92 protein-coding genes are annotated in these 103,381 nt (G+C 66.2%); 61 read left to right on the top strand and 31 right to left on the bottom strand.

Features of this window, described 5'->3' with window-relative positions; all coding sequences use genetic code 11:
* Window positions 1–849: ParB/RepB/Spo0J family partition protein (locus tag FQK05_RS22780; RefSeq protein ID WP_158971298.1), on the top strand; the 849-nt coding region annotated here is incomplete at its 5' end.
* Between the two features lie 224 nt (window positions 850–1,073).
* Entirely contained in the window at window positions 1,074–2,132 is a 1,059-nt protein-coding gene (locus tag FQK05_RS22785; RefSeq protein WP_233270647.1) for a helix-turn-helix domain-containing protein, read from the top strand.
* Between the two features lie 379 nt (window positions 2,133–2,511).
* Here the strand turns inward: FQK05_RS22785 and FQK05_RS22790 are convergent, their stop codons facing one another.
* The 4 genes from FQK05_RS22790 to FQK05_RS22805 form a co-directional block, all read right to left on the bottom strand.
* Complete coding sequence (locus FQK05_RS22790) at window positions 2,512–3,063, bottom strand: phosphatase domain-containing putative toxin (RefSeq protein ID WP_158971302.1); 552 nt, start codon at window positions 3,061–3,063, stop codon at window positions 2,512–2,514.
* A gap of 109 nt (window positions 3,064–3,172) precedes the next feature.
* Window positions 3,173–4,243 (bottom strand): ornithine cyclodeaminase, encoded by a 1,071-nt coding sequence (locus tag FQK05_RS22795; RefSeq protein WP_199252750.1) that lies wholly within the window; start codon window positions 4,241–4,243, stop codon window positions 3,173–3,175.
* Window positions 4,244–4,250: 7 nt separating this feature from the next.
* Window positions 4,251–5,177: an arginase gene (gene rocF / locus FQK05_RS22800; protein ID WP_158971306.1), complete on the bottom strand. Its 927-nt coding sequence runs from the start codon at window positions 5,175–5,177 to the stop codon at window positions 4,251–4,253.
* A 252-nt stretch (window positions 5,178–5,429) separates the two neighbouring features.
* Window positions 5,430–6,734, bottom strand: coding sequence for an aspartate aminotransferase family protein (locus FQK05_RS22805; RefSeq protein ID WP_158971308.1), 1,305 nt, complete (start codon window positions 6,732–6,734; stop codon window positions 5,430–5,432).
* Between the two features lie 344 nt (window positions 6,735–7,078).
* Here FQK05_RS22805 and dctP point away from each other — a divergent pair, with 344 nt between their 5' ends.
* The 6 genes from dctP (at window position 7,079) to FQK05_RS22835 (ending at window position 14,941) form a co-directional block, all read left to right on the top strand.
* Window positions 7,079–8,098 (top strand): TRAP transporter substrate-binding protein DctP, encoded by a 1,020-nt coding sequence (dctP, locus tag FQK05_RS22810; protein WP_158971310.1) that lies wholly within the window; start codon window positions 7,079–7,081, stop codon window positions 8,096–8,098.
* 66 nt (window positions 8,099–8,164) lie between these two features.
* Window positions 8,165–8,680, top strand: a complete 516-nt coding sequence (locus tag FQK05_RS22815) for a TRAP transporter small permease subunit (protein ID WP_158971312.1) — start codon at window positions 8,165–8,167, stop codon at window positions 8,678–8,680.
* On the top strand, window positions 8,677–9,993 hold the full coding sequence (locus tag FQK05_RS22820) for a TRAP transporter large permease (protein WP_158971314.1): 1,317 nt from the start codon (window positions 8,677–8,679) through the stop codon (window positions 9,991–9,993). Before FQK05_RS22815 ends, FQK05_RS22820 begins: the two co-directional genes overlap by 4 nt.
* 27 nt (window positions 9,994–10,020) lie before the next feature.
* The gene (locus FQK05_RS22825; RefSeq protein WP_158971316.1) at window positions 10,021–12,027 is read left to right on the top strand and encodes a hydantoinase/oxoprolinase family protein; all 2,007 of its coding nucleotides are present in this window, start codon (window positions 10,021–10,023) and stop codon (window positions 12,025–12,027) included.
* Entirely contained in the window at window positions 12,024–13,646 is a 1,623-nt protein-coding gene (locus FQK05_RS22830) for a hydantoinase B/oxoprolinase family protein (RefSeq protein ID WP_158971318.1), read from the top strand. The genes FQK05_RS22825 and FQK05_RS22830 overlap by 4 nt, the downstream gene beginning before the upstream one ends.
* Window positions 13,643–14,941, top strand: coding sequence for an aminotransferase class III-fold pyridoxal phosphate-dependent enzyme (locus FQK05_RS22835; protein ID WP_158971320.1), 1,299 nt, complete (start codon window positions 13,643–13,645; stop codon window positions 14,939–14,941). Before FQK05_RS22830 ends, FQK05_RS22835 begins: the two co-directional genes overlap by 4 nt.
* 11 nt (window positions 14,942–14,952) lie before the next feature.
* Here FQK05_RS22835 and FQK05_RS22840 read toward each other — a convergent pair whose 3' ends face one another.
* The gene (locus tag FQK05_RS22840; protein WP_158971322.1) at window positions 14,953–15,711 is read right to left on the bottom strand and encodes an IclR family transcriptional regulator; all 759 of its coding nucleotides are present in this window, start codon (window positions 15,709–15,711) and stop codon (window positions 14,953–14,955) included.
* A 146-nt stretch (window positions 15,712–15,857) separates the two neighbouring features.
* Between FQK05_RS22840 and FQK05_RS22845 the strand changes: the two genes are divergently transcribed.
* Window positions 15,858–17,483 (top strand): hydantoinase B/oxoprolinase family protein, encoded by a 1,626-nt coding sequence (locus tag FQK05_RS22845; protein ID WP_158971324.1) that lies wholly within the window; start codon window positions 15,858–15,860, stop codon window positions 17,481–17,483.
* 1 nt (window position 17,484) lies between these two features.
* Complete coding sequence (locus FQK05_RS22850) at window positions 17,485–19,575, top strand: hydantoinase/oxoprolinase family protein (protein ID WP_233270641.1); 2,091 nt, start codon at window positions 17,485–17,487, stop codon at window positions 19,573–19,575.
* Between the two features lie 317 nt (window positions 19,576–19,892).
* Here FQK05_RS22850 and FQK05_RS22855 read toward each other — a convergent pair whose 3' ends face one another.
* Genes FQK05_RS22855 through FQK05_RS22865 form a run of 3 tightly spaced genes read right to left on the bottom strand, consistent with a single transcriptional unit; the run spans window position 19,893 to window position 22,812 of the window.
* Window positions 19,893–20,531, bottom strand: a complete 639-nt coding sequence (locus tag FQK05_RS22855; protein WP_158971326.1) for a hypothetical protein — start codon at window positions 20,529–20,531, stop codon at window positions 19,893–19,895.
* A complete protein-coding gene (locus FQK05_RS22860) occupies window positions 20,528–21,373 on the bottom strand; it encodes an alpha/beta fold hydrolase (RefSeq protein WP_158971328.1) in 846 nt (281 codons plus the stop codon). Before FQK05_RS22860 ends, FQK05_RS22855 begins: the two co-directional genes overlap by 4 nt.
* Window positions 21,370–22,812 carry an FAD-dependent oxidoreductase gene (locus tag FQK05_RS22865; protein ID WP_158971330.1) on the bottom strand — a complete coding sequence of 481 codons (1,443 nt, stop codon included), beginning with the start codon at window positions 22,810–22,812 and terminating at the stop codon, window positions 21,370–21,372. Before FQK05_RS22865 ends, FQK05_RS22860 begins: the two co-directional genes overlap by 4 nt.
* Window positions 22,813–23,043: 231 nt before the next feature.
* On the opposite strand from FQK05_RS22865, the gene FQK05_RS22870 reads away from it, so the two are divergent.
* The 13 genes from FQK05_RS22870 to FQK05_RS22930 all read left to right on the top strand — a co-directional run bounded on the left by FQK05_RS22870 (window position 23,044) and on the right by FQK05_RS22930 (window position 34,435).
* Entirely contained in the window at window positions 23,044–23,562 is a 519-nt protein-coding gene (locus tag FQK05_RS22870; RefSeq protein ID WP_158971332.1) for a TRAP transporter small permease, read from the top strand.
* Complete coding sequence (locus tag FQK05_RS22875; RefSeq protein ID WP_158971334.1) at window positions 23,562–24,854, top strand: TRAP transporter large permease; 1,293 nt, start codon at window positions 23,562–23,564, stop codon at window positions 24,852–24,854. Before FQK05_RS22870 ends, FQK05_RS22875 begins: the two co-directional genes overlap by 1 nt.
* 59 nt (window positions 24,855–24,913) lie before the next feature.
* Window positions 24,914–25,903, top strand: coding sequence for a TRAP transporter substrate-binding protein (locus FQK05_RS22880; RefSeq protein WP_158971336.1), 990 nt, complete (start codon window positions 24,914–24,916; stop codon window positions 25,901–25,903).
* Window positions 25,904–26,008: 105 nt separating this feature from the next.
* Entirely contained in the window at window positions 26,009–26,344 is a 336-nt protein-coding gene (locus FQK05_RS22885; RefSeq protein WP_158971338.1) for a hypothetical protein, read from the top strand.
* A 53-nt stretch (window positions 26,345–26,397) separates the two neighbouring features.
* Window positions 26,398–27,471 (top strand): class I SAM-dependent methyltransferase, encoded by a 1,074-nt coding sequence (locus tag FQK05_RS22890; RefSeq protein ID WP_158971340.1) that lies wholly within the window; start codon window positions 26,398–26,400, stop codon window positions 27,469–27,471.
* Complete coding sequence (locus tag FQK05_RS22895; RefSeq protein ID WP_158971342.1) at window positions 27,471–28,211, top strand: SDR family NAD(P)-dependent oxidoreductase; 741 nt, start codon at window positions 27,471–27,473, stop codon at window positions 28,209–28,211. The genes FQK05_RS22890 and FQK05_RS22895 overlap by 1 nt, the downstream gene beginning before the upstream one ends.
* Before the next feature lie 7 nt (window positions 28,212–28,218).
* Window positions 28,219–28,749 (top strand): hypothetical protein, encoded by a 531-nt coding sequence (locus FQK05_RS22900; RefSeq protein ID WP_158971344.1) that lies wholly within the window; start codon window positions 28,219–28,221, stop codon window positions 28,747–28,749.
* Complete coding sequence (locus tag FQK05_RS22905) at window positions 28,746–29,099, top strand: hypothetical protein (RefSeq protein ID WP_158971346.1); 354 nt, start codon at window positions 28,746–28,748, stop codon at window positions 29,097–29,099. Before FQK05_RS22900 ends, FQK05_RS22905 begins: the two co-directional genes overlap by 4 nt.
* Entirely contained in the window at window positions 29,096–31,039 is a 1,944-nt protein-coding gene (locus tag FQK05_RS22910; protein ID WP_158971348.1) for an oxidoreductase, read from the top strand. Before FQK05_RS22905 ends, FQK05_RS22910 begins: the two co-directional genes overlap by 4 nt.
* 10 nt (window positions 31,040–31,049) lie before the next feature.
* The gene (locus FQK05_RS22915) at window positions 31,050–32,678 is read left to right on the top strand and encodes a GMC family oxidoreductase (RefSeq protein ID WP_158971350.1); all 1,629 of its coding nucleotides are present in this window, start codon (window positions 31,050–31,052) and stop codon (window positions 32,676–32,678) included.
* A complete protein-coding gene (locus FQK05_RS22920) occupies window positions 32,675–33,364 on the top strand; it encodes a carboxymuconolactone decarboxylase family protein (RefSeq protein ID WP_158971351.1) in 690 nt (229 codons plus the stop codon). The genes FQK05_RS22915 and FQK05_RS22920 overlap by 4 nt, the downstream gene beginning before the upstream one ends.
* Entirely contained in the window at window positions 33,357–34,082 is a 726-nt protein-coding gene (locus FQK05_RS22925) for a hypothetical protein (protein WP_158971353.1), read from the top strand. The genes FQK05_RS22920 and FQK05_RS22925 overlap by 8 nt, the downstream gene beginning before the upstream one ends.
* Window positions 34,079–34,435: a nuclear transport factor 2 family protein gene (locus FQK05_RS22930; RefSeq protein WP_158971355.1), complete on the top strand. Its 357-nt coding sequence runs from the start codon at window positions 34,079–34,081 to the stop codon at window positions 34,433–34,435. The genes FQK05_RS22925 and FQK05_RS22930 overlap by 4 nt, the downstream gene beginning before the upstream one ends.
* Before the next feature lie 115 nt (window positions 34,436–34,550).
* Here the strand turns inward: FQK05_RS22930 and leuD are convergent, their stop codons facing one another.
* Genes leuD through FQK05_RS22945 form a run of 3 tightly spaced genes read right to left on the bottom strand, consistent with a single transcriptional unit; the run spans window position 34,551 to window position 37,391 of the window.
* Window positions 34,551–35,150 carry a 3-isopropylmalate dehydratase small subunit gene (gene leuD, locus FQK05_RS22935; protein ID WP_158971357.1) on the bottom strand — a complete coding sequence of 200 codons (600 nt, stop codon included), beginning with the start codon at window positions 35,148–35,150 and terminating at the stop codon, window positions 34,551–34,553.
* The gene (gene leuC, locus FQK05_RS22940) at window positions 35,150–36,559 is read right to left on the bottom strand and encodes a 3-isopropylmalate dehydratase large subunit (RefSeq protein WP_199252748.1); all 1,410 of its coding nucleotides are present in this window, start codon (window positions 36,557–36,559) and stop codon (window positions 35,150–35,152) included. The genes leuD and leuC overlap by 1 nt, the downstream gene beginning before the upstream one ends.
* Before the next feature lie 25 nt (window positions 36,560–36,584).
* Window positions 36,585–37,391: a GntR family transcriptional regulator gene (locus tag FQK05_RS22945; RefSeq protein ID WP_158971361.1), complete on the bottom strand. Its 807-nt coding sequence runs from the start codon at window positions 37,389–37,391 to the stop codon at window positions 36,585–36,587.
* Window positions 37,392–37,560: 169 nt separating this feature from the next.
* On the opposite strand from FQK05_RS22945, the gene FQK05_RS22950 reads away from it, so the two are divergent.
* The 5 genes from FQK05_RS22950 (at window position 37,561) to FQK05_RS22970 (ending at window position 43,317) form a co-directional block, all read left to right on the top strand.
* On the top strand, window positions 37,561–39,318 hold the full coding sequence (locus FQK05_RS22950) for a hydantoinase B/oxoprolinase family protein (protein WP_158971363.1): 1,758 nt from the start codon (window positions 37,561–37,563) through the stop codon (window positions 39,316–39,318).
* Window positions 39,315–41,384, top strand: coding sequence for a hydantoinase/oxoprolinase family protein (locus FQK05_RS22955; protein WP_158971365.1), 2,070 nt, complete (start codon window positions 39,315–39,317; stop codon window positions 41,382–41,384). Before FQK05_RS22950 ends, FQK05_RS22955 begins: the two co-directional genes overlap by 4 nt.
* A complete protein-coding gene (locus FQK05_RS22960) occupies window positions 41,381–41,998 on the top strand; it encodes a cysteine hydrolase family protein (RefSeq protein ID WP_199252749.1) in 618 nt (205 codons plus the stop codon). The genes FQK05_RS22955 and FQK05_RS22960 overlap by 4 nt, the downstream gene beginning before the upstream one ends.
* Window positions 41,995–42,864 carry an isocitrate lyase/PEP mutase family protein gene (locus tag FQK05_RS22965; RefSeq protein WP_158971367.1) on the top strand — a complete coding sequence of 290 codons (870 nt, stop codon included), beginning with the start codon at window positions 41,995–41,997 and terminating at the stop codon, window positions 42,862–42,864. The genes FQK05_RS22960 and FQK05_RS22965 overlap by 4 nt, the downstream gene beginning before the upstream one ends.
* A 237-nt stretch (window positions 42,865–43,101) precedes the next feature.
* The gene (locus FQK05_RS22970; protein ID WP_158971369.1) at window positions 43,102–43,317 is read left to right on the top strand and encodes a hypothetical protein; all 216 of its coding nucleotides are present in this window, start codon (window positions 43,102–43,104) and stop codon (window positions 43,315–43,317) included.
* Window positions 43,318–43,377: 60 nt separating this feature from the next.
* On the opposite strand, the gene FQK05_RS22975 is transcribed toward FQK05_RS22970, so the two are convergent.
* From FQK05_RS22975 to FQK05_RS22985, 3 genes are all read right to left on the bottom strand, one after another.
* Window positions 43,378–44,589, bottom strand: a complete 1,212-nt coding sequence (locus tag FQK05_RS22975; RefSeq protein WP_158971371.1) for a GTP-binding protein — start codon at window positions 44,587–44,589, stop codon at window positions 43,378–43,380.
* The gene (locus FQK05_RS22980) at window positions 44,586–45,680 is read right to left on the bottom strand and encodes a CobW family GTP-binding protein (RefSeq protein WP_158971373.1); all 1,095 of its coding nucleotides are present in this window, start codon (window positions 45,678–45,680) and stop codon (window positions 44,586–44,588) included. Before FQK05_RS22980 ends, FQK05_RS22975 begins: the two co-directional genes overlap by 4 nt.
* Before the next feature lie 93 nt (window positions 45,681–45,773).
* The gene (locus FQK05_RS22985; protein ID WP_158971375.1) at window positions 45,774–46,775 is read right to left on the bottom strand and encodes a LysR family transcriptional regulator; all 1,002 of its coding nucleotides are present in this window, start codon (window positions 46,773–46,775) and stop codon (window positions 45,774–45,776) included.
* A gap of 211 nt (window positions 46,776–46,986) precedes the next feature.
* Between FQK05_RS22985 and chvE the strand changes: the two genes are divergently transcribed.
* From chvE to FQK05_RS23055, 14 genes are all read left to right on the top strand, one after another.
* Window positions 46,987–48,054, top strand: a complete 1,068-nt coding sequence (chvE, locus tag FQK05_RS22990) for a multiple monosaccharide ABC transporter substrate-binding protein (RefSeq protein WP_158971377.1) — start codon at window positions 46,987–46,989, stop codon at window positions 48,052–48,054.
* A gap of 103 nt (window positions 48,055–48,157) precedes the next feature.
* Complete coding sequence (mmsA, locus tag FQK05_RS22995) at window positions 48,158–49,711, top strand: multiple monosaccharide ABC transporter ATP-binding protein (protein ID WP_158971379.1); 1,554 nt, start codon at window positions 48,158–48,160, stop codon at window positions 49,709–49,711.
* Entirely contained in the window at window positions 49,708–50,916 is a 1,209-nt protein-coding gene (gene mmsB, locus FQK05_RS23000; RefSeq protein ID WP_158971381.1) for a multiple monosaccharide ABC transporter permease, read from the top strand. Before mmsA ends, mmsB begins: the two co-directional genes overlap by 4 nt.
* Before the next feature lie 5 nt (window positions 50,917–50,921).
* On the top strand, window positions 50,922–51,911 hold the full coding sequence (gene araD1 / locus FQK05_RS23005; protein ID WP_158971383.1) for an AraD1 family protein: 990 nt from the start codon (window positions 50,922–50,924) through the stop codon (window positions 51,909–51,911).
* A gap of 9 nt (window positions 51,912–51,920) precedes the next feature.
* Complete coding sequence (gene araD, locus FQK05_RS23010) at window positions 51,921–53,663, top strand: L-arabinonate dehydratase (protein ID WP_158971385.1); 1,743 nt, start codon at window positions 51,921–51,923, stop codon at window positions 53,661–53,663.
* Complete coding sequence (locus FQK05_RS23015) at window positions 53,650–54,600, top strand: Gfo/Idh/MocA family protein (RefSeq protein ID WP_233270643.1); 951 nt, start codon at window positions 53,650–53,652, stop codon at window positions 54,598–54,600. Before araD ends, FQK05_RS23015 begins: the two co-directional genes overlap by 14 nt.
* An 88-nt stretch (window positions 54,601–54,688) precedes the next feature.
* A complete protein-coding gene (ytfQ, locus tag FQK05_RS23020; RefSeq protein ID WP_158971388.1) occupies window positions 54,689–55,642 on the top strand; it encodes a galactofuranose ABC transporter, galactofuranose-binding protein YtfQ in 954 nt (317 codons plus the stop codon).
* Between the two features lie 82 nt (window positions 55,643–55,724).
* Window positions 55,725–57,209 (top strand): sugar ABC transporter ATP-binding protein, encoded by a 1,485-nt coding sequence (locus tag FQK05_RS23025; RefSeq protein ID WP_233270644.1) that lies wholly within the window; start codon window positions 55,725–55,727, stop codon window positions 57,207–57,209.
* On the top strand, window positions 57,209–58,231 hold the full coding sequence (locus FQK05_RS23030; protein WP_158971390.1) for an ABC transporter permease: 1,023 nt from the start codon (window positions 57,209–57,211) through the stop codon (window positions 58,229–58,231). Before FQK05_RS23025 ends, FQK05_RS23030 begins: the two co-directional genes overlap by 1 nt.
* Complete coding sequence (yjfF, locus tag FQK05_RS23035; protein WP_158971392.1) at window positions 58,228–59,205, top strand: galactofuranose ABC transporter, permease protein YjfF; 978 nt, start codon at window positions 58,228–58,230, stop codon at window positions 59,203–59,205. The genes FQK05_RS23030 and yjfF overlap by 4 nt, the downstream gene beginning before the upstream one ends.
* The gene (locus FQK05_RS23040) at window positions 59,202–60,116 is read left to right on the top strand and encodes a 2-dehydro-3-deoxygalactonokinase (protein WP_158971394.1); all 915 of its coding nucleotides are present in this window, start codon (window positions 59,202–59,204) and stop codon (window positions 60,114–60,116) included. The genes yjfF and FQK05_RS23040 overlap by 4 nt, the downstream gene beginning before the upstream one ends.
* Window positions 60,113–60,718: a 2-dehydro-3-deoxy-6-phosphogalactonate aldolase gene (locus FQK05_RS23045; protein ID WP_158971396.1), complete on the top strand. Its 606-nt coding sequence runs from the start codon at window positions 60,113–60,115 to the stop codon at window positions 60,716–60,718. The genes FQK05_RS23040 and FQK05_RS23045 overlap by 4 nt, the downstream gene beginning before the upstream one ends.
* The gene (locus FQK05_RS23050; RefSeq protein WP_158971398.1) at window positions 60,715–61,563 is read left to right on the top strand and encodes an SMP-30/gluconolactonase/LRE family protein; all 849 of its coding nucleotides are present in this window, start codon (window positions 60,715–60,717) and stop codon (window positions 61,561–61,563) included. Before FQK05_RS23045 ends, FQK05_RS23050 begins: the two co-directional genes overlap by 4 nt.
* Window positions 61,560–62,552, top strand: a complete 993-nt coding sequence (locus FQK05_RS23055) for an aldose epimerase family protein (RefSeq protein ID WP_158971400.1) — start codon at window positions 61,560–61,562, stop codon at window positions 62,550–62,552. Before FQK05_RS23050 ends, FQK05_RS23055 begins: the two co-directional genes overlap by 4 nt.
* A 172-nt stretch (window positions 62,553–62,724) precedes the next feature.
* On the opposite strand, the gene FQK05_RS23060 is transcribed toward FQK05_RS23055, so the two are convergent.
* Complete coding sequence (locus tag FQK05_RS23060; protein WP_233270645.1) at window positions 62,725–63,384, bottom strand: TetR/AcrR family transcriptional regulator; 660 nt, start codon at window positions 63,382–63,384, stop codon at window positions 62,725–62,727.
* A 154-nt stretch (window positions 63,385–63,538) separates the two neighbouring features.
* Between FQK05_RS23060 and FQK05_RS23065 the strand changes: the two genes are divergently transcribed.
* Both FQK05_RS23065 and FQK05_RS23070 read left to right on the top strand, forming a co-directional pair.
* Entirely contained in the window at window positions 63,539–64,735 is a 1,197-nt protein-coding gene (locus FQK05_RS23065) for an efflux RND transporter periplasmic adaptor subunit (protein ID WP_158971402.1), read from the top strand.
* Window positions 64,736–64,744: 9 nt separating this feature from the next.
* Window positions 64,745–67,843, top strand: coding sequence for an efflux RND transporter permease subunit (locus tag FQK05_RS23070; protein ID WP_158971404.1), 3,099 nt, complete (start codon window positions 64,745–64,747; stop codon window positions 67,841–67,843).
* Window positions 67,844–67,984: 141 nt separating this feature from the next.
* On the opposite strand, the gene FQK05_RS23075 is transcribed toward FQK05_RS23070, so the two are convergent.
* The gene (locus tag FQK05_RS23075) at window positions 67,985–68,743 is read right to left on the bottom strand and encodes an amino acid ABC transporter permease (RefSeq protein ID WP_158971406.1); all 759 of its coding nucleotides are present in this window, start codon (window positions 68,741–68,743) and stop codon (window positions 67,985–67,987) included.
* 7 nt (window positions 68,744–68,750) lie between these two features.
* Complete coding sequence (locus tag FQK05_RS23080) at window positions 68,751–69,491, bottom strand: amino acid ABC transporter ATP-binding protein (RefSeq protein ID WP_158971408.1); 741 nt, start codon at window positions 69,489–69,491, stop codon at window positions 68,751–68,753.
* Window positions 69,492–69,645: 154 nt separating this feature from the next.
* Here FQK05_RS23080 and FQK05_RS23085 point away from each other — a divergent pair, with 154 nt between their 5' ends.
* From FQK05_RS23085 to FQK05_RS23095, 3 genes are read left to right on the top strand one after another with little or no spacing between them, the layout of a single operon-like run.
* Entirely contained in the window at window positions 69,646–70,416 is a 771-nt protein-coding gene (locus FQK05_RS23085) for a transporter substrate-binding domain-containing protein (protein WP_158971410.1), read from the top strand.
* Complete coding sequence (locus tag FQK05_RS23090; RefSeq protein ID WP_158971412.1) at window positions 70,404–71,519, top strand: pyridoxal phosphate-dependent aminotransferase; 1,116 nt, start codon at window positions 70,404–70,406, stop codon at window positions 71,517–71,519. The genes FQK05_RS23085 and FQK05_RS23090 overlap by 13 nt, the downstream gene beginning before the upstream one ends.
* A complete protein-coding gene (locus FQK05_RS23095) occupies window positions 71,516–72,889 on the top strand; it encodes an FAD-binding oxidoreductase (RefSeq protein WP_158971414.1) in 1,374 nt (457 codons plus the stop codon). Before FQK05_RS23090 ends, FQK05_RS23095 begins: the two co-directional genes overlap by 4 nt.
* On the opposite strand, the gene FQK05_RS23100 is transcribed toward FQK05_RS23095, so the two are convergent.
* The 6 genes from FQK05_RS23100 to FQK05_RS23125 all read right to left on the bottom strand — a co-directional run bounded on the left by FQK05_RS23100 (window position 72,886) and on the right by FQK05_RS23125 (window position 77,519).
* Window positions 72,886–73,944, bottom strand: coding sequence for a hypothetical protein (locus FQK05_RS23100; protein WP_158971416.1), 1,059 nt, complete (start codon window positions 73,942–73,944; stop codon window positions 72,886–72,888). The genes FQK05_RS23095 and FQK05_RS23100 overlap by 4 nt on opposite strands.
* A gap of 2 nt (window positions 73,945–73,946) precedes the next feature.
* On the bottom strand, window positions 73,947–74,915 hold the full coding sequence (locus tag FQK05_RS23105) for an isopenicillin N synthase family dioxygenase (RefSeq protein WP_158971418.1): 969 nt from the start codon (window positions 74,913–74,915) through the stop codon (window positions 73,947–73,949).
* Between the two features lie 34 nt (window positions 74,916–74,949).
* Window positions 74,950–75,534 carry a carboxymuconolactone decarboxylase family protein gene (locus tag FQK05_RS23110; RefSeq protein ID WP_158971420.1) on the bottom strand — a complete coding sequence of 195 codons (585 nt, stop codon included), beginning with the start codon at window positions 75,532–75,534 and terminating at the stop codon, window positions 74,950–74,952.
* 12 nt (window positions 75,535–75,546) lie between these two features.
* Window positions 75,547–75,876, bottom strand: a complete 330-nt coding sequence (locus FQK05_RS23115) for a non-heme iron oxygenase ferredoxin subunit (RefSeq protein WP_158971422.1) — start codon at window positions 75,874–75,876, stop codon at window positions 75,547–75,549.
* On the bottom strand, window positions 75,873–76,853 hold the full coding sequence (locus tag FQK05_RS23120; RefSeq protein WP_158971424.1) for a fatty acid desaturase family protein: 981 nt from the start codon (window positions 76,851–76,853) through the stop codon (window positions 75,873–75,875). Before FQK05_RS23120 ends, FQK05_RS23115 begins: the two co-directional genes overlap by 4 nt.
* A gap of 69 nt (window positions 76,854–76,922) precedes the next feature.
* On the bottom strand, window positions 76,923–77,519 hold the full coding sequence (locus tag FQK05_RS23125) for a helix-turn-helix domain-containing protein (RefSeq protein ID WP_158971426.1): 597 nt from the start codon (window positions 77,517–77,519) through the stop codon (window positions 76,923–76,925).
* 300 nt (window positions 77,520–77,819) lie between these two features.
* Here FQK05_RS23125 and FQK05_RS23130 point away from each other — a divergent pair, with 300 nt between their 5' ends.
* The 8 genes from FQK05_RS23130 to FQK05_RS23165 all read left to right on the top strand — a co-directional run bounded on the left by FQK05_RS23130 (window position 77,820) and on the right by FQK05_RS23165 (window position 87,177).
* Window positions 77,820–79,778, top strand: coding sequence for a TonB-dependent receptor domain-containing protein (locus FQK05_RS23130; RefSeq protein WP_233270646.1), 1,959 nt, complete (start codon window positions 77,820–77,822; stop codon window positions 79,776–79,778).
* 107 nt (window positions 79,779–79,885) lie between these two features.
* Window positions 79,886–80,776, top strand: a complete 891-nt coding sequence (locus tag FQK05_RS23135; protein ID WP_158971428.1) for a siderophore ABC transporter substrate-binding protein — start codon at window positions 79,886–79,888, stop codon at window positions 80,774–80,776.
* 4 nt (window positions 80,777–80,780) lie between these two features.
* Window positions 80,781–81,719, top strand: a complete 939-nt coding sequence (locus FQK05_RS23140) for an ABC transporter permease (protein ID WP_158971430.1) — start codon at window positions 80,781–80,783, stop codon at window positions 81,717–81,719.
* Window positions 81,706–82,653: an iron chelate uptake ABC transporter family permease subunit gene (locus FQK05_RS23145; RefSeq protein WP_158971432.1), complete on the top strand. Its 948-nt coding sequence runs from the start codon at window positions 81,706–81,708 to the stop codon at window positions 82,651–82,653. Before FQK05_RS23140 ends, FQK05_RS23145 begins: the two co-directional genes overlap by 14 nt.
* Entirely contained in the window at window positions 82,650–83,402 is a 753-nt protein-coding gene (locus FQK05_RS23150) for an iron ABC transporter ATP-binding protein (RefSeq protein ID WP_158971434.1), read from the top strand. Before FQK05_RS23145 ends, FQK05_RS23150 begins: the two co-directional genes overlap by 4 nt.
* 450 nt (window positions 83,403–83,852) lie before the next feature.
* Window positions 83,853–85,808, top strand: a complete 1,956-nt coding sequence (locus FQK05_RS23155; RefSeq protein ID WP_158971436.1) for a mechanosensitive ion channel family protein — start codon at window positions 83,853–83,855, stop codon at window positions 85,806–85,808.
* Window positions 85,809–85,833: 25 nt separating this feature from the next.
* Window positions 85,834–86,007 carry a hypothetical protein gene (locus tag FQK05_RS23160; RefSeq protein ID WP_158971438.1) on the top strand — a complete coding sequence of 58 codons (174 nt, stop codon included), beginning with the start codon at window positions 85,834–85,836 and terminating at the stop codon, window positions 86,005–86,007.
* Window positions 86,008–86,010: 3 nt separating this feature from the next.
* The gene (locus FQK05_RS23165; RefSeq protein ID WP_158971440.1) at window positions 86,011–87,177 is read left to right on the top strand and encodes an acyl-CoA dehydrogenase family protein; all 1,167 of its coding nucleotides are present in this window, start codon (window positions 86,011–86,013) and stop codon (window positions 87,175–87,177) included.
* 303 nt (window positions 87,178–87,480) lie between these two features.
* On the opposite strand, the gene FQK05_RS23170 is transcribed toward FQK05_RS23165, so the two are convergent.
* Both FQK05_RS23170 and FQK05_RS23175 read right to left on the bottom strand, forming a co-directional pair.
* A complete protein-coding gene (locus tag FQK05_RS23170; protein ID WP_267902382.1) occupies window positions 87,481–90,291 on the bottom strand; it encodes a M10 family metallopeptidase in 2,811 nt (936 codons plus the stop codon).
* Between the two features lie 59 nt (window positions 90,292–90,350).
* Entirely contained in the window at window positions 90,351–90,773 is a 423-nt protein-coding gene (locus FQK05_RS23175) for a hypothetical protein (protein ID WP_158971443.1), read from the bottom strand.
* Window positions 90,774–91,070: 297 nt separating this feature from the next.
* On the opposite strand from FQK05_RS23175, the gene FQK05_RS23180 reads away from it, so the two are divergent.
* The 3 genes from FQK05_RS23180 to FQK05_RS23190 are packed head-to-tail and all read left to right on the top strand — an operon-like array spanning window position 91,071 to window position 94,244.
* Complete coding sequence (locus FQK05_RS23180) at window positions 91,071–92,234, top strand: CaiB/BaiF CoA transferase family protein (protein ID WP_158971445.1); 1,164 nt, start codon at window positions 91,071–91,073, stop codon at window positions 92,232–92,234.
* A complete protein-coding gene (locus FQK05_RS23185; RefSeq protein ID WP_325063958.1) occupies window positions 92,231–93,400 on the top strand; it encodes an acyl-CoA dehydrogenase family protein in 1,170 nt (389 codons plus the stop codon). Before FQK05_RS23180 ends, FQK05_RS23185 begins: the two co-directional genes overlap by 4 nt.
* A gap of 22 nt (window positions 93,401–93,422) precedes the next feature.
* Window positions 93,423–94,244, top strand: coding sequence for an FAS1-like dehydratase domain-containing protein (locus FQK05_RS23190; protein WP_158971447.1), 822 nt, complete (start codon window positions 93,423–93,425; stop codon window positions 94,242–94,244).
* Here the strand turns inward: FQK05_RS23190 and FQK05_RS23195 are convergent.
* The 6 genes from FQK05_RS23195 to FQK05_RS23220 form a co-directional block, all read right to left on the bottom strand.
* Window positions 94,228–95,190, bottom strand: a complete 963-nt coding sequence (locus FQK05_RS23195) for a LysR family transcriptional regulator (RefSeq protein WP_158971449.1) — start codon at window positions 95,188–95,190, stop codon at window positions 94,228–94,230. The two genes, FQK05_RS23190 and FQK05_RS23195, sit on opposite strands and share 17 nt — an antisense overlap.
* 65 nt (window positions 95,191–95,255) lie before the next feature.
* Window positions 95,256–96,383 (bottom strand): zinc-dependent alcohol dehydrogenase family protein, encoded by a 1,128-nt coding sequence (locus FQK05_RS23200; RefSeq protein ID WP_158971451.1) that lies wholly within the window; start codon window positions 96,381–96,383, stop codon window positions 95,256–95,258.
* Between the two features lie 163 nt (window positions 96,384–96,546).
* Complete coding sequence (locus tag FQK05_RS23205; protein WP_158971453.1) at window positions 96,547–96,975, bottom strand: c-type cytochrome; 429 nt, start codon at window positions 96,973–96,975, stop codon at window positions 96,547–96,549.
* A 65-nt stretch (window positions 96,976–97,040) separates the two neighbouring features.
* Window positions 97,041–97,361 (bottom strand): hypothetical protein, encoded by a 321-nt coding sequence (locus tag FQK05_RS23210; RefSeq protein WP_158971455.1) that lies wholly within the window; start codon window positions 97,359–97,361, stop codon window positions 97,041–97,043.
* Window positions 97,362–97,381: 20 nt separating this feature from the next.
* The gene (locus FQK05_RS23215; RefSeq protein WP_158971457.1) at window positions 97,382–97,795 is read right to left on the bottom strand and encodes a Cu(I)-responsive transcriptional regulator; all 414 of its coding nucleotides are present in this window, start codon (window positions 97,793–97,795) and stop codon (window positions 97,382–97,384) included.
* A 55-nt stretch (window positions 97,796–97,850) separates the two neighbouring features.
* On the bottom strand, window positions 97,851–100,298 hold the full coding sequence (locus FQK05_RS23220; RefSeq protein ID WP_158971459.1) for a heavy metal translocating P-type ATPase: 2,448 nt from the start codon (window positions 100,296–100,298) through the stop codon (window positions 97,851–97,853).
* Window positions 100,299–100,472: 174 nt separating this feature from the next.
* On the opposite strand from FQK05_RS23220, the gene FQK05_RS23225 reads away from it, so the two are divergent.
* From FQK05_RS23225 to FQK05_RS23235, 3 genes are all read left to right on the top strand, one after another.
* Window positions 100,473–101,636 (top strand): ATP-binding protein, encoded by a 1,164-nt coding sequence (locus FQK05_RS23225; protein WP_158971461.1) that lies wholly within the window; start codon window positions 100,473–100,475, stop codon window positions 101,634–101,636.
* 303 nt (window positions 101,637–101,939) lie between these two features.
* The gene (locus FQK05_RS23230) at window positions 101,940–103,160 is read left to right on the top strand and encodes an AAA family ATPase (protein WP_158971463.1); all 1,221 of its coding nucleotides are present in this window, start codon (window positions 101,940–101,942) and stop codon (window positions 103,158–103,160) included.
* Window positions 103,160–103,381 (top strand): hypothetical protein (locus FQK05_RS23235; RefSeq protein ID WP_158971465.1); only part of this gene is annotated, 222 nt, incomplete at its 3' end. The genes FQK05_RS23230 and FQK05_RS23235, both read left to right, overlap by 1 nt.

Consider the following 103,381-nt stretch of genomic DNA (forward strand, 5'->3'; position numbering starts at 1 on the left):
AAGGGCGCCGCGAGCCTCGACAAGGCACAGCAGTCGGCGGCAGCGGAAACCCGGATGTTCCGGATGGTGCCGGTCGGCCTGATCGACCCCTCGCCGATCCGCGACCGCATCGACGTGACCGAGAACCTGGAGGCGCTGAAGCGCAGCCTGGCAGAGGAAGGTCAGCAGATCCCGATCCTGGTCCGGCCCAAGGACGACGGCGAAAGGTTCGAGATCGTCACCGGCCGGCGCCGCCTGCAGGCGACCAAGGAAATCGGCCGCGACCATATCCAGGCCTTCGTCCGCCGCATGAGCGACGAAGAGGCGTTCATCGCACAGGGCGTCGAAAACAACGCGCGGCTGGAAACATCATTCATCGAACGGGCGCGGACCATCATTTCCGCGCTGGAAACGGGCTTTACCCAGGTACAGGTCGAAAAGTTCCTGGGCGTCGACCAGACGATGATCAGCCGGATGAAGTCGATCTATACCGGCCTTGGCGAAGACCTCGTGCTGGCCATCGGCCCCGCGCGCGGTGTCGGGCGGCGGAAATGGGAGCGACTGCAGAAGCTTGCCACCGACAGCGGCGCCAAGCTGGCGGCCCTGGCGGCGGAGGTCCCTGCCCTGCCCGAAAGCACCGAACGGTTCGAGGCGATGCTGGACCTGATGGAACGCCGGGCCGCGCGGACTACCGCGTCCAGGGCGGCCCCTGCCCCCAAGGCAAAGGATCTGGGCCGGGGCCTGAAGGCAGCGCGCAAGGCGAACACGCTGACATTGAAGGCCGGCCCGGACACGCCGGACGGCCTTCTGGACTTCCTTCAGGACCGGCTGCCGGACCTGCTGGAAGAATTCGACAAGACCAAGACCTGACCGCGGGCAAATCGCGGCAACCACCGGTCCACGAGGCGGGCCGGACAGACAGAAACCCATAGGAAAGGGAGCAGACGAGAGGCAAAAAAAGACCCCCCAAAGCCGAAGCTCTGAAGGGCCTTCAAGATGTTTAGCACCTTCCTGATACCCTGAGCGCCGACCTGGTTCAACACTGTTCTGCAGTGAACGGTCTTCTGTTGCCGTCTGAAACGCACATGAAGCACATGCCTGCGGCGTCATTCACGCCGGAGATCGGGGACCCCTTGTCCGGACGTCCCCGGCCCGGCCATTTCGTGCTGGACCGCTGGGAGGTCCTGCAACTGGTCAAGGACACGTCCCGCCAGACCGGCCTGGGCGAACGCGAGATCGCGGTGCTGGCCGCCCATCTGAGTGTCCTGCCCAAGGGACCGGTACGGGCCGACGGCCTGCTGGTGTCCTATGCCCAGGTCGCGGGCATGCTGGGTCGGGCGAATTGCATGGACGAACGGCGCTTTCGACGCGGCGAGGCGCGGCTGGAAGAACTGGGCTTCGTAACACGGCACCTCAGCGGCAATGGCCGCCGCTACCCCGTCCGCAACGCCCGGGGCGAGGTGGTAGAAGCCTATGGCATCGACCTGCGCCCCCTGTTCCTGCGCCATGACGAACTGGTCGCCCTGCGGGACGAAGCGCGCGACCGCACCTGCCGGCTGGAGGCGCAACGGTCCCGGCTGAGCGCGCGTCTGTCCGCGGTCAAGCGCGCGGCTGGACCAGAGCTGACAGGCGATCTGGCCACGCTTGCAGTACGGCTCCGCAACCTTCTGCGCCGCGCCTCGGCCGGCATGGCAGAGCTTCTGGAGGCCGAGGAACAGCTTCTTGCCGCGACCTCTGCCGGTCAGGAACATGCAACGCCCGCTGCAAGTGAGCCGGGAACAGTTCCCGCGCTGCCGGACATTTCGTCCGCCGATGCCGGTCAAATCGACCGGCACTCTGACTCCAAAAGAAAAGAAATATACAAGGCCTCTTCCGATGCTGGCGCCCTGTCACCGGCGGTGTGGTCCGACTATGCCGAAATCGCCGCCTTTTTTCCCGATACACCAAGAACTGAAGTGGAGGTTCAGAGGATCATTTTGGATTTTTCGGGATTTGTGGGGATCCGGGAGGGGACCGTCAGGCAGGTATTGGCAGCCCTTGGACCGCGGCGTCTGTTGTCCGCATTGAACACGATCGCGGCCAAGATCTGCCAGATCAGAAATCCGAACGGATACTTGTTAGCCTATGCCCAGAACAGGTCAGGGGCGTTATGACCGCGGACATAGACCTTGTGGCGGACCAATTATGACCGCGGTCATAATTGTCGGACCTGACAGGCGGCGACACGATCTGGGCCGAAACTGCAATTGTTCGGCAGCCGATAACAGAGGCAGGGCCTCAACGGCGAAGTTTTCCCTGTCATTGCGACCTTGCAATGCTGTATCGTCACCGTCGTCGGGAAACCGGGCGAACGACCAAGGCCGAATTCGGTCAAAGACGGAACAAAGCGCCAGGTTTTGTTCGTCCTCGGGTTTCATGGTGTTGAGGATGCGTGGAACACCCTGCGATGCCCCAAATCCTCTTGTGCTATCAGGGACACGCCTCAGCCCGTAAGACCAGCCACGTTAAGGCATCCACGACGGCCGTGCGAGTTCAGCGGCGCCCGGCCCTGCCGGACATCAGGTAGAGCTCCTGCTCCGAGGTTTCGATGGCCGCTCGGCTGTGCGAGGCGCGCACGAATTCAATGGCCTCGGCGGGGTTCATGCCGAAGTCGATGATCAGCCGGGCCGCGACGGTGCCGGTCCGGCCCAAGCCGGCCATGCAATGGATGGCCACGGCATGACCGCGGGCCATCACGCCGCGCGCGGTGGCGAAGATCTGGTCCAAGAGGTCTTCGGTATCGGCGGGCGGAGGGCTCATGTCCGGGATCGGCACGCGCCTCCAGTCGATGCCGGCCGCCGCATAGGTCGCGGCAAAGTCGTCGCTGGCCAAAGGCAGTTCGGTATCGGTCAGACAGCAGATCAGCATCCCCACATCGCGGTCGACCAGCGCCTGCACGTCCCTGGTCAGGAAATCCCGGCTCGCGATCTTCTTCTGGCCCGCGTACCGGATCCCCGGACAGGACAGCAGGACAAGGTTCAGGCCCCTATCCGGCATCCGGACACGGCTTATCAGGGGGGCAGTCAGTTCCGAAACATCGCTCATGCACCGATCCTCTGGGCGCTGTTGCCCATATATACGTAATATACGTATTCTTGCCGCTGCCCCAATGACAGCCGAACCTGTTTTCGGCACCAGGACCGGGGCAGGGGGGTTAACGGCCGTTCGCCGGGGCCGCGCGTTGCAGCATCCCGAACAGGTCGCGGGGATCGTCCGGATCGGCCAGAAGATCCAGATCGACGAAAAGTCCGGTCTCGCGCACCTTGTCGAAAACGAAGCGCAAGGCGGAAAAGTCCTCGATCGCGAAGCCCACGCTGTCGAACAGGGTGATGCGGTCGGGGCCGGTGCGACCGGGGACCGTGCCGGCGAAGACCTGCCACAGTTCGGTCACCGGGTGGTCGGGGTCCAGCTGCTGGATCTCGCCTTCGACCCGCGTCTGGGGCGGGAACTCGACGAAGATGTCGGACCGCCTCAGGATGTCGGGGTGCAGTTCCGTCTTGCCCGGGCAATCGCCGCCGATGGCGTTGATGTGGATGCCGGTCCCGACCATGTTGTCGTTCAGGATCGTCGCGTACTGCTTGTCGGCGGTGCAGGTGGTGATGATCTGCGCGCCTTCGATCGCCTCTTCCGCCGATCCGCAGGACAGCACGGTCAGGCCTGATCCTGCAAGGTTCCGCGCGGCCTTCGCCGTCGCCCTCGGGTCCACGTCGTAAAGGCGCACCGTGTCGATGCCACAGATCGCCTTGAACGCCAGGCTTTGGAATTCGGATTGCGCGCCATTGCCGATCATCGCCATGGTCGTGGCCGACTTCGGTGCCAGGTGTTTGGCGGCAAGCGCCGACATCGCGGCGGTGCGAAGCGCGGTCAGCAAGGTCATCTCGGACAGGAAGACCGGATAGCCCGAGGCGACATCGGCCAGCAGCCCAAAGGCCGTGACGGTCTGAAGCCCCGCCCTGGCATTGCCGGGATGGCCATTCACGTATTTGAACCCGTACAGGCTGCCGTCCGAGGTCGGCATCAGCTCGATCACGCCGCCCGCAGAATGCGACGCGACCCGCGGGGTCTTGTCGAAGCTGGGCCAGCGCAAGAAGTCGGCCTCGATGGCGTCGGCAAGGCCCGTCAGCATGGGTTCAAGGCCGATCCGATGGACCAGCGCCATCATGTTCTCGACCGAGACGAAGGGGACAAGGGCCTTTTCGCCGGGGGCCTGTTCATCGGGGGACATGGTAATCTCAGACATAGGCGCGCGTCGCACGGTCGAAGACCTTGCGTCCAAGGGAGGAGGCGGCAAGGTCCACCATGACCTGTGCCGTCCGTCCGCGTTCATCGAGGAAGGGGTTCAGCTCGACCAGGTCGAGCGAGGTCATGAGGCCGCTGTCGTCCAGCATTTCCATGACCAGATGCGCCTCGCGCACCGTGGCGCCGCCGGGAACGGTGGTGCCCACGGCCGGCGCGACCGACGGGTCGAGGAAATCGACATCCAGCGACACGTGCAGCGCTCCGCCGGCCGCCGCCACCTTGTCCAGGAAGCGGGCGAGGGGGCGGCCGATGCCGTGTTCGTCGATCTCTCGCATGTCGTGGCAAAGGATGCGTGTTTCGGCCAGCGCGCTGCGTTCCTGGGGGTCGACCGACCGCAGGCCGATGATGCAGATGTTCTCCTCGGGCACCGCGGCCGTCAGGGGCGGGAAGGCATCGAACCCGTCGCGGCCGGTGACATAGGCCAGCGGCGTGCCGTGCAGGTTGCCAGAGGTCGAAGTGCGGGGCGTATGGAAATCGGAATGCGCATCCAGCCACAGCACGAATTGCGGACGGCCCGTGGCCCGGGCATGGCGGGCCACGCCGCTGACCGTCCCCAGCGACAGGCTGTGATCCCCGCCCATGAAGATCGGCAGGCCTTCTGCCATCGCGTCTTCTGCCGCGCGGGTCAGCGTCAGGGTCCAGCCGATGGTTTCGGCCGGTGCATGGACGTGATCGGCAAAGCCCGTCGCCTCGGCCGGTTCGGGGGCAAGGTTGCCGCGGTCGATGACCGTATGGCCCAGGTCCCGCAGCGCCTCGGCCAGGTCGGCGGTCCGATAGGCGTCGGGTCCCATGATGCAGCCCCGGCGCCGCTTGCCGCTGTCGACCGGCGCACCGATCAGGATACATGTCTTGCCTTGCATCGAATGGCCTTTCCGGCTCGGGCCGTCACCTGAACGGCCCGGCATCTGTCGCGGTGTCAGTCGAAATGGGCCCGGGCAGGAAAGTTCCGGGTCCGCGGGAATTTCGGTACAGCAAAGAACGCCTGGGGCGGCGCCCCCTGTACCTTATCGCCCACGTCCACGAATACTACGCAGTCGTCGCCGCGCTTGGCAAAGCCCATTACGCGGGTCATGCAGGCCATGGCGACGCCGTTCCGGTCCTGCCCGGAGATCTTATCCCAGCCGGGGCAGGGCGCGGTCGAATGCGGTCAGGATCTCGTCGATATCGGCATCGGTCATGGGGGTCGAAAACGCCATCAGCCCGTTGGCCGCCATCAGCACGCCTTCGTCGAATACGGCGCGGGCCAGGGCGCCGACATGTTTCACCGCATCCGGGTTGGCAAACAGCGACCGGAAATCCGACAGCGGCGCGTCGGTCATGTGGATCCGGCGGAGAGAGCCCAGCCCCGTCACCTGCGCCTTGATCCCGTGGCGCTGGAAACAGGCCGTGGCGCCTGCGGCAAAACGGTCGCCCAGGGACTCCAGATGCTCGAACGACGCGGGCGTCAATTCTTCCAGGGCGGCGATGCCGGCCATCATGGTCACGGGGTTGGCGCTGAAGGTGCCGCCATGCTGGACCGCGGCCTTGCCACCCGAAGGATCGTAGACGGACATATAGTCCGCCTTGCCGGCGATGGCGCCCACCGCGAAGCCGCCGCCGATGACCTTGCCAAGGGCGGTCAGGTCGGGATCGACACCGAAACGGCCCTGCGCCCCGTGATAGCCCAGGCGGAACGTGATGACCTCGTCCAGGATAAGAAGCGCGCCCATCTCTTTCGTCACGCGGCGCAGCATCGCCAGGAACGCGTCGCTGGCGGGCACCAGCCCGGCCCGGTTCGGCATCACGTCGACCAGCACGGCGGCCAGATCGTTGCCCTTGGCGCGCAGGATGCGTTCGGCGCGTTCGATATCGTTGAAGGGAATGATTGCGACATCGTCCAGCACGCCCTGCGGCGTGCCGCGGGCGGTGGCGACCGGCGTCGGTGCATCCGGATCGCCCCAGCTGTCGGGGCTGGCATCCTGGCTGGTTTCGGCCGGGTCATAGGTGCCGTGATAGGCGCCCTCGACCTTGGCGATCATCCGACGGCCCGTATACGCCCGCGCGACCTTGATCGCGTTCATCACCGCCTCGGTGCCGGAATTGCAGTAGCGGACCTGTTCCACCGCCGGCAGGCGTTCCACCAGCATTTCGGACAACGTGACTTCGCCCGGGGTGGGCATGCCAAAGCAGGTGCCCAGCTCGATCTGGCGTATCGCGGCCTCGCGGATGCGCGGATTGCCATAGCCGTGGATCAGAGAGGTGAAGTTGCCGGTCGCGTCGATCCGCACCGTGCCGTCGACATCGGTGATCCGGCATCCGTCGCCCTTGGCGGCATAGACTTGGTAAGGCTGACGATAAACCGTGTGACGGGTGTTCCCCGCCGGCATGACCTTCTTGGCGCGCTCATAGAGAGCCTGGGAATTCGGGGCGTCAGTCATGGATCATCGTCCTTTCGGGAAACGGTACTGGGCGGGCAAAGCGGCAGAATCATCGGAGGTTCCGATGAAAGTCGTTTTATTACAGTTATTTAGTATGTGAAGGCCTGCCTTGCGCAGGGACCGGGTAGGGAGAGTGCAATCCAATCGAATGCTCATTTTATCATCAATCCCCTCGTCTTCAGGCCGGCGATCGGAAGATTCGTTCCGTGATATTTGACAGATTGCACCGAAGTCGTAATCTCGAAAATAGGAATTGTATTCCGATAAACGGAATTTTCCGCATCGACAGACCACCGGGGCCGTCCCTGTCGGCGGGGCCCAGACATGAAGAAACGGAGACCAGAATGACCCTGATGCGCAACCTGTCCGGCTTCTCTGCCGCGGTGCTGGCCCTGGCCGGATCGGCGACCATCGCCATGGCGGCCGACTATAACTGGAAGATGCAGTCGAACCTGAATCCGGGCGAGCCGGGCTATATCGCGGCCGAGGATTTCGCCGCCAATGTCGAGAAGATGAGCGGCGGCCGGATCGAGATCGAGATGTTCCCGGGCGGCGCGCTGTTCCCGCTGGCCGACGGTCTGGAATCGGTCAGCTTGGGCATCGCCGACATGGCCGTGCTGACGGGCGGCTATTTCGCCGGCAAGATGGGCCCGATCGCGAACCTGGAAACCGGCGTGCCCGGATCGCTGCGCACGCCGCTGGAACGGTACACGTTCTTCTACGAAGAAGGCTTCATCGACCTGGTGCGCGAGGCGTTCGAAACGCAAGGCGTCTTCTATGTCGCGCCGCAGCTGTCGTCGTCCTGGGACATCATGTCGAAGGAACCGATCACCTCAGCCGCGGATTTCGAGGGCCTGAAGATCCGGACCTTCGGCCTGGAAGCGGAATGGTTTTCCTCGCTGGGTGCTTCGCCCGTCTTCATGGGCGGCAGCGAGATCTATACCGCGTTGGCCACCGGCGCCCTGGACGCGGCGCGCTGGTCCAGCCCGGCCGGCAACTACAAGAGTTCCTATCACGAGGTCGCCAAGTACTACCTTGCCAACTCGCCGATGCCGGTGCCGAACAACTTCTTCGCCATGAACCTGGACGTCTGGAACGGACTGCCGGACGACCTGAAGGCGATCATCGAGGACGCGGCCAAGCTGTCGTCGTTCAAGTACCTGTCGCTGACCGCGCTGAACGATGCCGCCGCCCTGGCCGCGATGAAGGAAGCGGGGGTCGAGGTGACCACCATTCCCGACGCTGAGTGGACCGAGATGGAAGCCAAGGCCAAGGACCTGTGGATGGCCTATGCCGAACAGGACGAACTGACCGCACAGGCCGTCCAGATGCTGCAGGACTACATGGCCAAGCTGGGCCGCTGACGCCTGCGCCCAAGACTGCGGGGTCGCCCAAGCCGGGCGACCCCCTTTCCTGACCACGAGAGACCGATGACCGCGATAATCCGAATAATCGACACCATCATGACCGTGCTGGGCCGGCTGGCCATGCTGTTCGTGCCGGTGATCCTTGTCCTGATCCTGGCCGAGATCGGCCATCGGGCGATTGTCGGCCGGTCGCTGACTTTCGTGGAGGATCTGGCCTCGTGGCTGCTGGTCGCGATGGTCTTTCTGGGGGGGCCGCCGACGCTTCTGTGGGGCAAGTTCGTCCGCGTCGATGCCGCCCATGAACATTACAGTCCGCTGGCCAAGGCGCTGCTGGACACCTTTGTGACCACCGCGCTGATGGTCTGCTTCCTGTACGCGATGATCTGGCTGGGCACCAATTTCGCCATGAAATCCTTCAACACCGGCGAAATCTCGGCCACGGGTTCGTGGAACGGGCCGGTCTGGGTTGCCAAGGCGCTGGTGCCGCTGGGGTCGGCCCTTCTGGGGCTTGCCTGGATTTCCCACGTGCTGAAGCTGTGGCAGGATGTCCGCACCGCAAAGTCGGAAACTGCCCGATGACCGATCAGGCGCTTCTGACGATCCTTCTGTTCGGGTCGATGATCGTGGTCCTGGGCCTTGGTGTGCCGATTGCCATCGCCCTGGGCGGCCTGACCGTCGTCTTCATCCATTTCTTCTGGTCGGACGCCGCGATCAACCTTCTGCCCGTCCGGTCCTTCGCCGTCGCATCCAGCTTCGAATACCTGGCGGTACCGCTTTTTGTCCTCATGGCCTCGGTCCTGCAAAGATCGAAGATCGCGGAAGACATGTACGACACGATGCAGGTGCTGTTCGGGCGCCTGCGCGGCGGGCTGGCCGTCGGCACCATCGTCATCTGCACGATCTTCGCCGCCATGGCCGGGATCAGCGGGGCGGCGACCATCGCCATGGGTGTGATCGCCATTCCGGCCATGCTGGAACGCGGCTATTCCAAGGGGCTGGCCGTCGGGTCGGTCGCGGCCGGCGGGTCGCTGGGCATCTTGATCCCGCCGTCGATCACCATGATCGTCTACGGGCTCGTCACCGGCACCTCCATCGGCCAGCTTTACGCGGGCGGCGTGGGGCCGGGGCTGCTGATCGCGGGGATGTTCTGCATCTACATCCTTTATTGCGGCTGGCGTTGGCCCGAAACCGTGGGCGGCATGCCCGAGGACACGGGCGCGCCGCGGCCCAGCAAGCTGAAGGCGCTGCGCGGCATCATCCTGCCCTTCGTGCTGATCGTGCTGGTGCTGGGATCGATCCTTGGCGGTTTCGCCAGCATCTCGGAATCCGCGGCCGTGGGGGCCGCCGGCGCCATGATCCTGGCCGCCCTTCGGGGCCAGATGAACGGCAAGGTCATGGGTGAGGCGCTGGAAGAAACCCTGACGCTGTCCTGCATGATCTTCTGGATCATCATCGGCGCGTCGGCGCTTGCCAACTTCTATACCGCCATGGGCGCTGCCCGCGTGATCGAACAGGCCGTGCTGGGGCTGGACGCCAATCCCTGGGTCGTCCTGATCTGCATGCAGCTGACGCTTCTTCTGATGGGCATGGTGCTGGACAGCACCGGCATCATCCTGATCACCGCGCCGATCTTCCTGCCGATTGCCAAGGCGCTGGGGTTCGACCCGGTGTGGTTCGGCGTCCTCTACATCATCAACATGGAGATGGGCTTTCTCAGCCCGCCCTTCGGATACAACCTGTTCTATATCCGCGCCGTGGCGCCGAAGTCGGTCAGGATGGTCGACATCTACCGCTCGGTCGTGCCGTTCCTGGGGCTGATGTTGATCGCCATCGCGCTTTGCATGATCTTCCCCGGCATCGTGAATTGGCTGCCCGATCAGCTGTTCCGCTAGCGGATCCAATCTCAGAAGGACCAAGACATGAGCGACTGGCAGCTCGGCATCGACATTGGGGGCACGTTCACCGATGTCGTCGCCTCCAATCCCGCGACCGGAGAGATCAGGTCGGGCAAGGTGCCCTCTCACTACGACGACCCGATCACCGCGCTGGTGGGGGCCATCGGCGCCGTGGGGCTTAAGTGGGAGGAGGTCGACGACCTGACCCACGGCACGACCATGGTGACCAATGCCATCGTGGAAAACCGCATCGACCGGGTGGCGCTGATTTCCACGCTGGGTTTCGGCGACACGATCGCCATCGGGCGGGTGCGCCGCAAGCACATCTATCACATGGACCGCCTGCCGAAGCAGCCGCCCCTTGTCCCCGCCGAGCGCCGGTTCGAGGTGGCAGAGCGCGTGGACCATACCGGCGCCGTTGTCACGCCGCTGACAGAGGCGGAGATCGCCCGGGTCGTGGTGGACGTGAAGGCCAGCGGGGTGCGTGCCGTCGCGGTCTGCCTGCTGCACGGTTACCGCAATCCGGTGCATGAATTGCAGCTGGGCGAGGCGCTGCGCGAGGTGGTCGATCATGTCTGCCTCAGCCACGAGATCAGCCCGGAAATCCGCGAATACGAACGGTCGAACACGACGATCCTGTCGGCGGCGGTGATCGGACGGGTCGATGGCTATCTGCGCCGGATCGATGAACAGAAGCCCGACGCTAGTAACCTGACCTTCTTCCATTCCTCTGGAGGCATGGCCGCCACGCCGATCATCGCGCAGCAGCCGCTGCTTCTGGCGATGTCCGGCCCCGCTGCCGGCGTCAGCGCTACGGTCGCCACGATGAAGACCCTTGGCATCGAACGCGCGCTGACCTTCGACATGGGCGGCACGACGACGGATTGCTGTCTTGTTCTGGACGGGCGGGCAGAGATTTCATCCGACCGCGAACTGGGCGAACGGCGGATCCGGATGCCCATGGTGTCCGTTCATTCCATCGGGGCAGGGGGCGGGTCCATCGCGCGGATCGACCAGGGCGTGATGCAGGTCGGCCCCCGCAGTGCCGGCGCCCAGCCGGGCCCGGCCTGCTATGGCCGCGGCGGGACGGAGCCCACGATCAGCGATGCGAATATCCTGTTGGGCTATCTGGCGCCCGGCAAGGTGCTGGGCAATGCCATCACGCTGGACCGTGGCCTTGCGGAAGCGGCCGTGAAACCCATCGCGCAAGAGGTCGGCGTGAGTGTCGAGGACGCCGCGTCGGGCATCCTGCAGGTCGCCCATTCCAACATGGCGCGGGCGCTGAACAAGGTGACGGTGGAACGCGGCATCGACGGGCGGGACTGCACGCTGATCGCCTATGGCGGCGGCGGGCCGATGCATGCGGCCTTCGTCGCGCGCCACTACGGTATCCGCAATGTCGTCTGCCCGGCCTATTCCTCCAGCTATTCCGCGCTGGGATGCGTGGCGTCGCAGATGAGCCTCAGCCAGCAGCGGACCGTCAACATGTCGAGCGATCAGTGGGATGCCGACACCATCGCCCGCATCCGGGCGGAACTGGAACAAGCCGTGACCGAACCGATGCAGGCCGCGGGCAAGGCGGCCGAGGACTGCAGGATCGGCGAAGTCGCCCTTCTTCGTTATCGCGGGCAAAGCCACGAGGTGCCGGTGGCCGATCCGCTTCTGGACGACCCCAAGGCCCTTGGCCGGCAGTTCATGGCGATGCACGAGACCCTGTTCGGTTTCGCCACCGACGAGGAATGGGAGCTTTCGGCCATCCGCACGACGGCCGAAGATTCCCGCCAGAAGATCATCGCGGCCCCGGGTCAGGAGGAAGCCGCCGCCGGCGCCCCCGCTACGCGGTCCTGCCATTTCCCGGGCACCGGTTCAGTCGACACCCCGGTCCTGGAACGCGCTGCCCTGTGCGCGGGCGAGGTGCAGGAAGGTCCTGCCATCGTCGAGGACGAATGGTCCACTATCGTCATCCCGCCCGGCGACCGTTTCCATGCCGACAGCCACGGTCATGTCCATATCGAGGTGCGTGAAGAATGAGTTCCGAGTCCAAGATCGCCCCGCATGTCGATCCCTTCATGGTCGAGGTCATCCGCAACGGCCTGTCCTCCATCGCGGAAGAGATGTCGCTGACCGTAATGCGGTCCGCCCGGTCGCCGGTGCTGCGGGAAGCGGGAGACCTGTCGTCGAACCTGGCCGATGCGAACGGTGCCCAGATCGCGCAAGGCCAGGACATCCCGATGCACATGGGCGTGATGAGCTTCACCGTCCCCGAATTCCTGAAGCTGGTCCCGAAAGATCGGCTGAGGCCCGGCGATGTCTGGATGCTGAACCTGCCGTCCATCGGCGGAAACCACTTGCCCGACGTGAAATGCATCCGCCCCGTCTTTGCCGGCGGTCGGATCCGGGCCTTTGCCATCAGTCTGGCCCATTGGGGCGATATCGGCGGCGGCGCGCCCGGCAGCTATTTCGCGTCCGCCACCGATTGCTGGCAGGAAGGCCTGCGGATCCCGCCGATCCGGGTCGTGGCCGACGACATCGTGGACGAGGAAAAGCTGGGACTGGTCCTGGCCAATGTCCGCACGCCCGAGGATTGCCGGGGCGACGTGCTGGCCCAGATCTCGGCCACCCGCACCGCCGAACGGAAATTGCAGGAGATGTTCCGCAAATGGGGGCCTGACTTCGTCGAGGCCGCCTTTGCCGCGTTGCACGACGGCGCCGAACGGCAGATGCGCGCCGCGATCCGGAACCTGCCCAACGGTGTCTACGAAGGCGAAGACGCGATGGATGGTCCGGACGAAAACACGCCCGGCGCCATGATCCGCGTGACGGTCGAGGTGACGGACGACAGCATCACTTTCGACTACTCGGGCTCGGACGATCACGTGCCGGAGCCGATCAACACCACCCGCTACATCACCGCGGCGTCGGCCTACTACGTGGCCAAGGCAGTCTGCGGGCCGGACATCCAGCCGTCAGGCGGGTGCTATCGGCCGGTGAAGGTGATCACCCGGCCGGGCTCGATCTGCGACGCGCGGGACGACAAGCCGGTGGTCGGCGGCAACCACGAAACCTGCCAGCGGATCGCCGACGCGGCGCTGAAGGCGCTGGAACATTGCGTGCCGGAACGGCTGACCGCCGGCGGGCCCACCACCGCAGGTCTGGCGATCTTTGGCGCGCAGCGGCCGGACGGGAAATGGGTGTCGCTTTACGAAACCCATGGCGGCGGCGAAGGCGGCCGGGCCGACCGGCCGGGCGCCGACGTGATCCGGGTGCACATGGCGAATGTCATGAACACCTCGGCCGAGGTGATCGAGACGGAATATCCCGTCGACGTGGTGTTCCAGCGGCTGCGCCCGGGCTCGGGCGGTGCCGGGAAGAACCCCGGCGGGTTGGGGCAGGAACGCGCCTATCGCATGCGGGTCGACGACGTGTCGCTGACCACGATGTTCGACCGCCGCGACGTCCCGCCCTATGGCCTGCAGGGTGGCGAGCCCGGCGCGCCCTTCGCGATGATCCTGCAACGCGCGGGCGAGGACACGGAAATCGCGCTGCCCGGCCGCGCCAACCTGCGCATTCATTCCGGCGACATGGTGACCGTCCGCGCCTCGGGCGGCGGCGGCTATGGCAAACCCGAAACGGGAGGAGACGACAAATGAGCAGACTGCTTCAGACAAGCCTGATTGCAGGCGGCAAGCCCGCCCCCCGGGTCACCGGCGGCGAGGGCGCCAGGATCCATCTGGAAGACGGGCGCTGGATGCTGGACGGGTCCAACACCGGCGGGCCGCTGGGCCACCGGCACCCGAAGATGATCGAGGCATTGCGCCATGCGGCCGAGCTGCCCGTCATCAACGAGGGCTGGCCCTGGATCGAACGCGAACAGGCCGGGGATGAACTGTTCGAGACCTGTTTCCAGGGCGAGGACTGGGCCGGCGCCGTGCGGTTCTGCCTTAGCGCCAGCGAAGCCAACGACATGGCGCTGAGCTTTGCGCAGGCCTTCACCGGACGGCAGGCCATCGGCACGCGGGAGCGCGCCTATCACGGGTTTGCCGGGCTTTCCCGCAGCGTGACGGTGCAACCGCAATGGCATGGCGGGCTGGCGGTGCTGGACCAGCCGTCGAAACCTGCGCCGGAACCCTTCCCCGTCCGCCAGCTGCCTGCGCCGCTGGGGGCCAAGTTCGGCGATCCCGGCACGAACCAGACGGCCGCCGAACGGCTGGCCGGTGCCGCCGACCTGCTGTCCGACGTGGCGGCCACGGTGATCGACTACACGCAAGGTGGATATTACCACGACCCCGAATACCAGGACATCGCCGCGCGGGCGATCCGGCAGGCCGGGTCGCTGTGGATCGCGGATGAAACCGTGACGGGTGCGGGGCGCTTCGGCCAGATGTTCACTTTCCAGGCCGGAAGCGAACGCCCCGATATCGTCGTGATGGGCAAGGGGCTGGCGGGCGGCGGGTCGCCCGTCGGCGCGGTGATCTTCTCGCAGAAACTGGTGGATGGGCTCAAGGGCATGTCCTGGCGGAACTACTCGACCTTCCGCGGCCACCCGGTGACCATGGCCTGCGTCCGCGCCTATCTGAAGGCGTTGAAGGAAGAGGACCTGCTGGCCCATGTCCGCGCGATGGAAAAGGTGGTGAAGGCACGGATGGCCGACATCTTCGCCCGCCACCCCAGCGTCCTGCGGATCGACGGCAACGGGCTTCACTGGACGGTGGAGCTTCACGGGCCCGACTGGCGGACCTTCTATGCCAACACCTCGGACGTGCCGCTGGCGACCAAGGTCGTCGCCCGCGCGGCGGAACAGGGCGTGATGCTGGCCACCAGCGGCGAGGAGACCCAGATCTTCATGGCCCCGCCGCTGATCGTGACGGAAGCGGAAATCCACCAGATCCTGGATGCACTGGAAGCCGGGCTGGAGGTCGCCGACGCCCTTTACGAGGCCGCCTGATGGACCAGCGGTCAGGCGGCGTTGCCAAGGCGGCGGGAAATCTCGGCGGCGCTGTCGATCAGCATCTCGCGCACTTCGGCGCGCCCCGGGCTGGAAAACCGCGATTTCAGCCCGCAGGTGCCAAGCGCCAGCGAAACGGATCCGTCGGCGGCAAAGATGGGCGTGGCATAGCTGAGAACGCCGGTATCCATCTCGTTGTCACAGGTGGCGAAACGCTCGCCCCGGACCAGCGACAGTTCGGCCAGGATATCCTCGCGGCTGACCTTGGTGTCGGCAGTGAACCGGCGCCTGGGGGTCTTCAGGAAATCCTCGACCGCGGCTTCGGTCTGGTAGGCCAGGATCGCCTTGCCGGTGGCACCCGCGTGCAGCGCCATGATGCGCCCGGGATGGACGATCGCCTCGCCCGAGGCCGGTTCGCGGACCAGGATCGTCTCGGCCTCGTGCGTGGTCAAGCGGACGATGAAGATGGTCTGTTCCAGCTTCCGGGACAGCTTGTCGACGATGTTGCCGACCCGGTCTTCCAGCGTGGTGCCCGACAAGGTCGCGGTGCCGAAGCGCCGCGCGCGGGGGCCCAGCACGTAGTGCCGGTCGCTGACGCCGCGGGTGACCAGACCGGCCTCCAGCAGGGCATTGATCACCCGGTGGGTCGTGGCCCCCGGCAGGTCCAGCCGCGCCGCGATATCGACCAGTGTCATGCCCGCCGGCACCTCGGCCAACAGCTCCAGCGTGGAGAAGTAGCGTTCCAGCGGCTTGCTGGTCTGACCTGCCATGACGGGTTCTCCTCCGCCGACCCGGCCATGCCCAGTGTCGGAAGTTTCGGTTTCCGGAACCTATTCCGGAAACCGGAAACAAAGGTCAAGGCCTTGCGGCGGTCTGCGGCAGGCCAGGGGGCCCTTGTTCCCGGAAAGGACATCCGATGATCGACCCGATCACTCGCGCCGTCATCCAGCACCGCATGAGCGCCATCGTCGAAGAGATGGGCGAGGCGATGTTGCGCACGGCCTATAGCCAGATCCTGAATTCCAGCCGCGACTTTTCCATGGGGATCGTCGACCGGCAGTGCCGGCTGATCGCGCAGGCCGACCATATCCCCGTCCATGTCGGTGCGTTGCCGGCCGCCGTCCGCGCGCTGGAAGCGCGGTTCGGCGACGACGTGGCCGAAGGCGATGTCTTCGTGCTGAACGATCCCTACAACGGCGGCAGCCACCTGCCGGACGTCACGATCTTTGTCCCGGTCTTTGCCGAAGGTGAACGGCGGTTGTGGACGGTCGTGCGGGCCCATGTCGGCGATATCGGCGGTGCGACCCATGGCGGCTACAACCCCGACGCGCGCGAGATCTATCACGAGGGCCTGCGCCTGCCGCCGCTGAAGCTGGCCGATGCCGGGGTCATGCGGGAAGATGTCGTCGAGATGATTGCCCTGAACGTCCGCCTGCCGCGGGAATTCCGCGGCGATCTGGACGCGATCATCGGCGCCGGGCGGCTGGGGCGCCGTAGCCTGGACCGGCTCTACAGTGAATTCAGCGCCGATCTGGTGGGCGAGGCGATCGAGGAAATCCTGGACGGGGCCGAGGCGCGGACGCGCGCGATCATCGAAAGTTGGCCGGACGGGGTCTATGAAGGGACCGCCTATCTGGACGATGACGGACGGGGCCGGCAGGACGTGGCGATCCGCGCCAGCGTGACCGTGACGGGCGGCCGGATCGAGGTGGACCTGTCGCGGTCCGACGCGCAGTCCGAAAGCTTCGTCAACTCGTCCCAGGCCAACACACAGGCGGCGGTGTCGATGGCGCTGGCCTACCTGATCGACGCGGACATCCCCAAGAACGACGGCGTCTTCCGCCTGATCGACATCACGACGAAGAAGGGCACCATCGTCGACCCGCACGAAGGCGCGCCGGTGACCCTGTCCACGACCCACCCGTCGAACGAGATCGTCGAGGCCATCGTCCGCGCGCTGCAGACCGCCTGCCCGGAACGCTGCATGGGCGGTTGGTCGCGACGGTTCCGGATTTCCTTCACCGGGCAGAACCCGCGGAACGGGCGGCCCTTCATCTGGCACATGTTCCACGCGCGGCCCGGTGGCGGCGCCTCGCCAGCGGGCGACGGCTGGTCCGGTGCCGGCGAATGGCACACCGTCGGCGGCATCAAGTTCGGGTCGGTCGAAGTCTCCGAGGCGCGGTTCCCGCTGTTCTTCGAACGCCACGAATTCCGCCCCGGTTCCGGTGGTGACGGCACCCATCGCGGGGGTCTGGGCGGCGAACTGGACTTGCGGATCGAGGTTCCGGCCTATGCCCATACGGCAGGCGAAGGCGCGCGCCACGGATCTGCCGGGATCGCGGGTGGACAGGACGGCAAGCCCCACGATTACCGGATGGTGACGGGCGAGGGCGAGACGGTGCTGGCGACCAAACAGTTCGGCATCTCCGTCCCCGAAGGCAGCCTGTTCAAGGTCCGGTCCGCCGGCGGTGGCGGCTGGGGCGATCCGGCCGGCCGCGCGCCCGAAGACCGCAAGCGCGATGAAGATCGCGAGATGATCTGAGATGACGACCATGACCGACCTGACCCAAAGCACCGGCCCGCTCAGCATCGGCATCGATGTCGGCGGCACCTTCACCGATTTCGTCGCCATCGACGCCGCCGGCCGCACGGTGATCGCGAAAAGCCCCTCGACCCCCGAAGACCAGTCCATCGGCGTGCTGGCAGGGCTGGAAAAGCTGGCCGGGCGGATGGACACCGACCTGGCCAGCCTGATGGCCCGGACCGAACGGATCGTCCACGGCACCACGGTCGCGACCAATGCTCTGCTGGAGCGTAAGGGCGCGCTGACCGGGATGCTGACCACCGAAGGGCACCGCGACATCATCGAGATGCGGGAAGGGCTGAAGCCCGACCGGTACAACCTGCTGATGCCGCCGCCAGAGCCATTGGTTCCCCGTGACCTGCGCCGCCCGGTGCCCGAACGGATGCGGCAGGACGGGACTGTGGCCGAACCGTTGGACGAACCCGCGCTGAGGGCGGAGATCGAGGCGCTGAAGGCCCGCGGCGTGACGTCCGTCGCGATCTGCTTCCTGCACAGCTATCGCAACCCGGCCCATGAACGCCGCGCGGCGGAACTGGTGGCCGAGATCATGCCGGAGGCGTACATCTCCGTCTCGTCGACCGTGCTGCCGCAGATCAAGGAATACGAACGCTTCTCCACCACCTTGGTGAACGCCTATATCGGCCCGGTGGTGCGGCGCTACATGGACCGGCTGACGGGGCGGCTGACCGGGGCAGGCTATGACGGGCCGCTTTACATCATCTTGTCCCATGGCGGCATTACCGAGGTGGCGGATGCCATCGCCCTGGCCGCGGGCACCTGCCTGTCGGGCCCCGCAGGCGGCATCGCGGGTGCCCGCGCCTGCGCCGGGCTGATCGGGGCGGATAATGTCATTCCCTTCGACATGGGGGGCACGTCCACCGAAATCTCGCTGATCACGGACGGAGAGGTCGCGCTGACATCCGAACGCGGGTTGGCGGGCGAACGGATCGCGCTGCGCTGCTACGACATCCTGTCCATCGGGGCGGGGGGCGGGTCCATCGCCATGAACCGGCCCGGGACCGGTTTCACCGTCGGACCCCAATCGGCGGGCGCGGTGCCGGGGCCCGCCTGCTATGGGCGCGGCGGGACCGAGGCGACCGTGACGGACGCGAACCTCGTCCTGGGCTACCTGGACCCTGCAGCCTTTGCCGGCAAGGGCACGTTGGACCTGACGGCGGCCGAAGCCGCGGTGGCCAGGCTGGGCGCCGATCTGGGGCTGGGCGTGAACGAGACGGCGGCGGGCATCCACCGGCTGATCAACGTCAAGATGGCGGACGGCATCCGGCTGATGACTCTGCGCCGCGGCGTCGATCCGCGGAATTTCACGCTGCTCAGCTTCGGTGGGGCGGCGGGTCTGCATGCGGTCGAGGTCGCGCGCGAAATGGGCGTGTCGCGGGTTGTCGTGCCCACGATTGCCTCGGTCCTGTCGGCCTGGGGGATGCTGGCTTCCGACCTGCGCTACGAGGTTTCGCGCTCCCGCCCCATGGACGGGCAGGGGATGACCGACGATACCCTGCGCGCGATCTTCGAGACGCTGGAGGCAGAGGCGCGGGCGCGGATGCCCGGGGTCGATCCCCGGACGCTGACCGTCGAGCGGTCGGCGGAAATGCGGTACGGCGAACAGATCTTCGAAGTGAACGTGCCGCTGGACGATATCGATTTCGATGCGCCCGGCCTTGTCGACGCGGTGGCGCAGGCGTTCCACAGGCGGCACGAGGATCTTTACACTTTCGCCTCGCCCGATCAGGAGGTCGACCTGGTGAACGCCCGCGTGGCGCTTGTTGGCCGCGTGTCCCGCGGGGCGGTGGCCGAAGCGCTGGAGGCTGCCGGCCCCCGGCCCGAACCCATGGGCAAACGCCGGGTCTTTACCGGCGGTGCCCCGGAAGACGTGCCGCTTTACGCGATGGAGACGCTGGGGCCGGGTCACCGGATCGCAGGCCCGGCATTGGTCGAGGCCGAGACGACCACGGTCATCCTTCACCGGGGCGACCATGCGGCGGTGACGCCGCAGGGCTGGCTGGACATCGCCGTGGCGGCCAAGGACGGCTGACGCCGCCCGGTTCCGTGCGCGCCCCCGGCATCGGGCGCCCTGTCCGGTCCTGCCATCCACCGCGGCAAGGCCGAAGGCGACCTGGGTCCGGGCCAGGGGTGGGGCGCATTCGGCCGGATTCGCCCATTTCCGGATGGTGACAGAGCGGCCGGATTGTGCGCTATCCCGCCAAGCCCGGCAGGATAACGGCTTGGCACTGTCGAACGCCCGGGACCGTCGCGGCTTTGCAGGCAGCGGGTCCCGTGGCCCACGGTAGACGGATGTGCCCGGGCACAATGGTTTGCGGGCCACAGGCACGCCGTGCCCCCGGAGGCACCCTAGACGGTACGGTCGGGGGCCGCGATCAGCGAGGCGCGGCAGGCAAAGCCGGCGTCGGGGGCAATATCGGTCCGATTGCCATAGCGGGCGCTGACCCAGTCGAAGCCCAGCGGATTGCCGTCCGCCACCGGGGTCAGCCAGGGCTTGTCCGACGCGCCGCCGAAATGCTTGTGAAGGATCCCTTCCACCTGCCAGCGCACGTCGCCCGGGGCGCCCGGCACCGCGCCGGTCCCCGCGGAAAGGGTCAGGGTCGTGTCCAGTTTCGGCGTGGCATCGCCCACCCTGCGCATCAGGTAGGCATGGCGCAGGACCGGCGGTGCCTCGGCCCCGCCGGTGCCGCCATAGCCCCAGAGTTTCAGCCAGCCCTTGCGGAACTCGTCCAGTTCCGGGCTGAACCAGACGCGTTCAAGATCGTCCTCGGATTTCACGCCCTGGAAGTCGAAATAGTCCCAGGGCTGCACGTCGCCCGCCAGTGTTTCGCCCACGCGCCAGTTGGCATAGTGGCCGGTGCCGGGAATGGCGTTGAAGAACGGCATGTCGACGTCGCGCAGCCATTGGGAATAGCCCCGCGGTTCGGCATCTTGGGGCACCGTGTAGGCGATGAAGATCACCAGCGGGCAGGATTCCAGCGCGCTCATGATGCGGCCAGGAAGCTGTCGATGACCCCGGCCGCGTGGGCATGGTGGTCGGGATCGTTCCACGCCTTCAACCGGGTCTTCTGTGCGCCGGGGATCAGATCGGCCACCTCGTCGAAATATTCGAAGAGCATGTCAGACCCCGAGCAGACCACCATGGCCGGCTGGGCGATCAGCGGCAGGCGGTCCCGTTTCGGGTGGCGGAAGGCCGCGCGATAGGACAGGTGATAGGTGCGCAGCGCCTTCAGCACCTCGACCGTGAAATCGTGCATGTAGTTGTCGTTGGGCAGCCCGTCGGGCAGGATGCCGTCGGCGGAATAGCGGTTGTAGTAGGGCCAGAAGATGTGCTGGTCGCGGCAGAAGTGCCAGACCTTCATCAGGTGCGTGGCCTCGGCATCCGGCGCTATTTCGCGGGCATAGCGGTCCAGCACTTCCGATTGCAGACTGCCGGAATATAGCCCCATGCCGTCGATCACGATCTTGCGGACCCGGGTCGGGTGGGCAATCGCGATCTCCATCGCGATCGAAGCACCGGTATGGCTGCCGTAAAGGTCGAACTGGCCCGGGGCCATGCCGTCCACGGCGGCGAAGGCCGCCTGTGCCAGGTCGGCGATGTCCGGCTGTGGCAGGGCCAGCGCCTCGCTGTCGCCATTGCCCGCGGTATCGGGCGCGATGACCGCACGGCCAAGGGCCGCCAGTTCGTGCATCAGCCCTTCCAGCTGCTTGGAAGATCCCGGCGACTGGTGGATTGCCACCAGCGGCACATCGGCGGACGGGCCCGCCCGGCGATAGTGGATCTGGCGGTCGCCGATATCGGCAAAGCCTCGGGTGATGCGGGTGGTCATGCTGCACTCTCCGTCTTGCGGGCGCCAGGGGACTGGCCCAATGTCCGGCCCAGCCAGCGGCCAAGGGTCAGGGCAGGCGTGACGCTCATCCCCGAGATGAAGCCGCGGCCCGACAGGGTGGACCCGCCGATGGCCTCGCCCACGGCATGAAGGCCGGTGATGGGCGTGCCGTCGGTGCGGCGGACCGTCAGCGTTTGGTCCACGTCCAGCCCGGCGGGCGTCTTCAGGACCATGCCGCGCATGCGGATGGCGCGGAAGCCGGGGCCGGCGATGGCCTGGGGCAGGTGGGTGCGGCCCATCGGGTCGGCCGAGGCACCGGTGCAGGCGTCGTTATAGGCTGCCAGACTTTCGGCCAGCGCGTCGGACTTCATTTCGGTTCGGTCGGCCAGCGTGGCCAGGTCCGGTGCGGTCACGAAATCGGGGCGGGCGTTCCAGGCGGCCGCCAGTTCCGCGGCCGTCCAGCCGGGCAGAAGGGCAGGGGCCTTGTCCTGGATCGCATCGTCGAAGACGCACCAGAAGGACATGTCGGGTTCCGCCGCCAGCGCATGTTCGCGGTTGTCGACGCTTGGGTCATCCTCGCGCACGAAACGGCGGCCTTCGGTGGTCAGGTGAAGCTCCCACGGCTGGCGGACCTGTGGCGTCAGACTGGGCATGTGGCGCCAGATCACCCGGTTGCCGTCGCCCTTTTCCGGAATGCCGGCATAGGTCGGCAGGAACAGGTCCTGACCGCGCAGGGCGGCGCCAGCCTGCTCTGCGATCTCGATGCCCGAACCGTCCGATCCGGGCATTGCCGCGGTGTAAAGCGCCTGCCCGCCGGTCAGCCGCGCGAACAGCTGCGCATTGCTGCCATAGCCGCCGGTCGCAAGAACCACGATATCGGTCGCGATTTCCCGGGTGCAGCCGGGGCCTTCGACGGTCACGCCGGCGACCCTGCCGCCGTCGGTCTTCAGGCCGGTGGCCTTCGTCGACAGCATCAGCGTGGCGTTGGGCTTGGCCATCGCCGCATCGAAAAGCGGCGTCAGGACCTTCAGGACGGAAATGCCGCCTTCGACCCCCCAATAGGTGCGTGCTTCGCGATAGGCTTCGTGCAGGTGCAGGATGGTCGGGCAGACCGGATCCATGTCGAAGCCGTTTTCCATCAGCCAGTCGATGGTCGCGCCCTGGCGGGGCAGGGTCAGTTCCAGGATATCGCGTCGGCCGGTGCCGCGGTTGATGCGTTCGATATCCGCCATGTGCGCCTTGGCGCTGTCGGAAATCCCGCGTTCCGCCTGCAATGCGGAACCCGCACCGCTGAGCTGGCCAAGGCTGACGTGAAGCGTGCCGCCGACCTGATCCTGCGCCTCGACCACAAGCACGCGCGCACCGGTCGCGACGGCTTCGATGGCGCAGGGCATGCCAGCGGTGCCGGCGCCCACGACCACGATGTCGTATCGTTCCATTGGCTGTTTCCCACTTGACCGACCGGACCGCCAGCGCCCTGGATCAGGCAGCGATCTGCCGGGGTCTGTTTAAAAAACCGTAGACAAGCTGTTTCATTTATAAGACATTAAGTCAACGAAAAGAGATACAAATTAAATGACTGATTCGACGTGGTCCGTCGTATCCGGTCGCAGGGTGATCAGGATACGGCAGAGGGGCGAAGCGCCGGACAACAGGGGTGTGTGCCGACCATGACGTTATCGGCTGCATTTGCGGTATTCTGCAGGATCGGGGCCTTCATCTGCGGGCTTCTGCTGCTGCTCTTCACCGGTCTCGTCCTCTACTCGGTGATCATGCGCTACGCGTTCAGTGCACCGCCCATGTGGGGCGAGGAAATGCCGAAGATGCTGTTCGTCTGGATGATCTTCCTGGGCGCGGGCTTTGCCTACCTGTCCGGTCACAACATCCGTATGACCGCCCTGGCCGAGCTGATGCCGGACGGCGTCCGCCGTGCGATCGAGATCGTGATGCACCTGGCGGTCGTAGGCATGCTGATCGGGATCCTCTGGTATTCGGTGCCGATCATCAAGCTGACCTCGCGGTCCGTCTCCTATGCCACGGGCCTGTCCGAAGGCTGGAAGTTCTGGGCCCTGCCCATCGGTGCCTGCCTGCTGCTTGTGAACGAGGCGTTCCGCCTGTGGAATTTGCTGACCGGCGGGGTCGACGATCCCGTTCCCGTCATCGCCGAGCTGCGCGAGGCCGAAGACTGATGCTGCTGACCCTGTGCATCCTGCTGCTGTTCGTTCTTGTTCTTCTGGGGATGGACATCGCCTTTGCGGTGGGCGCCGCGGCGCTGACCTATATCGTGGCCAGCCAATTCGACGCGCGGCCGGTGAACCCGGTCCTGTTTACCAAGACCATCACCTCCGGCGTGGACAGCTATTCCATGCTGGCGATCCCGATGTACGTGCTGGCGGGTGAATTGATGACCAAGGCCGGCGTGACCCGCCGTCTGATCGATTTCGCTGCCGCGATGGTTGCGCACCGCCCGGGCGGCCTGGCCAATGTGGGCATCACCGCGAACCTGTTCATGGCCGGTATCTCCGGCTCTGCCGTGGCCGATGCGGCCGCGACCGGGTCGATCCTGGTGCCCGAGATGAAGAAGCGCGGCTATGCCCCCCGCTATGCCGCCGGCGTGATTTCCGCCGCGGCGGCGATGGGTCCGATCATCCCGCCGTCGATCCTGTTCATCCTGCTGGCCGCCATCGCCAACCTGTCGGTGGGCGAGCTGTTCCTTGCAGGCATCCTGCCCGGTCTCATGATGTATGTCGGTCTGATCGCGATGAGCGCCTTCCTGGCCCGTCGCTATGACATCCCGCGCGAGACGAAACCCTCCTGGGACGAGCGCAAGAAGAAGATCCGGGCCGGCATCCTGCCCCTGGGCGCGCCGCTGATCATCATCGTGACCAAGGTCTTCGGCATCGCCACCCCGACCGAGGCCGCGGCCATCGTTGTGGCCTATACCCTGCTGATCGGCTTCGGTGTCTACCGCGACATGACGCTGAAGGCGCTGATGGAAGGCCTGATCGCGGCCGCGCTGACGACCGCCGTCATCATGATGACCGTGGCCTTCAGCCAGATCTTCGGGCAGATCGCGGTGCTTGCCGGGCTGGGTCGGCTGGTCCACGACACGCTGCTGGCGATCTCGAACAATCCGTATGTCCTGTTCCTGATCATCAACATCCTGCTGCTGATCCTGGGGACCTTCCTGGACGCCATGCCGCTGATGCTGATCCTGTCGCCGATCTTCTTCCCGCTGATGACGGGGCTGGGCGTCGATCCGATCCACTTCGGGCTGGTCATGGTGTTCAACCTGGTGCTGGGCATGATCACGCCCCCGATCGGGCTGAACCTCTTCGTCATGGCCCGAATTTCCGGGCTTGGCATGATGGAGGTCTTCCGGGGCGGGCTGCCGTTCTACGCGGTGCTGTGGGTCGCGCTGATCCTTCTGACATACGTGCCCTGGATCACCCTGATCCTTCCCTCGTTGCTGATGCGATGAGCGAACAACAAAAACCGGTCCAACCGGTCCACCAACCATCCCAACAGGAGTAAGATCACATGACCTTCGATATCTCCCGCCGTGGACTTCTGGGTGGCGCCGCCGCCCTGGCCGCCACGGTCGCCCTGCCGCACCGCGCGCGTGCCGCGACCATCTTCCGCTATGGCAATGCCGGTGGTCCGCAGACCGTGTCGAACACCTTCAACCTGGCCTTCTCGAATGCCATGAAGGACAAGACCGGCGGCGAAATCTCGTTCGAGATCTTCGCGGGCACGCTTGGCGGCGAAAAGGACCTGATCGAGTCGATGGCGCTTGGCAGCCTCGACATCTACAACGGCGCCTATACGGGGATCGAGGAATTCGACATCCTCTATTCGCCCTATTTCTTCAAAAACGCGGTCCAGGCCAAGAAGGTCATGGAATCCGAGATCGGTGCCAAGTGCTCGGCCGCGCTGACCGAACGCTATGACGCCAAGCTTCTGGGTGTGGGCCGCCTGGGGTCCTACAACCTGATGCTGAAGGACCCGATCACGTCGCTGGACGACCTGAAGGGCCGCAAGATCCGGGCGCCCCAGATCAAGGGCTGCATCGAAGCGTTGAGCCATTTCGGCGCGATCCCGACCCCGATCCCCTTCAACGAAGTCTACCTGTCGCTGCAGTCGGGCATCGTCGACGGCGTCCTGACCGCGCTGAATCCGGCCGTTCAGTTCAAGTTCTACGAGGTCTGCAAATACGTCGTGGTTCCGGATTTCGGCCTGGCGCTGGACAAGGAAGTGATCTCGAACGCGGCCTGGAATTCGATGACGCCGGAACAGCAGGAGATCATGCAGTCGACCTTCGATGCGCTGGAAACCACCGATTACTACGAGGTCGGGGTGAAGGCGAAGAAGACCGACTTCAAGGCATGGTCCGACGCCAATGGCCCCGAAGCCCTGATCGACCTCGACGCGTCTGGCCTGATCGCGGCGATGGAGCCGGTGAACAAGAAACTGGCGGACGAGGCCTTCGGCCCCGGCGCATGGGATATGATCAACGCGATCGAAGGCTGATCGCGGCCCGACCCACGACAGGCCGGGGCCCGATCCGGGGCCCCGGCCGCCCCAACGCGCCCCGGACAGACCTTGCGCGCGCGTATCCGACAAGGAGATATACCCATGGGCATGATGGAACATCCGACCGGCTTGCCGATGAAGGCAGAACAGACCTTCTTCAAGGACCCGGCCATCGATCGTCTGCTGGCCATGATCATGACCATGGCGGCAGAACTGAACGTCACACGCGACCGTCTGGCGACGCTGGAAATGTTGCTGGAAGCGGACGAGCCGGTGACGGCCAAGGCGCTGGACCAGTTCCAGCCCACGGCCGAGCAGAAGGAAAAGCTGGATGCCGCGCGGCAGAGCTTCGTGAACGAGCTGATGTTCTGCACCATGGGCATCGAGGCGTCGCTTGGCGCGCCGGAAGACGGCGTGGACCAGTTCAACCAGGAATGACGACGCGGGGACGGGCCGGAAGGCGCGCCCCGGCCACATGACGGAGACGAACCATGTTCGACGATATCCCCCAGAACCGGCCGTTCGACGCGTACCAGTCCTTTGTGCTGGACTGCAAACTGTACTGGACGCGGACCATTTTCCCGGAACTGCGCAAGCGCTATGCCGTGGCCGCGGGTGAGGACGCGCCGAAGACCGGGGCCGAGGTGGCCCAACTGATGAAGGACGACACCACCGCGCAGTTCTTCGGCTGGTACGAACGCCACCTGCAGCGGATGAAATACTCCGGCCAGCACGGCCTGGCCGTCCACTATTCCCAGTACAGGGAAGAGATCGCCAGGGCGCTGAACGCCGATGTGCCGCCGCGCCTGCTGGACATCGACCCGAATTTCGAACAACCGGTCTATTACACCAATATCGACATCCACCAGCACCCGGGCGGCGTCTGGTCGGACGAGATCGCCGGTTATGTCTATGAACGCGGGGCGCAGTCGACGGCGCCGATGCTGAAGAAGCACGCCACGCTGTGGGACCGGGTGAAGAAACAGGCGATGGACCGGGCGCAGACCGAGGTCAAGCGCGTGGTCGACATGGGCTGCGGGTTCGGCGCCTCGACCTATCCGTTCTACGCCGATCACCCGGATATCGACGTGATCGGGCTGGAACTGTCGGCGCCGTGTCTGCGGCTGGCGGCCCAACGCGCGGCCGAGGCGCAGGCGCAGAACGTGCTGTTCAAGCAGGCCGACGCGATGGACACCGGGCTAGAAGAAGGGTCCGCCGATATCGTGACCTCGACCATGGTCCTGCACGAGATGCCGCCCAGCCACATCAAGGGCGTGTTCAAGGAAAGCCACCGCCTGCTGGCACCGGGCGGGCTGTCGATCCACCTGGATTTCCTCGTGCGGGACGACGCGTTCAAGGAATACATCCACTATGGCCACTCGGCCCGGAACAACGAACCGTTCATGGTGCCCCTGAACCAGATGGACGTGATCCAGGCCCACAAGGACGCCGGCTTCGACGAGGTCGAGATCGTCCCGTTCGAGGAAATGGACGGCGCGCTGGATCCGTCGATGACCGCGTGGCGCTTCCCCTGGACGCTGATCATCGCCCGCAAGGCGGCGTGATGACCGCCCAAGCAATGGCCCTTGTCGATCTGACCGGTCTGCGCCTCCTGATCATGGGGGGCGCGGCCGGGATCGGGGCGTCCTGCACGGAACTGGCGATGGCGGCGGGGGCAGTTGTCGCCGTTTCGCATCTGCCCGGGGAGGAAACCCCGGCCCCCCATGCCTTCACCTGCGACGTGACCGATCCGGCTCAGGTCACCGCAACTGTCGATGCTGCCGCCGAAGCCCTGGGCGCACTGGACGGCGTGATCCTGACCGCGGGGATCTTCGATTTCCGCGGGGTCGAGGAAACGTCGGATGCCGACTGGCAGCGGATCGTCGCGCTGAACCTCAACGGGCCTTTCCATGTCGGCCGGGCCGTTGCGCCGCATTTCCGCAAGGCGGAAGGCGGATCGCTGGTCTTCTTTTCCAGCCAGGTCGGCATCGTGGGCCATCCCCGCGCCACCGGCTATGCCGCGACCAAGGCCGGCGTGAACGGGCTGACACGGACGCTGGCCATCGAATTCGCGCCCTTCCATGCCCGCTGCAACGCGGTCGCCCCCGGCCCGATCGAGACGCCGATGACCGCCATCGCCCGCGCCGATCCGGAACGGTCGCGCAAGCTGGTCGAAGCCGTCCCGTTGAAACGCTTCGGCCAACCGGGCGAGATCGCCCGCGCGGCGCTGTTCCTGGCCGCGCCCGCCTCTGCCTACATCACCGGACACACGCTCGTCGCCGACGGCGGCGTCACAGCCATCTGAGACAGCCATGACCCGAAAGATCGATCCCTACTACGTCCAGGAGGACGACAACCTGGCCGAAATGGCCGAGGTGCTGAAGCCCGCGCTGGAATTCGAGGACGGCGACATCGAACGCCTGTCGCCCGAGGCCAAGAACCTGTTTTCCGGCCGGCGGCATCTGGGGATCGACTGGCTGGACCGCTACGAGATCGTGATGGAAGTGACGGCGGCCCCCGGTGGCTGCCATTGCGGGATGCAGGTGGGCCAGAAGATGGTCTTCGACATGCGCCACAAGGTGAAACCGGACCTGTCGGATGCGCCGCTGTGCGTGCATCTGATGGCGCCGGTTCTGTCGATCTTTTACATGACCTTCGACCGCGCGGCCGAAGGTCTGAACCCGCTGACCTGCGTCTGGCAATATGTCGAATGCCCGATGACGGGCGCCGACCACGGTGCCGGGAAGGCGCTGGCCAGGGTCCATATCCGGGACGCGATCACGCATGAACCCGTGACCGACCGCCATCCCGCCGGATCCGATGCACGGGGGGACATGGCATGAGCCTTCCGAACGAGATGGCGCCCGAAGACGTCCGCCTGGTCGCGACGGTGACCCGGGCCTTTCACTGCGCCAACAAGATCAACGAGGCCGAGACCTTCGTCTTCGATCATGTGGGCCGCCTGCTGGCCGACCAGTCCTCGGCCAACCTGTGCATCGGCATGATCTGCAAGCTGCAGCCGGCGCTGATGCTGGCGCAGGACCGGATGGCCGAAGGGCTGCACCCGGTCGGCCGCTACGCGCATTTCGACTGCTACGACACCGGCATCGACCATGGCGGCACCGGCAAGGTCTATGTCGAGATGACGCTGGTCGACGCCCGCACCGGACAGAAGGTCCCCAAGCCGGAATGAATCGCTACGACAAGGTGATGTCGCCCTTCACCCTGGCCGGGGTCGAGGTGCGCAATCGCATTTTCCTGCCGGCCCACACCACCAATTTCGGCGTGGATTTCCTGCCGACGCAGCGCCATGTCGCCTATCTGCGCGAACGCGCGCGGTCGGTGGGGATGGTGATCGTCGAACCTCTGCGGGTACATCGCACGTCCCTGGGCCGGTCTGGGGGGCTGTCGGGGTCGGATCGCCGCGCGCTGGACGGCCTGCGCCGCATCGTCGACGCGATCCGCGAGGAAGGCGCCCGCGCCTTTGTCCAGATCACCCATGCGGGGCGCCACGGGCCGAACGAAACCGACGGCACTCCCGGCTGGGGCCCGTCTGCGATCCCCTGGGTCGCCGGGGCCGAGATCCCGCACGCCATGACACGGGCGGAGATGATCGAGGTCCGCGACGCCTATGTCGAGACCGCCGCACTGGCGGCCGAGGCGGGTTTCGAGGGGATGGAGGTCCATATCGGCCATGGCCACCTGTTGCACCAGTTCCTGTCGCCGTCGTCGAACTGCCGCACGGATGCCTGGGGCGGATCGCTGGAAAACCGTATGCGGTTTCCGCTGGAATGCCTGGCGGCCGTGACATCGGCAATGGATGGCGTGATGCCGGTGGGCATTCGCACCAGCGTCGACGACGTTCAGGACGGGGCGCTGGGGCCGGATGAACAGCGCGAGATCACCGCGCAGGCGGTGAAGGTGCCGGGCGTGGCCTTCGTCAATGCCTCGGTCGCGGCCTATCAATGGCCGTCCATCGGCCACCATGTGGCCGACATGGCCCACGAACCGCACCCGTTCCGCGACCTGACCGAGGCACTGCGCCCGGTGATCGGGGACCTGCCGCTGCTGACCGCTAACCGCTATCGCACGCTGGCCGAAGTGCAGGAGACGCTGAAGCGCGGGTCCATCGACATGGTCGGCATGAACCGGGCGCACATGGCCGATCCTGACCTGATCGCGAAATCGCTGGACGGGCGGGAAGAACAGGTCCGGCCCTGCGTCGCGCACAACTACTGCATCGGGCAGGTCGGCGCACACCGGCCGATTTCCTGCATGATGAACCCCCGCGTCGGGCGCGAGGACCATTGGGACGAGGTTCCGGCACCGGCCGGGTCGCCGAAATCCGTTCTGGTCGTCGGCGGCGGGCCTGCGGGGATGGAGGCGGCGCGCGTCGCGGCCCTTGCCGGGCATCGGGTCACCCTTTGGGAACGCGACGCGATCCTGGGCGGCGTCCTGAACATCGCGGGCACGGGCACCGGGCGCGGCGATCTTCTGTCCATGCGCGACTGGCTGGTCGACGGGGTCAAACGCGCCGGCGTGACGGTCGATACGGAACGAGAGGCCTCTGCCTCTGCGGTTGCCGAAGCTGATCCGGACGTGGTCGTTCTGGCCTCTGGCGCCGACCGCGCCGCGGCGCCCCTGCAGGGGCTCCTTGTCCTGACGGTCGAGGCGCTACTGGCCGATGCCAGCGACTGGTCGGGCAAGCGTGTCGCGATCCGCGACGATGCCGGGTCCTGGGCCACGCTGTCGGCGGCCGAAACGCTGCTGGCCGCGGGGGCGCGGGTGGAAATCTTCCAGGCCTCGACCGCGCCCCTGTGGGCGGTGACGCTCTATGCAAGGATGACGGCGCTGGAGCGGCTGGCCAATGCCGGGGCGGTCTTCCGTTACGGCCACACGATCACCGGTGGGGTGGGCGGCAAGATCGACTGCCGGATCGCGCCGCTGCAGAAGGCCAAGTCCTTCGGCCCCTTCGACGCGGTGGTCCACGCCACGCCGGGCGCGGCTGCGACCGAGCTGCAGACCGACCTGGAACAGGCCGGGCTGGCCCCCCGCACCATCGGCGACGCCACGGCGCCGCGCACACTTTACGAGGCGATGCAGGACGCGCATCGCGTCGCACGCTCACTCTGAAGGAAACGCAATGCCCACCACGAACGCGGATGTCATCGTCATCGGATCGGGATCGGCCGGGGCCACCGCCGCAGGCCGGATCGCGATGGAAAGCGGCGCCCGCGTGCTGGTGATCGAGGCGGGCGGCCGCGACTGGAACCCCCTGATCCGCGTTCCCCTGATGACCGGCATCCTGCTCAGGGGCCGGCACGCCAACTGGTTCTATCATTCCGAGGCAGAGCCACAGCTGGAGAACCGCAAGCTGTTCTGGCCGCGCGGCAAGGTGCTGGGCGGATCGTCGGCGATCAACGGCATGGTCTGGACCCGCGGATTGCCGTCCGACTATGACGGCTGGGCGCAGATGGGCCTGCCGGACTGGTCCTGGGACAAGGTCCTGAAAAGCTACAAGGACATCGAAGGCCACTGGGGCGGCGAGACCGACCTGCATGGCGGCCACGGGCACCAGACGCTGTCGAAGTACACGGAATTCAACCCGTTGTCGGGCGTGTTCCTGGAGGCGGGCCAGCAGGCAGGCCATCCGCTGACCGACGATTTCAACGGCGCGGCGCCCGAAGGGGTGGGGCGCTACGACTACGCCATCGCCGGCGGACGGCGCAAAAGCGCGGCCGAGGCGTTCCTGAAACCGGCGCTGGCGTCGGGCAACCTGCAGATCATGACCGGGGCCCATGTCCTGCGGATCGTGATGGACAAGGGCCGCGCCGTGGGTGTCGAGGTGGCCATCGGCAAGCGGCGGGAAATCGTCTATGCCGGGACCGAAATCATCCTGTCCGCGGGCACCGTGAATTCGCCCCAGATCCTGATGCTGTCGGGGATCGGTGCGGCAGACCAGCTGGCACAGCACGGGATCGACGTGGCCGTCGACCTGCCGGGCGTGGGGCAGAACCTGCGCGACCACCTGCTGGTCCGGGTCGAATACGACTGCACCCAGCCGATCACGCTGCACAACCTGCTGCGCGCCGACCGCGCGGGACTGGCCCTGTTGGAAGCCATGTGGCGCGGGACGGGCCCTGCGTCCCGTTTCCCGCTGGAGGCCGGGGCCTTCCTGAAATCCGACGATGCGCTGGACGAACCTGACCTGCAGGCGCATTTCCTGCCGGGACGTTCCACCGCCGCCGTGCGCCTGCCGTTTTCCCGCGCGCCCGACCGGGGACATGGCTTTTTCGCCAATATCTACCAGATGCGCCCCGACAGCACGGGCGAAGTCTCGCTGCGGTCCGCCGATCCTTTCGATGCGCCGAAGATCCGGGCCAACTACCTGTCGGCCCCCCGCGACATTGCCGTCCTGCGGGGCGGGGTCCGGCGCCTGCGCGAGATCTTTGCCCAGCCGGCCTTCGATGCCTTCCGCGGCGCGGAGAACGCGCCCGGGGCCGAACTGCAATCGGATGCTGACCTTGACGCCTGGATCCGCAAGGTGGCGGACACGGTGTTCCACCCGGTGGGCACGTGCAAGATGGGCAATGACACGATGGCCGTGGTCGACGGGCAGCTGCGCCTTTACGGGGTGGATGGCCTCCGGGTTGCCGATGCATCGGTCATGCCCACGATGCCGTCCTGCAATACCGGTGCGCCGTCGCAGATGATCGGGTCGAAGGCGGCGGATTTCGTCATGGAACAATGGAACGGAAAGGACGCGGCATGAGCCTTGAGGACGATCTGGCCGATCTGAAGGCCAAGCGCGGTTACCTGCTGCCGCATCACGGGCTTCTGGCGATGACGGCGCCGAACCTGCTGAAGGGCTATGACGCGGCCTATACCGCGCTGGCGCTCGAGGATCGTGTGCTGTCGCATCACGACCGCGAATTCGTCTGGCTGGCGATCCTGATCGCCACGGACGAGGAAATCGCGACCCACCATATCGAGAAGTTCCACAAGGCCGGCGGCACCGCCGACGAAGTGTCCGCTGTGCTGCGGGTCACCGCCACGGTCTGCGGCTTCCGCGCCTATCGGTTCACCCAGACCCACTGGTCGGATCACCTGCCCGAGGTCGACATCCCCGCCGACTGGACACGCGCCGTCGTCATGGCGGGGCAGGGGGCCGATCCGGTGCTGGTTCACATGGCCGCCTGCGCCGTCCAGATCTGCCGGGCCGACTGGGAAGGGCTGCGCTGGCAACTGCGCGACGCCTATGCCGCCGGCGTGGACGAGATGTGGCTGTCCGAGGCGCTGTCGCTGACGATGTTCCCGGCCTCGGTCCCCTATTTCGTGACTGCGGCCAAGATCTGGCGCGAGATGATCCGGTCGGGCGAATTGCAGGCCGGCGAACGCTTCCGCACCTGGGCCACCTTCCCCGGTCAGGGCGGGCACGGGGGCGGCCCCGATGACTGAGGATCTGCGCACCCGGCTGGAAGGCCTGCGGTCGGCCCGCGGTTTCCTGTTGCCCCATCACGGTGCGATGGCGGCGGGCGATCCGGCTTTGCACAACGCCTATCTGGCCATGTACCGCGCGCTGACGGTGGATCAGCGGGTTCTGTCTCCCTTCACGCGAGAGGTCGTCTGGCTGGCCCTTCTGGTCGTCGCGGAAGAGGCGATCGGCACCCATCATATCGAGTTGTTCCTGTCCACTGGCGGGACCGGGGATCAGGCAGAGGCCGTAATCTCCATGGCGGGTTTCGCCGCCGGCTTCGACGGTCTGACCATGGCCGAAGGCGCCTGGGGTCGGCAGTTGCCGGACCTTCGCGCGGGAGAGGCCTATGCCCGGGGCCTGGGCCTGCTGAACGCGGGCTGGGTGCCCGCCGACGCGGCGGAACTTGCGATGCTCTGCGCCCAGGCGGGCCGAGGGGCGCAAGGGGCCGTGCGGCATCATCTGAAGGCCGCCTATGCGATGGGCCTGCCCGAGCCCCAGATGCTGGAGGCGCTGAGCTACGCCATCTGGCCCGTCGGCGTGAACCGTTTCGTCGAGGCCTGCGAGACCTGGCACCACCTGCTGCAATCGGGCGAGGTCACCCCGTCGGAACCGTTCCGCATCTGGGCGGAAATGGGTGGCATGGGGGCCTATGACCCCGGCACGGGCGGCAAGGTCGGCGATTTCGGAGGAAACACATGACGGCGGACGGCGTGGCACTGGCCTTTCTCGGCCATCTTGGAAACCGCGATGTAGAGGCCGCCAGGGCCCTGCTGGCACCGGATGTCCGGATGATCTTCCCCGGTGGGGTGGAGTTCACCCGGCTGGAGGAGCTCTTCGAATGGTCCGCGCCGCGGTATCGGCGGGTGGCCAAGAGGATCGACCGGGCGGACGTTTCGGGCAACACGGTCTATGTCACCGGCACGTTGGAAGGAGACTGGCCGGACGGCACGCCGTTTGCGGGCATCCGCTTCGTCGACCGGTTCGAGGTCGTGGAGGGCCGGATCGTCCTTCAGGAGGTTTGGAACGACATGGCTGAGACGCGGCGCGCCTGACGGCGGTTCGTCGGGATGGTGCGTGGGGACCACGCACCCTACAGGGTGTTGGCGTTCCCGTAGGGTGCGTGCTCTGCACGCACCGTGACTCGGTCGCGGCGGGGTGAACCCCGCCCTACGCGGGCCACATCCAGGGGGCCACGGTCCGGCGCGTTGCCTCGAAGGCCGCGATCTCTGGACCATGGGCCAGTGTCAGGTCGACATCGTCCCAGCCGTTGATCAGCTTCTGCCGCCAGACGGGGTCCAGCTCGAACGCATGGGTCCCGCCGGGTCCGCTGATGGTCAGGGCGTCCAGGTCGACATGCAGCTCGGCCGGGCAGGCGGACAGCAGCGTCTCGACCTCTTCCGGCCCCAACCGCGCGGGCAACAGACCGTTGTTCACGGCATTGGACGAGAAGATGTCGCCGAAGCTGGGCGAGATCACCACGCGGAAGCCCGCGTCGACCAGCGCATAGACTGCAGCCTCGCGCGAGGACCCGGCACCGAAGTTCCGGCGGGTGACCAGGATGCTGGCGCCCTGCGCCTCCGCCCGGTTCAGGGGGAAGTTCGGGTCGGGCCGTCCGTCCGCATCGTGGCCGAGGTCGTAGAGCAGGAACGGCCCGTATCCTTCCGACCGGGGCGTCGACATGAAGCGGGCCGGGATCAGCTGATCGGTGTCGATGTTTTCGACCGGCAGTGCTGCGGCACGGCCCTGTTCGACGGTCCAGCCGCCCATCACGCACGTCCTTTCAGCAGGGGCCGCACATCGGTGATCGTCCCCGTCACGGCGGCGGCGGCGGCCATGGCGGGGCTCATCAGGTGCGTGCGCGCGCCCTTGCCCTGCCGGCCGCGGAAATTGCGGTTGGTGGTGGACGCACAGCGTTTGCCCGGCGCCACGAGGTCGCCGTTCATGCCCACGCACATCGAACAGCCCGAACCGACCCAGTCCAGCCCCGCCTCGATGAAGATGCGGTCGAGCCCTTCCTGTTCCGCCTGTGCCTTCACCTGGGCCGAGCCGGGAGAGATCATGCCCGGCACGATGGCCAGACGGCCCTTCAGCACCGCGGCGGCGTTCCTCAGGTCCTCGATCCGACCATTGGTGCAGGAGCCGATGAAGATCTGGTCCACCGGCGTTCCGTCCAGCGGACGCCCGGCACCCAGGCCCATGTAATCCAGCGATGCCGCGATCCGTTTCGCCTGCGCCTCCGATCCGGCGCGGGACGGGTCGGGCAGGGTGGCGGTGATCGGCAGCGCCTCTTCCGGGCTGGTGCCCCAGGTCACGATGGGCGCGATTTCGGCCGCGTCCAGCACGGCCTCGGTATCGTATTCGGCGCCGTCGTCGGGGGCCAGCGACAGGAAAGCCTCTGCCGCGCGGTCCCAGTCGGCACCTTCGGGCGCGAAATCGCGGCCCTTGATCCAGTCGAGCGTCTTCTGATCGGGGGCGACCATGCCGCTGCGGGCGCCGCCTTCGATCGACAGGTTGCAGAGCGTCAGGCGGCCTTCGACCGACAGGGCTTCGATGGCCGACCCGGCATATTCGATGGCATGCCCCCGGCCGCCATCGGCGCCCAGCCTGGCGATCCAGTTCAGGGCGATGTCCTTGGCACTGACGCCGTCCATCAGCGTGCCTTCGACGGCCAGCCGCATCCGTTTCGGTTTCTTCTGCCAGATGGTCTGGGTGGCCAGCACATGGGCGACTTCGGTCGCGCCGATCCCGAAGGCATAGGCGCCAAGCGCGCCATGGGTGGCGGTGTGGCTGTCGCCGCAGACGATCAGCAGGCCGGGCAGCGTCAGGCCCAGTTCGGGGCCCACCACATGGACGATCCCCTGCCGCGGGTCGTCGGTGCCGAACAGGCGGATGTCGTGGCGCGCAGTGTTTTCGGACAGGGTCCGGATCATCCGGGCGATATCGTCGGTCGCGGGCGCGCCGCTTGTTGGGACATAGTGGTCGGCCACGCCGAAGGTCAGTTCCGGGTGGCGGACCGCCATCCCCTTTTCGGCAATCCTGGCGAAGGCGTGGTGCGATCCTTCATGGACGAAGTGTCGGTCGACCCACAGAAGCGAGGCGCCGTCGGCGCGCTGCAGGATCTGGTGGCTGTCCCAGAGCTTGTCCAGGGTCGTGCGGGGGGACATCTTGGCGGTCATCTTCCGGTCGGTCTGGTCGTAAGCGTCATTTCGCGGTCCGTTGCGCCGCCTCTCCGAAGACCGGTTCCCAGTGGCGGTCATCAGAGCCGCCGACCCGGTTCAGGGTCATTTCCAGCTGGAAACGGTCCGGCCGATAGAGGGCGGACAGGTATTCGATCCCGGCGCCGTCGGAATCGTAGACCACGCGGGTCAGGGCGATCAGCGCGGCGCCGACGGTGGTTTCCAGCGCCTCGGCCGTGTCGGGGGTGGCCAGCACGGCCGACACGGTCTGGTGCGCATTTCCGATCCGGACGCCGCGGCGTTCCAGCAGGCGGAACAGCGGCGTGCTGGCCAGGTCGGCTTCGGAATAGCTTTGGGCGATGTTTTCGGGGACGAAGGTCGTCAGGTGGGAAAACGCCTTGTCATCGGCCAGGCGCAAGCGGACGGCACGCTGGACACGTTCGCCGGCAGCGATGTTCAGCGCCTCGGCCACCATGGCGGGGGGATTGACATAGGCAAAGGACAGGAGCCGCGCGGTGGTGGCATCCGCCATCCGCTGCAACTGGGGCATGAGTGTCGCGAAATCCGCGCGCAGCTGCACCGGCTGGGTGCTGGGGCGGCGCACCACGGTGCCGCTGCCGGCGCGACGTTCGACCAGCCCGTCGCCCACCAGTGCATCCAGCGCCCGCCGGATCGTCACCCGCGACACGCCATGGGTTTCGGCCAGGCGCAGCTCTCCCGGCAGGGCCGATCCGGGTGCGTGGGTGCCGCCCATGATCTCGTCCCGCAGCAGCAGGTAGATCCGCCGTGCCTTCCCGCCTTCGGGTGCGGCCGAGCCGTTCTGTACGTTCATTGCCGGTCGCTCCTCATCTTTGTTCTGGCCGGTGACTTGCCGGTGCATCATGCAACTCTTCTGTTCTTTTGTCGCCGGAAAACATCCCATGTTGAAGGCCAGAAATTTGTATTTTAAAAGATACAGGATAGCTGTAGGATGATCAATGACCAAATCGGGAGTCGCGCCAATGGCAGATAGCGGAACGGCCGTAATTTCAAGCGGGCGGGCTGAGTCGCCCGCAGACGCGGACCGGGGAATCGACCCGATCACCCTGGCCATTCTTGCAGGCCGTATGGAACAGATCGCCGACGAGATGGACGCCACCCTGTTCCGTTCCGCATTCAACCCGATCATTGCCGAAGCCCATGACGCCAGCCACGGCATCTATCATCCCGAAACCGGCGACACGATGGTGCAGGGCAAGAACGGCCTGCCGATCTTCGTGGGGGTCATGGCCTTTGCGGTGAAGGCGGTGATCGACAAGGCCGCCGAACAGGGTGGGCCCAGGGACGGCGACGTCTGGATCTTCAACGATGCGCATATCGGCGGAACCCACCTGTCGGACATGCGCCTGGTGCGGCCGTACTTCCGCAATGGTCAGCTGTTTTGCTGGCTGGCGTCGGTCGGGCACTGGCACGACGTGGGCGGTGCGGTTCCGGGCAACTACAACCCTGCGGCGACCGAGGTCTTCCAGGAAGCTATCGTCCTGCCGCCGGTGAAGCTGGTCGCGGCCGGCGAGCTGCGGACCGACATCCTGGACATCATCCTGCGCAACACCCGCCTGCCGCAATCGGCCGAAGGCGACGTGAACGGGCAGCTGGGCGCGCTGGACCTGGGCATCAAGCGGATGGATGCGCTGCTGGACGAATACGGCGCGACCACGGTGAACGATGCGTTGGCGGCCCTGGCCGTGCGCGCGGAAACGCTGCTGCGGAAAGAGGTCGAAGGCCTGCCGGACGGGACCTGGGAAGCGGTCGATTACCTGGACAATGACGGCATCGTCGACAAGCCGCTGCCGATCAAGGTGAAGTTGACAGTGGCCGGCGACCGTCTGAGCCTGGATTTCACCGGATCCGCCCCGCAGGTGGCCGGGCCCATCAACATCGCGCTGCCGACCACGATTGCCTGCGTCTATGTCGCGATCAAGCACATCTTCCCGGATTTGCCGGCGAATGCGGGCGTCATGCGCCCCATCGACATCACGGTCCCGGAACACAGCCTGCTGTCGGCGGAATTCCCGGCGCCGACGGGCGGCTATACCGAAACGATCCTGCGGATGATCGACGTCATCTTCTCGGCGGCCAGCCAGGCGGCGCCGGACCGGGTGGTTGCGAACGCCTATGGTACGATCAACGCCCTTTCCATTGCAGGCAAGAAGTCGAACGGCCAGCGCTGGGTGATGTTCAGCTTCTATGGCGGGGGTCACGGCGGCACGCCGGAAGGCAACGGGTTGAACCACGGTTCTGCCCCCATTTCCATGGCGACCATTCCGCCGGTGGAGATTCTGGAAGCCGCTTATCCGGTGGCCTTCCGCCAGTGGGCGCTGCGCGAAGGGTCGGCCGGGCCCGGCAAGCACCGGGGCGGCCTGGGCGCCGTCTATGAAATCGAGGTGCTGGAAGAAAACGGGGCCGAGGCGTTCTTTTTCGGGGAACGCGGCAAGTTCGCGCCCAAGGGCGTGGCCGGGGGTGGCGACGCGGCCGTGAACCGCTTCGACTATGAACAGGACGATGGCTGGCACCAGCCGCCGATGACCTCGAAGATGCGGGGGATCGTGCTGAAACAGGGGCAGAAGGTGCGCCTGCAAAGCCCGGGCGGTGGTGGCTATGGCCCCGCATCCGACCGGCCCGCGGCCGAGGTCGCCCGCGACGTGGCGCTTGGCTACCTGACCGAAGCCCAGGCCGATGCGGCCTATGGAACCGCCTGGAAAGAAAAGGGGCAAGCATGAGCCAGGGCAGCATTATCGGCGTCGACGTCGGGGGCACGTTCACGGACGTCTTCTCGCTGGACCCGGCCACGGGTGAAACCGGCGTGGCCAAGGTGCCGACCACCCGCCCGGACCAGTCGGGCGGATTCCTGGACGGGATCCGGTCGGTGCAGCCGGACATGTCGAAGATCGGCTCTCTGGTCCACGGAACGACCGCCGGCACGAACGCCCTGCTGGAGCGCAAGGGCGCCAGGATCGGCGTGATCACGACAGAAGGCTTTCGCGACGTGCTGGAAATGCGCCGCCGCGATCGGCCGCGGACCTGGGGGCTGAAAGGCGACTTCACCCCCGTCGTGCCGCGCGACCTGCGCCTGGAAGTGGCCGAACGGGTGCTGGCTGACGGCACTGTGGAACAGCCGGTCGACATCGAAGCGGTGAAGGCCGCCGCCGGAACGCTTTTGGCGCAGGGCTGCCAGGCTGTCGTCGTTCTTTTCGTCAACGCCTATGCCAACACCGCGAACGAGGATGCGGCCGTCGCCGCCCTGCGCGAGGTCTGGCCGAACCCGCATGTCGCGTCGTCGTCCGAGATCCTGCCGGAAATCCGCGAATTCGAACGTTTCTCGACCACCGCCCTGAACGGCTATCTGCAGCCCGAGGTGGCGGGCTATCTGGCCCGCCTGGAAAACGCGCTGACCGGCGGCGGCTTCGGCGGCGAATTCATGATCGTGCAGTCGAACGGCGGGGTGATGTCGGTCGACACCGCCTGCCGGCGCCCGGTGCGCACGGCACTGTCGGGGCCTTCGGCCGGCGTGATCGCGGCCGGCTACATCGCCCAGACTGCAGGCTATGACAACCTGATCACCGGCGACATGGGCGGCACAAGCTTCGACGTGTCGATGATCGTCGACGGGGAATCCGTCGTCTCGCCCCAGACCTCCATCGACTTCGGCATGGTCGTGCGCACGCCGATGATCGAGATCGCGACCATAGGTGCCGGGGGCGGTTCCATCGCATCGGTCGATGGCGGCGGACTTCTGACCATCGGGCCGGAAAGCGCGGGGTCCAACCCCGGGCCGGTGGCTTATGGGCGGGGCAACACGCGCCCCACGGTGACGGATGCGAATATCGTCCTGGGCCGGATCGACGCGACCCGGCCGCTGGGCAAGGGTCTGGGCACGCTGGACCTGGAGGCTGCGAAGGCCGCCATCGACGAACATGTGGCCAAGCCCCTGGGCCTGGATGTCATGGAAGCGGCCGAGGCCATCGTCCGTGTCGCCAACTCCCGCATGGCCGGTGCCATCCGGCTGATCAGCATCGAACGTGGCCATGACCCGGCGAAATTCGCCTATATGCCCTTCGGCGGGGGCGGTGCGCTGCATACGGGCGCCATGATCGACGAGGTCGGCATCGGGCGCGCCCTGATCCCGCGGTTCCCGGGCGTGACGTCGGCCATGGGCTGTGTGATCGCGGACATGCGGCAGGATTTCGTGCAGACCGTGAACACCACGGTCGATGCGCTGGACCCGGACGCGCTGACCGCGCACATGCAGGCGCATCACGACAACGGACAGGCCGTGCTGGACAGCGCGGGCACCGAATTCGCCGCACGCGATGTGCGCTTTTCGCTGGACATGGCCTATTTGGGCCAGACCCACACGGTGGCAGTTTCGATCCCGGTCGACGTCGCTGGCGGCAAGGTCCGAACCCCGACCCTCGCCACGATCCGCACGGCGTTCGAGAACGCCTATCGCGACCTTTACGGCCGGCTGCTGAAGTCGGGGATCCGGGTGCTGAACCTGCGGTCCACCGTGATCGGCAAGCGGCACAAGTTCGACCTGGCCCGGCTTGCGCCGGCGGCGGATGCCACGGTCGAGGCTGCGGATCGCGGCACGCGGCCGGTCTTCGTGAAGGGTCAATGGGAAACGGCGCGGGTCATGGCGCGGCTGGACCTGCCGGTCGGCGCCGTGGTCGAGGGCCCGGCGATCCTGGAACAGCCCGACGCCACGATCTTCGTCGAACCCTGGCTGACCGCCAAGGTGGACAGCTTCGGAAACGTGCTGATCGAAAGAAAGGAAGGCCAGACATGAGCGGCGGCCCCATCGATCCGGCCAGGACGGCCCTTGTCACGATCGACCTGACCAACGACTTCCTGCACCCCGACGGGGCCTATGGCCGCGCCGGACAGGGGACGCCCGAACTGGCGGCCCTGCCGGGCCGGGTGGCGCCGGTCATGTCGGCGCTGCGGAACAAGGGCGGGATCTTCATGTCCGTCCAGTTCACCATCGCCCACGTCCGGGGGCGGCCGTTCCTGATCGCGCCGCACCTGCTGGAGTTGCGGCCCTTCCTGAAGGAAGGCGATTTTGCCCCGGGGTCCTGGGGCAACAAGGCGGTCGATCTGCTGTCGCCCCCGGATGTCGAGGTGGAAAAGGTCGCCTATTCCGGCTTCTACCAGACCCGGATGGACCACGTGCTGCAGGGGCTGGACATCGACACGCTGGTGGTGGCGGGCATCGTCACCAATGGCGGCGTGGCGTCGACCGTCCGGGACGCGCATATGCGCGGCTACCGGACCATCCTGCTGACCGACGGCTGCGGCGCCTTCAAGCAGGAGGTTCACGACGCCACCCTGATTTCGCTGGGATCGGTGGTGGAACAGGAAACCTGTGCAGACTTCCTTGCCCGACCGGAGGTATCGTCATGAGCACCGCTTCCCTGCGAGACCTTCTGGCCGCGCCCGAAATCCTGCTGGCTCCCGGCGTCTATGATGCGCTGACGGCTTCCATCGCCGAAAAGGCGGGGTTCAGGGCCGTGTACCTGTCGGGTGCCGCGGTGGCCTATACCCGCCTGGGCATGCCCGATATCGGCCTCAGCACGATGACGGAAATGGCCGAGACGATGGCCCTGATCCGCGACCGGATCGACCTGCCGGTGGTGATCGACGCCGATACCGGGTTCGGTAATGCGCTGAACGCCCAGCGGACCATGCGCATCTATGAACGGGCCGGGGCCTCGGCCCTTCAGGTCGAGGATCAGACCTTCCCGAAACGATGCGGCCACCTGTCGGACAAGTCGCTGATTTCCACCGCGGAAATGTGCGGCAAGATCAAGGCGATGGCGGATGCCCGCGCGTCGGAGGAAACGCTGATCATCGGGCGGACCGATGCCATTGCGGTCGAAGGCTTCGATGCGGCGCTGGAACGCGGTCAGGCCTATATCGAGGCCGGTGCGGATGCGCTCTTCATCGAGGCACCGCGCAGCTTGGACGAGTTGCGCAAGGTGGGCGAGGTGCTGGGCAGCCAGGTGCCGCTGATGGCCAACATGGTCGAAGGCGGGGCGACGCCCATCACAAAGCCGCAGGAACTGCAGGAGCTTGGCTTTTCGTTGGTGATCTTTCCCGGCGGTATCGTGCGGGCGCTGGCCCGAACGGCCGAAGATTACTATGCCAGCCTGATGAACACCGGCTCGAACGCGGCCTTCCGCGACCATATGTTCGACTTCAACGGTCTGAACGACCGGCTGGGCACGGCGGACATGATCGCGTCGGGGGAACGTTACGGCGGCAAATAGGCCGGCTTTGCGCCCGGGGCCGTCCAGTCCCGGCGCGGGGCCATTCGGGGTCCTATCCGGCCCCATGTGTCGCGCGCCCAGGTCCGGCGGACAGCCCCGGGTGTTTCGCTGAGTGCCACGATCCTGCCGACGGCAAGGGTCGGTCTGGAAACAACAGCCTCTGCCAACCGGGTGATCCTGTCGTCCTATTCCGTGGTGTTGCTAAGCATCGGCAGAACGGGCGGACACGGGACCGCAATGGGGGCACCTATCAGCGCACGTTCGCTGAAGAACGGGACCGAAGCCTTCACCTTCCGCGCCGCCACCGCATTGCCGGGCACGCGGGTCGACCTGTTGGCCGGTATCCAGTTCATGAAGAACGGCAGGTTCGAGGTGCGCGGCGAACACAACGTCCAGTTGGGTAAGGATTTCGAAAGCCAGGCCGCGACGCTGCGCCTGTCCTGGCAGTTCTGACCGCCCGCCCTATGAAATGACCGGCCCCTTGACGGGGCCGGTATCGAAAACGTCCGCGGCTCAGGCGGCCTCGGCCCGGTTGGCCCAGCGGGGGAAGGGATCCGGCAGGTCGGGCAGTGCATCCGGCCCCGGCGCCAGTTCCGCGTCCAGCAGCGCCGCGTCCAGCCTTGCTTTCAACGCGGGCCAGTCGATGCCGGCACCGATGAAGACGATTTCCTGCCGGCGGTCGCCCCATGGCTCCTGCCAGTGCTGCGCCATGTAGGTGCGGGCACTTTCATGGGTTGGCCGGCGGTCCTCAGGCACGGCTGCCCACCAGGTGCCCAGCGGCGTCACCGACGACAGTGCGCCCGCCAGCGAGTATTCCGCCACCCAGTCGGGCCGCGTCGCGATCCAGAAATGCCCCTTGGCCCGGATCACGCCCGGCAGGGGGCCGTTCAGCAGCTCCAGGATCCGTTCGGGCACGAAGGGCCGGCGGGCGCGGTAGACGTGGCTGGTGACGCCGTATTCCTCGGATTCGGGTACGTGATCGGCGAAGCCGTACAGCTCCTTCACCCACATCGGGTGTTCGTGCGCCCGGTCGAAATCGAAAAGGCCGGTATCCAGGATCGAGTCGGCGGGCACGTCGGAGCGGTTGGTCTCGATGATCTTCGCGTCGGCGTTCAGGCTGCGGATGATCTTGCGCGCCGCGTCCACCGCCTGCGGCCCGGCATCGTCGACCTTGTTCAGGATCACCACGTCGGCGAATTCGATCTGGTCGGTCAGCAGGTGGACCAGCGTGCGCTCGTCGGCCTCGCCCAGGGTCTCGCCCCGGTCGCTCAGGAAATCGTGGCTGGAAAAGTCGGCCAGCAGGTTCACCGCGTCGACGACTGTGACCATCGTGTCCAGCCGCGCGATGTCGGACAGGCTGTCGCCGGCTTCGTCCCGGAACTCGAAGGTCGCGGCGACGGGCAGCGGTTCGGAGATACCGGTGGATTCGATCAGCAGGTAATCGAACCGCCCTTCCTCGGCCAGGCGGCGCACCTCGGCCAGAAGGTCGTCGCGCAGGGTGCAGCAGATGCAGCCGTTCGACATCTCGACCAGCGTCTCGTCCGTGCGGGACAGTTCGGTGTCGGCGCGGACCAGGTCGGCGTCGATGTTCACCTCGGACATGTCGTTGACGATGACGGCGACGCGGCGGCCGTCGCGGTTGTTCAGCACGCGGTTCAGCAGCGTGGTCTTGCCCGCGCCCAGGAAGCCGGACAGCACGGTGACGGGAAGGCGGGTATCGGTCATTCGTATGTAACCTCTGTTACGTGGCGGTTGGGTTGGCCCCGGGCCATGCGCCCGCGCAGCATGTCGAGGCTGCGCTGAAGCTCGGGCCGGGACATGTCGCGGGCGATGACGACGATGCGGGACTGCCGGCTGTCGCCGGTCCAGTCGCGCAGTTGCACGGGTGCGTCGAAGACCTGCTGCACCCCGTGAAAGACAAAGGGCGTGTCGATGCCTTCAAGGAAGACGATGCCCTTGACCCGCAGGATATCGGGACCGCGCAGGCCGATCAGCGTGTCCAGCCACAGGTCGAAGACGACCTCCGGGATCGGGTCGTCCAGGACGATCGAGGCGGATCCGATCCGCGTATCGTGCACCGGCAGGGGCGCAGGTACCGGCCGACCCAAGCCGGAGAGATTGGCAAGCGGATCGGGCAGGGCGTCGGGCATCGTGGCCCATGCCAGCACCTGCGGCGCCTGCACCCCATGGCGTGCGCCGCTGATGCCCCACAATCGGGCCCCGGTGCCTTCGCCCCGGACGGCGTGCAGGATCTGCGCCGCGGGATTTATCGACGTCAGCCGGTCCCCGAAGGCGCGGACCTTGCCGGGGGCGGTCAGGTCGGTCTTGGACAGGACGATCATGTCGGCCATGGCGACCTGGCTGACCGCTTCGAACTGGGCGTCCAGCGTGGCGGGGCCGTTGGCGGCATCGACCACGGTGACGACGCCGTCCAGCTTCGTGTGAAAGCCCAGGTAGGGATCGACCACCAGTGTCTGCAGGATCGGGCCGGGATCGGCCATGCCCGTCGTTTCGATGACCACGCGGTCGAAGTGCAATGCCCCGTCCGCGCGCCGGTGCAAAAGCCCGGCCATGGTCCGTGACAGGTCCCCCCGGATCGAACAGCACAGGCAGCCGGACTGCATCAGCACGATTTCGTCGCTGGAGGTTTCGATCAGGTCGTGGTCCAGCCCGGCCTCGCCGAATTCGTTGACGATCACGGCGATCCGCCCGGCCGAGGCATCGCCCAGCATGGCGTTCAGAAGAGTCGTCTTGCCCGCACCCAGAAAGCCCGTCAGCAGGGTCACGGGAACGGGGTCTGCCTGGCCAGCGGTCATGGGGATCACTCGAATGCAATGTTATACTATAACACTCATTTCCCGCAGACAGCAGCCAGAGTCAAGCGGGTCTCGGATGGACCGGGAAGAGCCCTAGGCGGCCCCGCTCTCGGTGCCTGCGTTCCGGGCGGCGATGCGGCGTTCCACCAGGTCCAGCACCCGGGCGGTTTGGGGTGGCGGCGTCTCTCCCGCGCGGCGGACGAGTGAGAAGGGTGTGACCGCAATGTCCCCCGGCACGTCCAGCAGGCGGATATTGCCGCCCAGCCCGCTGCGCGCGGCATAGAATTCGCCCACCGATCTTGCGACCGGGGCCACCGCGTTGGTGTCACTGATGATGGCCATCGTCAGCAGCAGGGACGAGGTGCCCAGGATCCGTTTCGGCAGAGGATAACCGTTTTCCAGCAGGTAGGTTTCCACGGTTCGCCGCTGCAGCCCGCCCGGCGGCTGCATCACCCAGTCATAGATCAGGCAATCGTCCAGCGTGACGCTGTCGCGCCGCGCCAGCGGATGTTCCAGCCGGACCACCAGGCCGACGGGTTCCGGCCCGATCCGCTGCATCTGGAAGGCGCGGGCGTCGACCTCGTCCGGCAGGCGGCCGACATAGAAATCCAGCGCCTCGGACATCAGCCCCTCGGCCAGCTTGTCGGATGTGTCGACCTGTACCGTGATCTCGATTTCCGGATAGGTCACCCGCAGGTCGCGGATCACCGGCAGCACGATTTCCAGCGCCGGGCCCGTCACCGCGCCGATGCGGACCAGCCCGCGGATGCCGCGCGTCATTTCCGCCAGGGCGTGGCTGGTGTCGTCCAGGTGGCGCAGGATCGACCGCGCCCGCGCCGCCAGCAACGCCCCGGGTTCGGTCAGCAGGATCCCCTTGGCGTGCCGGTTGTAAAGCGGGCTGCCCACCATGCGCTCCAGCTCCGACAGAAGGCGCGAGGCCGCGGGCTGGGTGATCGCCAGCTGCGCGGCGGCGGCCGATACCTGACCGGTTTCCGCCAGCGCCACCAGCAACCGTAACTGCGAGAATCGCAGGCCCTGCCGCACCAGAAGGTCGCGGGTGGGATGGGAACTACCTGAAGTTGTCGGTTCTTGCATTCGGAACAGCCTGAGATGCCATCAATATATCTTATACGGTATATTGAAAGGCGATATTTTAATTTGATTGCGATGAATGGGCAAGGCATCCCTTTCCCAGCTGCAGCGCACGGGGAGTGCCGCAAAGGCAGGGCGGCCGCAGCATGGAAGTGGATCGGCACCCGACCGGCTGTCCCGAAAAGGACAGGATCGCGGTGCAAGGGAGGACGACATGAAGACATTCACGCGCATTCTGGCGACGACGGCGCTTGTCGCCCTGACGGCCGGTGCGGCCGCGGCCGGGGACAAGGGCTATGTCGGGATCGCCATGCCCACCAAAAGCTCGGCCCGGTGGATCGCCGACGGCGAGAACATGGTGCAGCAGTTCCAGGCCGCCGGTTACGATACCGATCTGCAATATGCCGAAGACGACATCCCGAACCAGCTGGCCCAGATCGAGAACATGATCACCAAGGGCGTCAACGTGCTGGTGATCGCGGCTATCGACGGGACGACGCTGACCTCGGCCCTGGCCAATGCGCAGGCGGCGGATATCGACGTGGTGGCCTATGACCGGCTGATCCGCGACAGCGGCGATGTCGATTATTATGCGACCTTCGACAATTTCAAGGTGGGCGTGCAGCAGGCGTCGACGCTGGTCGACGGGCTGAAGGAACGCTTCCCGGACGCCAAGCCCTGGAACGTGGAACTCTTCGGCGGCTCGCCCGACGACAACAACGCCTATTTCTTCTACAACGGCGCGATGTCGGTCCTGCAGCCGCTGATCGATAGCGGCGATATCGCCGTGCCGTCGGGTCAGATGGGCATGGACACGGTCGGCACGCTGCGCTGGGACGGTTCGGTCGCGCAGGCGCGGATGGATAACCTTCTGTCGGCCAACTACACCGGCGATCAGCGGGTTCACGGGGTCCTGTCGCCCTATGACGGGCTGTCGATCGGCATCATCTCCTCCCTGAACGGCGTGGGCTATGGCTCCGGCGATCTGGCGATGCCGATCATCTCGGGTCAGGACGCCGAAGTGCCCTCGGTCAAGGCGATCCTTCGGGGCGAGCAGTATTCGACGATCTTCAAGGACACCCGCGAACTGGCGCGGGTGACGGTCGAGATGGTGAACGCCATGCTCGACGGGTCTGAACCCCCGATCAACGACACCACGACCTATGACAACGGGGTCAAGGTGGTGCCGTCCTACCTGCTGGAGCCGGTGCCGGTCACCGGGGCCAACTGGGAACAGGTGCTGATCGACAGCGGCTACTACTCGAAAGACCAGATCCAGTGATCCTCCCGGACCGGCGGGCGACTTTCCCTGCCGCCCGTCCGGTTCCCGCCCCCGTCCGGTACAGGCCGGACGGGGCCCGGTCCCCGATGTCGAAAGGCAAGCCATGACCCAGATCCTGGAAATGCGCGGGATCACCAAGACCTTCCCGGGGGTGAAGGCGCTGGACAACGTGAACCTGTCCGTCGCGGAGGGAGAGATCCACGCGCTGGTGGGCGAAAACGGCGCCGGCAAGTCGACCCTGATGAAGGTGCTGTCGGGCGTCTATCCGCACGGCAGCTATGACGGCGACATCGTTTTCGACGGTCAGGTGAAGGCCTTTCGCGGGATCAGCGACAGCGAGGCCGATGGCATCATCATCATCCACCAGGAACTGGCACTTGTGCCGCTTCTGTCGGTTGGAGAGAACATCTTTCTGGGCAACGAATGCGCCCGGGGCGGGATCATCGACTGGCACGAAACCAACCGGCGCGCCCGCGCCCTGCTGGCCCGCGTGGGATTGTCCGAGGCGCCGGAAACCGTCGTCGACAATCTTGGCCTGGGCAAGCAGCAGCTGGTCGAGATCGCGAAGGCCCTGTCAAAGAACGTCCGCCTTCTGATCCTGGACGAACCGACATCGTCCCTGAACGAGGACGACAGCCAGAAGCTTCTGGACCTGCTGTTGGAATTCAAGGCAAAGGGCATCACCTCGATCCTGATTTCCCACAAGCTGAACGAAATTTCGCGCGTGGCCGACACGATCACCGTCCTGCGCGACGGGTCCACCGTGGCGCGGCTGGACTGCCGGGACGGTATCAGCGAGGACGACATCATCCGCGACATGGTCGGCCGTTCGCTTCAGGACCGCTATCCGGCGCGCGCGCCCCAGATCGGCGGGACGGTGATGGAGGTGCGGAACTGGATAGTCCACCATCCGCTTCATGCCGAACGCAAGGTGGTGGACGATGTCAGCTTCCACGTCCGCCAGGGCGAGGTGCTGGGCATTGCCGGCCTGATGGGCGCGGGCCGCACCGAACTGGCGATGAGCCTCTTCGGCCGCAGCTACGGGCAGGGGATCAGCGGCGAGGCGCTGATCGGCGGCCAGCGGGCCGACCTGACCAGCGTGCGGTCGGCGATCAACGCGGGGCTGGCCTATGCCACCGAGGACCGCAAGACCTTTGGCCTGGTCCTGCAGGACACGATCCGCCGCAACGTCCCCTTGGCCAGGCTGGACGCCATCGCGTCCCGTGGCGTGGTCGAACCCGCGCGCGAGGCGACGGTGGCCGAAACCTATCGCAAGCGCCTGAACATCAAGTCCTCGTCGATCGAGCAGGAGACGGTGAACCTGTCGGGCGGGAACCAGCAGAAGGTGGTCCTGTCGAAATGGCTGTTCGCCGACCCGGACATCCTGATCCTGGACGAACCGACCCGCGGTATCGACGTGGGCGCGAAATTCGAGATCTACACCGTCATCCGTGACCTGGCCGCCGCCGGCAAGGCGATCATCGTGATCTCGTCCGAGATGCCGGAACTGCTGGGGATCACCGACCGGCTCTACGTCATGAACGAAGGCCGCTTCGTGGGCGAGATGGCGACCGCCGAGGCCAGCCAGGAAAAGATCATGGCGCGTATCATCAAGACCGACGTTCGGACCGGGAACGAGACTGGGGACAAGACATGAGCGACATCGCGACCGAACCGGCGCGCAGCGACACCCGGGTGACGGGCAAGTCCGGCTGGTCCTTCCTGAGGGGCCACCTGCGGGAATACGGCATCCTGTTCGCCCTGATCGCGATCATGGCCTTCTTCCAGATCGCGACCGGGGGGATCCTGCTGAAGCCCGTCAACCTGACGAACCTGATCCTGCAGAATTCCTATATCGTGATCATGGCCATCGGGATGCTGATGGTGATCGTTGCGGGCCATATCGACCTGTCGGTGGGCTCTGTCCTGGGCTTCGTCGGCGCGCTGGCCGCCGTGCTGATCGTGCAGTTGAACGTGCCCTATCCCGTCGCGGCCGTGATCTGCCTGGCCGTGGGCGCCGTGATCGGCATGGCGCAGGGCTTCTGGGTCGCCTATTTTCGCATCCCGTCCTTCATCGTGACGCTGGCGGGGATGCTGGTTTTCAAGGGGCTGACGCTGTGGCTGCTGGAAGGCCAGTCGGTCGGACCCTTCCCGGCCCAGTTCCGCCTGATCGCATCCGGCTTCGTGCCGGATCTGCTGGGGGGCGAGAACCTGAACCTCTTTTCCCTGCTGATCGGGGTGGTGGTGGCCGCGGGCCTGTTCCTGCTGCAACTGCGCACCCGCCGGATGCAGCAGAAGGCCGGCGTCGCGGACGAACCGCTGTCCTTCTTCGCGATCAAGAACGCGCTGATCTTTGCCGCGCTGGTCTACATGAGCTGGCTGATGGCCGATTTCCGCGGGCTGCCCAACGTCTTTATCGTCATGGCCCTGCTGATCGCGATCTATTCCTTCGTGACGTCCAAGACGACCTTCGGGCGCCGTCTGTATGCGATCGGCGGGAATGAAAAGGCCGCGACGCTGTCAGGCATCAATTCGAAGAAGCTGGTGTTCCTGACTTTCGCCAACATGGGAATGCTGGCCGCGCTGGCGGGCCTTGTCTTCGCCGCGCGGCTGAACACCGCCACGCCCAAGGCCGGGATTTCGTTCGAACTGGACGTGATCGCGGCGGTCTTCATCGGCGGTGCGTCGATGTCGGGCGGCGTGGGCACCGTGGTGGGGGCCGTCGTCGGCGCCTTCATCATGGGCGTGATGAACAACGGCATGTCGATCCTGGGGATCGGCATCGACTGGCAACAGGTCATCAAGGGGCTGGTGCTGCTGGCCGCCGTGATCTTCGACGTCATGAACAAGCAGAAGGGTTAAGACTCATGCTTCTGTCGCAATATCGCCGGCCCGACGGGCGTATTCAGGTGGTCGCCCGCGACGGCACCGAGGCCTTCGAGGTCAAGACCGAGGCCAGCCTCTATGACCTGGCCTGGGACTGCGCGAAGACCGGAACGGGCCTGCGCGACCGGATCGCCGCCCTTGGCCTGAATGGCGCCGTGGACATGGAACGCCTTTATGCCGAAGGCAGCCTGCTGCCGCCGGTGGTCCATCCCGACCCGGCGCACCTGCACCTGACGGGCACGGGGCTGACGCATCTGGGCTCGGCCTCCACCCGTGCCTCGATGCATGCGGGTGCCAAGGTCGAGGACGAGACGGATTCCATGAAGATGTTCCGCATGGGGGTCGAGGCGGGCAAGCCCGCGAACGGCGCGTCCGGCGTCCAGCCGGAATGGTTCTACAAGGGCAACGGCCTGGCGCTGGTGGCGCCGGGCGGGGCGCTGACCTCGCCCGAATTCGCAGAGGACGGCGGGGAAGAGCCCGAGATCGCCGGGATCTACATCATCGGCCCGGATGGCGCGGCCTTCCGGCTGGGCTTTGCCATCGCCAACGAGTTTTCCGACCACGTGATGGAAAAGCGGAACTACCTCTACCTTGCCCATTCCAAGCTGCGGCCTGCCTCGGTGGGGCCGGAAATGCTGGTGGGCGACCTGCCCGCCGACATCCGCGGCGTCTCGCGCGTGTGGCGGGGCAATGAACTGATGTTCGAAAAGGACTTCCTGTCTGGCGAGGCGAACATGAGCCATTCCATCGCCAACCTGGAACATCACCATTTCAAGTACGACCTGTTCCGCCAGCCGGGCGACGTTCATGTCCACATGTTTGGGACCGCGACGCTGTCCTATGCGGACGGGCTGGTCTGCGGCGATGGCGACATGTTCGAGATCGAGGCCGAACCCTTCGGCCTGCCGCTTCGGAACCGCCTGACCGTCACGCCGCCGGCCGCCGACATGGCGCGGGTCCGGGTGCTTTAGGAGGGCAGGATGACATTTAACAAGGCCGAATGGCCCCGCAGGCTGCGCAGCCAGGAATGGTATGGCGGCACCTCGCGCGACAATATCTATCATCGCGGCTGGCTGAAGAACCAGGGCCACCCGCACGACCTGTTCGACGGGCGCCCGGTGATTGGGATCCTGAACACATGGTCCGACCTGACCCCCTGCAACGGCCACCTGCGGGACCTGGCGGAGAAGGTGAAGGCCGGCGTCTGGCAGGCCGGAGGCTTCCCGCTGGAGGTGCCGGTGTTCTCGGCCTCGGAGAACACGTTCCGGCCCACGGCGATGATGTACCGCAACCTTGCCGCCATGGCGGTCGAGGAGGTGATGCGCGCCCAGCCCATCGACGGGGCCGTCCTGCTGGTGGGGTGCGACAAGACCACGCCCAGCCTGCTGATGGGGGCCGCCTCGACCGATCTGCCGTCCATCGTCGTGTCCGGCGGGCCGATGCTGAATGGCTGGTTCCGCGGCGAACGGGTGGGCTCGGGCACGGCACTCTGGCAGATGTCCGAGGATATCAAGGCCGGGAAGATGACCCAAGGCGACTTCCTGGAGGCCGAACAGGCAATGAGCCGGTCGTCGGGGACCTGCAACACGATGGGCACGGCGTCGACGATGGCGTCCATGGCCGAGGCGCTGGGGATGGCGCTGTCCGGCAATGCGGCGATCCCGGCGGTGGATGCGCGCCGCCGGGTGATGGCACAGCTGACCGGCCGGCGGATCGTCGAGATGGTGAAGGACGACCTGAAACCATCGGACGTCATGACCAGGGCCGCGTTCGAAAACGCGATCCGATGCAACGGCGCCATCGGTGGGTCGACCAACGCGGTGATCCATCTGCTGGCACTGGCCGGCCGGGTCGGCGTCGACCTGAGCCTGGACGACTGGGACAGGCTGGGCCGCGACGTGCCGACCGTGGTGAACCTGATGCCGTCGGGCAAGTACCTGATGGAGGAGTTCTTCTATGCCGGCGGCCTGCCCGTGATCCTGAAACGGCTGGGCGAGGCGGGGATGCTCAACAAGGACGCGCTGACCGTCAGCGGCGGGCCGATCTGGGACGAGGTGAAGGACGCCAGGAACTGGAACGAGGACGTGATCCTGCCCGAAGGCAAGGCCCTGACCCAATCGGGCGGCATCGCCGTGGTGAAGGGCAATCTTGCACCCGACGGAGCGGTCCTGAAGCCTTCGGCGGCCAGCCCGCATCTGCTGAAGCACCGCGGCCGGGCCGTCGTGTTCGAAGACATCGACGACTACAAGGCCCGGATCGACGACGACGCGCTGGATATCGACGAGTCCTGCGTGATGGTGCTGAAGAACTGCGGACCCAAGGGATATCCGGGGATGTCCGAGGTCGGTAATATGGGCCTTCCGCCCAAGGTGCTGAAGAAGGGCATCACCGACATGGTCCGCATCTCGGATGCGCGGATGTCGGGGACGGCCTATGGCACGGTGGTCCTGCATACCTCTCCCGAAGCCGCGGCCGGCGGTCCGCTGGCGGTGGTGCGGACGGGCGACATGATCGAACTGGACGTGCCGGCACGCCGCCTGCATCTGGATATCCCGGACGAGGAACTTCAGGCGCGGCTTGCGGCCTGGGCCTCGCCCGTCGTGCGGCCGAACGGGGGTTATGCGCAGCTATACGTCGACCATGTCGAAGGCGCCCATGAAGGGGCGGATTTCGACTTTCTGAAAGGTTGCAGGGGAAACGAGGTGCCGCGTGACAGTCACTGACTCGGGTATTGATCTGGCCATCGTCGGCGTGGGCAAGATCGCCCGCGACCAGCACATCCCGGCGATCCGGGCCGGAGGCCAGTTCCGCCTTGCCGCTACCGTCAGCCGCTCCGGCGGGGTGGACGGGGTGGAAAACCACGCGACGCTGGACGCCCTGCTGACCGCCCGCCCCGACATCACGGCGATTTCCTTCTGCAACCCGCCGCAGGTCCGCTATGACGGTGCCCGCGCCGCGCTGGAGGCCGGGCGGCACGTGATGCTGGAAAAACCCCCGGGCGCCAGCCTGGCCGAAGTGCAGGACCTGGCCGCGCTGGCCGAGGCGAAGGGCCTGACGCTTTACGCGACCTGGCATTCGCGGCACGCGGCCTCGGTCGCCAATGCGAAGGCCTGGCTGGCGGACCGGATAGTGCGCGAGGTCCGGATCGACTGGAAAGAGGACGTCCGCGTCTGGCATCCCGGCCAGACTTGGATCTGGCAGGCGGGCGGCCTGGGGGTCTTCGATCCGGCGATCAACGCCTTTTCGATCCTGACGGAAATCCTGCCGGTCCCGGTGCATGTGACCATGGCGGAACTGTTCTTTCCGTCGAACTGCGAAACCCCCATCGCGGCGGAAGTGCAGTTCAAGGGCCCCGGCATGACCGCCACGGCCGATCTGGATTTCCTCTACGAGGGGGATCCGATGTGGACCATGGCAGTGACGACCGATGCCGGCACCCTGATCCTGTCGCAGGGCGGCGCCGTGATGGAGATCGATGCCACCGCAGGGGCGGAATGGGACGTGCAGCCGGGCATCCACGGCGAATACCCGGCGCTTTACGGCGCCTTTGCCGGGCTGCTGGCGGACGGCGCGCGCGAGGTGGACACCCGTCCGCTGACCCTTGTCGCCGATGCCTTCATGCTGGGACGCCGCGTGACGGTGGCCCCGTTTCACGAGTGAGCCGGGAGGAGAGAGACCGGCTGTTCCAAGACCGGGGCACGGGATCGGCCCGTCCCCGGACAGAAACCAAGAGGGGGAGAACCCGACCATGACCATCAGGACACTACTTTCAGCCGCGGCAGCGCTGGCGCTGACGGCCGGCATGGCGCAGGCGCAGGTGGTGGGCTTCAGCCAGATCGGATCGGAATCCGGCTGGCGCGCTGCCGAAACCACGCTGACCAAGCAGCAGGCTGCCGAACGGGGCATCGACCTGCGCTTTTCCGATGCGCAGCAGCGGCAGGAAAACCAGATCGCCGCGATCCGGTCCTTCATCGCGCAAGGAGTCGACGCGATCCTTCTGGCGCCCGTCGTCGCCACCGGCTGGGACAGCGTGCTGGAAGAGGCGAAAGAGGCCGATATCCCGGTCGTCCTGCTGGACCGGCAGGTCGACAGTTCGGACGATCTTTACCTGACCGCGGTGGGATCCGATCTTGTCCATGAAGGACAGGTGGCCGGCGAATGGCTGGTCAGTGCCGCGAACGGCGAGGACTGCCGCGTGGTCGAGCTTCAGGGTACGACGGGATCGTCGCCCGCCATCGACCGCAAGACCGGGTTCGAACAGGGCATTGCGGGCCACGACAACATCCAGCTGGTCCGCAGCCAGACCGGGGACTTCACAAGGGCGCAGGGCAAGGAGGTGATGGAAAGCTTCCTGCAGGCCGAAAACGGTGGCAAGGATATTTGTGCGTTATACGCACACAATGACGACATGGCGGTGGGCGCGATCCAGGCGATCAAGGAAGCCGGCCTGCAGCCGGGCGAAGACATCCTTGTCGTGTCCATCGACGCCGTGCCGGACATCTTCCAGGCCATGGCCGCGGGCGAGGCCAATGCGACGGTAGAGCTGACGCCCAACATGGCCGGCCCCGCCTTCGACGCGCTGGCGGCCTACTGGAAGGACGGGTCCGTCCCGGCGAAGTTCATCCAGACCGAGTCCAAGCTTTACACGCCGTCGGACGATCCGCAGGCTGAGTACGAGCGGCGCAAGGATCTGGGCTACTGAACCCGGACGCAACGCCATTGCAGGCCGGCCTTCCGGCCTGCAACGCACCAGGGGGGAACGGCATTTGCTGACGATCAGGTCCTTGACCAAGAGGTTTCCGGGCACGCTGGCGCTGGACGACGTGCGCTTTGACCTGCGGGCCGGAGAGGTCCACGCGCTTCTGGGCGAAAACGGCGCGGGCAAGTCGACGCTGATCAAGTGCCTGACCGGCGCCTATCGCCCCGATGGCGGGGAAATCCGGCTGGACGGCGCGAAGATCGCGCCCCGCTCGACCTCGGAAGCGCAGGAGCTGGGGATCGGCACGGTCTATCAGGAGGTCAACCTGCTGCCGAACCTGACCGTCGCCCAGAACCTGTGTTTCGGCCGGGAACCAAGACGGGCGGGCATGATCCGGACCCGCGCGATGACCCGGGCCGCGCAGGACATGCTGGACCCTTACGGACTGGACATCGATGTCACCCGGGACCTGGGACACTATTCCGTCGCCATCCGGCAGATCGTGGCCATCGCCCGCGCGGTGGCCCTGTCGGGCAAGGTGCTGATCCTGGACGAACCCACCGCCAGTCTGGACGCGCGCGAGGTAAAGATGCTGTTCGACGTGGTTCGCGGCCTGAAGGCGCGCGGGCTGGGGATCGTCTTCGTGTCGCATTTCCTGGACCAGGTCTTCGACCTGTCCGACCGGGTGACGGTGCTGCGGAACGGCCGCCACATCGTGACCGAGGACATCGCCGCGCTGGACCGCCTGTCGCTGATCGAACACATGCTGGGCCACGCGCTGGAGACAGAGGTCGCCGATCACGCCACCTCGCACGATGCCGTGATCGCCCGGCCCGAAATGCTGACCTTCCGCGGCATGGGGCGGGCTGGGGTCGTGGGCCCCTTCGATCTGGACGTGGGGCAGGGCGAGGTCGTGGGGCTGGCGGGCCTTCTGGGGTCGGGCCGGACCGAAAGTGCGGAATACCTCTTCGGCCTCCGTTCCGGCGGGACGGCGGAAGACATCAAGGGCCCGATCCCGATCGACACGCCGCGCAAGGCCATCGCCGCGGGCTTCGGCTTTGCGCCCGAGGATCGCAAGACCGACGGTATCGTCGCCGAACTGAGCGTCCGGGAAAACATCGCCCTGGCGCTGCAGGCCAGGCGCGGCTGGGCGCGGCCGATGCCGCGCGCGGAACAGCAGCGGCTGGCCCGGATGTATATCGAGCGGCTGGATATCCGCACCTCCGACGCGGAAAAGGCGGTGGGGGACCTGTCGGGCGGCAACCAGCAGAAGGTCGTTCTGGCCCGCTGGCTGGCGATGAACCCGCGGTTCCTGATCCTGGACGAACCCACGCGGGGCATCGATGTGGGCGCCCATGCCGAAATCCTGCGGCTGATCCACGAACTGGTGGGGGAAGGCATGTCGCTGCTGGTGATCTCGTCCGAACTGGATGAACTGATCGCGGTCGCAGACCGGGTGATCGTGGTCCGCGACCGGGCCCATGTGGCGGAACTGACCGGGGCCGAGATCCGGGCCGACACCATCGTCCGCGCCATCGCCCGCCATGACGAAATCGGGGAGGTCGCCTGATGCAGCGCACGCTGACCCAGCTGGCCCCGCAACTGGTGACGCTGGCGGCCGTGGTGCTGCTGGTCTGGGTGGTGTTCCCCGGGTTTCTCGACATCCGTCTGGTCGACGGGCGGCTGGTGGGGCCGGTGATCGACATCCTGAAGCGCGGCGCGCCGGTGGCGCTGCTGGCGACGGGGATGACGCTGGTCATCGCGACCAGGGGTATCGACCTGTCGGTCGGCACCGTGATGGCGATCTGCGGCGCTGTCGCCGCCTGGGCCATCGACGGCGGTTTCGGGCTGGGCGGTGCGCTGGCGCTGGCCATTGTGGCCGGGCTGGTCGCCGGGCTGTGGAACGGAACCCTGGTGGCCATCGTGGGGATCCAGCCCATCGTGGCCACGCTGATCCTGATGACCGCCGGCCGGGGCATCGCCCAGCTGATCACCGAAGGCCGGATCCTGACCTTCACGCATGACGGTTTTGCCTGGCTGGGGTCGGGCACGCTGCTGGCCGTGCCCGTGCCGGCGGTGATCTGGGTCCTGACCGGCATCGCGGCGGCGCTTCTGATGCGGCGCACCGCCCTTGGCCTGCTGGTCGAGGCCGTCGGGATCAACCGCCGTGCCGCGGCCCTGGCCGGCGTCAATGCCACGGTTCTGCTGATCGCGGTCTACATGGCCTCGGGCCTTTGCGCCGCGCTGGCGGGGATCATCACCGCGGCAGACATCCGCGGGGCGGATGCGAACAATGCCGGCCTCTGGCTGGAGCTGGACGCGATTCTGGCGGTGGTGATCGGGGGCAACTCTCTTCTGGGTGGCCGGTTTTCCGTCGCGGCGTCGCTGATCGGGGCGATGATCATCCAGACCATCGACACCGGCATCCTGCTGGCGGGCTTTCCTTCGGAATACAATCTGGTGATCAAGGCGGCGCTGGTGCTGGTAATCCTGGTGCTGCAATCGCCGCGCTTTGCCGCCGAATGGCGGACCTGGCGCGCCGCGCGGGCCGAGCCGCGCCCCGCCGGACAGGTGCAGGAGGACGCACCATGACCAATCCCCGGCTGCTGCCGCTTTACGCCACCATCGCGATCTTCCTGGTGGCCTGCGTGATCTGCTATGCGCAGTTTCCCTACATGGCCTCGACCCGGGTTCTGGGGAACCTGCTGACCGACAATGCCTATCTGGGGATCGTGGCCGTGGGCATGACGGTCGTGATCCTGTCGGGGGGGATCGATCTGTCCGTGGGGTCGGTCATCGCCTTTTCCGGCGTCTTCATCGCTGTGCTGCTGCGGGACACGGGGCTTCATCCGCTGGTGGTCTTCGCCCTGCTTCTGGTGGTCACGACCGCCTTTGGTGCGGCGATGGGCGGGCTGATCCACGTGCTGGAAATGCCGGCCTTCATCGTCACTCTGGCGGGCATGTTCCTGGCCCGGGGGGCTGCCTACATGCTGACCATCGACAGCGTGCCGATCGACGATCCGTTCTTCACCATGCTGCAGAAGGCCTATTACCTGATGCCAGGCAAGGGGCGGCTGACGCTGATCGGGGTGGTGATGCTGCTTTCGGTCGTCGCGGGCATGGTGATCGCCCACCGCACGCGGTTCGGGTCCAGCGTCTTTGCCCTGGGGGGCGGCGTCCAGACCGCGCGGCTGATGGGCGTGAAGGTCGGGCGGACGACGGTCGGGATCTATGCCTTTTCCGGCTTCATGGCCGGGCTTTCGGGCATCGTCTTCGCGATCTACACCGGGTCGGGCTATCCGCTGGCGACCGTGGGGACCGAACTGACGGCGATTGCCGCCGTCGTCATCGGCGGGGCCATCCTGACGGGCGGCGCGGGTTATGTCTTCGGCACGCTGATCGGCGTGCTGACCATGGGGCTGATCCAGACCTACATCGTCTTCGACGGCACGCTGTCCAGCTGGTGGACCAAGATTGTGATCGGGGGCCTGCTTCTGATGTTCATCGTGCTGCAGAAGGGCCTGCTGCGCCTGTCGACGGCGCGTCTGGCCGGGGGCGCCGCGTGACCGCCTGGATCGCCTGCGACTGGGGAACCTCGAACCTGCGGCTTTGGGCGCTGGATGCGGATGGCCGCGTCCTGGCCGAACGGACATCGGACAAGGGCATGGGCCGGCTGGCCCCCGACGGGTACGAACCCGCGCTGCTGGACCTGGCGACCCAGTTCCTGCCTGCCGATGTCTGTCCCTTCACCGTGCCCGTGCCGGTGATCGTCTGCGGCATGGCCGGTGCACGGCAAGGCTGGCGCGAGGCGCCCTATCTGCCCGTGCCCTGTGTCCCGTCCGGTGCCGGTGCCGTGCGGGTGGCGACGCGGGACCCGCGGCTGGAGGTTCACATCCTGCCGGGCCTGTCGCAGACCGATCCCGCCGATGTCATGCGGGGGGAAGAAACGCAGATCGCAGGTCTCTTGCACGGGGATCCGGGCTTTGACGGTGTCCTGTGCCTGCCGGGGACGCATTCGAAATGGGTGCGTGCGGCCGGCGGCCGCGTCCTGCATTTCGGAACCGTCATGACGGGAGAGCTGTTCGCCCTGCTGTCCGAACATTCCGTCCTGCGCCACACGGTCGGGGGCGGAGAAGACCCGGCCGCCTTCGATGCCGCCGTCACCGCTGCACTGGCGGACCCGGCCGGCTGGATGACCCGGCTGTTTCCCTTGCGGGCCGAGGCGCTGCTGGGCGATCTGTCCCCGGCCACGGCGGGGGCGCGGCTGTCGGGCGGGCTGATCGGGGCCGAACTGGCCGCGATGCGCGCCACCTGGCAGGGGCAGCAGGTGGCGCTGATCGGGGCGGACCGGCTGTCGGATCTCTATGCCCGCGCGCTGACGGGGCAGGGCGTGCCGGTCACCCGGCATGACGCAAGGGCCCTGACGCTGGCCGGTCTGAAGGCGGCCCATGCCGCGCTTGGAAAGGTGGCCGCATGACCCGACCCCTGATCGCCATCCTGCGCGGGGTCACCCCGGCAGAGGTCGAACCGATTGCCCGGGCCCTGATCGATGCCGGGATCACCCTCATCGAGGTGCCGCTGAACTCTCCCGACCCGTTCGAGAGCATTCGCCGCCTGGTCGACCGCTTCGGCGATACGGCGATGATCGGCGCGGGCACGGTGCTGGAACCGGAACAGGTCGACCGTCTGGCCGGGATCGGGGCGAAGTTTGTGGTCTCGCCCGACTGCAACCCGCAGGTCATCCGGGCCACGAAGGCGGCCGGGATGACATCCTGCCCCGGGGTGATGACGCCCAGCGACTGTTTCGCGGCCCTTCGGGCGGGGGCGGATGTGCTGAAGCTGTTCCCGGGTTCGCTGATCGGGCCCGGCGGGCTGAAGGCGATCCGGGCGGTACTGCCCCCGGACACGCAGGTCTATGCCGTGGGCGGGGCGGGGCCTGCAAATTTCGCCGACTGGCGCGCGGCGGGTGCGGACGGGTTCGGCATTGGCACGGCACTTTATCACCCCGGCGACACAGCGGCAGAGGTCGCACCCCGCGCCGCCGACCTGGTCGCCCGCTTCGACGAGGTTTTCGGATGACGACACAGATCTTCGACCCCCGCACCTGCGAACTGGGCGAAGGACCGCTCTGGCACCCGGAACGGCAGCAGTTCTTCTGGTTCGACATCATCGGCATGCGGCTTCTGTCCCGGGACGGGGACACGCCGCTGGAATGGTCGCTTGGCGAACATGCCTCGGCCGCCGGGTGGATCGACCGGGGGACTATGCTGATCGCGACGGAAACCGGGCTGCGCCGGTTCGATATCGACAGCGGCGATCATGAACCGGTGATCGCGCTGGAAGCCGGAAACCCGGCCAACCGCTCGAACGACGGGCGGACCGACCCGATGGGCGGGTTCTGGATCGGCACCATGGGCAAGGCCGCAGAACCGCGGGCCGGGGCGATCTACCGGTTCTACGGCGGGGCTGTCGAAAAGATTGTCCCCGATGTCTCGATCCCCAATGCGATCTGCTTCGCACCGGACGGGCGGACGGCCTATCACGCCGACACCCGCCGGCAACGGATCTGGGCACAGCCGCTGGATGCCGCGGGCTGGCCCGACGGGCCGGCCGAGGTCTTCGTCGACCTGCGGCCCGAGGGGCTGAACCCCGACGGCGCGGTGATCGATGCGGATGGCGCCTTGTGGAACGCGCAATGGGGCGCGGGACGCGTCGCGCGATACCTGCCCGACGGCACCTTCGACCGGGCCATCGCGGTGGCCGGGCACCATGCCTCGTGCCCCTGTTTCGGCGGGGCCGACCTGGACCGGATGATCGTCACCACCGCGTGCGAGGGGATCGAGGCGCCCGACGATGCGCAGGGCCTGGTCTATGCGGTCGACCCTGGGGTCCGGGGCCTGCGCGAATACAGGGTGAAGGCGTGACGCGAAGCGAACCCTTCGGCACGCTGCCGGACGGGCAGCCGGTCGAACGCGTTCGGATCGCGGGCGGCGGGCTTACGGCCCATGTCCTGACCTTCGGCGCCACAGTGCAGGACCTGCGGCTGGACGGCATCGACCGCCCGCTGGTGCTGGGGGCCGACGAAATCGCGCCCTACCTTGGCCCGATGCGCTACTTCGGGGCCATCGTCGGCCGCTTTGCCAACCGGATCGGGAATGCGCGGTTCATCCTGGACGGACGGACTTATGAAACCGACCCGAACTTCCGCGACCGGCATACGCTGCATGGCGGCAGCGCGGGCGCAGGCGACCGGATCTGGCAGATCGCGGATCTGGAGCGGGACGCCGTCCGCCTGCGGCTGCGGATGGCAGACGGAGAGATGGGGTTTCCCGGCAATCTGGACGTCCATGTCCGGTACAGGCTGGCGGGCGACGGCGCCTTGCAGGTCACGATCATGGCGGAAACCGATGCGCCGACACCCTGCAGCCTGGCCCATCACGGCTATTTCAACCTGGACGGAGGGCCTGATATCCTGGGCCACAGGTTGCAGGCCGCGGCCGAGCACTATCTTCCCGTCGATACGGACCTGATCCCGACCGGAGAGATCGCGCCCGTCGGCAGGACCGCCTTCGACTTTCGCCATCCCCGCCCCGTCGCGCCGGGTGGATACGATCACAATCTGTGCCTGGGCCGGGCCCGCGGACCGCTGCGCGAGGTGGCGCGACTGACGGGCGCAACGGGCGCGACCATGACGGTGGCCACGACCGAACCGGGGCTTCAGGTCTATGACGGCGCCCATATCGACACGGCACAGGGGCTGGAGGGGCGGGCCTATGGCGCCCATGCCGGGCTGGCGCTGGAAACCCAAGGATGGCCGGATGCGCCGAACCGGCCCGAGTTCCCGGACACGGTCCTGCGGCCGGGCGACGTTTACAGGTCCGAGACGGTCTATCGCTTCAGCCCGGCGCCTTGAAGGCGATCCCCGTTGCCGGAAGCAGGGGCCGCGCTGCGATCTTTTCAGGGGGTTTTCTGTGGTTTTCCCTGGGGTGGCGTGCAGAGAACCATGCGGGGCCGGTGGCCGTGCCCCCCCAGGCCGATGGCGGCCATCAGGGGAGCCGGTGCCGCCCTGACCTGGCCTTTGCCGCTTAGGTGACCCCGCGCAGGAAGACGCCCAGCCCGTATTCGAAGCGGCGCTTCCACGCCTCGCGCGTGGGGCGATAATGCGGGTCGGCCAGTGCTTCCAGGATCGGCAGGTGCAGCATGTCCATCAGCAGTGCCGCCGCCGCCGCCGTGTCGGCGACCTTCAACTCGCCCGTGGCGCAGGCGCGGTCCAGTTCTTCCTTGATCCGGTTCTGCTTGTTGCGCGGCCCCTCCTCAAGGCAGCGACGGCACAGGCGGGGGTGCTGGTCGACCTCGATCACTGCCAGACGGAACATCGCGATGGGCAGGTCCCAGGCATCGTCGGGATCGTCGAAACGGAACATCAGCCGCAGCCGCGCCTCGAACCCTGCGCCGTCGGCGGGTTGATCCATGACCGCATCGTAATCCGCAAGCCGGTGTTCCAGATAGGCCTCGAACAGGGTGTCGCGGTCCCGGAACAGGCCATAAAGCGTCTGTTTCGCCATCCCCGCCCGCCGCGCGATGGCGGACATTGTCATGCCCTTCAGACCGACCTCGCGGAACAGCGCATCCAGCGCGTCGAAGATAATCTGGCGGCGCTGTCGTGCATCCATGACGATGGGCCGTCCCTTGCGTGGCAGCTCCTGTTCGCCATCGCACAGCTTCTGTTCAGCTGATTCAACCAAGAAAAACCCTCCCCTGCGTCCTTATGATCCGGATTCCTGTCGAAATGCGCTTGCGGACCGACCATATCCGTATTTATGGAACTCATGAGTCTTGTAAGTTTTCGCAGCGCCCGCGCCAAGCCCTTTCATGGTCCGCGCGCAGAAGGAGCAACAGATGGCCAACGTCTATCCGTTCCGTGCAGCAGCAGCACTGTTTGTCGCCCTGTCTGCAGGGCTTTACGCCGGTGACGCCGCAGCGCAGCAGGCCGGTTCGCCGCCGCCCCCGGCCGTGACCGTGCAGACGCTGCAGCCGCAAAGCCTGACCGTCACCTCGACCCTGCCCGGACGCGTCCGCGCCTCGGCTTCGGCCGAAGTCCGGCCGCAGGTGAACGGCATCGTCATGGAACGGCTGTTCCGCGAAGGCACGATGGTGAACGAAGGTGATGTCCTCTACCGGATCGATCCCACGACCTACCAGGCCGCCGTGGCCCAGGCCGAAGCTTCGCTGACCTCGGCCAAGGCCCAGCACGATGCCGCGATCCGCGACCTGAAGCGGATTGCCGAACTGAACGAACGCGGCGTGTCCAGCCAGCAGGCCGCGGATGACGCGACCTCTGCCCGGGATATCGCGGCGGCACAGGTCGCCATGGCCGAAGCCGCGCTGAAAACCGCGCAGGTGGAACTGGACCGCACCGACATCCGCGCCCGCCTGTCCGGACGGATCGGCCTGTCAGACATCACCCGCGGCACGCTGGTCACCGCCAGCCAGGCCACGCCGATGACCACGATCCGCAAGCTGGACACCGTCCATGTCGACGTGACCCAGTCCGCGGCCGAGATGCTGGCCTGGCGCCGCGGCACCGCCGTGGACGAGGACATGTCGGAAGACGTCCTGCTGACGCTGGCCGACGGGTCGATCTATCCGCAGAAGGGCAAGCTGACCGCGGCCGAACCCCATGTCGACGAACAGACCGGCGTGGTCGTCCTGCGGCTGACCTTCGAGAACCCGGACATGCTGTTGCTGCCGGGCATGTATGTCCAGGTCGAGATGCCGACCGCCCAGGTCGACAACGCCTTCCTGGTTCCGCAGGAAGGCGTCAGCCGCGACCGCCGCGGCAACCCGATCGCGCTGGTCGTGGACGCCGACAACACGGTCCAGCAACGCGAACTGACGATCCTGCAGGACCAGGGCGCGAACTGGATCGTGACCGAAGGCATCTCGCCCGGTGACCGGGTGATCGTGTCCGGCCTGCAGCGTGTCGCTCCCGGCGCCACCGTAACTCCGCAGGAACGCGCCGCCCCGCAGGCGGCCGCTGCAGACGCCACCCCTGCCGCTGAACCTGCCGCCGCTGGCGGCACCGCTTCGGAGTAAGGCCCACCGATGGCACGTTTCTTCATCGAAAGGCCCATCTTCGCCTGGGTCATTTCCATCATCATCATGGGGGTCGGCATCCTGTCGATCCTGACCCTGCCGGTCGCGCAATATCCGCAGATCGCGCCGCCGTCGATCACGGTGCGGGCGATCTATCCGGGCGCCTCGGCGCAGACGGTGGCCAATACCGTCACCCAGGTGATCGAGCAGCAGATGACCGGGCTCGACGGCATGCGCTACATGTCCTCGAACTCGTCCTCGGCCGGCACGACGCAGGTGACCCTGACCTTCGAGACCGGGACCGACCCGGACATCGCGCAGGTGCAGGTCCAGAACAAGCTGTCCCAGGCCACGCCGCTGCTGCCGGAATCCGTGCAGCGGCAGGGCGTCACGGTCGAAAAGTCGTCGGCCGGGTTCCTGATGGTGATCGGCCTGATCTCGCCCGACGGGTCGCTGGATGAAACCGACCTGGCCGACTATCTTCAGACCAACATCGTCGACGAGATGTCGCGGATCGAGGGCGTGGGTTCGGTCCAGGTCTTCGGGTCGCAATACGCGATGCGGATCTGGCTGGATCCGTCCAAGCTGACCGCTTTCGGCCTGTCGCCGTCGGACGTGGTGTCCGCGGTCAGCCAGGAAAACGCCCAGATCTCGGCCGGGGCCTTCGGCAATCGACCGACGGCGAAGGGGCAGATGCTGAACGCCACGATCACGGCGCAGTCGCTGCTGCAGACGCCCGAGGACTTTCGCCAGATCGTCCTGACCGCCAAGTCGGACGGCGGCCTGGTGCTGCTGGGGGACGTCGCCGAGGTTGAAATCGGCGCCGAAAGCTATGACTTCTCGGCCACCTACGACGGGCAGCCGGCCACCGGCATGGCGATCAGCCTGGCTCCGGGGGCCAATGCCCTCGACACGTCGGAACTGGTCTCGCACCGGATGGAGGAATTCGCGCGCTTCTTCCCGGAAGGGATGGAATACGTCATCCCCTACGACACCACGCCCTTTGTCGAGATCTCGATCGAGTCGGTGATGCACACCCTGATCGAGGCCATCGTGCTGGTGTTCCTGGTGATGCTGCTGTTCCTGCAGAACCTGCGGGCGACGCTGATCCCGACGCTGGCGGTTCCGGTCGTGCTTCTGGGCACCTTCGGGGTGATGGCAGCGCTTGGCTTCACCATCAACACACTGACCATGCTTGCCATGGTGCTGGCCATCGGCCTTCTGGTCGACGACGCCATCGTGGTCGTGGAAAACGTCGAACGCGTGATGGAAGAAGAGGGGCTAAGCCCGCTGGAAGCCACCCGCAAGTCGATGGGTCAGATCACCGGCGCCCTGATCGGGATCGCCATGGTGCTGTCGGCCGTGTTCGTGCCGATGGCCTTCTTCGGCGGCTCGACCGGCGTCATCTACCAGCAGTTCGCGATCACCATCGTGTCGGCCATGGCGCTGTCCGTGGTGGTGGCCCTGACGCTGACGCCCGCGCTTTGCGCCACGATCCTGAAACAAAGCCACGGGCCCAAGCGCGGTCTGTTCGGCCTGTTCAACCGGGGCTTCAACGCCACCACGCGCGGCTATGGCGGCATGGTGTCCTTCATCGTCCGCCGGCCGCTTCTGGGCTTCGTGCTCTACCTCGCGCTGGTCGCGGGCATGGTGACGATGTTCATGCGCACGCCCACCGGCTTCCTGCCGGACGAGGATCAGGGCATCATGTTCGTCATGATCCAGGGCCCCACCGGCGCCACGCTGGAGCGGACGGAAAACGTCATTCGCCAGGTCGAAAGCTATTTCCTCGAACAGGAATCCGAGGCGGTGGAATCCGTTTTCGGCGTGGCCGGTTTCGGCTTTGCCGGACAGGGCCAGAACATGGGTCTGGCCTTCGTGAGGCTGAAGGACTGGTCCGAACGCGAAAACCCGGCATTGTCGGTGCAGGCACTGGCAGGGCGGGCCTTCGGGGCGATGATGCAGATCAAGGACGCCATGGTCTTCCCGATCGTGCCGCCGGCCGTGACGGAACTGGGCAACGTGTCGGGCTTCGACATGTTCCTGCAGGCCCGCGGTGGCCAGAGCCACGAGGAACTGACCAATGCCCGCAACCAGCTTCTGGGGATGGCGGCGCAAAGCCCGCTGCTGACCGGTGTCCGTCCCAACGGGCTGGAAGATGCGGCGCAGTTCAACCTGGATATCGACTGGCGCAAGGCCGGGGCGATGGGGGTGACGGCGGCAAATGTGTCCACGCTTCTGAACATCGCCTGGGCCGGGTCCTACGTGAACGACTTCATCGACCGCGGCCGGATCAAGCGGGTCTATGTGCAGGGCCAGGCTGACAGCCGGTCGACCCCGTCGGACATCGCCCAGTGGCGCGTGCCCAACGCGTCGGGCGGGCTGGTGCCCTTTGCCAACTTTGCCGTCGGCAACTGGCAGCAGGGCGCGCAGGGTGTCTATCGCTATAACGGCGTGCCGGCGATGCAGATCCAGGGCAGCCCCGCGCCCGGCGTGACCACGGGCGAAGCCATGGCAGAGATGGAGCGGCTGGCCGCCCAGCTGCCGCCCGGCTATGACCTGTCGTGGACCGGCCTGTCGCTGGAAGAACGCCAGTCCGGCAGCCAGGCGCCCCTGCTTTACGCCCTGTCGCTGGCCGCGGTGTTCCTGTCGCTTGCCGCGCTTTACGAAAGCTGGTCCATCCCCTTCGCGGTGATGCTGGCCATGCCCATCGGCGTCCTTGGCGCGCTTGGCGGCGCCTGGGCCGGCGGGTTCGAAAACGGGGTGTTCTTTCAGGTGGGCCTGCTGACGGTGATCGGCCTGACAGGGAAGAACGCGATCCTGATCGTCGAGTTCGCCCGCGAAAGGATCGATGCGGGCGAGGAACTGCTCAAGGCCACGGTAGAGGCCGCGAAGCAGCGTTTCCGGCCGATCATCATGACCTCCATGGCGTTTTCGCTGGGGGTCGTGCCGCTGGTGCTTTCGACCGGGGCCGGTTCCGGCGGGCGGAACGCCATCGGTTCGGGCGTGCTGGGCGGGACGCTGTCGTCGACGATCCTGGGCGTGCTGTTCGTGCCGCTGTTCTTCGTGGTCGTGGTGCGGCTGTTCACCCGCAGGCGCAAGGCCTGACGGTCCAAGGTCAGGCGGCCGGGCCGATCATCGGTCCGGCCGCCCTTCCGTCCGGCAACGTGCCGGCAACACTCTTCACATAAATCGGACTACCGGACGGCGCGATGTGCCCATCCGTGATCCCACGCGGGCAGGTCCCGCCTAGCGTTCGTTCACCTTCATCCGCCGTTCCAGCCAGCGCACGCCCTGGCTGATCACCAGCACCAGCACCAGGTATTCCAGGATCAGGAAGCTATAGAGCTCCAGCGGCCGGTATTCGGTCACGACCAGTTCGTTCGCGCGGCGCGTCAGTTCCTGCATCCCGATGACCGACGCAAAGGCCGACATCTTCACGATATAGATGAACTGGTTGGCCAGCGGCGGCAGGATCCGCCGGATCGCCTGCGGCAGGATCACGTAGCGCATGGTCTGGTGGCGGTTCAGGCCGATGGTCTGCGCGGCCTCGCGCTGACCCTTGGCGATGGATTCGATGCCCGCACGATAGATTTCGGCGGTAAAGGCGCTGTCGGCCAGTGCAAGGGTGATGATCGCACCCCAGAACGGGTCGATCGACACCTTGATGCCCACGGATTTCAGTACGACCGGCAGGCCGTAGAACACCCAGAACAGCATCGGCAGCAACGGGATCGACCGGATGAATTCGACATAGATACGGTTCACCCAGCGCCAGCCGCGGCTGGGCGACAGGCCCGGCAGGGCGACCATCAGCCCCAGCGCCATCGACAGCACCGCGGCGATGACCGACAGCAGGATTGTGTTGGTGAACCCGCTCAGCAGAAAGCGGATGTTGATCCACCCCCGCTCGGTCCCGGGGTCGATGACGTACCAGCCCCAGTTGGCGGATGACGAACATCCCGACAGCAGCAAAAGCAGGCCCGCGGCGGTGATCAGACGGTACATGGCGGCCTCAGTGCTGAAGGATGCGGTCAAGGAAGTCACGGCAGCGGTCCGAGGCCGGCGCGCTGAAGAACGGGCCCGGGGGGCTGTCTTCGACGATGCGGCCCCGGTCCATGAAGATCATCCGGTCGGCGACCTTGCGGGCGAACCCCATCTCGTGCGTGACGACGATCATTGTCATGCCGCCCCCGGCCAGTTCGACCATCACGTCCAGCACCTCGGAAATCATCTCCGGGTCAAGCGCCGAGGTCGGTTCGTCGAACAGCATGATCCGCGGCTCCATGCACAGCGACCGGGCGATGGCCACGCGCTGCTGCTGGCCGCCCGACAACTGGCCCGGATACTTGTCCGCCTGTTCGGGGATGTGCACACGGTCCAGATAGCGGCGGGCGATCGCCTCGGCCTCGGCCCGTTTCTTGCCGCGCACCTTCACCGGGCCCAGCATCAGGTTTTCAAGGACGGTCAGGTGCGGGAACAGGTTGAACTGCTGGAACACCATGCCGATTTCGGCCAGCGCCCCGCGGACATCGCGGCCGTCGCCGACCAGTTCCACCCCGTCGATGCGGATGGTGCCGGACTGGTGGCGTTCCAGCCGGTTGATGCAGCGCACCATGGTCGACTTGCCTGACCCGGACGGCCCGCAGACCACGATCTTTTCACCCGGCGCGACGGTCAGGTCGATGTCGGTCAGGACCTGGAAGTCGTCGAACCACTTATTCACGCCGACTAATTCTATCGCGGCTTGCTGCATTGGACGGCACCCTGTTCGCGCTTTTACTGTCAGTAGAAATTTTTCCTTTGAATTTATCGGGGGGGACCGTTTTATCAATCCACTGCGCCCCGGAATCCGCGCGGGACGTCAAACAAGTGCGGATCGGGCCAACCAACAGTGAGGAAAACAAGCCATGCGCAAATTTTATGCGGTCCTGATATCGGCCGTCGCCGCACTGGGGCTGGCCGCACCGGTCAGCGCCCAGTCCGCCCTGAACACGATCCTGGATTCCGGTGTGCTGAAGGTCGGCACCACCGGCGACTGGAACCCCATGAGCGTGCGGGACCCCGCCACCAATTCCTACAAGGGGTTCGACATCGACGTGATGACCGAACTGGGCAAGGATCTGGGGGTCGAGGTGCAGTACGTGCCCACCGACTGGAAGACCCTGGTGAACGGCGTGGTGGCTGGCAACTACAACATCACCGGTTCCGCCTCGATCCTGCCGGCGCGGATGAAGGTCGCGGCCTTTTCCGACATCTATCTTGAAGCAGTGATGTATCCCTTCACGACCAAGGACAAGGTCGACCAGTTTGACGGCTGGGACTCGATCAACAAGCCCGAGGTGAAGGTCGCCACAACCCTTGGCACCTCGTTCGAGCCGCTGGTGAAGCAGTGGTTCCCGGACGCCCAGATCACCGTGATCGAAGCACCTGCGCGCGGCTATCAGGAGGTCCTGTCGGGCCGGGCCGATGTCTTCGTGACTTCGAACATCGAAGGGTCGACCCTGATGGAGAAGTTCCCGGTCGTGCGCGTGCCCGGCACCGATCCGCGTCAGCCGTCGGCCATCGCCATGCTGATGGCGCAGGACGACCAGATCTGGATCAACTACGTCAACACCTGGATTGCGCTGAAAAAGCGCCGCGGCTTCTTCGAGGACCTGAAGGCGAAATGGAAGCTGTGAAGCCTGCCGAAGACATGCGGCCGGACCGGGTGCGCCCGGTTCCGGTCGCCGGCATCATGGACGTGCCCCCCTATATTCAGGGCGCGTCCGGGGCTGAAGGGGTCGCGGACCCGATCAAGCTGTCGTCGAACGAAAACCCCTATGGCCCGGGCGACCGGGTGAAGGACGCGATCCGGGGCGCGGTGGACGACATCCATCTTTACCCCGAAAGCAATGCCTCGGCCCTGGCCGAGGCGCTGGCTGACTTCTGGCATCTGCCGGTGGACCGTATCGTGACCTCCACGGGATCGGATTCGATCCTGCCCTACCTGATGCGGGCCTATCTGGATCGCGGGGATGAGGGGCTGTTCTTCACCGACGCCTTCCCCAAGTTCCGGACCTATGCCATCGGGCAGGGATCGGTGCCGGTGGAGGTGCCGCGGGACAAGGACGCCGACTATGTCGTCGAACCGGCGGCTGTGGCGGCGGCGATCACCCACCGCACGCGGATGGTCTATATCGACAACCCGGGCAACCCGACCGGCGTGGTGATCCCGCCCGACACGATCCGGGCCATCCACACCCTTCTGCCGCCCGACGTGATGCTGGTCCTGGACGAGGCCTATGCCGAGTTCAGCGATATCGGCGACAGCGGCCTGCAACTGGCCGCGACGGCGGACAACGTCGTGGTGCAGCGGACGTTTTCCAAGGCCTTCGGGCTGGCGGGCCTGCGGATCGGCTGGTGCGTGGCCGCACCCCATATTGCAGAGGCCGTGCTGAAGATCCGCCCGACCTTCCCGCTGTCCCTGCCCGGCATCGCCGGCGCCCTGATGGCGCTGGAGGACGGCGAGCGGATGTGGGCCAACATCGCGAAGATCCGCGCCACGCGGGCGACTGCGGTCGCGGCCCTGCGGGCGGCAGGCTGGCGCATTCCGGAACCCGGGGGCAATTTCATGCTGCTTCGCACGGAGGGTGCGCCCATGAGCTATGACGACGCCATGGCCGCCCTGCTGGCGAAGGGGGTGCTGGTCCGTCCGATGCGGCTTCACGGGGCCGAACCCGCGATCCGGATCACCATCGGGACGGATGCACAGATGGCCCCCGTGATCGACGCCCTGACGTGAGCCGCGAGGCCCTGTTCGACTGGTGCCGGACCCGCTTTGGCGACCGGTTCGGCACCGGCCTTTCGGTGCGGGAGCATCATGGCCGCGACGAATCCGGTCATTTTCCCCCTGCCCTGCCCGATGCCGTGATCTCGCCCGAAACTGCCGCCGAGATTGCCGAGCTTCTACCGCGCTGTGCCGCCGCCGGCTGCCCCGTCATCCCCTTCGGCGCGGGCACATCCGTCGAAGGCCAGGTCCTGGCGGTGGCGGGCGGAATATCGCTCGATCTGTCGCGGATGGACCGCATCCTGGACGTGGCCCCGGACGACATGATCGCCGAGGTGCAGGCCGGCGTGACGCGCGAGGCGCTGAACGCCCACCTTCGGGATACCGGCCTGTTCTTCCCGGTCGATCCCGGGGCGAATGCGACGCTGGGGGGCATGGCCTCGACCCGGGCCTCCGGCACCACGACGATCCGCTACGGCACGATGCGCGATGCGGTGATGTCGGTGCAGGCGGTCCTGCCCGACGGTTCGGTCGTGAACACCGGCACCCGCGCACGGAAAAGCGCCGCGGGCTATGACCTGACCCACCTGCTGGTCGGATCCGAAGGCACGCTGGGCGTGATCACCGCGCTGACCCTGCGCCTGCAGCCCCGGCCCGAGGTCAGCCGGTCCTACCAGGTCAGCTTTGCCGATATCGGCAGCGCCGTGCAGACGGTGATCGAGGCCCTGCAATGCGGCGCCCAGCCCACCCGGATCGAACTGATGGACGCCGCCCAGATGCAGGCCTGCCTGGCACAGTCCGACGTGGGCCTGCCCGCCGTTCCGTCCCTGCTGATCGAGGTCACGGGGACCCCGGGCCAGGTGACCGACCAGATTGCCCTGCTGTCACAGGCCGCAAATGATAACGGCGCGGTGGCCGAAACGCGGTGCGACACGCCCGAACAGGCGGCCGCGATCTGGCGGATGCGGCACGGGGCGGCCCTGGCCTCCCGCGCGTCGCAGCCGGGGTGCGAGACGCTTTCAACGGACCTTTGCGTCCCGATTTCCAAACTGGCGCGGGCCATCGACGAAAGCCGCGCCTGGATCGATGCGGCGGGGCTTCAGGCGCATATCTGCGGTCATGTCGGCGATGGCAATTTCCACGCGATGTTCCTGTGCGATCCCGACCTGCCAGAACAGATGGAGAAGGCGATGGAGATTCACGCCCGCATGGTGGCACTGGCCTTGCAGCTTGGCGGGACCTGCAGCGGCGAACACGGTATCGGTCTGGGCAAGAAGCGCTATCTGGGCGACGAACACGCCGACACCCTGCCCGCCATGCGCGCGGTGAAGGCCGCACTGGACCCTTCGGGCATCATGAACCCGGGCAAGATCTTCGACATCTAGAACAGCGCCGCCAGTTCCGGTTCGCGGGCCAGACATTCTGCCAGCGGAGCAAAGGCCTGGGGCCGCATCCGGCCGTCCAGCCACAGGGGTTCACCATCCACGTGGACGCTGGCGTCGATCAGGTTCCACGCGATCTCTCCCGGTGCCGAGGTGCCGCAGGTGTGGAAATGGAGCAGACGCGGGCTGCAGAAGACGTTGTTCGACCAGTAGTCGGGATCCTGCCCCGCCGGATCGAAGAACGGGGCGCCCGGATGGATGCCAGCGTGCCAGCTGTGGACCGCGAAAGGTTCCAGCCCGAAGAGGTTCGCCACATGTGCGTAATGCGCACATATCCGGGCAACCTGATCCGCCGTTCCGTCAAACCCGGTGATCCGGCCGCCATCGAGCTGCGCCATGACGGTGCCGTCCAGGGCCAGGCTGGCCGGGTCGTAGTGCCGGTTGCCCGTCGGCGTCAGCGATCCGGTCAGAGCGACCTGCCCGCGAAACCCGTCCGCCGGGACCGGTGCAGGGACGCCCAGCGGGAAGCGGCGGGTGGTGACATCCGTGGCCTCCTCCAGCTCCGTCCCCCGGGGCGGGTGGCCGGTGATGTCGGTGCCGTTTGGGCAGGTGATCCGGATTTCCGCAGCTCCGAACAAGACCCTGTTCACCGCCGCCTTGAAGCCCTGCATCGCCGTGTGGGGGACCTGCCCGAAGGCCGATCCAAGATCGGCCGCGTTCCTTGCATAGACCATGACCCGCCGTCCGCCGACATGACCGTCGAACCGGCCCTGATCGCCGACACGCGCGAAGAAGACGATGTTGGAATCCGAGGCCAGAAGCGCCTCGACCTCTGCCGGCTGGTCCGCCTCGGGCGGGCCGGCCACGCATTGGCGGACCGACATGCCCATGTCGGCCGCCGCCTGCGCCACCGCATCCGCGACGGCATCGTCGTACCAGCCGTGTTCGGCCGCCTCGACGCAGACCACCAGCGGATCGCCGGCACCGAGGCCCGCGCAGTCGACCAGCAGGTTCCTTGCGGCGGCGGTCAGGTCGGCCGGGCGGGATCCGTCCTGCATCCTTACGCCTTTCCGCGATAGGCGAAGGCCTTGCCAAAGCGCCATGACAGGTAGTCGCCGCAGGTGATCGGGTCGTTCGCCGGCACGTGGTCGGGGCCGAAGACACCCCGCGCGTCGATCAGGGTTTCCGGGTTCGGGTCGAAGGCCAGCACCAGCGACATCCGTTCCCGACCCGACGCGTTCACCACCCGGTGCGGCGTCGATTTATAGGCGCCGTCGGTCCAGCGCGACAGCAAGTCCGCCACGTTGACCAGCAGCGTGCCCGGAATGGGCGGTGCCTCGATCCATTCGCCTTTCGCGTCCTCGACCTGCAGGCCCCCGACATTATCCTGGCAAAGGACCGTCAGCACGCCGAAATCGGTATGCGGACCGACGCCGAACTGATCCTCCCCCGCTGCCGCATCCTGCGGCGGGTAATAGACGAAGGAGGCGCGGGACAAGGGCTTGTCCGCCGTCTTCAGAAAGAAGTCGGAATCCAGATCCAGCCCCAGCGCAAAGCCCCGCATCAGGTGATGGGCGACCTCGTGCGCCTGCACGAAATAGGTCATCGCGGCCGTCTCCAGCCCCGGCTGGAAAGCGGGCCAGCGGTTGTCGCCGCGCAGGGGATGGTCGTCGGGGGTCTGCCCTTCGGCATCCTGGAACCCCCAGATGAAGCTTTCCTTCAGGTCGGGCTTGGCATCGTCCTGCATCTTCGCCCCGCCCTGCCCCAGCCAGCCGCGGTGGCTGCTGGACACGCGGATCGTTTCCTTCAGCGCGGGTTCGGCATGGAAGAAGTCATAGGCCGCGGCCCGCGCGGCATCGATCACCGCGTCGGGAATGCCGTGGCCCTGCACATAGATGAACCCGAGCCCGGTCGAGGCCGCATGCAGCGCCCGCGCCACGGCCAGAGGGTCGGTTCCGTCGCGCAGGGGGGTAATGTCGATCACCGGGATCTCGTCCGCGCTGGTCTTTCGGGCGGTGGCATAGCTCATCTGTCTGGTCCCCCTGTGACGCGTGTCGCCGCGGTCAATCCTCGGTCTCGGCGTAATAGCCCACGATGTCGCCGGCGGTGCTGACGCCAAGCCCGTTCAACAGGCGGTTGACGTAGTTGAAATAGCCGATGATCTGGTTCGCCTCCAGGATCTGGCCGTCGTCCAGTCCGGCATTCTTCAGGGCCAGCACGTCCGCCCGTTCCATCTTGCCCGGGCCCACGGTCAGCTTTTCGGCATAGCGCATCAGTTCCAGCTCGGCCCCGTCGAACACCGTTTCGGGCGTGCGGGCGTCCAGCGCCGCGCGGATCTTTTCCGCCCTCTCCGGATCGCCGATCAGGTGCGCCGCGTTCTTCCAGTGATTGGCCAGCGAATAGGGGCAATCGTTCAGGATCGAGACGTAGGAGCTGATCGTTTCCTGCAGCCACATCGGCAGGGTGTTGGCCTCGTCATGCAGCGCCGCACGATAGAGGATCACGTGCCCTTTCATCGTGTTGGGCCGCAGCGAATGCACCCGCATCACGTTGTCGACCGTGCCGTGCGGCGTGCGGGCAAGGTCGAGGACCGCCTTCAGATCCTCGTCTGCCTCTTCGTCGGAAATCATCCGGATCCACGCGGACATGAAGCTTCCTTCCTAGATCAATATCTGGACGCGGCCGTTTTCGACCCGCGCCTCGATCATCCTGAGCTTGACCCGCGCCGGGGCCGCCTTGGGCTCTCCGGTGCGGGCGTCGAACAGGCCCTGGTGCAGCGGGCATTCGATATGCCGCCCGTCGAAGTATCCGTCACAGAGGTTCGCCGCGCCATGGGTACATCGCGCATGGCTGACGAAAATCCCGTCCACCGTGTCGAAGACCGCCAGTTCGCGGGATCCCAGCGTCACCGGCGTGGCATCGCCCTGTTCCAGGTCCGCCACCGCGATCAGGTCCCGCCAGGTCTTCTGGCGCCCCTCTACCTGGGTCATGCCGCGGTCGTCCCTTCCACGGCAACCGGCCGGTCGCTGCGCGGCTTCCGCCCCGTCAGCTGGGCCAGGATATCCCTGTGCGCCCCCACATAGCCCCGCGGTTCGACGCAGACATACCCGTCCAGCTTTTCATGCAGCTTCGGCAGCGCGTGAAACGGGACCGACGCGGCATAATGATGTTCGGCATGATAGTTCATGTTCCAGCTGAGAAAGGCCATGGGCCCCCAGACCAGGTTCGTCCGCGTGTTCTCCCGCATGTCCCGCACATTGGGGCGGCCGACATGTTCGGTCAGGCGGATCCAGCGCATCACCGGTTCGCCCAGAAAGACCGGCATCCACCAGTACCAGAAAGGCGCCCACCAGCCCGACGCGATGCAGAACAGCAGGATGGCCACGTAAAGGCCCGCCATGATCCGCGCTTCCCAGAACACGGTCCGGTATGCCTCTTTCGGGACGAAGACCTTGTCGCCCTCGGACATACGGCCGGCGACGTGGCGCGAGAATTCCCTGATCTTCGCCCACCAGTATGGAACGGACGAGATGTACCACAGGTAGCCGCCCAATGTTTCCGGCAGGGGGATCAGCTCCGGATCCTCGCCCTTCAGCTGGGTGTGGGTGTGGTGATCGCAGTGTTCATAGCGGAAATACTGGTGCGGCAGGCCGATAAGAAAGCCGCAGATATTGCCCGCCACGTCGTTCAGCCAGCGGGTCTTGAACGGCGTGTAATGGACGCATTCGTGCTGCAGCGCAAAGTGGTGAACCATCAGGATGCCGTGGACGAACATCGCGGGCCACACCGCCCAGGTGCCCATGGTCAGCCAGATCAGCGTTCCCGTCACCCCCAGTGCCGCCCCCCAGACCAGCAGCCGCAGGAACGCATCGCGGTCGTTCCGCTGCATCAGCGCCTTCAGCTCTTTCCGGGTCAGGGCACCGTCGTTCAGCGCCTGGGTGATCGGGGTCAGGACGGGGGCGGCCATGCAGACAAAGTCTCCGTACGGGTTACAGGCCGAATATACCCACAGGAAACTTTTATCATAGGGGGAAAGTCACTTCGGCTTGGAAATCACCGTCAGGAACTTGGCATGTGCTGAATTGCTATGCACTGGACCATGGGGAACCGAGGCATCGAAGGTCAGCGTATCGCCCGCGGTCAGGTGATAGACCTCCTCGCCGATGCGATAGGACAGGTCGCCTTCCAGGAAGTGCATGATCTCGATCCCCGTGTGCTGAAAGATCGGTGTGCCGGCCACGGGCTTGTCCAGCGTGATCAGATAGCTTTCCAGCTCCTGGTTGCCGGTCGCGACATGGCCCAGCTGCTTGTAGCTGTGGCCATAGGTCGACCCGACCCGCTGTACCGTCACGCCTTCGCCCGCACGGACCAGCGACACCTCGTTGATTTCCACCGTGCCGGCGAAGAAGTTGATGATGGGCACCTTCATCGCGCCCGCCAGCGCGTTCAGCGTGTTCAGCGAGGCCGAGACCTGCCCCCGCTCGATCTTGGAAATCATCGGGGTGGAGACGCCGGACATGGTCGAGAGTTCCGCCAGCGTCATGCCCGCCTGGCTGCGCGCCGCACGAACGGCCAGCCCGACCAGCAGGTCGAGACCCTGTTTCTGCGGCATGGCCGGCGGCTGATCCTGCATCGTCGGAATCCCCCAATAAGCGTCCCACCGGTTCGACCCCATCGGCCCGGCGATTACAAGACTGGGCGATCCCCCGCCCCGGTTCCGCCTTCGGCAGCATGCCCGGCCCGCCCGGACCCTATGCTCTATGTTGTATTTTCGCGCCAGAAAGAGGGAAATGGCGCGGCGTCGGTTCCCGGTGCCGTCTGCCCGCCCTAAGCAGGCCCCGCCGGTGCACCTGCACCGCTGCGCCAGCCGAATCCCGCCAGCCATGAATGTCCTTGTCACTCATGCTGCCCGTACGGGACCGGAGATCCGATCTTGCGCACCCTCTTCCTATGCACATCCGCCCTTGCCCTTGTCGCCGCCAGCACCGCCACGGCCCAGGAAAGCAACCCCATGGACCTGGGGTCCATCGTCATCGGCTTCGGCGGCACCGCCGACGATCTGGATTCCGTCGAGGTCACCAGCGAGGACCTTCAGATCATCCAGCCGAACGACCTGCAGGACGTCTTCAAGAACGAACCGGCCATCTCGGTCGGCAGTTCGCAGGCGATTTCCCAGAAGCTCTATGTCGACGGGGTGGAAGAGAACAATCTGGCCGTGACCATCGACGGCGCGCGACAGAACAACAAGATCTTCCACCACAACACGACCACCTATATCGACCCCGAACTGCTGAAGCAGGTGCGCGTCGATCCGGGCGTGGCGCCGGCCGATGCAGGTCCGGGCGCGCTTGGCGGTTCTGTCGCGTTCGAGACGAAGGATGTCGACGACCTGCTGGCCCCGGGCCTATCCTATGGTGGCCGGTTCGCGACCGAATACCAGTCGAACGGCAACATCTTTTCCAACAGCCTGACGCTGATGACCCGCCAGGGCGGGTTCGAGGCGCTGGCCTATGGCAAGGTCGCCAATGGCGGCGACCAGACCGATGGCGACGGCAACGACATCCTGGGGTCCGGCACCAAGATGCGCAGCGGGCTGGCCAAGCTGGCCTATGAACTGGACAATGGCGGGCGCTTCGAATTCACCTACGAATCCGTCCGCGACAACGACCTGCGCCCCTATCGCGCCGACATGCAGACGGCCGGCGGCCCGCTGGCCACGCGGGTCTACGACCTGCAGCGCGACAATGCCGTCATCAGCTATACCACCGTGAACCCGACGGCACTCTGGGATCCGAAGATCCTGCTGGCCTACAGCGCCACCGACCTGAAGCTGCCCGAAGAGACCGAAACCAGCACCGGCAAGACCCACAGCTACAACGGCGTGATCCAGAACCGGTTCACGGTGGGGATCGGCACGATCACCGCGGGTCTGGACTTCTACACCGACGAGGGCGTGCTGGACTACAAGGTCCACGCCAAGCCCGACGTCGTCTTCGCCCCGGGCGAGAAGTCGCGCAATGTCGGCCTGTTCGCCCAGGCACGGCTGGAGCCGACGGACCGCTGGAAGATCTCGGCCGGCGTCCGCGGCGACATGCAAAGTTTCACCGGCACCGACGGGACCGAGTACGACAATTCCGGCCTGTCGGGGAACGCGGCGGTCGAATACGCGGTGACCGACACGTTCTCTCTCGGCGCCGGGGCCAGCCATGTGTGGGGCGGGATCGCACTGACGGAAAACTTCATCATGAACCCGGACTGGATCTATCCGGCCGAGACCATCGATCCGGTGACCGCCGACAACTACTATATCGCGGCCAATTTCAACTCCGGACCGTGGAGCCTGAGCGGCCGCCTGTTCAAGACCAGCATCGACAACGCCCGGGCGCCCAGTTATCGCGGCGGCCCGGCGCTGACCACCGACATGACCTCGGACGGCTATGAACTGAAGGCCGGGTACAACTGGGGATCGGGCCTGTTCCGGGTGGGCTTTGCCGATATCGATACCAAGGTCGACGGCGCCCCGGCGGATTCCTATGTCGGCCGTTACCTGACCACGCCGATCGGCCGTCAGATGACGCTGGAAGTGCTGCAATCCGTGCCGAATACCGGCCTGTTCTTCGGCGCCGACGCGCAGCTGGCGTTCAAGGAGGACGGCTTCCACGAAGCGGCCAGGGTCGACACCCTGCCTGCCTATCAGGTCGTGAACGCCTTTGCCGAATACGTGCCGCCGCGGCTGGCGAACCTGAGCCTTCGGCTTCAGGTCGACAACATCTTCGACGCCCAATATGCCGACCGCGCCACTTATGGGCAGGAGTTCATCGTGTCAGACGGGCTGATCCCGCTGTACCAGCCGGGTCGGTCGGTTTCGGTCCGCGCGACGCTGAACTTCTGATGCACAGGACCATAGACTGGACCGCCCCCGTGATCAGATACCTCAAGGGACCGGTGCCGCGCGCCATGCCCGGATCAGGCCACGCGGCAGCCGGAAAGGGACGATTCATGTTTCGCAAACTCTTGCTGGCCCTCGTGTTGGCGGCGGCACCGGCTTTCGCCGATCCCGTCATCGTGGACAGCTTCGACGGCCCCGTCGAGGTCGAAGCCAACCCCGCCACCGTCGCCGTCTTCGATCTGGACGCCCTCGATACGCTGGGTGCCCTTGGGGTGAAGCCCCAGGGTGTGCCCAGCCCGATCTACCTGTCCTGGCTGGCCAAGGAGGTCGACGGCGCCCAGGTGGTCGGATCGCTGTTCGAACCGGACCTGGAGGCCATCGCGGTCCTGGGCCCCGACCTGATCGTCGCCGGCGGCCGGTCCCAGAAGGCGGTGCCGACGCTGGCGGGCATGGCGCCCACTGTCGACATGTCGATCTGGAACGACGCCGTGGGCGAAGGACTGGCACGGCTGGACGCCTACGGCGCGATCTTCGGGAAAGAGGCAAGGGCCGCCGAACTGCGCGCGGCCTTCGCAGCCAAGCTGGACGCGGCCCGCGCCGCCGTCGCCGGCAAGGGCCGCGCCCTGATCGTGATGACCAACGGGCCAAAGGTGTCGGCCTATGGGGCCGCGGGCCGCTTCGGCTGGCTGCACAGCGCGCTGGATCTGCCCGAGGTGAACGCGAACGTGGAACAGACCACCCACGGTCAGGCCATCAGCTTTGAATTCATCAACGAGGTGAACCCCGAGATCCTGATCGTCGTCGACCGCCTGTCGGCCATCGGTCAGGACGGGGAAAGCGCCTGGGCCACGCTGGACAATCCGTTGGTCCGCGACACGCAGGCCTGGAAGAGCGGCCAGGTCGTCTTTGTCGACAGCGGCGCGCTGTATCTTGCAGGTGGCGGGATCCGGTCCATGTCGCTGATCCTGGACCAGTTCATCGACGCGTTCGGGACCGAATAGGCCCATGCGGCTTCTGGTCTGCCTGTCGGTGCTGGCGGTCCTCGTCGGGCTGTCGCTGGTCGTGGGGGTCATCGACATAAGCGCCGACGGCAATGCCCTGCAGATTCTGGTCGTCAGCCGCCTGCCCCGTACGCTTGCGGTGGTGATCGCGGGCGCGGCGCTGGCCGTGTCGGGCGCCATCATGCAGATGCTTGTCCGGAACCGCTTTGTGGAACCGATGACCGCCGGCACCGGGCAAGGCGCAGCGCTTGGCGTGCTGGCGGCGACGCTTCTGATCCCCGATGCGCCCATTGTCGTGCGGATGATCCTGGCGGCGGGGCTGGCGCTGTTGTCCAGCCTTGCCTTCCTGGCGATGACCCGCCGCCTGCCACCGACCCAGCCGCTGCTGATCCCGCTGGTCGCGCTGGTCTATGGCGCACTGATCCAGGCGGTCGTGACCTTCATCGCCTGGCAGACCGACCTGCTGCAATACGTGGCCATCTGGACGACCGGAGAGTTCTCCGGCGTCCTTTCGGGACGCTATGAACCGCTGTGGATCGCCGCGGGCGTGACGGTTCTTTGCTATGTCATCTCCGACCAGTTCGCGATCGTGGGCCTGGGCAAGGCGGTCAGCGTGAACCTTGGCCTGAACCATGACATGGTCCTGCTGCTGGGCCTTCTGGGCGTGTCCATCGTGACTGCCCTGACCGTCGTGACCGTCGGCATGATCCCCTTCGTGGGGCTGGTCGTGCCCAACATCGTCTCGCGCCTTCACGGTGACAACCTGCGCGCCACGCTGCCCCTGACCGCCTTCTGGGGCGCGGGCGCCCTGCTTGCCTCGGACATCCTGGCCCGCGTACTGCGCTTTCCCTACGAGATCCCGGTGGGCACCGTCTTCGGCGTGATCGGGTCGGTCCTGTTTCTGTGGCTGCTGCATGCAAGGCAAACCCATGTCTCCCGCTAGGGTCCTGGGCCTCCTGTCGCTAGTCGCGCTGGTGTCCGCCGCGGGCTACATGGGCCTGGCCGCCCGCGCACCGTGGAGCTTTCTTCTGCCCTTCCGGGGCGAGAAACTTCTGGCGCTGATCGTCGTGGCCGTGGCCGTGTCGACCGCGACGGTGCTGTTCCAGACCATCACCTTCAACCGGATCCTGACGCCATCCGTCATGGGGTTCGATGCGCTCTATGTCCTGATCGTGACTGTCGCCGTCTACCTCTTCGGTGGGGCGACGGTGGTGGGTTGGCCCGGGATCACGATCTTCCTGATCTCGGCCCTTGCCATGATCAGTGCCTCGCTTCTGCTGTTCGGAACGCTCTTGGTGCAGGTACGGGCCGACATTGTGCGGATGATCCTGACAGGCATCATCTTCGGCCTCTTGTTCCGGTCGCTGACCGGGTTCCTGGCGCGGTTGATCGATCCGAACGAATTCGCCGTGCTGCAGGTCGCCTCCTACGCGCGGTTCAACACGATCGAGACAGAGCTTCTGGGCATCGCCGCCCCCGTCACGCTGGTGGCCGTGGCGCTGGCCTGGCGGATGCGCCGGGCGCTGGATGTGGTGGCCCTGGGCCATGATCTTGCCATGGACCTGGGCGAGGAGCCGCGCCTGCGTCAGTTCCAGGCACTGACCATCGTGGCCGTTCTTGTCGCCGTCTCCACCGCCTTTGTCGGCCCCGTGGCCTTCCTGGGCCTTCTGGTCGTCAGCCTGGCCCGCTGGGCCCTGCCTTCGCCCTGTCACGCGCATCTGCTGACCGCCTCGGCGCTGGTCTCCGTCATCGTGCTGGTGGGCGGGCAGACGGTGCTGGAACGGGTGATGAAATCCTCCACCCCGCTGTCGGTGATCGTGGAGCTTCTGGGCGGCCTTGTATTCCTGTCGCTGGTCCTGAGGGGGAAGGCGAAATGATCCGGATCGAAGACCTGTCCCATTCCATCGCCGGAATGCATATCCTGCGGGACATCACGCTGACCCTGCCCAGGGGTGGGGTGACCGCGCTGATCGGGCCCAATGGCGCGGGAAAGTCGACACTGCTGTCCCTGATCGCCCGGCTGGAACGCGTACAGTCCGGAAGGATAGAGATCGACGGGTGCGACCTGTCGGGGATCCGCGGCGACGAGCTTGCCCGAAAACGCGCGATCCTGACCCAGCACTTCGACATCGCGCCCCGCCTCAGCGTGCAGCAACTGGTGGCGTTCGGGCGCTATCCCCACAGCCGCGGCCAGCCGACCGTCGACTGCCACACCATGATCGACCGCGCCATCGCGCGCTTCGACCTTCAGGACCTGCGGCACCGGATGATCGACACGCTGTCGGGCGGGCAGCGGCAGCGGGCCCTGATCGCAATGATCTACGTGCAGGACAGCCCCTACATGCTGCTGGACGAGCCGCTGAACAATCTCGACATCGCCGCATCGCGCAGCCTGATGCAGCACCTGGTGGAACTGGCCGAACAGGACGGGCGGACGGTTCTGGTGGTGCTGCACGACGTGAACTATGCCGCGGCCTATGCCGATCGGATCGTAGCACTGGCCGGGGGGCGGGTCGTGCTGCAGGGCGCACCGGCCGATGTCGTGGACGCGACGCTGCTGCGAGAGGTCTTCGGGACCGACGCCACCGTCGAACAGGTCGGCGGGCGGGCGGTGGTGATGGTGTAAGGTCGCGGCGGGGCAAACGCCGCCCGACACAGGGACGATCCGGTCGCGGTGCCGGCGAAATCGTCGATGCGCCCGACTTTTGTGAACCCACCAGCCGGATCGACGGCTGTCGACACGACCTGGAACCGGCACGGGGCCGCCTGTGTGGAACATGTGGCCATCCCGGACGCGACCGCAGCCGGCACGCTGTCGCAGGTGCCCGGGCAAAAGCGCCGCCATATCGGGAATGTCTGGCAGGTCGGGATCCAACCGCCGCTTCAGCCCCGCGCCAGGGGCCAATAGACCAATGAAGGTTGGCTATTGGCCAAAGTCGCGGTAACAGCGATGGCAGGGACGTCGTTCAAACCCTTGCATCCGCAGTCATATTCCCGGCTTCCCCGGCATCGGACCGCGGCGGGCACACGCCTTCCCGGTCCGGGCTGCGAAAGGGCCAGACTGTTGGAGACCGCCATGACACGACTTCGAGACCTGACATGCCTGCCCCGGGACCGCAGCCGGGCCGGCATCGCCGGGGCGCTGTGCAGTCTGGCGATGATGCTGGCGGTCATCGCCGGGCTTCTGGGCACCGCCCTGCCCCGGCAGGCACTGGCACAGACCCCGGCGCCCGCGCGGATGGGCCACCAGTTCTGGACCCCGGTGCGGACCGACAGCCCGCGCGAGACAATGGAATCCTTCCTTCTGGTCTCGGACCAGCTGGAACAGACCATCGCCACATATATTCAGAATCCCAGCAAGGAACTGGCGGCCGATATCTCGGTCCTGTCCGACCTTCTGGTCTACATGATCGACCTTGAAGACGTGCCCACTGCCACGCGGCGGGAAACCGGCATCAAGACCTTCGAATTCCTGATGGATATCTTCGGCCGCATCGGCGCCCCCGACCTGTCCGAGCTTCCGGGCCTGGACGACGTCGGGGCCCAGGGGATCGACAATGTCCGGATCCCGCAGACGCCGTTCCGGATCGACCGGATCACCGAAGGTCCAAGGGAAGGCGAGTTCCTGTTTTCAGGCGCCACGGTGCGGATCGCGCCGCGGTTCTACGACGCCGTCCGGCACCTGCCGCTGCAAAGCGTGATGGGCATCGACAGCTGGATAGACTTCGGACCGGAACAGACCGGGCCGCTGGTGCCGCCCTTCGTGATGCGGATGATGCCCGACGCGCTGAACCGGCTGTGGCTGGAAACGCCGGCCTGGAAGGTCATGTTCGAAACGTTTCTGCTGCTGCTGATCGGGGCCCTGCTTCTGGCTCTGAACCGGATGCTGAAGCGGATCCGGACCGTAGGGCGCGTCGGGCAGCTTCTGCTGCGTTCGATCCCGCCGCTTTTGCTGGTCTATCTGTCAGTGGACGCGCTGCCGTTCATTGCCTACCAGGTCCACCTCTCCGGCCAGTTCGCGATGCTTTACGACATGGCCCTGGCAGTCGCCCTGTACGGCGCGCTGGCGATGCTGTTCTGGCTTGCCGTCCGCGCGGCGGTCGAGGCGATCATCCTGTCGCCCCGGATCATGGAAGAAAGCCTGGACGCCGGTCTGCTGCGGCTGGGCAGCGCCACCGTGGGCGTGATCGGCGCCATGGTCATCGTGGCCCTGGGCGGGCAGGCCATCGGCCTGCCGGTGCTCAGCGTTGTGGCCGGTCTTGGCGTCGGCGGTCTGGCCATGGCCCTGGCCGTGCGCCCCACCTTCGAAAACCTGATCGGCGGCGTGATCCTGTTCATCGACCGTCCCGTGCGGGTGGGCGACTTCTGCAGCGTCGGCGACCAGCGCGGCACGGTGGCCGGGATCGGTATCCGGTCGACGAAACTGCGGGCGCTGGACCGGACCATCATCTCGATCCCCAACGCGCAATTCGCCGACATGCAGATCGTGAACTGGACCGAATGCGACCAGTTGCTGATCAACGAAACCATCGCGCTGCGCCAGGACATCAGTGCCGACCAGCTGCGCTATGTGCTGGCGCAGCTGCGCCGCATGCTTCTGGCCCATCCAAGGATCGTCAGCGACACGATCCGGGTGCGCCTTGTGGGCTTTGCCGATGGCGCACCTCATGTCGACATCCGCATCTATGCCGATACGCGGGACTGGAACGACTTCTACGCCATCCGCGAGGATGTGCTTCTGCGGGTCTTCGACACGATCCTCGACGCGGGCACCCGGCCCGCCTTCCCGTCCCAGACGCTCTACATGGCCCGGGACGAGGCCCCCGATGAAGAGCGCAGCACCGCGGCCGAAAGCAGCGTCCAGCAGTGGCGGAAAGAAGGCAGGCTGCCTTTCCCGCGCATGACCCAGGCCGAACAAGAGGCGCTGCACGGCACGCTGGACTATCCTCCCACCGGCAGCCACGAGGCCGGCAAGCACGGGCCGGCTGCCCCGCTTTCGTCCGAACCCGGAACGCCGCCGCAAAAGGGCTGACCGGCATCCGAAGAACAAAGGTCCGATGCACGACATGACCGCCTCTGCCCGCTTTTCCCGCAGCACCGCCGGGCCGGATCTGCCGGCGCCGCAGCCCGGCGCAGATGTCCTGGACGTTCTGCAGCGGGCGGGCTTCGTCCCCGAAGGCCTTCCCACCCCTGTGGCGGGCGGCGCCCTGACCCTTCCCGAAGGACACTGACCCATGGACTTCAACCTGACCGACGACCAGCGCGCGATCCGGGATGCCATCGAACGCATCTGCGCCCCATTCGGCGACGACTACTGGCTGAAGAAGGATCGCGACGGCGGCTTTCCGACCGATTTCTACGACGCGCTGGCGCGCGAAGGCTGGCTGGGCATCTGCACGGCCGAGGCGCAGGGCGGCGCAGGCCTGGGCGTGACCGAAGCCGCGATCATGATGCGCACCATTGCCGAAAGCGGTGCGGGGCTGTCGGGGGCTTCGGCCGTGCACATCAACATCTTCGGGCTGAAGCCGGTCGATGTCTTCGGCACCGAAGATCAGAAGGCCCGCATGATCCGCCCCATGGCGGAAGGCCGGGAAAAGGCCTGTTTCGGCGTGACCGAACCCGATACCGGTTTGAACACCACCCAGTTGAAGCTGCGCGCGGACAAGCGCGGCGACAAATATGTCGTGAACGGACAGAAGGTCTGGATCTCGACCGCGCAGGTGGCGGACAACATCCTGCTGCTGGCGCGGACCACGCCGCTGGACCAGGTCACGAAGCCCACCCAAGGGTTGTCGCTGTTCTACACCCCCTTCGACCGGACCCGCATCCGCGTGTCCGAGATCGAGAAGATGGGCCGCAAGGCCGTAGATTCGAACGAACTCTTCTTCGAGGATTTCGAGATCCCGGAAACCGACCGCATCGGCAAGGAAGGCGAAGGGTTCCGCTATATCCTGCAGGGCATGAACCCCGAACGGATCCTGATCGCGGCCGAGGCGGTGGGCCTGGGCTTTGCCGCGCTGAAGAAGGCGGTGGCCTATGCCAGGGAACGCAATGTCTTCAACCGCCCCATCGGCCAGAACCAGGCGATCCAGCACCCGCTGGCGATCTGCCAGTCGAATCTGGAAGCCGCCTGGCTGGTGACGCTGAAGGCTGCCTGGCTTTACGACCGGGGAGAGCCCTGCGGGGCCGAGGCGAACATGGCCAAGTACCTGGCCGGTGAAGCGGGCTATGACGCGTGCCAGCAGGCTGTGATGACCCATGGCGGCTTTGGCTATGCCAGGGAATATCACGTCGAACGCTATCTGCGGGAAAGCCTGATCCCCCGCATCGCGCCGATCTCTCCGCAGCTTGCGCTGTGCTACATTGCCGAGCGGGTGCTGGGCCTGCCGAAATCCTACTGAGGGAAGCGGGCGATGGCCGTCATCGAAACCTTGCCGTAGGGTGCGTGGTCCCCACGCACCGTTCACCGATTGTCCACCATTGCCCGGACGCAATCGTTCAAAGGTCATCCGCGGCGCGTTCGGGGCAGTCAGCAGACGACCTTCCGGCTTTAGGCTGGACACGATGAACCGTCGCGCCCTGCAGGCGCCGATCCGCGCCTTCCCGATCCCGCGCTTGCGGACGAAAGAAGCCCCGCCCGGGTTCTGGCAGTTCACCTGCGATGCCTTCGGCGCGGGCAGATCCCCCTGCCCTGCCGGGCCGTCCTAGGCGAACCAGCCGTCGTCTAGCACCGCGGTGTCCCGCACGTTTCGCAGAACCGCCAGATGCACCGCGTCGGCCCCACCGTCGCCGTCAAGGTCGAAGTCCAGATAGGAGGCGCTGCTGGACGCGCGGCTGAAGTCCAGCACTCCGTTCCCCAGCGCCTGGCCCAGGGTCAGTCCGTTGCCGGCCAGCAGGTCCGAGATGTCGAACCGATCGCCCGAACGCTGCGAGAAGTCGTAGATGATATCGCCCTGATCATCGACCGAGGTGAAGACGAAAGTATCGGCCCCGGTTCCGCCCTTGACGCGGTCCAGACCCAGGCCCCCGACGATCACGTCGTTACCGGTGCCGCCATCGATCACGTCGTTGCCCTGGCCGCCCAGGATCACGTCGTCACCCGCTTCGCCATACAGCTTGTCGTCATCGGCACGGCCGTCCAGCGTGTCGTCGTCGCGACCGCCGCGAAGCTGGTCCAGGCCCGCGCCGCCGTTCATGTCGTCGTCGCCATTGCCGCCATACATCCGGTCGTTGCCGTCATCGCCCGACATCTCGTCGTTGCCCGCATCGCCGTAAAGCCGGTCGTCGCCGCTGCCGCCGCTCAGGGTGTCGATACCGTCGCGGCCATACAGCGTGTCCTTGCCGTCGTCCCCGGTCAGGCTGTCGTCGCCGCCGTCGCCGTAAAGCCGGTCGTCGCCCAGACCGCCGGTCAGCGTGTCGTCGCCCTCGCCGCCCCCCATCCGGTCGTTGCCGGCGCCGCCGGTCAGGATGTCGTTGCCGCCATCGCCGCCCATCCGGTCGCCTTCGTCCCCCGCAAGCAGGATGTCGTTGCCGGCCCCGCCGTACATCGTGTTGCGACCTTCGCCACCCTCCAGCGTATCATCGCCCATTTCACCGTAAAGACGGTCATTCCCGACACCCCCCAGCATGGTGTCGTTGCCTTCGCCGCCATAGGCCCGGTCGTTGCCCACGCCGCCACCGAACCGGTCGTCGCCATCCCCGCAATAGCCGGTGTCGTTGCCCGCACCGCCGATCAGGACGTCATCGCCTTCCAGGCCGGACAGCTTGTCATTGCCGTCGTTACCTTCCAGCAGGTTGTTCGCCCCGTTGCCCGTAACGCGGTCGTTGGACGCTCCGGCGACCGCGTTCTCGATCACCGTGCCCTGCGCGATGTACAGCTTCTTGCCCGCGACGCGGCTGTACTTGCCATCGGTCAGTTCGATGTACATGTTCGACGTGATCGCCGAGAGGTCCAGCGTGTCGACCCCGCCATCCGTGTCGGACAGAACCCAGCCATACCGCCCCACCGACAAGATGAAGGTTTCCGTAAGGGCATAGTGCGAGTCGGTATCGCCGCCCCCGGTGTCGCCATCGCCGGTATCGCCACCACCCGTGTCACCGCCGCCAGTGTCGCCATCACCCGTGCCACCGGTATCCCCGGTTCCGCCGCCACCGCCGGCACCGGTCCCGACCAGCAGGCCGGCCACGTCCGCACTGGCAGAGACACCGCCCAGGAAGGCCAGCCGCACGGCGGCCCCTGCCCCGTTGCCATCGGCATCGACCATCAGGTTCGCGCCTCCCGATGCCGCGGTCAGGTAAACGACACCGGCCGCGACGGCATCCGCCACAGCGGTATCGCCGGTATAGCCCAGGCCCGACAGGATGCCGCCCAGGTCGATCCGGTCGCCTTCCCCGGCCGAGAAATCGGCCACCGCATCGCCGGCATCCGCCAGCGAGGAATAGGTGAACAGGTCCGCCCCCGCGCCGCCATACAGCGTGTCCGCCCCGCCGCCGCCGATCAGCGTGTCGTTGCCCGCGCCACCCTGGATCACGTCGTTGCCGGCACCGCCCGACAGGACATTGTCGGCCTCGTTCCCGGTGATCGTGTCGTTGCCGGACCCGGTCCGCGCGTTTTCGATCACCGTGCCGCGAGCGATGGACAGGACGCCGATCTTGTTGTCGATGTCCGAATAGGTTTCGGCGTTCAGGTTCAGACGCTGGCTGGCGCCGCGGCTGGCCAGGTCGATCGTGTCGGTCCCGCCATTGTCCAGAAGGCAGACCGCCCAGCCCCCGGACAGGTTCATGCCGGTCTGGTTCACGTTGGTGCCGTCACCATAGGTCGTGTCGCCGGTGTTGATCGTGGTCGGCCGGCCGTAAAGGTTCTGGATCGCCACGATATCGGCCAGCTGCGGCGTTGCCGTGAACGAATAGCTGAAGTTGATGTTCGGGTTCTGCGTCTGGCTGAAGTAGGACATCACCGACATCGACCAGCTGTCATTGGCAAAGACCGCCTGCGTGTTGAAATCCGCGCTGCCGTTGTAGTTGCCGGCATGACCCAGCCCCAGCGCGTGGCCGATCTCGTGGATATAGGTCTGCAGGTAATAATCGCCGTAGGACTGCCATGTGTTATTGACGTTGACCTTGGACGAGATGATCTCGTTCCCCATCGTGGACGAGGTGGCAAAGGCCCCCGACTGGTTGGTGGCAAAGGTGATCTTGGCGCTGCTGGCCTGCACGAAGGTCAGGCCCGTCACCTGTTCCCAGGCCTCCAGCGCTTGCAGCGCCGTGGCCTTGGCGGTGGAATTCAGCGCCGACAGGTTGACGGTAATGGTGCCGCCGGTTTCCACGTTGAAATGCCGGTCGCTGTAGCCCTTGGAATTCCAGTACCCATGGGTCAGCTGATAGGCCGCCTGGTCCACCGTATAGGTCGGTTTCGTCGCTCCCGCGGTCGACACGCTGGTGCCCGACAGGTTCGTCAGCCCGTGGCTGTCATAGGTCGTCTTGGACGGATCAAGTGTATGGCACATCTGGCACATGAGAATTCACCTTGTCTGAAAGAGGGAGCCCCCCGCTCCCCAGGGACAAAATCGAACGGTCAGAAAGGAAGGCCGGACCTAGCGACCAGCAGGTCGGCAAAGTCGCGCAGCATGTCGTCCTGGATCACGTGATCCATGACGGTCAGGTCGAAGCTGGGGCCATGGGCGGCCGGCGCCGTCCCCATCTGCCACGACAGATGGCCACGGACCCGGGTCTGCGAATGGTCTTCCATGTGAAGGCGGACCCGCATCCGGGTGGCGTCGGCCGCCACTTCCGGATCCGCGGTTGCGGGACGCACGCTGGCGCCACGTTCGCCAAGCGCCGCGATCAGCGCCTCGCACAGAACGGGCGCGACATCGCAGCTGAACAGGATCTCCGGCCCTGTGGCCGCCGCATGACCGCGACCGGCGTCCGCCATATTCAGCAGCGCGGCCACCGCAACACACGGCAACAGAACAGGAAGAGAGAGACGAACAGACATGCCCGTACGGTCCTTTGGCGAAGGCTCTGGAGTTCCCAGATGAAGACGCGGGCCGTACTGACTCTGCTTTGGTATAGGCGGGTATCTCCTATCGGCGTGGCTGATGTTGGACCGGAATGTGGCCGAAACATGACCTGTGCCTTTGCAGTGTGCCCCGGTCCGGATCTCGGGGCGGCCCGGCGCAACGCGGGCGCTTCTGCGGGCATAGACTGGACGAATGGCCCCGTTCGGAATGTCCTATGACAAGGTTTCGCCCATGGCGTGCGATGATGCCGGACCAACCCGGAAAGGACGGACATGAGTGATCTGGAGGGACTGCTTGTCGTCTCGATCGAACAGGCGGTGGCGGCGCCCTATCTGTCTGCCCGCCTGGCCGAGGCCGGGGCGCGCGTTATCAAGATCGAACGCCCCGAAGGCGACTTCGCCCGCGGTTACGATGACCTTGTCCATGGCGAAAGCGCCTATTTCGTCTGGCTGAACCGCGGCAAGGAAAGCCTCTGCCTGGACCTGAAGACCCCGGCCGACCGCGCGGTGCTGGAAGGGATGCTGGCCAGGGCCGATGTCTTCATCCAGAACCTTGCACCCGGCGCGGTGGACAGGCTGGGCTTTGCCGCCGACCGGCTGCGGGCCCGGTATCCGGGGCTGATCACCGTTTCCATTTCCGGCTATGGCGACGACGGGCCCTTTGCCGCGCGCAAGGCCTATGACCTGCTGGTTCAGGCGGAAAGCGGGCTGTCGGCAATCACCGGCAATGCCGCCGGGCCTGCCCGCGTGGGCGTGTCGGTCTGCGACATCGCCTGCGGGATGACCGCCCACCAGGCGGTGCTGGAGGCGCTGATCGGCCGCCAGAAGACCGGCCGGGGCCGCCACGTCGCTGTCAGCCTGTTCCACGCGCTGGCCGATTGGATGAACGTGCCCTACCTGCAATATGCCTATGGCGGGAAAGCCCCGGAACGGCAGGGCCTGTCCCACCCGACCATCGCGCCCTATGGCATCTTTGCCGGGTCCGACGGGAAAGAGGTCCTGCTGTCGATCCAGAACGAACGCGAATGGGCCCGTTTCTGCGACAAGGTGCTGGGCGATACCGCACTGGCCACCGACCCGCGCTTTGCCACCAATGCGCAGCGTGTGGCGAACCGCGCCGCGCTGGACGCACTGGTCAGCGACAGTTTCGCCACCCGGCCCCGCGATGCGCTGGCCGATCTTCTGACCGAGGCCGGCATCGCCTGCGGCCGCGTGTCGACCATGGAAGACCTGGCCCGCCACCCCCAGAACCGCTTTGTCGAGGTCGGGACACCCACCGGCCCGGTCCGCCTTCTGGCCCCCGGCGCGCTGGTGGACGGGCAGGTCCGCAAGTTCGGCCCCGTTCCGGCCCTGGGCCAGCACAGTGACGCCATCCGCACCGAATTCACGCCTGCCACGGCCGGCGACCGACCCAACAGAACAGGACATCCCACGTGACACTTCCCACCAGCGCCTCGGCCCGGCACGACGACATGCGCGATGCGCTGCGCGCGCTCTGCGCCCAGTTTCCCGGCGAATACCACCGCACCCATGCCCGCGACGAAACCTACCCGGTCGAATTCATCGATGCGCTGACCGAAGCCGGCTGGCTGGCCGCGATGATCCCGGAAGAATTCGGCGGCGCGGGCCTTGGCCTGACCGAAGCCTCCATCGTGATGGAGGAGATCAACCGCGCCGGCGGCAATGCCGGGCACTGCCATGGGCAGATGTACAACATGGGCACGCTGCTGCGGCACGGATCGGCCGAACAGAAGGCGCGTTATCTGCCGGGGATCGCCTCCGGAGAGTTGCGGCTGCAGTCCATGGCGGTGACCGAACCCACGACCGGCACCGACACGACCAAGATCAAGACCGTCGCGAAGCGGCAGGGCGACCGGTACGTCGTGAACGGTCAGAAGGTCTGGATCAGCCGGATCGAACATTCCGACCTGATGATCCTGCTGGCCCGGACCACGCCCCTGGACGAGGTGAAGCGCAAGTCACTGGGCATGTCGATCTTCATCGTCGACCTGAAGCAGGCCATCGGCCACGGCATGGAAATCCGCAAGATCCGCAACATGGTGGGTCACGAAACCTACGAGGTGTTCTTCGACAACCTTGAAATCCCGGCCGAGAACATGATCGGCGAGGAAGGGATGGGCTTTCGCTACATCCTGGACGGGCTGAACGCCGAACGGACGCTGATCGCGGCCGAATGCATCGGCGACGGCTACTGGTTCGTGGAAAAGGCCGCGGCCTATGCGTCGGAACGCGTGGTCTTCGGCCGACCCATCGGCCAGAACCAGGGCGTGCAGTTCCCGATTGCCAGGGCCTATGTCAACATCGAAGCGGCGAACCTGATGCGGTTCGAGGCCTGCCGCCGCTTCGACGCGCACGAGGACTGCGGCGCGCAGGCCAACATGGCCAAGATGCTGGCGGCCGATGCCAGCTGGGAGGCCGGGAATGCCTGCCTGCAAAGCCATGGCGGCTTCGGCTTTGCCGAGGAGTACGACGTCGAGCGCAAGTTCCGGGAAACGCGGCTGTACCAGGTGGCGCCGATTTCGACGAACCTGATCCTGTCCTACGTGGCCGAACATGTGCTGGGCCTGCCCCGGTCGTTCTGACATCGTTTCGAAGGAGCACATAATGTCCCCCGAAGACTGGATCGGCCGCACCCGCAGCGCCACCGACACACTGACCGGCCGGCTGATGGCCGAATTCCGCGTGACCATCGGCGACATGCACTGCGCCGGGCCCGACAGCCCCGGCCTGCAATGGATCCTGTCGCCCGACATCTACCCGGCGGCCGATCTGGGGCGCGACGCCCATCCCCGTGTCGGGCTGGTGGTCCCCGATCTGGGCCTGAAGCGACGAATGTGGGCTGGCGGGTCCATCACCTGGAACGGCGGCGTGCACGAGGGCGAGACCGTCACACGAGACACCACCGTCCGCGATATCGCCTACAAGGAAGGCCGGACCGGGCGGCTGGGCTTCCTGACGCTGGACCACCGCTATTCCGTCGGGGGCCAGACGCGGATCGAGGAAGTGCACGACATCGTGTATCGAGAAGATCCCGACCCCGATGCCCCTGTCCCTGTCCCGCCCCAGGCAGAGGACTGGGCGGGCGCAGAAGGCCGGGAAATCACGCCCGATGCCACGCTGCTGTTTCGCTATTCGGCGATGACCTTCAACGGGCACCGGATCCATTACGACCTGGCCTATGCCACCGGCGTCGAAGGCTATGCCGGGCTGGTGGTGCACGGTCCGATGCAGTCGACTTGGATGCAGCACCTGGCGACCGACGTGCTGGGCCATGTGCCGGCGAGCTTCCGCTATCGCGGCCTGTCCCCCCTGACCGCCGGCACCCCTGTCCGGGTCGAGGCACGGGCTGACGGCGACACGCTGGCGCTGCGGGTCCGCGACCTGACCCGGAACGTGGTGACCATGCAGGCTAGCGCGTCGGCTTGAGCGTTTCCGGATCGAAGGCCAGCCGTCCTTCCCAGATCCCCCGGCGCACCATGTCGGACGCGACCTTCAGCGTCACCTTTTCGATGGCCGCACAGGCGCGGGTCTGGGTCACGGCGGGGTTGCGCACCAGATAGACGGGGCGGGATATCACCGGGTCGACGATCGGCGCCTTGATCAGCCGGCCGGCATTCACGAAGTCGTGGCAGGCCGCCGGGGCAAAGATGGAAAAGCCCGACCCGCGCGCCACCAGTTCCTTGATCTGGGTCATCGCGTCCAGTTCGGTCACCACGTTCAGAGTCACGCCCGCCTCTGCCGCCGCCCGGTCGACGATCCGGCGCAGGCCATGCGGTTCGCCGGGCAGGACAAGTTCCACCCCTGCCAGGTCACGCAGGGGCACGGGGGTTCCGGGCTTCGTCTTCAGCGGCCATGCATCGGGGGCGGAAAAGAAGAACAGCCCTTCGTCCAGCACATGCGTGGCCTTGAAATGCTCGACCCCGTTCAGGTCGTAAAGCATCCCGATCTCGACCGTGCCGTCGTCGATCCAGGTCTTGATGAAGCCGCTCATCGCCTCGCTGGCGCGCAGGCGGACCTTCGGCAGATCCACCCGCACGGTTTCGGCGAGGGGCACCGACATCACCATCGACGATGACGGCGGCATGCCGAAACGGACGGTTCCCGCCACCTCGCCCGACAGGTCGCGCATCTCGGACACGCAGCGGTTCAGCATCTCGCAGATGCCGGTGGCGTGGGTCAGCAGCACCTCGCCTTCCGCCGTCAGGGTGGACCCCCGGGGCGAGCGGACGACAAGCTGCACGTCGAGCTCCTGCTCCATGTTCGCCAGGTGCTGCGACAGCGACGGCTGGGCGATGCGCAGGCGCTGCGCCGCGGCCGACAGCGATCCGGCCTCGGCAATGGCGATGAAGTACCGCAGCTGGCGGATGTCCATGCAGGCCCCTCCCTCGCCCCCGGTGGATCCCGACTGTCGGCGCCGGGATCCGCAGGGTCAAGGCGTCACGCGAACTCGATCACCTGCCGGATGGCCTTGCCAGCCTGCAGCTTGTCGAAGCCTTCGTTGATCTGGTCCAGCCGGATCCGTTCGGTCAGCAGCTTTTCGACCGGCAGGCGGCCCTGCGCATGCAGCGCCAGGAACCGGGGGATGTCCCGCGTCGGCACGCCGGAGCCGAGATAGCTGCCCTTCACCGTCCGTTCCTCGGCCGTCAGCATAACGGCGGGGATCTTCAGCTCTGCCGTCGGCGCCGGCAGGCCCGCGGTCAGGGTCGTGCCCCCGCGGCGCGTCACGTCATAGGCAAAGCGCAGGGCGTTCACGTTGCCGGTGAAATCCATCGCCGTCTGGACGCCGCCCTTGGTCAGTTCGCGCAGCTCGTCCTTCGCCCCCTCGCGCGAGGAATTGACGACATGGGTCGCGCCCATCTGCTTCGCGACCTCCAGCTTTTCGTCCAGCACGTCGACAGCGACGATGGTATCGGCGCCGGCGGCATAGGCGGCCATCACGGCCGACAGGCCCACGCCGCCCAGCCCCACGATGGCGGTGCTGGTCCCGGGTTTCACATCGCCCGAATTGAACACGGCCCCCGCCCCGGTCAGAACGGCACAGCCCATCAGCGCGGCCAGGTGCAGCGGCACCTCCAGGTCGATCTTGACCAGCGAGTTCTGGGACATCACCGCGTGCTCCGCGTAACAGGCAACGCCGGTCATGTGATAGACTTGCTGTCCGTCCCGGCTAAGCCGCGTGCCGCCGCCGATCATCTCTCCCAGCCCGTTCGCCACGGCACCGGGTTCGCACAAGGCCGGGCGCCCGGCCTTGCAGGGCCCGCAATGGCCGCAGGACGGCACGAAGACCGACACGACATGGTCGCCCGGCTGGAATCGGTCGACGCCCGGGCCCACGGCCCGGACGATGCCGGCGCTTTCATGGCCCAGCACCATCGGCAACTGACGCGGCCGGTCGCCGTTCACCACCGACAGGTCGGAATGGCAAAGTCCGGCGGCCCGGATCTCGATCAGCACTTCCCCTTCGCGCGGGTCTTCCAGGTCGATCTCGCAGATCGTCAGGGGTTTCGTTTCGGCATAGGGACCGGGTCGCCCGATCTCCTCCAGGACTGCCGCCTTGATCTTCATGTCATTCCCCCTTCGGCGCGGCCTGCTACAGGTCCGCGTCAATGATCCTGTGCCCAGTCCTCTGCCGGCCGGGCGCTTCTTCACCCCCCGGGCCGGACCCGGGCTTCGGGGAAGATACCAAGAAACCGCCGGATGTCTGCGGGATTGTAGCCCGCAGCGCAGATCAGTCGATCCCGTTGGCGCGCTGCAACGCACGCACATAGGCCACGATGGCCTTCACCTCGGCTGGGGTCATCCCCGGCTGGGGCGGCATGTCGCCGAACCGCCAGTGGTGGGCGCGGACGCCGTTCTGGACCGCCAGCTGAAAGGACATGTCCCCGTGGTGTCCCGGTTCATAGATCCTGTTCACCAGCGGCGGGCCAAAGCCCATCCTGCCGGTGGCATTCTGCCCGTGACAGGCGGCGCAGACCGCATCAAAGCCGCGCTGGCCCATGGTCGCTTCGGGGGAAAGCGTCTGGGGCACGACGATTTCTACCAGTGGTGCGCCCATGGCGGGGGTCTGCGCCTGAGCCGTATTGGGCGATCGGGTCAGCACATAGGCACCGCCCGCAAGGGCAAGGACCGCCGCCGCCGCGGGAATGATCTTGTTCATGGTCGTCTTCCTGAAAGGCGCGGCATGGGGGCCGCGCTGGCATCGTCGAAAGGGGTTCGATGCGTTCAGGATCGCGGTGGCGGCGGGTCGGACAGAAGGACGGTCGGGTGGAACGCCTTTCGCAGGTCCGGACGGAAGGCCAGCGCCGTGGCCGGCCGTGTCGCGGTGCCTTGCAAAGCGGTCGAAAGCGCAGACGTGGCGCAACAGGCCAGGTGGGCACAATCGGCGGCGACGTGGTCATCGCCGAGGCCCGTGCAGCCGGGACAGTCTGTGACCATGTCTCCTGTCATGGCCATGTCGTGATCCACCCCATGCGCCGGGGCCTTGTCCGGCAGGCTTGCCCAGGCGGTCAGGACCAGGGCCAGAAGGATCAGGATACGGCGCATGTCAGTCTCTGCGACAGCGACTATGGCTTGGCGCCGCAAGCCAGGCCGATCGGACCGGCGAGCCCGTCAAGGATCGCGCAGTCAGGGTCGTCGTTGCCGTGGCAATCGTGGATCAGCGTTTCCAGCTGAGCCTCCAGCGTCTGAAGCTGCCGGATCTTGGACCGGACGGCATCCAGGTTCCGGACTGCCAGCGCCTGCACGTCGCGGCTGGCCCGGCCGGGATCGGCGTTCAGGTCCAGAAGCTGGCGGCATTCCTCCAGCCCGAAACCCAGATGCCGCGCCTGCGCCAGCATCCGCAGTTGGGTGATCTGCCGGTCGCCGAAATCGCGGTAGCCATTGGCCGAACGGTCGGCATCAACCAGGCCGATTTCCTCGTAATAGCGGATCGTCTTGACCGACAGGCCGGTCTTTTCCGCCGCGCGTCCGATGTTCATCGCTCAGATCCTTTCCCGTCGGATAAGGGGGCTTTCGCCCCCCTGGTCAAGCCTGTCAAAGCTTCGTCGCCCGCAGCCGCAGCGCATTGCTGATGACCGACACCGACGACAGGCTCATCGCTGCAGCGGCAAAGATCGGCGACAGCAGGATGCCCAGGAACGGATAGAGGATCCCGGCCGCGATCGGCACGCCGGCCGAATTGTAGATGAAGGCAAAGAACAGGTTCTGCCGGATGTTGCACATCGTGGCCTCTGCCAGCTTCCGGGCACGCACGATGCCGGTCAGGTCGCCCTTGACCAGCGTGATGCCCGCACTTTCCACCGCCACGTCGGCGCCGGTGCCCATGGCGATGCCCACGTCGGCCTGGGCCAGCGCAGGCGCGTCGTTGACGCCGTCGCCGGCCATGGCGACGGACAGGCCTTCGCCCTTCAGCTTGCGGACAAGGGCGTTCTTGTCCTCGGGGCTGACCTCGGCGTGGATCTCGTCGATGCCCAGTTCCCTGGCCACCGCCTGCGCCGTGGCCTGGGCATCGCCCGTGGCCATGACGATCCGCAGGCCGAGATCGTGAAGCGCCTTGATGGCTTCGGCCGTCGTGGGCTTGATCCGGTCGGCCACGGCAACAAGCCCCGCGGCCTGGCCGTCGACCGCCACGAACATCGCCGTCTTGCCTTCGGCCTGCAGGGCCCTGGCCCGGTCGGCCAGATTGCCCGTATCGACGACCAAGTCCGCCATCAGCGCCGCATTTCCCAGCGCAACGGTCCGGCCGTCCACCCTGCCGGTGACGCCCTTGCCGGTGACGGCATCGAAATCTGTGCTGTCGGTCCGGGTGGCGCCCCGCTCTTCGGCCCCAGCCACGATGGCCTCGGCCAGCGGGTGTTCGGACCCGCGTTCCAGCGCTGCCACCAACGTCAGGAAGGTGGCTTCGTCCATCTCCCGGGTCTCGACGTCGGTCAGGGTGGGCTTGCCTTCGGTTAGGGTGCCGGTCTTGTCGACGATCAGCACGTCGACCCTGGCGAACCGCTCCAGCGCTTCGGCATCGCGGATCAGCACGCCCGCCCGCGCCCCCCGGCCCGAAGCCACCATGATCGACATCGGCGTAGCGAGGCCAAGCGCGCAGGGGCACGCGATGATCAGCACCGACACGGCGGCAACAAAGGCATAGGACAGCGCGGGCGACGGGCCAAGGATCCACCAGGCCACAAAGGCCAGCACGGCACAGGCCACGACCGCGGGCACGAAGTAGCCCGCAACCTTGTCCGCCACCGCCTGGATCGGTGCCCGCGACCTCTGGGCGGACGCGATCATCTGCACGATCCGGTTCAGCGTCGTGTCGTCCCCGACATTTTCCGCCTTCATCAGGAAGCTGCCGGTCCTGTTCAGCGTGCCGCCGGTGACCGGCTCGCCCGCGACCTTCTCCACCGGGACCGGCTCGCCCGTGATCATGCTCTCGTCGACGGAAGACCGGCCTTCGGTCACCACGCCGTCGACCGGCACGCTTTCGCCCGGGCGCACCCGCAGGACGTCGCCGGATTTCAGATCCTCCAGCGGCACGTCCTCTTCCCTGTCGCCGCGTACCCGGCGGGCAGTCTTGGGCGCCAGGTCCATCAACGCGCGGATCGCGTCGCCGGTGCGCTCGCGCGCCGCCAGTTCCATCACCTGCCCGATCAGGACCAGCACAAGGATCACCGCCGTCGCCTCGAAATAGACCGGGGTCATGCCCATCCCGTCCTGCATCTGCGCGGGCAGCAGTCCCGGCGCCAGCATTGAGACGATGGAAAACAGGTATGCCGCCCCGGTCCCCAGACCGATCAGCGTCCACATGTTGGGGCTGCGATTCCTGACCGAGTTCCAGGCCCGCTTGAAGAACATCCGCGTGAACCAGACCACCGGCGTTGCCAGCAGGAACTGCACCCAGACAAAGGCCGTGTGGCCCAGCCACCTGTCGAAGGGGATGCCGACATGGCTGCCCATTTCCAGCACGAAGACCGCGGCCGCCAGCGGCGCGGTGATCTTCAGGCGCCGCTTGAAATCGACGAATTCCGGGTGCGGCCCGCTGTCGAGCGTCGGCGTCATCGGCTCCAGCGCCATGCCGCAGATCGGGCAGTCGCCGGGATGATCCTGCACGATCTCGGGGTCCATCGGGCAGGTATACATCGTGCCTTCAGGCATCGGTTCGGATTCGGGCCGGTCGCCTAGGTACTGCTCCGGGTCACCTTCGAACTTGGTCTGGCAGCGGGAGGAGCAGAAATAGAACCTCTGCCCGTCATTCCTGGCCATGTGTTTCGCCGATGACCTGTCGACGCTCATCCCGCAGACCGGGTCCCTGGCTGTCAGATAGGCCTCGGGGTCCGCCTCGAACTTCTTGCGGCAGCCGTCGGCGCAGAAGTGATAGATAGGGCCGTCATGCTCGGTCGTGGGCTTGCCCGCGGCCGGGTCGACGGTCATCCCGCAGACGGGATCGCGGACAACGGTGTCTGAATCGTGAGCGTGGGCCTCGGCCATGACGCATCCTTTCCTTGAAGAAGGAGTTTGGACTCTGCAAGTAAGGTCTCCAGTCGCTGGAGGGTCAAGGGAAGGTTTTGCCGGTTTGCCCGAATACCGCCGGACGCGCCCCGTTCGCGCTGATGGTTCACTTTAACCTTGTAAATCTTCCGTCATATAGAGAATATACAAGGTATGATCACGCGATCCCATAGACATTCGGTGGAAGATGCCCTGAACCAGCAGGCCGGCGTCGTCCTTCTGGGGCCGCGCCAGGTGGGAAAGACGACCCTGGCGCAGGACATCGCCGACAGCCGCGATGCCGTCTACCTGGACATGGAACGCCCCGCAGACCGGCAGGTTCTGGCGGAACCGGACCTGTATCTGGACGAACAGATCGGCCGGCTGGTGGTGATCGACGAGGTGCAGATGATGCCTGACCTCTTCGGCGCGCTGCGCGGCCAGATCGATCGGCGACGACGACAGGGGCACCGGACGGGGCAGTTCCTGCTGCTGGGATCTGCCTCGGACACACTGCTGCACCAAAGCGCGGAATCGCTGGCGGGGCGGGTCAGTTATCACGAACTGACGCCTTTTACCCTGACAGAAACCGGGGCCGACACGCTGAACCGGCTGTGGCTGCGGGGCGGCTTTCCTGAAAGCTTCCTGGCGGGCAGCGACCGGTCCAGCCTGACCTGGCGCGAAGATTTCATCCGCACCTACCTGGAACGCGACATCCCGGCCTTTGGCCTGCGGATCCCCGCGGAAACGCTGCGCCGGTTCTGGACGATGCTGGCGCACGATCAGGGCGGATTGCTGAACGCATCAAAGCTGGCCGCGAACCTGGGCGTTTCGGGACAAAGCGTGGCGCGCTATCTCGACCTGCTGGTCGACCTGATGCTGGTCCGCCGGTTAACCCCCTGGCATTCCAATGCCGGCAAGCGGCTGGTGAAGTCGCCCAAAGTCTATATCCGCGATGCCGGCCTAACCCACGCCCTGCTGGGCCTTGGCACGACCGAGGCGCTGCTGGGCCATCCGGTGGTCGGCGGCAGCTGGGAAGGTTTCTGTATCGAGAACCTGATCGCCGCAGCCCCGCGCGGGACCGAGGCGTTCTTCTACCGCTCGTCCGCCGGCGCCGAAATCGACCTGCTGCTGCAATTGCCCGGCGGTGCGCTATGGGCAATCGAGGTCAAGCGCACCACCGCACCCAAGGTCAGCCGCGGATTTCACATCGCGGCAGAGGAGCTTTCGGCGGCCGAGCGCATCCTTGTCTATGCGGACGGGCGGAACGTCCCCAGCCAGGGCGGCCTGCGCGCCATGTCCCTGATTGCAGCGATGGAGAAACTGGCCGCCGCCTGACCCCCCTGCCCGATCGCGGCAGCCGAGTCCCCCACCGCGAATCCCCTGTTCCGAAGGACCGGCCGCCCACCCAGCTGCCGCAAATCCCGACATGGAGACACCCGATCAGCTGCCCGGACAGGCCGCCACCCGCCCCCGGAAGGTGAAGAAAATCCGTCAAGGCATTGATTTACATTGCTTTTGGTAAGTCGGAAAGTTACACCCACCTCAGCGCAAGCATTTCATGTCAACAAAGTCTGGAAATGTACGGGATCGCTGATATAAGACTTATCAACAAGAAAGACAGGGCAGTCGAGGCAGTACGTGGCAGATCTTCTGGCATCCGAACAGCTCATGCGTTTCAGCGGGATCATCGAGACCGCGCTGACGCAGCAGAAAGAGCTGTTGCATTCCCCGGACAAGCGGAAGTCCGACAAGCCGCTGCGGCCGTTTTCCGTGCGCGAAGTCTCGCATGCGTTGCGGGTTAAATACAACAGCCTGCGGCAATACCTGAACACGCTGGACGGGATGCCCCCCGGCACCCTGGAGGCCGGAAACCGCAAGTATTTCAGCGCGGAAGAGGTGAACCAGATCCTCGACGTGCTGCTGGCCGAAGGCAAGATCGGGCTGGAACGCTATCCCCGCCGGCAACCGGGCGACCCGCAGGCACGTCTGGTCGTCTACAACCTGAAGGGCGGCGTGTCGAAGACGTCGCTCTCGGCCAATCTGGCGCAGTTCCTGGCGCTTCGCGGCTACCGGATCCTGGTTGTCGACCTCGACCCGCAGGCCAGCTTTTCCGACATGTTCGATGTGCAGGCAGACGTGGACGACCTGCCCTCGATCTACGACGTCCTGAAATACGAAGACCCCGCCAGCGGCATCGGCCCCATACCGATCACCGAAGCGATCCAGGCCACCTATGTCCCCAATATCGACATCGTGCCCGGGTCCATGTCGATGACGGAATTCGAATTCGAAACCTCGGCCTCGTTCCAGGCCGGGGCGACGGCGACGCCCTTCCACCGCCGGATTTCCGACGCGTTGGAGGCGGTGGACGATTTCTATGACCTCGTCCTGTTCGACACGCCACCGCACATGTCCTTTGCGGTCATCGCCGCCGTCTTCGCCGCGCGGGGGATGTTGATCCCCCTGTCCGCGGGCATGCTGGACGTCGTGTCGCTGGCCAAGTTCCTGGAACTTGCCGCCAGCACGATGGAGGTCGTCGAACAGCATCAGGACAAGCGGTACGACTTCATCCGCTTCGTTCTGACCCGCTATTCCGCGTCCGATCCTGCGCAATTGCAGCTGTCGTCCTTCCTGCGCAGCCATCTGGGCGGCGCGATGCTGAAGCACGATTTCGTCAGTTCGACCGCCATCGCGGATGCCGGCAACACGATGAATCCGCTGCTGGAAATCGACCCGTCCAGCTTTCACCGCAAGACCTATGACAGGATCTTCGAAAGCCTGAGCGGCATCACCGACGAAATCGACGCCGAAATCATGGCCTCGTGGGGCAGGCAACCCTTCGAACGGGAGGATAGCTGATGGCCCGCAAGCCCCGTACCGCTTTTCCCGCCAATCCGGGTGCTGCACCCGAAGACGGCGCAGTCCCGAAGCCCGTCCGCCGGACGCCAATGTTCGTCAAGGGCGCCGCGAGCCTCGACAAGGCACAGCAGTCGGCGGCAGCGGAAACCCGGATGTTCCGGATGGTGCCGGTCGGCCTGATCGACCCCTCGCCGATCCGCGACCGCATCGACGTGACCGAG

This window comes from Chachezhania sediminis, assembly GCF_009765275.1.
GTDB classification, from domain to species: domain Bacteria; phylum Pseudomonadota; class Alphaproteobacteria; order Rhodobacterales; family Rhodobacteraceae; genus Chachezhania; species Chachezhania sediminis.

Excerpts from the sequence above, each read along its gene's own strand:
- FQK05_RS22785 (WP_233270647.1), top strand. The coding sequence starts at position 1,074 with ATGCCTGCGGCGTCATTCACGCCGGAGATCGGGGACCCCTTGTCCGGA.
- FQK05_RS22790 (WP_158971302.1), bottom strand. The coding sequence starts at position 3,063 with ATGAGCGATGTTTCGGAACTGACTGCCCCCCTGATAAGCCGTGTCCGG.
- FQK05_RS22795 (WP_199252750.1), bottom strand. The coding sequence starts at position 4,243 with ATGTCCCCCGATGAACAGGCCCCCGGCGAAAAGGCCCTTGTCCCCTTC.
- rocF (WP_158971306.1), bottom strand. The coding sequence starts at position 5,177 with ATGCAAGGCAAGACATGTATCCTGATCGGTGCGCCGGTCGACAGCGGC.
- FQK05_RS22805 (WP_158971308.1), bottom strand. The coding sequence starts at position 6,734 with ATGACTGACGCCCCGAATTCCCAGGCTCTCTATGAGCGCGCCAAGAAG.
- dctP (WP_158971310.1), top strand. The coding sequence starts at position 7,079 with ATGACCCTGATGCGCAACCTGTCCGGCTTCTCTGCCGCGGTGCTGGCC.
- FQK05_RS22815 (WP_158971312.1), top strand. The coding sequence starts at position 8,165 with ATGACCGCGATAATCCGAATAATCGACACCATCATGACCGTGCTGGGC.
- FQK05_RS22820 (WP_158971314.1), top strand. The coding sequence starts at position 8,677 with ATGACCGATCAGGCGCTTCTGACGATCCTTCTGTTCGGGTCGATGATC.
- FQK05_RS22825 (WP_158971316.1), top strand. The coding sequence starts at position 10,021 with ATGAGCGACTGGCAGCTCGGCATCGACATTGGGGGCACGTTCACCGAT.
- FQK05_RS22830 (WP_158971318.1), top strand. The coding sequence starts at position 12,024 with ATGAGTTCCGAGTCCAAGATCGCCCCGCATGTCGATCCCTTCATGGTC.
- FQK05_RS22835 (WP_158971320.1), top strand. The coding sequence starts at position 13,643 with ATGAGCAGACTGCTTCAGACAAGCCTGATTGCAGGCGGCAAGCCCGCC.
- FQK05_RS22840 (WP_158971322.1), bottom strand. The coding sequence starts at position 15,711 with ATGGCAGGTCAGACCAGCAAGCCGCTGGAACGCTACTTCTCCACGCTG.
- FQK05_RS22845 (WP_158971324.1), top strand. The coding sequence starts at position 15,858 with ATGATCGACCCGATCACTCGCGCCGTCATCCAGCACCGCATGAGCGCC.
- FQK05_RS22850 (WP_233270641.1), top strand. The coding sequence starts at position 17,485 with ATGACGACCATGACCGACCTGACCCAAAGCACCGGCCCGCTCAGCATC.
- FQK05_RS22855 (WP_158971326.1), bottom strand. The coding sequence starts at position 20,531 with ATGAGCGCGCTGGAATCCTGCCCGCTGGTGATCTTCATCGCCTACACG.
- FQK05_RS22860 (WP_158971328.1), bottom strand. The coding sequence starts at position 21,373 with ATGACCACCCGCATCACCCGAGGCTTTGCCGATATCGGCGACCGCCAG.
- FQK05_RS22865 (WP_158971330.1), bottom strand. The coding sequence starts at position 22,812 with ATGGAACGATACGACATCGTGGTCGTGGGCGCCGGCACCGCTGGCATG.
- FQK05_RS22870 (WP_158971332.1), top strand. The coding sequence starts at position 23,044 with ATGACGTTATCGGCTGCATTTGCGGTATTCTGCAGGATCGGGGCCTTC.
- FQK05_RS22875 (WP_158971334.1), top strand. The coding sequence starts at position 23,562 with ATGCTGCTGACCCTGTGCATCCTGCTGCTGTTCGTTCTTGTTCTTCTG.
- FQK05_RS22880 (WP_158971336.1), top strand. The coding sequence starts at position 24,914 with ATGACCTTCGATATCTCCCGCCGTGGACTTCTGGGTGGCGCCGCCGCC.
- FQK05_RS22885 (WP_158971338.1), top strand. The coding sequence starts at position 26,009 with ATGGGCATGATGGAACATCCGACCGGCTTGCCGATGAAGGCAGAACAG.
- FQK05_RS22890 (WP_158971340.1), top strand. The coding sequence starts at position 26,398 with ATGTTCGACGATATCCCCCAGAACCGGCCGTTCGACGCGTACCAGTCC.
- FQK05_RS22895 (WP_158971342.1), top strand. The coding sequence starts at position 27,471 with ATGACCGCCCAAGCAATGGCCCTTGTCGATCTGACCGGTCTGCGCCTC.
- FQK05_RS22900 (WP_158971344.1), top strand. The coding sequence starts at position 28,219 with ATGACCCGAAAGATCGATCCCTACTACGTCCAGGAGGACGACAACCTG.
- FQK05_RS22905 (WP_158971346.1), top strand. The coding sequence starts at position 28,746 with ATGAGCCTTCCGAACGAGATGGCGCCCGAAGACGTCCGCCTGGTCGCG.
- FQK05_RS22910 (WP_158971348.1), top strand. The coding sequence starts at position 29,096 with ATGAATCGCTACGACAAGGTGATGTCGCCCTTCACCCTGGCCGGGGTC.
- FQK05_RS22915 (WP_158971350.1), top strand. The coding sequence starts at position 31,050 with ATGCCCACCACGAACGCGGATGTCATCGTCATCGGATCGGGATCGGCC.
- FQK05_RS22920 (WP_158971351.1), top strand. The coding sequence starts at position 32,675 with ATGAGCCTTGAGGACGATCTGGCCGATCTGAAGGCCAAGCGCGGTTAC.
- FQK05_RS22925 (WP_158971353.1), top strand. The coding sequence starts at position 33,357 with ATGACTGAGGATCTGCGCACCCGGCTGGAAGGCCTGCGGTCGGCCCGC.
- FQK05_RS22930 (WP_158971355.1), top strand. The coding sequence starts at position 34,079 with ATGACGGCGGACGGCGTGGCACTGGCCTTTCTCGGCCATCTTGGAAAC.
- leuD (WP_158971357.1), bottom strand. The coding sequence starts at position 35,150 with ATGGGCGGCTGGACCGTCGAACAGGGCCGTGCCGCAGCACTGCCGGTC.
- leuC (WP_199252748.1), bottom strand. The coding sequence starts at position 36,559 with ATGACCGCCAAGATGTCCCCCCGCACGACCCTGGACAAGCTCTGGGAC.
- FQK05_RS22945 (WP_158971361.1), bottom strand. The coding sequence starts at position 37,391 with ATGAACGTACAGAACGGCTCGGCCGCACCCGAAGGCGGGAAGGCACGG.
- FQK05_RS22950 (WP_158971363.1), top strand. The coding sequence starts at position 37,561 with ATGGCAGATAGCGGAACGGCCGTAATTTCAAGCGGGCGGGCTGAGTCG.
- FQK05_RS22955 (WP_158971365.1), top strand. The coding sequence starts at position 39,315 with ATGAGCCAGGGCAGCATTATCGGCGTCGACGTCGGGGGCACGTTCACG.
- FQK05_RS22960 (WP_199252749.1), top strand. The coding sequence starts at position 41,381 with ATGAGCGGCGGCCCCATCGATCCGGCCAGGACGGCCCTTGTCACGATC.
- FQK05_RS22965 (WP_158971367.1), top strand. The coding sequence starts at position 41,995 with ATGAGCACCGCTTCCCTGCGAGACCTTCTGGCCGCGCCCGAAATCCTG.
- FQK05_RS22970 (WP_158971369.1), top strand. The coding sequence starts at position 43,102 with ATGGGGGCACCTATCAGCGCACGTTCGCTGAAGAACGGGACCGAAGCC.
- FQK05_RS22975 (WP_158971371.1), bottom strand. The coding sequence starts at position 44,589 with ATGACCGATACCCGCCTTCCCGTCACCGTGCTGTCCGGCTTCCTGGGC.
- FQK05_RS22980 (WP_158971373.1), bottom strand. The coding sequence starts at position 45,680 with ATGACCGCTGGCCAGGCAGACCCCGTTCCCGTGACCCTGCTGACGGGC.
- FQK05_RS22985 (WP_158971375.1), bottom strand. The coding sequence starts at position 46,775 with ATGCAAGAACCGACAACTTCAGGTAGTTCCCATCCCACCCGCGACCTT.
- chvE (WP_158971377.1), top strand. The coding sequence starts at position 46,987 with ATGAAGACATTCACGCGCATTCTGGCGACGACGGCGCTTGTCGCCCTG.
- mmsA (WP_158971379.1), top strand. The coding sequence starts at position 48,158 with ATGACCCAGATCCTGGAAATGCGCGGGATCACCAAGACCTTCCCGGGG.
- mmsB (WP_158971381.1), top strand. The coding sequence starts at position 49,708 with ATGAGCGACATCGCGACCGAACCGGCGCGCAGCGACACCCGGGTGACG.
- araD1 (WP_158971383.1), top strand. The coding sequence starts at position 50,922 with ATGCTTCTGTCGCAATATCGCCGGCCCGACGGGCGTATTCAGGTGGTC.
- araD (WP_158971385.1), top strand. The coding sequence starts at position 51,921 with ATGACATTTAACAAGGCCGAATGGCCCCGCAGGCTGCGCAGCCAGGAA.
- ytfQ (WP_158971388.1), top strand. The coding sequence starts at position 54,689 with ATGACCATCAGGACACTACTTTCAGCCGCGGCAGCGCTGGCGCTGACG.
- FQK05_RS23030 (WP_158971390.1), top strand. The coding sequence starts at position 57,209 with ATGCAGCGCACGCTGACCCAGCTGGCCCCGCAACTGGTGACGCTGGCG.
- yjfF (WP_158971392.1), top strand. The coding sequence starts at position 58,228 with ATGACCAATCCCCGGCTGCTGCCGCTTTACGCCACCATCGCGATCTTC.
- FQK05_RS23045 (WP_158971396.1), top strand. The coding sequence starts at position 60,113 with ATGACCCGACCCCTGATCGCCATCCTGCGCGGGGTCACCCCGGCAGAG.
- FQK05_RS23050 (WP_158971398.1), top strand. The coding sequence starts at position 60,715 with ATGACGACACAGATCTTCGACCCCCGCACCTGCGAACTGGGCGAAGGA.
- FQK05_RS23065 (WP_158971402.1), top strand. The coding sequence starts at position 63,539 with ATGGCCAACGTCTATCCGTTCCGTGCAGCAGCAGCACTGTTTGTCGCC.
- FQK05_RS23070 (WP_158971404.1), top strand. The coding sequence starts at position 64,745 with ATGGCACGTTTCTTCATCGAAAGGCCCATCTTCGCCTGGGTCATTTCC.
- FQK05_RS23075 (WP_158971406.1), bottom strand. The coding sequence starts at position 68,743 with ATGTACCGTCTGATCACCGCCGCGGGCCTGCTTTTGCTGCTGTCGGGA.
- FQK05_RS23080 (WP_158971408.1), bottom strand. The coding sequence starts at position 69,491 with ATGCAGCAAGCCGCGATAGAATTAGTCGGCGTGAATAAGTGGTTCGAC.
- FQK05_RS23085 (WP_158971410.1), top strand. The coding sequence starts at position 69,646 with ATGCGCAAATTTTATGCGGTCCTGATATCGGCCGTCGCCGCACTGGGG.
- FQK05_RS23090 (WP_158971412.1), top strand. The coding sequence starts at position 70,404 with ATGGAAGCTGTGAAGCCTGCCGAAGACATGCGGCCGGACCGGGTGCGC.
- FQK05_RS23100 (WP_158971416.1), bottom strand. The coding sequence starts at position 73,944 with ATGCAGGACGGATCCCGCCCGGCCGACCTGACCGCCGCCGCAAGGAAC.
- FQK05_RS23105 (WP_158971418.1), bottom strand. The coding sequence starts at position 74,915 with ATGAGCTATGCCACCGCCCGAAAGACCAGCGCGGACGAGATCCCGGTG.
- FQK05_RS23110 (WP_158971420.1), bottom strand. The coding sequence starts at position 75,534 with ATGTCCGCGTGGATCCGGATGATTTCCGACGAAGAGGCAGACGAGGAT.
- FQK05_RS23115 (WP_158971422.1), bottom strand. The coding sequence starts at position 75,876 with ATGACCCAGGTAGAGGGGCGCCAGAAGACCTGGCGGGACCTGATCGCG.
- FQK05_RS23120 (WP_158971424.1), bottom strand. The coding sequence starts at position 76,853 with ATGGCCGCCCCCGTCCTGACCCCGATCACCCAGGCGCTGAACGACGGT.
- FQK05_RS23125 (WP_158971426.1), bottom strand. The coding sequence starts at position 77,519 with ATGCAGGATCAGCCGCCGGCCATGCCGCAGAAACAGGGTCTCGACCTG.
- FQK05_RS23135 (WP_158971428.1), top strand. The coding sequence starts at position 79,886 with ATGTTTCGCAAACTCTTGCTGGCCCTCGTGTTGGCGGCGGCACCGGCT.
- FQK05_RS23140 (WP_158971430.1), top strand. The coding sequence starts at position 80,781 with ATGCGGCTTCTGGTCTGCCTGTCGGTGCTGGCGGTCCTCGTCGGGCTG.
- FQK05_RS23145 (WP_158971432.1), top strand. The coding sequence starts at position 81,706 with ATGTCTCCCGCTAGGGTCCTGGGCCTCCTGTCGCTAGTCGCGCTGGTG.
- FQK05_RS23150 (WP_158971434.1), top strand. The coding sequence starts at position 82,650 with ATGATCCGGATCGAAGACCTGTCCCATTCCATCGCCGGAATGCATATC.
- FQK05_RS23155 (WP_158971436.1), top strand. The coding sequence starts at position 83,853 with ATGACACGACTTCGAGACCTGACATGCCTGCCCCGGGACCGCAGCCGG.
- FQK05_RS23160 (WP_158971438.1), top strand. The coding sequence starts at position 85,834 with ATGCACGACATGACCGCCTCTGCCCGCTTTTCCCGCAGCACCGCCGGG.
- FQK05_RS23165 (WP_158971440.1), top strand. The coding sequence starts at position 86,011 with ATGGACTTCAACCTGACCGACGACCAGCGCGCGATCCGGGATGCCATC.
- FQK05_RS23170 (WP_267902382.1), bottom strand. The coding sequence starts at position 90,291 with ATGTGCCAGATGTGCCATACACTTGATCCGTCCAAGACGACCTATGAC.
- FQK05_RS23175 (WP_158971443.1), bottom strand. The coding sequence starts at position 90,773 with ATGTCTGTTCGTCTCTCTCTTCCTGTTCTGTTGCCGTGTGTTGCGGTG.
- FQK05_RS23180 (WP_158971445.1), top strand. The coding sequence starts at position 91,071 with ATGAGTGATCTGGAGGGACTGCTTGTCGTCTCGATCGAACAGGCGGTG.
- FQK05_RS23190 (WP_158971447.1), top strand. The coding sequence starts at position 93,423 with ATGTCCCCCGAAGACTGGATCGGCCGCACCCGCAGCGCCACCGACACA.
- FQK05_RS23195 (WP_158971449.1), bottom strand. The coding sequence starts at position 95,190 with ATGGACATCCGCCAGCTGCGGTACTTCATCGCCATTGCCGAGGCCGGA.
- FQK05_RS23200 (WP_158971451.1), bottom strand. The coding sequence starts at position 96,383 with ATGAAGATCAAGGCGGCAGTCCTGGAGGAGATCGGGCGACCCGGTCCC.
- FQK05_RS23205 (WP_158971453.1), bottom strand. The coding sequence starts at position 96,975 with ATGAACAAGATCATTCCCGCGGCGGCGGCGGTCCTTGCCCTTGCGGGC.
- FQK05_RS23210 (WP_158971455.1), bottom strand. The coding sequence starts at position 97,361 with ATGCGCCGTATCCTGATCCTTCTGGCCCTGGTCCTGACCGCCTGGGCA.
- FQK05_RS23215 (WP_158971457.1), bottom strand. The coding sequence starts at position 97,795 with ATGAACATCGGACGCGCGGCGGAAAAGACCGGCCTGTCGGTCAAGACG.
- FQK05_RS23220 (WP_158971459.1), bottom strand. The coding sequence starts at position 100,298 with ATGGCCGAGGCCCACGCTCACGATTCAGACACCGTTGTCCGCGATCCC.
- FQK05_RS23225 (WP_158971461.1), top strand. The coding sequence starts at position 100,473 with ATGATCACGCGATCCCATAGACATTCGGTGGAAGATGCCCTGAACCAG.